Origin of the sequence: Nocardia sp. NPDC059154, assembly GCF_042755705.1 — a bacterium.
Classification (GTDB): domain Bacteria; phylum Actinomycetota; class Actinomycetes; order Mycobacteriales; family Mycobacteriaceae; genus Nocardia.
Genome location: NZ_JBHZCS010000016.1, coordinates 1 through 114,539 on the forward strand (window position 1 = coordinate 1; position 114,539 = coordinate 114,539).

Here is a 114,539-nt window from a genome sequence, read left to right on the forward strand (position 1 = left end):
GCCACCAGCACGATCACCGCCGCGACCAGCACCAGCAGCAGCGAAAGCGCTACGGCGGCATCCGGATCGGACTCGCGCTGGAGATAGATCTCCAGCGGCAGCGTGCGGGTCTTCCCCTGCAGGCTGCCCGCGAAGGTGAGCGTCGCGCCGAACTCGCCCAGGGCGCGGGCGAAGGCCAGGATCGTGCCCGATACCAGCGCGGGGCGCAGCAGCGGCAATGTCACCCGCCACCACACCAGCGACGGCCGCGCACCCAGGGTGGCGGCGATCCGTTCGTAGCGGTCGCCCGCGGTGCGCATCGCACCCTCCAGCGTGATCACCAGGAACGGCAGCGCCACGAAGGTCTGCGCCAGCACCACCGCGGTCGTGCTGAAGGCGATGCGGATGCCGAGCGACTCCAGCTGGTGGCCCACCAGCCCGTTCCGCCCGAACAGATACAGCAGCGCCAGACCACCCACCACCGGCGGTAATACCAAGGGCAGCAACACCAGTGCGCGCAGCACCGGCAGCGCCCGCCAGCGCGAGCGGGCCAGCACCGCGGCCATCGGCACACCCAGCAGCACGCACAGCAGCGCGGCCGCCACGGAGGTGCGCAGGCTCAGCAGCAGCGCCACCCGCGAGGACTCCGAGGTGATCAGATCCAGGAAATGCGACCAGTCCACCGCCCCGGTCAGCGCCACCAGCGGACCGGCCACCAGCACGAAGCCGATGGCCGCCGGCAGCAGCAGCCAGACCGGGGGCTTGATCACGGCCGCCCGAAACCGGCCTGCTGCAGCGCCTGCTGGCCATCGGGCCCGGTGACCAGCGTGACGAAGTCCTTGGCGGCCGCGGCGTTCTTCGAATCCGCCACGGTGGCAATCGGATAGGTGTTCACGGCGGTCGCGGACTCCGGGAAGTTCACCGTCGTCACCTTGTTACCCGCGCCGGCCGCGTCGGTGACGTAGACCAGGCCCGCGTCGGCCTGCCCCGAGGTCACCTTGGCCAGCACGTCGGTCACCGAGGACTCCTCACTGACCGGCGAAATCGACACGCCCGCACCGGTGGTCACCTTCTTGGTGGCCGAACCGCACGGCACCTGAGGCGCGCACACCACCAGGCGCAGCCCGGACTTGGACAGATCCGCCAGCGAACCGATGTGCGCCGGATTGCCCGGCGGCGTCACGATGGTGAGGACATTGGTGGCGAAAGTCTGGGGCTTGTCGGTGATCCGGCCGCCCTTCACCGCCTTGTCCATGTTCGCCTGATCGGCGGAGGCGAAGACGTCGGCGGGCGCGCCCTGATTCAACTGCGCCACCAGATCCGAGGAACCGGCGAAGGAGAAGGTCACCTTCGTGCCGTGGTGCGCGCTCTCGTACCGAGTGCCCAGCTGGGTGAACACCTGCTTGAGCGAGGCGGCCGCGAAGACCGTGATCGTCGTGGTGTCACTGCTGTCCGAGGAGGAACCGCAGCCCGACAGCAGACCCGCGCCCAGCACCGCGGTCGCGGCCAGCACGGCTCCGGACCTGGAACCTAGGCCGCGCCACCGGTTTCCGTGGCGGTCTCCACCACCACCGTGGTGGCCTTCACGCTCGCCCACGCCACGCTGCCGGGTTGCAGCCCCAGCTCGCGCACCGACTCGCTGCTCATCAACGACACGACTGTGAACGGTCCGCATTGCATCTCCACCTGTGCCATCACGGTATCGGCCACCACCCTGGTGACCAATCCGGGAAAACGATTGCGTGCCGAACTGGCACTAGCCATCCGGGTCTGTGGAGTGCGAGCCTGCTCGACGGCCAATTCCGCGAGCTCGCTGCCATCCACCACCAGGCGACCGGATTCGTCCTTGCGCGCGGACAGCACGCCACCGTCGATCCAGCGGCGCACGGTGTCGTCGCTGACGCCCAGCAGCTGGGCGGCGTCACGAATCCGAATTTCGGGCATGACAAGCAGAATAGATCCGCAAATACGGAAGTACCAATCGAATCGAACCGTAGATGCGGACAACAACGGCCGGCAAGGTGTTCCAGTTCACTGTCGCGCCGCTGGCGCCCGCACCGGCGGCCAGTACGCTCGAAGCAATCATGGCCACGTATTTCGATCCGAAGGCCTGGTCACCTCTGCGCGCGGTAGACCTGGGTATGGACCTCGGAAGACGCTTGTTCGACCAGAGCTGGCTGGACCAGTGGACCAGTTTCACCACCGCCTGGCTCGAACCAGCCGCCGACTTCGGAGCCGGGACAGTCACCGCGCTCATGCCCGACGTCCTCATGACGCTGCTGTCGGAAGGCATCCTCAGTCAGTTCGGCGGGCAGGAGGTCAGCGCCACCCTGCTCGGACACGACCTGCGAGCCACCCTCCACACGCTCAAGGTGCGTCGGCGCGGGGCGCACTTCCAGACCAAAACCGTGCTCACCGGGCTGATCTGGAACACCCACCCCATCGAGGAACTGACAGTCATCGCCCACGGAATGCGGCTGATCCCCGGCGTCCCCACCAAGCTGCGGACCTCACAGCTCGACCTCACCGGTGTGATAACCCTTGCGGCACTGCTGGAGTGGATCAACACCTGGCAGCCCGACTGGGAACTGCAGCCCGCCGACGACGGGCTCATCCTGGCCCGCCACCGGCGCCGCAGTATCCGGGCGCTGGCCGCGGCCGAGATCACCGACAACGTCCTGTCCATCACCGTGCACCGGGCCCACTGGCGAAAGGTGCGCGCGCCCAGGCGATTCACGACGCTGAACCCGATTCCGCTGTCGGGGCTGCCCAGCGAGGCGCGCATCAGCCGGGCCGAACACGTCGGGGAGCACGTGTTCTTCAGCGTCGACCTGCCCGCGATCAGCGGCTCGTTCGATCTCGCGCAGATCCGCTCGGCCATCGTCGCGGGGACGACGCTGATCATCTTCTAGGGAACCCCGACTCCCGGGGCTATCGAACCTGCTGCGTCGGCCACCATTCGAGCAGGGCCGCCTCGGCCTCTTCACGCGTCATCGGACCACGGTCCAGGCGCAGTTCCTTCAGGAAACGCCACGCCTTGCCGACATCCGGGCCCGGCTTCAGGTCCAGCAACTCCATGATCGAATTGCCGTCCAGATCCGGGCGCACCCGCTCCAGATCCTCCCGCTCCCGCAGGCGTTCGATCCGGGTCTCCAGATCGTCGTAGGTCGAACGCAGGGCGGCGGCGCGGCGCTTGTTGCGGGTGGTGCAGTCGGCGCGGACCAGCTTGTGCAGACGGGGGAGCAGCTCACCGCCGTCGGTCACGTAGCGGCGCACCGCCGAATCGGTCCACTGCCCCTTGCCGTAGCCGTGGAAACGCAGGTGCAGATACACCAGCCGCGCCACGTCCTCGGTGAACTGCTTCGGATACTTCAAGGCGCGCATGCGCTTTCGCACCATCTTCGCGCCCACCACCTCGTGATGGTGGAAGCTGACCCCGCCGCCGGGCTCATTGCGCTTGGTCGGCGGCTTGCCGATGTCGTGCAGCAGGGCGGCCCAGCGCAGCACCAGATCCGGATCGCCCTGCTCCTGATCGATGGCCTGGCGCAGCACGGTCAGCGAATGCTGGTAGACGTCCTTGTGCTGGTGGTGCTCGTCGATCTCCAGCTGCATGGCCGGGACCTCCGGCAGCACCCGTTCGGCCAGCCCGGTCTCGACCATCACATCGATGCCCTCGGTCGGGTATTCGCCGCCGATCAGCTTGTCCAGCTCCGCCCGCACCCGCTCGGCCGTGATGCGCTCGATCTCCGGGGCCATCTCGACGATCGCCGCCCGCACCCGCGGCGCCAGCCGGAAACCCAGCTGCGCGACGAAGCGCGCGGCGCGCAGCATGCGCAGCGGGTCGTCCTGGAACGAATCATGCGGCAGCGCAGGCGTATCCAGCACCCCGGACAGCAGCGCCTCGACGCCGTTCAGCGGATCCACGAACTCCAGCTCGCCCAGCGCGCCGATGCGCACCGCCATCGCGTTCACCGTGAAATCGCGGCGCACCAGATCACCCTCGAGGGTGTCGCCGAAGGTGACCGCCGGATTGCGCGAGACCCGGTCGTAGGCGTCGCTGCGGAAGGTGGTGATCTCCAGCTGCTGCCCGGACTTGGACGCGCTCACCGTGCCGAAGGCCAGACCACCGGTGTCCCACAGATGATCGGCCCAGCCGCGCATCAGCTCCTGCACCACCTCGGGGCGGGCGTCGGTGGTGAAGTCCAGGTCGGTGCCCAACCGGCCGAGCACCGCGTCGCGCACGCTACCGCCGACCAGATACAGCTGATGACCGTGCGCGGCGAACAGTTCACCCAGCGGAGTCAGCACATCCGAGAGCCGTCCCAGCGTTATCGCGGCCGCCGCCAGCAGGCGAGTACGACGATCCTCCACAGCTGCTTCCTCGGACTTCGGCGAAACCACGAAAACGCAGCTTAGTCGGTCGGGGTCGCGATCCCCGAAAAGTGTCCTGCCGCTCCCGCCGGTCACCCGGCGTGCCGCGCCACGACCGGTGTCTACCTGCTATGAGAGCTCTGTATATATAGGAGCTACTCCGCTGGGGCGGGCGGAGCCGCCGTCCCCTATAGACTGACGCAGTGTCCCCGGCCGATCGCGCGAACAGTCGACGCCGCCAGCCCCGGCGGCGTGGTTCGGCCGGTACCGCGGCGAAATCCACCGGTGCGGCCAAGCCTCGCATGCGCACGGTCCGCGAAACCTCCGCGGGCGGACTGGTGGTGGACGGCCTCGACGGCCCCAGCGATAAACGCTGCGCCGCCCTCATCGGGCGCACCGACCGGCGCGGACGACTGCTCTGGTCGCTGCCCAAGGGCCACATCGAAGAGGGCGAGACCGCCGAGCAGACGGCCATTCGCGAGGTGCAGGAGGAGACCGGCATCCACGGCACCGTGGTCGCCGAACTCGGCAGCATCGATTACTGGTTCGTCACCGAGGGCCGGCGGGTACACAAGACCGTGCACCACTATCTGATGCGCTCACTCGGCGGTGAGCTCTCCGATGCCGACGTCGAGGTCACCAAGGTGGCCTGGGTTCCCTTGAGCGAACTAGACTCCCGGCTCGCTTACGCTGACGAACGCAGGCTGGCCGAGGTCGCCAACCGGCTGATCGACCGGATGGAGAACGGCAGACAATGACGCGTGCGGGATCGCAGCGCACGCTGCTTTCACTCGTCGCGGTAATGCTGGCGGTGCTCACGACGCTGGGAATCGGACCCGGAATCGGCACACCCATTGCCGCCGCCGAACCCACCGGCAGCGGCAGCGGACAGCCGAGCGGACCGAAATTCCTGAAGCTTTCCCTGGATTCGGTGACGCCCACCGCCATCACCGCCGCCAGCGACCCCTACTTCGTGGTGTCGGGCACCGTCACCAATATCGGTGACCGGCCGGTGGACGATGTCAGCATCCGCATCCAGCGCGGCGCGGCCGTCACCAGCCCCAGCGGACTGCGCTCCACCCTGCGCCTGGACCAGGTCAACTACGACATCAACGGCGAATTCCAGGACGTCTCGGACCAATTGACCCCGGGACAGCGCAAACAGTTCAGCCTCACCGTCGCCCTGCGCGCGGGAACCGATCTGCCCAGCGACATCTCGTCACTCGACATCGCCGCGCCCGGCGTCTATCCGCTGCTGCTCAATGTGAACGGCCAGCCCGCGTACGGCGGGCAGGCCCGCCTCGACGACGCCCGCTTCCTGCTGCCCGTCCTCGGCGTCCCCGGCACCGACCCCAAACGCGCGCTCGCACCGGCCGCTCCGCCCGCCGTTGACGCCCCGCCGGTGGCCACCACCATGCTGTGGCCGCTGGCCGACCGGCCCCGGCTGGTCGCGGGACAGCCCGGCACCCCAGACGGGCAGGCGCTGCTCACCGACGACGACCTGGCCGCCTCACTCGCGCAGGGCGGACGACTCGACCAGCTGCTGTCGGCCCTGGAGAGCGTGGTCAAACCCGACAGCGGGCGCGACCGCAACCTCGTCAGCGCGCTCTGCCTGGCCGTCGACCCGGACCTGCTCATCACCGTGTCCGACATGACCAGGGACTACCGGGTGCTGGCCAGCCCCTCGGATCCGGACGGGCCCACCCGCTCCGGCACCGGTAGCCACGCCGCCAAGGCGTGGCTCGAACGGCTGCGCGCCCTCGCACCCGGAATGTGCGTGGTGGCACTGCCGTTCGCGCAGGTCGACCCGAGCGCGCTGGCCGCCGCCGGCGACGTCACGCTGGCCGACCGCGCGCTCAACGCGCCCGCCGACCTGATCGACTCCCTGCTCGCGGTGAAATCGGTACGCGGCGTGGCCGTTCCGGATGCCGGCACCGTCGACACCGACGGCGCCACCCTGTTCGCGCACCACGGCTTCACCACCACCGTGCTCGCCGACAACGCCGTGACCACCGGCGACAACCGCGCCAACTTCACCGCCGCCAAGACCCCACCGGGCGGCGCCGCCCCCGAACCCGGCACCCCCGACGTGGTGAACCTCGCCGACATCACCCTGCCGCCGGCCGCCGGCGCGACCCCGCCGCCCGCGCCCGCCACCCTGCACGCCGCCACCTTCGACATCTGGGCCGCGACCGCCCTGGCCGCCATCGGGTCCAATCCGCCCACACCGCCTTTCACCCCCGACAAGGTCCGCTACGAGGTCACCAACGACTCCCGCGCCGCCCGACTGCAGGACGCGCTCGGGGCCATGGCCTGGACCGCGCTCAACCCGGAACCCGGCCGCCCGCGCTCGGCGCTGCTGATGCCGCCGCAGCAGTGGGGCGCCAACCGGGACGAAGCCTCCACTGTGCTGGGACAACTGGACCTGCTGGTGAAGAGCGGCCTGGCCACGCCGCGGCCGTTCACCGACCTGGTAGCGCAGCAGCCGGATCCGCAGGGCTACCAGCTCGACTACCCGGGCGAGGCCGCCGACGACGCGGTACCCGCCCACTTCGCCGAACCGGTGCACCAGCAGGCCCAGCGCATCACCGAGCTGATGAGCGCGCTGGTGGACGTGCCGCAGCAGGAACTCAGCCCCCGTGCCTTCCTCACCCCGCTGCGCGACGACCTGATCCGGGTGCTCTCCCTGTCCGACCGGCGGGCCGGGGCCGCCGCCGCGGACACCAACGCCCAGCGCCGACTCGACCAGACCACCAAAACCATGGACAACCTCTACGGTTCGGTGACAGTGCTGCCGCCCGGCGGCGTCTACACCCTCGCCTCCGAGCAGAGTCCGCTGCTGCTGGTGGCCCGCAACGACCTGCCGGTGGCCATCCGGGTGCGCTTCAAGATCGACGCGCCGGCCGAGACGAACATCACTGATATCGGCGAACAGCAGCTGCCCGCCAAAGGGAATCGATCCTTCCAGATCCCCACCGAGGTATCCGACAGCCGAAACCTGGTCATTCCCATCGCGCTTACCACATCCGACGGGGTGACGCTCGGCAATGCGGTATCGGTATCCGTGCGGTCCAACGCTTACGGTCAGGTGTTGGCAATAATTACTGCGTGCGCCTGTGCGCTGCTGCTCCTGCTGGTCGGCCGCCGGCTCTGGCACCGCTTCCGCGGACAGGCCGACCCGGCCGACGAAGGGTTCGACCCCGAACCCCGAGGCGGAGATGACAGTGTGGGGCGCGCGGGTAAGCGGGACAAGAAACGACAGGAGGCACGGTGAGCGAGTACGGCGGGCCGCGCTCATCCGGCCGACCAGAGGGACCCGACGGGCCGCCGCCGCGGCGCACGCCATCGGCGCCGTGGGAACGCGGCGCGCCCCGCCCCGGCCCGCGCGGCCCGCAGGGCCCGGCCTCCGGACAACAGCGCGCGGTTCCCGGTAATCCGCAGGGATACCCGGGACAGCAGTATCCGGCCAAACCGTCCGGTCCGCAGCGGCAGGCGCCGCTGCCCGGCGAATCCGGGCCCATCATGCACCGCCCCCGCCCCCAGCCGGGACGACCCGATCCCATGGCAGGCGGGCGCGTCCCCGCCGAAGAGCGCTACCACTGGGGACACCCCGGCGGCGACGGCAACCGTCCGCCCGGCCCCGGCCCACAGCGCTATCAGACACCGCCGATGTCGAACCCGCGCCCGGCTCCGTCGACCGGCCCACAGCGCCAGGCTCCTGAGACCGGTCCGCAGCGGCAGGCAATGCCGCGCACCGCGACCGTCTCCGCCGCACAGGTGGAGGAGAAGGCCGACAACTCGAACGCCAAACTGGTCCGGGACACCGGGTCTCTGGCCATCGCGACCCTGATCAGCCGCATCACCGGTTTCGCCAAACAGGCGCTACTGCTGACCGTGCTCGGCCCCGCCATCGCCAGTGCCTTCACGATCGGCAGCTCCATCCCGAACATGATCTCGGAGCTGCTACTCGGCGCGGTGCTGACCGCGATCGTGGTTCCGACCCTGGTTCGTGCCGAGCGTGAGGACGCGGACGGCGGCGCGGCCTTCGTGCGTCGCCTGTTCACCACGGCGTTGACCATCCTCGGCACCGGCACGGTACTCGCGTTGATCCTCACGCCGGTCCTGACCAGGCACGTCTTCCTCTCCGCCGACAGCAAGGTCAATTCCGGGCTCACCACCGCGTTGACCTTCATGCTGGTCCCCGCGGTGCTGCTGTACGGAATGTCCGCATTACTCATGGCGATTCTGAACACCCATCAGGTGTTCAAGCCCGGCGCCTGGGCGCCCGTCCTCAACAACTGTGTCGCTCTGGTGGTTCTGAGCCTGTACGCGGTGACACCGGGTGAGATCACTCTGGATCCGGTTCGAATGGGCGAACCGAAGCTGCTGCTACTCGGTATCGGCACCACGCTCGGCGTAGCGGTCCAGGTAGCGGCGCTGCTGCCCGCGATTCGCCGGGAGGGCATCGATCTACGGCCGCTGTGGGGTATGGATGCCCGCCTCAAGCAGTTCGGCGGGATGGCCGCGGCCATCGTCCTCTATGTCCTGATCAGCCAGATCGGTTTCAGTTTCACGCTGCGAGTCTCTTCGCACGCCGATGTCGCGGGTCCGACCATCTACCAGAACGCCTGGCTGCTGTTGCAACTGCCATGGGGTGTGCTCGGCGTGACCCTGCTGACCGCGATCATGCCGCGGCTGAGCCGCAACGCGGCCGCCGACGACACTCCAGCGGTGGTGGACGATCTGGGCGCAGCAACCCGACTGACCATGATCGCGCTGGTCCCCATCGTCACGTTCCTTACCTTCGCCGGACCACAGATCGGCGAGGCGATCTACGGCTACGGTCGCTTCGGCGGCGACGCCGCGCGACTCGGCGAGGCGGTGTCCTGGTCGGCGTTCAACCTGATTCCGTACGCGCTGGTGCTGATTCACCTGCGCGTCTTCTACGCGCGTGAACAGGCGTGGACACCCACCTGGATCATTCTCGGCATCACCAGCGTGCAGATCACCCTGTCCGCGCTCGCACCTGTCCTCGTCTCCGCGGACCACGTGGTCATCGCGCTCGGCGTGGCCCGCGGCCTCGGCTTCGTCACCGGCGCGATCATCGGCGGCTGGCTGCTGCACCGCAGCCTCGGCGATCTGCGCATGGCGAATGTCGGCCAGACCATCACCCGCGTGGTGCTGGCTTCACTGGCCGGTGGCGCGGTCCTGCTCATCGTGGACAAGGTGCTGGGCCTGCACCGGCTTTCGGACAGCTTCGGCGGATTCGGCTCGCTGGTGCGGGTCGGCCTCACCGCCATCGTCATGTTCGGCGTGGCATTCGGCCTGATGCGCCTGCTCGGCATTCCCGAGATCGTGGCCATCACCGTCGCGGTCTCGCGTCGGCTCGGCATCACCCCGCCCGCACCGGATCTCGACCTCGACGGCACCCCGCTCGAGGACATCCACGAGACCACGCTGCTGCCCAAACCGGACCTGCGGGCGGCGCCGTACTACTACCGCTTCGATCCGTACCTCGACGCGCAGACCATGGTGCTGCCCGTCATCCGGCCCGATGCGGTTGAACTCACCGAAAAGACCGAGTTCCCGTACCCTGTTCGGCAGGCAAGCGCAACTGCCCAGACCGGCATGTCCGCGGACAGCTCCCGCGGCACGCCGGACAGTGCACGGACACCGGACGGCGGCTTCCGCACGACTTCGGATGCCGGCGCAGCGGTTCCGGCTCCGATACATCGGTCTTCGACATACCAGGGCGAAGGAGGAACGAGGGTGAGCGACGATGCGGCGGGCGGTGTCCCGGCCGCCGAATCCGCAACGGCCGCGGGCGGCGGGCTCTCCACGGACACCCCACCCTCCGGCGCAGCCGGCGGAAAGCCCGGTGGCCGAGCCGAATCCGCGGCCCACTCCGGCGGTCCCGGCGACCACGAGGAACCCGAGCACCTACCGGAGGCGGAGGACCACGCCGGTCCCGAAACCGGTGTGTACGAGGCCATCTCGCCGCAGATGCCGCCCATGCGGGTGGAATCGCCGAGCAAGCGCATCCAGCGCGGCCCCAAGCTGACGCCCGGCGCGTCGGTGGCGGGCGGCCGGTACCGGCTGCTGGCCGGCCACGGCGGCGCGCGTGGGCTCAAGTTCTGGCAGGCCCTCGATGTGAAACTGGACCGCGAGGTCGCGCTCACCTTCGTCGACGCCGATCAGCAGGCCACCGACAACTCCGGACACGATGGGCCGCAGGCCATCCTGTCCCGCACGCTGCGCCTGGGCCGGATCAACTCGCCCGGTCTGGCCCGCGTGCTGGACGTGGTGCGCGGCTCCTCCGGCGGCATCGTGGTGGCCGAGTGGACCCCCGGCCGCTCGCTCAAGGAGATGGCCGAGACCGTGCCGTCGCCGATCGGCGCCGCGCGCGCCGTCCGGGCGCTGGCGGCCGCGGCCGAAATGGCGCACCGCGGTGGTGGTTCGCTGTCCATCGACCATCCGGACCGGGTGCGCATCAGCGCCACGGGCGACGCCGTGCTGGCCTTCCCCGGCACGCTGTCCGACTCGGACGCCCAGTCCGACGTGCGGGGCCTGGGCGCCATGCTCTACGCGCTCATGACCGCGCACTGGCCGATCCGGGTCGGCGGCATCTCCGGCAGCGCGGCCACCGTCGGCGGCCTGCCGCTGGCCGACTTCGGCCCGGATGGAACGCCGGTGGAGCCCAGGACCATTCGGCCCGAGGTGCCCTTCGAGATCTCCGCGGTCGCGGTGCGGTCGCTGGAGTCCAACAAGGGTGTGCGCACCGCCGCCACCGTCCAGCACGTGCTGGAGCAGGCGTCGGTGGTGGACCAGAAGACCGACTTCATCCCGGTGCTGCGCCTGGGTCAGAAGCCGCCCAGCGCACCCGACGAGACCCTCGCCGACCCGGAACTGCTCGCCGCCGAGAAGGAACGCTCGCAGCGGATGATGTGGATCCTGGTCGGTCTGGGCGTGCTGGCCGCGCTGGTGGTCGGCGTCATCATCTGGTGGCTGCTGAGCGTCTTCGCGCCCGGCTCCTCCAACGCGCCGCTCAACGAACAGCGCAATATCGGCCTCACCACCTCGGCGACGGCGCCGCCCAGCCCCGGCGCGTCCCAGGCTCCGGCCAGCGCGCCGGCCAGCGGCGGGGTGCCGGTGCCGGTCACCGGCGCCACGGTGTTCTCCCCGGAGGGCACCCCGGACAATGTCGGCAGCGTCGCAGCGGTGCTGGACAACAACCCGGCCACCACCTGGCACACCGACGCCTACTTCCAGCAGTTCCCGGCCCTGAAGAAGGGCGTGGGCGTGCTGACCACCCTGGGCAGCCCCAGCAAGCTGACCAAGGTGATCATCGAATCGCCCTCGCCCGGAACGCAGGTCGAGATCCGCACCTCGCCGACCGCCTCGCCGACCCTGGATCAGACCCAGCTGATCGGGTCGGCGGTGCTCGGCGACGGCACCACCGAGATTCCGGTGCGGGCCGATCAGCCGGCCCGCTACGTGCTGGTGTGGATCACCCAGCTCGCCAACAACGGGGGTCAGTTCCAGTCTTCGATCGCCGAGATCCGGTTCGAAGCCAGCGTCTAATTTGCCCTCCGCTTCGCTCCGGGCTGGTTGAACAACACTGAGCGCTGATTACAAACAGATCGCGCAATTCAGACCAAGCGCCTGCTACCTGCGCTTTTTCTCGATTTTCGTTGCTACCGAATCGTTATCTTCGATATGATCTTGCGTACTCTCGGCAAGGGGAGCTCCCGGGGGCCGACTTCTACGGTCCCGGATGACAGCCACACATCTCGGTGACGCCGGCCCGTGAACAGGCCGTGCCACCGGTCTGAGGGGAAGCATTGTCGTCAGCGCACGAACTCGTGGAAGCACCGCAGGTCAGCGATCGCGACCTGCTCACCGCCCACGCCGGTGGGGCACCCTACGCCTTCGCCGAACTGCTCCGCCGCCATCGCGACCATCTCTGGCAGACCGCGCTACGCGCCTCCTACGGCCCCGAGGACGCCGCCGACTCGCTCCAGGACGCCCTGCTGTCCGCGCACAAGGCCGCGGGCGCCTTCCGCGGCGACGCCGAGGTGCGCAGCTGGCTGCACCGCATCGTGGTCAATGCCTGCCTGGACCGCATCCGCCGCAACAAGCTGCGCCGCACCGAACCCCTGTCCGAGGACACGGCCGACGAACCACGCTGCCCGCGAGACGATTTCGCGGCCCTGGAGGCCACCCTGATGGTCGACGCGGCGCTGTTCACCCTGCCCGCCGACCAGCGCACCGCCCTGGTCGCCATCGAGCTCGAGGGCTACTCCATCGCGGATGCCGCTGCGCTGCTGGGCATTCCGGAGGGCACCGTCAAGAGCCGGTGCGCCCGCGGGCGGCGGCGGCTCGCGGCGCACTTTCAGGAAGCGAACACCGGACCTGCGATGAACACCTGAATTCCACTCGAACACGGCGATATTGGGGGAACCTTGAACGGTTCCGCTGCGTCGGATACAAAGACAGGTCTGCGTTTCCTACTCGAGGCCCTGGAGGGGCAATGGAGGACACCGGAGGAGCAATGGCGGGTACCGCGGTACCCACGCCGCCCTTCTCCACCGAACTGCTCGCCGATCTGCACGGCGGCAGTCTGCCGCCGGAAGAATCCGAGCGGCTCTGGCCCGCGGTCCGGCGCGACCCGGAGGCCATGCGCTATCTGCACTCACTCGACCGCGTCGACGATCGCCTGCACGACCTCGGCCAGGACGAACACATCGCCCACCCCATGCCCGCCGAGGTGGCCGCCCGTCTGGAACGCATGATCGAAGACCTCGCCACCGGCGACGAGGACCCGGCCACCGCCGACCGGCCTGCCGCCGTGACCCGGCTGCCCGTCGCGCCGCCGCCCGTCACCCGCTCCACCCATCCGGCCCCGCCCTCCACCGCCCCCATGCCGGTGCTCGACGGCTCCGTCTTCGATACCGGCCGGCTCGATCCCCGGGAGCTCGAGGATCCCGAACCCCCGGCCGCGTTCGAGCACGACACGGATCCCGGCGAGCCCGTCCCGTTCGAGACCCCCTCCCGCCGCCTGCGCTGGCTCACCGTCGCCGCGGCCGCCGCGGCGGTGGTCGCGGGCGCCGTGGTGGCCGTGGACGCCGTCAGCACCCGCACCGTGACCCCGGCCGCCCAACCGGCCGCCGACGCCAACCTGGACCCGGGTCTGGCGCCGACGGCCGTCCTCACCGCCATGGGCCGCCACGACATCACCGGCCCACTGGCGGCCGGCAACGCGCTCGCTGCGTGCCTGCAGGCGGCCGGGCTGGACCGCCAGGTGCTCGGCTCCCGCAGCGTCGTGTTCTCCGGCGCACCCGGGGTACTGGTCCTGTTGGCCGGACCCAAACCCCCGCAGATCACCGCCGCCGTCCTCGGAACAGCCTGCGGCCCAGGCAATCCCCAGGTGCTCGGACGCGCCGACATCGGCTAGCGCCCAACGATCTTGGAGATCGGCCAGTAGTTCGCGGCCCGGCTCGATTCTGGACCGACGGAGCGGGGGAGCGGAGGAGGGAAGAATCGAGCTTCCGGCTCCATAGACCTGCGCCTTGGCCGCGAACCGCCCGGAGCGGGGCGGAGGGCAAACAGGCACGGGAACAACAGCGTTTAGGCTGTTGTTGACCGACACGCTCACGCTCGAGCGATCGAGATTCTGCACAACAGCTTCGGAGGGCCACCTTGAGCACGCCTGTTCGCGACCTGATCATCGTCGGTTCCGGTCCGGCCGGCTACACCGCCGCGGTGTACGCCGCCCGGGCGGAACTGGAACCGCTGCTCTTCGAGGGCACCCAGTTCGGCGGCGCGCTCATGACCACCACCGAGGTCGAGAACTTCCCCGGCTTCCGCGAGGGCATCATGGGCCCCGACCTGATGGAGGAGATGCGGGAGCAGGCCAAGCGCTTCGGCACCGACATCCGCACCGAGGACGTCGACGCCCTCGACCTGACCGGTCCCATCAAGAAGGTGACCGTCGGCGGTGAGGTCCACGAGGCCTACGCTGTGATCCTCGCCATGGGCTCCGCGGCCCGCTACCTGAACGTCCCGGGCGAGCAGGAGCTGCTCGGCCGCGGCGTCAGCGCCTGCGCCACCTGTGACGGCTTCTTCTTCAAGGGCCAGGACATCGTGGTGATCGGCGGCGGCGACTCGGCCATGGAGGAGGCGACCTTCCTCACCAAGTTCGCCAGCTCGGTGACCATCATCCACCGCCGCGAGGAGTTCCGCGCCTCCCGCATCATGCTGGAGCGGGCCAAGAACAACGACAAGATCCGCTTCGTCCTGAACTCGGAAGTCGTTGCGGTGCACGGGGATACCGCGGTCACCAGCCTGACCCTGCGCGACACCCGCACCGGCGAGACCTCCGAGCTGGCCGCCACCGGCCTGTTCGTCGCCATCGGCCACGACCCGCGCAGCGAACTGGTACGCGGCCAGGTCGATCTGGACGACGAGGGCTACGTGCTGGTCCAGGGCCAGAGCACCTACACCTCGCTGCCGGGCGTCTTCGCCGCCGGCGACCTGGTCGACCACACCTACCGGCAAGCCATCACCGCCGCCGGTACCGGCTGCCGCGCGTCCATCGACGCCGAGCGCTGGCTCGCCGAGCAGGGTGACATCACCACCAACACCCTCGATCACGCCGGTCAGCCGGTGGAAGTGAACAACTAAAAGGAGCTAGGCATGTCCGACGCCAAGACCGGTGCCACCAAGACGGTGACCGACGCCACGTTCGCCGACGAGGTGTTGCTCAGCGAGAAGCCCGTTCTCGTCGACTTCTGGGCCGCGTGGTGCGGCCCGTGCAAGATGGTCGCACCGGTGCTGGATGAGATCGCCGCCGCCAACACGGACAAGATCACCATCGCCAAGGTGGACGCCGACAACAACCCCGAGACCGCGGCCCACTACGGCATCATGTCGTTGCCTACTATGGTCCTGTTCCAAGGAGGCAAGGAAACCAAGCGGATCGTCGGTGCGAAGGGCAAAGCTGCCCTCTTGCGCGAACTGGAAGAAGTTCTTTAACGACTCGCCGTAGGATGCCTGCACTCGACAGTTGCCGAAATTCGGTCCGGGTCTGAAACAATCGTTCGACGCTCCGGTCGTGCGTAGGTGTGAACCGCCGCATGAATGGGTACCCGGGTTGGCGGAAGGAAAGGGCTCTCACGCATGCACCGACTTCGTCACGGCGATACAGGACCAGCCGTAGCAGAGGTTCGGAGCACCCTGGCAAGCCTCGGGTTCCTGCATTCCCGCCCCAACAGCGACCCCTCGGGTCCGATCGGGGAGTACTGGAAGGACGCCGACGCGACCTTCGACCATGATCTGGACTCCGCGGTGCGTGCCTTCCAGCAGCACCGCGGACTCCTGGTCGACGGCGTGGTCGGTCCGGCGACCTACCGCGCGCTGAAAGAGGCGTCCTACCGCCTCGGCGCGCGGACCCTCATCTACCAGCTGTCCGCACCGCTGTACGGCGACGATGTCGCCACCCTGCAGCGGCGACTGCAGGATCTGGGCTTCTATGTGCACCGGGTGGACGGCTACTTCGGCCCGCACACCCACGACGCGCTCACCTCGTTCCAGCGCGAGATCGGGCTGTCCTCGGACGGCATCTGCGGTCCCGACACCCTGCGCTCGCTGGATCTGCTGGGCGCCCGCGTCACCGGCGGCAACCCGCACCGCATCGCCGAGGAAGAGGTGGTGCACCGGGCCGGGCCGCAGCTCACCGGAAAGCGCATCGTCATCGATCCGGGCCTGGGCGGACCCGACAAGGGCTCCCCGGTGCCGACCGAATTCGGTGACGTCTACGAATCGGAGATCCTCTGGGATCTGGCCAGCCGGCTCGAAGGACGCATGGCCGCAACCGGTATGGAGACCTTCCTGTCCCGGCCGTGGGGGGCCAACCCCTCCGACGCCGAGCGGGCGGAGACCTCCAACACCTTCGACGCCGACCTGATGATCTCGCTGCGTTGCGCCAGCAATGACAGCGGCGCCGCCAGCGGCGTGGCCAGCTTCCACTTCGGCAACTCGCACGGCTCCACGTCCATGATCGGACAGGTGCTGGCCGGGTTCATCCAGCGCGAGATCGTGGCGCGAACCTCGTTGCAGGACTGCCGGACCCACGCCCGCACCTGGGATCTGCTGCGGCTCACCAAGATGCCGACCGTCCAGGTCGACATCGGCTACCTGACCAGTGATTACGACTCCTCGGTGCTGACCAACCCGCGCATGCGCGACGTGATCGCCGAGGCCATCCTGATCTCCGTGAAGCGGTTGTACCTGCTGGGCCAGGACGACCAGCCCACGGGGACATACACATTCGCCGAACTGCTCGCCGAGGAACTGGCGGCCGCAGACCGGCTCTGATGTTTCACATGAAACAAACCCCTCCAACCCATTCGGGCTGGAGGGGTTTTTCGTTGGCGATGCGGTGGGCTACCGCGTGGCGATGCGGGTGGGCATCGTCAGCGCGGCCGCCGCGAGGAGCTGATCGAGCGCCCGCTCGACGTCTTCCTTCCACAGATGCTCGTGATCCAATTCCAGACGCAGGCGCGGGAATCGATGATGCGAGGCGACCACCTTGAAACCGACGTCCTCCAGGAAGTCGGCCTCGATCATGCACTGCTCCGGCGAACACCCGGACGGGGCAGGCGCTGGGGAGCGGCGCGGCGTGCCGATCCGTTCGCGCAGGGTCATGGAACCGACGGCCGGCATCGCGGTGGTCGGCGGATCCTTGCGAATGCCGAACGCCTCGATGGCCCGCACGCCGCGGCGCACCAGATCGCTCACCACGGCCTGAATCAGCTGCAGGGCTATGTCGGTGTCGCGGTAGGGCATTTCGGCGCTCAGCGTGGTCAGCAGGACCGCATCCGGGCTTACCGGGGAGGTGGGGAAGAGGCCGGCACGCGGCACCGCGCTGGGCGGCGCATAGAGCGCGCAGCCCGCCGACCGGTCATCCACCACGGCGACCTGTCCGCACGACCCCCACTGCAACATGACGGTGGAGAGCCAGGCCTCCTTCTCGAAGGTCGGGTCGCTGAAGCTATGGGAATCCGCCGCCACGGCCGGATCGATCTCCCAGAACACGCACCGCCGCGCATGTACCGGAAGTTTGTCGAGTCCGCCGAGGGTAAGTGCGGTCACGCTGGTCGACACCGCTCTGCTCAGCCTCCAGCTGTCTGATTCATCCACACTCACGCCGCATCACACAGTGCTCGCCAAAAAGAATAAGCGATCAACGCTTTACGCCTCTCCAGGGCCATGAACCCGAACGTCACAGTGACGTTTCCACTGTGACCCTCGGGGTGGACCCACTCTAGGGCTTCGACTGCTCCATGAGACTGACAATTCGCTCGAGATCATCGATGGAGCCGAACTCGACCGTGATCTTGCCCTTACGCTTGCCCAGACTGACCGTCACGCGGGTGTCGAAGGACTCCGACAACCGCTCCGCCACGTCCTGCAGACCCGGCATCTGAATCGGCTTGCGCTTGGGCGCCGGGGGAGTGACCGCATCCGGATTCCGGTTGGCCAGGGTGACGGCTTCCTCGGTCGCCCGGACGGACATGCCCTCCGCCACGATCCGCGCGGCCAGGGCCTCCTGCGCGTCGGCCCCCGCCTCCAAGGCCAGCACGGCACGGGCATGCCCGGCCGACAGCACGCCGGCCGCGACCCGGCGCTGCACCGGAATCGGAAGCTTCAGCAGGCGAATCATATTGGTGACGACCGGACGCGAACGGCCGATGCGCGCGGCCAGTTCCTCGTGGGTGACGCCAAACTCCTCCAGCAGCTGCTGATAGGCGGCCGCCTCCTCGAGCGGGTTCAGCTGCACCCGATGGATGTTCTCCAGCAACGCGTCTCGCAGCATGGAGTCGTCCGCGGTCTCACGCACGATGGCCGGGATGGCGGGCAGGCCCGCCTCCTGGCCGGCCCGCCATCGCCGCTCACCCATGATGAGCTGATAGCGGGGGACCGGCGCGGACTCGACCTGACGCACCACGATGGGCTGCATCAGACCGAATTCCTTGATGGAGTGCACCAGTTCGGCGAGCGCCTCTTCTTCGAAGACGGTGCGCGGCTGCTTGGGGTTCGGCTCGATCTGCTCCGGCGGGATCTCCCGGTAGACCGCACCCGCGTCCGTGGCGTCGACGGCCGACTCGACCGGATCGGGAACCCGATGCAGGTACGCCGACGCCGGCTGCGGACCAACCGGATCCAGGCCGATGACAACATTGGCGGCGGCACTGCCGAGCCCGCCGGGCGTGGTCACCGGGCCGGTCGGGATCAGTGCCGCGAGGCCGCGCCCCAGTCCACCCTTCTTCGCCTGACTCATCGGCCTACTGACCCCTTCCGTTGTTCACCGTTCACCGCCACCGAGATTCACCTACACACCGGATTGTGCGTCCGAAACGGGCACCGGCGCAGTCTGGCGCGCCGAGTTGCGCGCCGCGATCTCACGTCCGGCATCGAGGTAGCTCATCGCACCCCGCGAGCCCGGATCGTAATCGAGGACGGTCATGCCGTAGCCGGGAGCCTCCGACACCTTCACGCTGCGCGGGATGACCGAGCGCAGCACCGCATCTCCGAAGTGCGAGCGCACCTCCTCGGCCACCTGATCGGCGAGCTTGGTGCGGCCGTCGTACATGGTGAGAACGACGGTGGAGACATGCAATCCGGGATTCAGGTGTGCCTGCACCAGACCGATATTGCGGAGCAACTGACCCACGCCCTCGAGTGCGTAGTACTCGCACTGGATGGGGATCAGCACCTCCTTGGCGGCGACCATCGCATTGACGGTGAGCAGACCCAGCGACGGCGGGCAGTCGATCATTACGTAGTCGATGTCGTACCCGGCGAGGTTGGCCTCCTGGATGGCGGCCTTGAGCCGGCCCTCGCGGGCGACCATGGAGACGAGTTCGATCTCCGCGCCGGCCAGGTCGATGGTGGCCGGGATGCACAGCAGCCGTTCATTGTGCGGGCTCTGCTGGATGGCGTCGCTGACCGAACACTCGCCGATGAGGAGTTCGTAGCTGGAGGGGATGCCCGAGTGGTGTGCGATGCCGAGGGCGGTGCTGGCATTGCCCTGCGGGTCGAGGTCGATGACGAGCACCCGCATGCCCTGAATGGCGAGCGCGGCAGCCAGATTCACGGCCGTCGTGGTCTTGCCCACGCCGCCCTTCTGATTGGCGATGGTGATGACGCGCTGTTCCCGGGGACGCGGAATCTGGGCATTGGTGCCCGACAGCACCTGACTCGCGCGCTGCGCCTCGGCGGCAATCGGGGTGTCAGCGGAGATGTTCCCGAACGGGGTACGGCTGAACTCGTCGGTATCGAAGGGACCGCTATCGAGCATGCCGGGAACCCGGGACGTTGTTTCCCGTGAAACATTCGCCGGACCGTTGGACATACAGGCTCCTAACCCGAAGAACTCAAAGACACATGGCCGAGCAGAATTTCGCGCACCCGGCAGCAACGGCCGCGACGCTGCGTTGTCACCGAGGGCTGGCTCGAATCGGCTGGAAGTCGTTCACGCTCGACGTTCATTAGCTTGCCAGTAGAGGACACAATACGGAAGTTGAACGGACAGCTTCGCACCGCGACACGCCTCGAGTCGGGGAAACTCACCCGCGAAACCACTCAAAGATCGCAACCGGCTTCATGTTTCACATGAAACTTCGCGACCCCAGTCGCCCGAGCTTCGTCAGTGACGCTTCGGGCGACTGGTCCCACGACCCCCACCCTTGCGCTCCGCGCGGCGATCCGCGCGCGCCAACCGCTCGGCACAAATGACATAGGTCGGCGTCTCGAGCACTCCCGCACCACATTCCAGGACCTCGGCGTGCCCCGCGCCCGCCTTGGTCAGGTCGTCGCGATCGCGCTCGAGTTCCTCGGCGGCGCTGATTCCCTTGAGCGCCAGCATCCGTCCGTGTTCGTGGACCAGCGGCATGGACCACCCCGCCAGCTTCGCCAGGGGAGCGACCGCGCGGGAGGTGACGATGTCCGCGCCGCCCGCCTCCTTCTTCACGCCGGCCTGCTCGGCCCGGCCGCGCACAATGAGGACATTGTCGAGTCCGGCCTCGGCCACGAACTCGGCCAGGAAGACGGTCCGGCGAAGCAGCGGCTCCACCAAGGTGATTCGGAGATCGGGCCGGGCAATGGCGAGCGGGATGCCGGGCAGGCCCGCCCCGCTGCCGATGTCGACCACGCGCACGCCGTGGGGGATCAGGTCACCGATCACCGCGCAGTTGAGAATGTGGCGATCCCACAGCCGGGGGACCTCACGCGGGCCGATCAGTCCGCGCTCCACGCCTGCGGTGGCGAGGGCGGTGTAGTAGAGCCGGGCCTTGTCGAGCCGATCGCCGAAAACGACCGCGGCCGCGGCCGGGGGATCGACCGGACCCGGAGCGGTCATCTCGGTGTCAGGTTCCACGTGAAACATCCTTCCGAACGAACTTGCCCAACCCGTGGGGGACTCTCGGGGATCGTGCCCCCGAACCCCCTCGCACGGTGGCGAATTGCGACGGGGGACGACTTCAGATAAGCGTAGGGCCCCCGGGTCTCTGCAACCCGGGGGCCCTGCCCTACGTGTCCGCGTGTCAGGCGGGGAGTACCACCACGCGACGGTTCGGCTCCACGCCTTCACTCTCGCTCACCACACCGTCGAGGGCGGCCACGGCGTCGTGAACGATCTTGCGCTCGAACGGGGTCATGGGGGCGAGGGCCTCACGCTCACCGGTTTCCAGCACGCGCTTGGCCGCCTCGGTGCCGAGCGCGCTCAGCTCCGAACGACGATTGGCGCGCCAGCCCGCGACATCCAGCATGAGCCGGCTCCGCACGCCGGTCGCCTGCTGCACGGCCAGCCGGGTCAGCTCCTGGAGCGCGTCCAGCACCTCACCCCGGCGACCGACCAGCTTCGCCAGATCCTTGCCGCCGTCGATGCTCACGACGGCGCGGTCCCCCTCGACATCGAGGTCGATATCGCCGTCGAAGTCGAGCACGTCCAGCAGCTGCTCGAGGTAATCGCCGGCGATCTCACCCTCTTCGATGAGCGCTTCCTCGGCGTCGGTCGCGGCGTCCGGTGCCGCAGTCGCTGCCGTCACAGTGGGTTCCCCTCCGTCGGTTTCAACAGTCATGGTTGTTTCCTTCATCTGGAGTTGCAAGTCTCAGCGACGCCGCTTCTGGTTGGCGCGGCCACGATTACCGGAGCGCTTCTTGCCGGTGCTCGGCCGGGCGCCGGGCGCGGGCTTGGCACCATTCTGGGACGCCTGCGGCGCATCGGAGACGGCGTCCTCGACGGCATCGGCGGGGGCGTCCTCGACCTTGGCGGCCGCCTGCTTCTTGCGGACGTCGACCGGCTTGGCGCCCGGCTTCGGGGCGTTCTGCGCGCGACGCTCCAGGGCCGCCTGCTTCTTCTCTTCTTCTTCCTTCTCGATGCGGCCGAAGACGAGGTGCTGCTGCCCGTAGGTCCAGATGTTGTTGGAGACCCAGTAGATCAGGATGGCGACCGGGAGGAACGGACCACCCACGAGCACACCGAGCGGGAAGACGTACAGCGCCATCTTGTTCATCATGGCGGCCTGCGGGTTGGCCGCGGCCTCCGCGGACTGCCGGGCCACCGAGGCGCGAGCATTCATATGGGTCGCGACACCGGCGATCACCATGAGCGGAATCGAGACCAGCGCGATGGCCAGCTTGGTCGGCACGCCGCCGTAGTCGGCGAAGGACTGCAGCACGGTGGCGGGCTCGGTGATGTAGGCCGAGAGGGGAGCTCCGAAGAGCCGGGCGGACAGGAAGGACTGAACGTCGGCCGCAGAGAAGATGTAGTTCGGGGTGTGGGCATTGTCGTAGGGCGTCATGCCCAGCTGCCCGATCCCGTGGCCGGTGCGGTTGAACGACCGCAGCACGTGGAACAGACCCAGGAACACCGGAACCTGCAGCAGCACCGGCAGGCAGCCCATGAGCGGGTTGAAGCCGTGTTCCTTCTGCAGCTTCTGCATCTGGACCGTCATCTCCTGACGGTCGTTCTTGTACTTCTTCTGCAGCTCCTTGATCTGGGGCTGCAACTCTTGCATCTGCCGGGTGGTGCGCACCTGCTTCACGAACGGCTTGTAGAGCACGAGCCGCAACGTGAACACCAGGAACACCACGGCCAGTGCCCAGGCGAATCCGCTGTTCTTGCCCAGCACATACCCGAATGCCTGGTGCCAGAACCACAGAATGGCCGACACCGGGTAATAAATGAAGTCGAGCACGGCGCTATGCACTCCCGTCGTTCGTATCGCCGGTCACCGCGGGCGATGACCCTTCGTAAGCTGATGCCGCGTGCCGGTGCTTGCGCTCCGGTACGGGGTCCCACCCACCAGGGTGCCAGGGCGCACATTTCGCCAATCGGACGGCCGTCAGTCCGAGCCCGACGAACAGTCCGCGGGTGCGCAGCGCCGTCACCGCGTACTCACTGCACGAGGGAGTGAATCGGCACACCGGCATGCGGGTGGGGGAGATATAGGTCCGATACAGCTCGATGAGGAATATCAGAGCTTTGGCCGGTATCCGGGCAGCGGCGCGCAGGGCGTTCATGAGAGAGCGCCGAGCTTGCGCAAACCGCTGTGCAATTGACGCAGCAGTTCGTCGGAGGGCGCGCCGGCCGCACCCGGCAGGGCGCGAATGACAATGTCTGCGCCGCCGGGCAATTCGGCCGTCAAGCTTGCGCAGATATGACGCAGGCGGCGGGCCACCCGGTGGCGTACCACCGCCGGACCCACCGCCTTGCTGACGATCAAGCCGAAACGCGGACCGCCCACCCGGATGGCCGGGGTCGATCCGCTCGACTGATCATCGTGTAGCAGTACGTGCACAACTAGGTCCCGTCTCCCGATCCGCCGGCCCTGGCGCACCGTCCGGGAAAAGTCGATGCGCCGGTGCAGCCGGTAGGGCTCAGGCAGCACCTGAGCATCCAGCGGAGTGCGGGCGGATGGGGGACCGGAGACCGGACGGCGAGTCGCACATACGACGCCGCATCCGGGGGTTACCGAATCAGGCCGTGAGCTTGGCGCGGCCCTTGCCACGGCGCGCCGAGACGATGGCACGACCCGCACGGGTCCGCATCCGAAGACGGAAGCCGTGGACGCGCGCCCGACGACGGTTGTTCGGCTGGAACGTCCGCTTGCCCTTGGCCACGGTCAACACTCCTCTAGGTGGTGGGCATCCGGTGACGCCCGAAGCTTGTCGGTGAAACAGTGCTCTCGAGGGACCTGGGTCTCTCGGCGCAATACCCTTGTCGGCACGGGCAGCAGACAGCCGCCACCGCACCATAGGGTGACTGTAGAAGGGTACTTACCCCCTGGACGAGGGTCAAACTCGGGGGTAGAGGCCCGATTTCCGCACTGGATCGATCGTTCCGCGTGGCGTTTGCTGCGGGTTCGTGTCGCGGCGCGGGCGTCGTGTACGGTCCTTTCCAGTCCTTCGCTGCGACTGCGGTTGACTTTGCCAGCTGATTGCTGTGAACCCGCAGGTACGCGCCTGATTCGGGGAATCAGACACGCGGTTGCGTGTATCCCCAGGTTGTCCACATCTGTGGATAATTGTGTGGAAAGACCCCTGGAGTGGCATATTCGTAGGGCCGACGGTGACTCGCCGACGCCCGGTGACTGGGGGAGCCGAGCAGCGCAGACCGTCTGCTCCTATCGACCTACATCCGGGGAGGACTACGTTCGTGGACGACGAGCAGAATGTGCTGACGGCTGTCTGGCCCGAGGTGATCGCCGAGTTGGCGAGTGGTTCCGCGGACGGGGAGATCCAGCCGGTCAGCAAGGCCCACAAGGCGTGGCTCAACACTATCGAACCGATCACCTTCGCGCAGGGCTTCGCCCTGCTCTCGGTGCCGGGCACGATGGCGCAGGTGACGGTCGAGCGGGACCTGCGGGAGCTGATCCTGCGATCCCTGGCCCGCCGCGGTCTGCAGGTCGAGGGCCTGGGCGTGCGCATTCGCGCGCAGCAGCATCCGCCCGCCGGTCGCTCGGGGAATGCCCCGCGGCACGCGCGCATGACCTCCCGGCCCGAGCGCCCGCGCGAACCCGAACCCGTGCCTCCCGCGTATCCGTCCGAGCCGCCGCTGGGCGAGCGTCCACAGCCCATGTATCCGAGTCCGCAGGAGTACGCGGCGCCGCGCTACCTCCCTCCCCAGGACTACCCGGCCGAGTACGACGAGCGCGATGCTTATCCACCTGTGGAATTCGGGCAGCCGCCGATGGCCGAAGAGTTGCCGATGTCGGCGCCGGACCGTCCGATGCCGGTCGTGGAGCCGCCCGCGCCGCCCCGGCGCCGTGACAACCATCGCAGCGCGCCCATGCCGCCCGGGCAGGAGTCGCTGTTCTCGCCGGACCCCGACGACGAACCCGTCCGTCCCGCCTCGCAGCGGTATTCCGACGAACCCCAGCGCTACGCCGATGAACCCGCCCCGCAGCGGTACTCGGACGAGCCCGCACCCCAGCGTTATTCGGACGAACCCGCGCCGCGTTATTCGGAGGAACCGGCTGCGCGTCGGCCGGTGGACGAGGCGCACGACGACGAGCCGGTGGTGAATGTCCGCAATTCGTGGCCGACCTATTTCAACCGGACGCCCGAACGCGAGCCCGCACCCGCGCAGTCCTCGGCCAGCCTGAACGCGAAGTACACCTTCGACACCTTCGTCATCGGTGCCTCGAACCGCTTCGCGCACGCCGCGGCGGTGGCCATCGCGGAGGCGCCGGCGCGCGCCTACAATCCGCTGTTCGTCTGGGGCGCTTCGGGTTTGGGCAAGACGCACCTGCTGCACGCGGCCGGCCACTACGCCCAGCGGCTGTTCCCGGGCATGCGGGTGAAGTACGTGTCCACCGAGGAATTCACCAACGACTTCATCAACTCGCTGCGTGACGACCGGAAGGTGGCGTTCAAGCGCCGCTACCGGGAGACCGACATCCTGCTGGTCGACGACATCCAGTTCATCGAGGGCAAGGAAGGTATCCAGGAGGAGTTCTTCCACACCTTCAACACCCTGCACAACGCCAACAAACAGATCGTGGTGTCCTCCGACCGGCCGCCCAAGCAGCTGGCGACGCTGGAGGAGCGGCTGCGCACCCGGTTCGAGTGGGGGCTCATCACCGATGTGCAGCCGCCGGAGCTGGAGACCCGCATCGCGATCCTGCGCAAGAAGGCCCGCATGGACCGCCTGGATGTGCCGCACGATGTGCTCGAACTGATCGCCAGCCGGGTGGAGCGCAATATTCGCGAGCTGGAGGGCGCGCTGATCCGCGTCACCGCGTTCGCGTCGCTGAACGGGCAGCCGCTGGATCTGTCGCTGGCCGAGGTGGTGCTGCGGGATCTGATGCCCGACACCGCGACGCTGGAGATCACGGCGGCCACGATCATGGCCGTGACCGCGGAGTACTTCAACACCACGCTGGAGGAGCTGACCGGTCCCGGCAAGGCGCGGCCGCTGGCGCAGGCCCGGCAGATCGCCATGTATCTGTGCCGCGAGCTCACCGATCTGTCCCTGCCCAAGATCGGCCAGGCCTTCGGCCGCGACCACACCACGGTCATGTACGCGGAGAAGAAGGTGCGCAAGGAGATGACCGAGCGGCGGCGCGTGTACGACCAGGTTCAAGAACTCACAGCCCGAATCAAACAGCGTTCGCGCTGATCCACAGTCCACAGGACCCCACGTCGTCTGACGTGGGGTTCTTTGTTTTCCGGGGTTGTGGATTCCTCGAGGAGTCCTCGAGGAAGGTGTGTGGATTCCTCGAGGAATCCCACTGTTGTCCACCGGGTTGCCCCCAGGCCGTCATGCACAGGGGTGCACAACTTTTCGTGCACAGTTCCCACAGGTGGATTCATCCTCGAGGGCTGACCTGCCCGGATGCGCTCAGCGGCTTGTGGATTCCTCGAGGAGTCCATGTCAGGTCCTCGAGGAATCCTCGAGTTGTCCCCGGTTTCGCTCAGATGTGCGCAGCATGGCCCGAAACGTGGGACCAACTCGAGGATGGCTCGAGGAGAAATGTGGAGTAGCAGGTCAACTCCACAGCCACGCGTTGTTCATCCTCGAGCCACCCCGACGACATCCACACGCCGCCGGACGCTCCGACCTGGGTGAATGGCCGAAGTCCACAGAACTAACAGGACCTACTACTACTTCAGTTCTTCTTCTAGAAAAGGTTCTTCTAAAACAGGGTGTGTGGAATCTCGGGTTGGGAGGACACGGTTCGATGGGCAGCCCCTCCCCACCCGATCGGGCAGCAAGGAGAAGGACGGGCAAGGGATCGGTGCCGAAGGGGTTCAGTGGCAATGCCCGTGAGAGCCCACCAGAGTTCCGGTGGTGAGCCGGAGGGTCGGCGTAGGCACGTCGGTCTCGCGCAGGTACGGTTTGGTGTCGGCCCCGTGTGCGAGACTGCCGATTACTGATCCGAAGATCCGAACGACCGACAGTGGAGAGGACAGACCGGGCGATGGAGCTTGCAAGCATGAAGTTTCGGGTCGCCCGCGAGGACTTCGCCGAATCCGTAGCCTGGGTGGCCCGCAGCCTGCCGTCGCGGCCTCCGGTGCCTGTGCTCGGTGGCGTGCTTCTCGTGGCTGACGAGGACGGCCTGACGGTCTCCGGTTTCGATTACGAGGTCTCCGCGCAGATGCGGGTGGCCGCGGAGGTCGCCGGTCCGGGTCAGGTGCTGGTGTCGGGCCGCCTGCTGGCCGATATCACCAAGGCGCTCTCCAACAAGCCGGTGGACGTGTCGCTGGACGGCACCCGCGTGCTCATCGCCTGTGGCAGCGCCAAGTTCTCCCTGCCGACCATGCCGGTCGAGGACTATCCCCAGCTTCCCGAGCTGCCGCCGCAGACCGGTGAGCTCGCCGTGGACCTGTTCTCCGAGGCGGTCTCCCAGGTGGCCGTGGCCGCCGGCCGCGACGACACCCTCCCCATGCTCACCGGTATCCGCGTCGAGATCGAGGGCCCCAAGGTGGTCCTGGCCGCGACCGACCGCTTCCGTCTCGCCGTGCGCGAGCTGGAATGGCAGCCGGGCCGTGCCGATGTGGAGACCGCGGTGCTGATCCCGGCCCGCACCCTGTCCGAGTCCGCGAAGACCCTCGGTGCGTCCGATCAGCCGGTGCAGCTGGCGTTCGGTAACGGCACCGACGGCCTGCTGGGCATCGTGAACGGCGGCCGCCGCACCACCACGCGCCTGCTCGACGCGGAATTCCCCAAGTTCCGTCAGTTGCTCCCCAAGGAGCACACCTCCATCGCCACCCTCGCGGTGAACGCGCTGACCGAGGCCATCAAGCGTGTGGCCCTGGTGGCCGAGCGCGGCGCCCAGGTGCGGCTGGAGTTCTCCGAGGAAGGCCTGCTGCTCTCCGCCGGTGGCGACGACGCCGGCCGCGCCGAGGAGTGGCTGGAGGCCGAGTTCCGCGGTGAGCCGCTGACCATCGCCTTCAACCCCGGCTACCTGCTCGACGGCCTCTCCGCCGCGCATTCGGACCGGGTGACCTTCGGTTTCACCACTCCCAGCCGCCCGGCCGTGTTCCTGCCGGCGCCGGAGGAGGAGCCCGCCCAGCTGGAGTCGGGCGCGTTCTCGGCCCTCAGCGGCAACTACATCTACCTGCTGATGCCGGTGCGGTTGCCGGGCTGAGCCCGTTCGGCAACCCATCGACTCGGCGCGGACGACATAACTGTGCACAGTGTTGACAAACCTGTGAAAAACTCGGCGCGCGCGGCGAATCCGCCGCGCGCGTTCGAGTATCCCCAGTCAGGGCCGGTACTGGACCCGATCGCGGGCATGGTGGACTAGCCGGATGCACGTGCGTGCGCTGTCACTGCGCGACTTCCGGTCCTGGGAGGCCGCCGAACTCGAACTTTCGCCCGGTGGAACGGTTTTCCTGGGCGCCAATGGGAACGGCAAGACCAACCTGATCGAGGCCGTCGGCTATCTGTCCACACTCGGCTCACATCGGGTGGCGGCCGACGCTCCGCTCATCCGGATCGGCGCGCAGAAGGCCCGGATCGGTGCGACGGTGGTCAATACCGGCCGCGAGCTGCGGGTGGATATGGAGCTGAATCAGGGCACGGCCAATCGCGCCCAGATCAATCGCTCACCGGTGCGGCGGCCGCGGGAGATCCTGGGGATTCTGCAGACCGTGCTGTTCGCGCCGGAGGACCTGTCGCTGGTGCGCGGGGATCCGGGGGAGCGGCGGCGCTTCCTGGACGAACTGGCCACCGCGCGACTGCCGCGGCTGGCCGGGGTGCGCGCGGATTACGACAAGGTGCTGCGGCAGCGGTCGGCGCTGTTGAAAACGGCTGGGCGCAACGCCCGTTCGGGTGCGCGCGGCGCGGAGATGAGCACCCTCGATGTGTGGGACGGTCATCTGGCGGCGCACGGGGCGGTGCTGCTGGCGCAGCGGCTGCGGTTGGTGCACGACCTTTATCCACATCTTGCACAGGCTTATTCAGATATCGCGCCCGAATCCCGGCCCGCCGCAATCGGTTACCGCAGTGCGAGCCTGCCGCCGGAATTCCTGGATCCCGCGCGGGCGCCACAGGCCGAGGACGAGGAGGCGCTGGAGGCGATCCTGCTGCGGGAGCTGGCCGCGGCGCGTCCCAAGGAGCTGGAGCGCGGGGTGTGCCTGGTCGGCCCGCACCGTGACGATCTGGATCTGATGCTGGGTTCCGCGCCCGCGAAGGGTTTCGCGAGTCACGGCGAGTCCTGGTCCTTCGCGCTGGCATTGCGGCTCGGAGCCTTCCAGCTGCTGCGTTCCGCCGGAACCGATCCGGTGCTGATCCTCGACGACGTGTTCGCCGAACTGGATCGCCGGCGCCGCACCGCCCTGGCCGCGGTCGCCGCCGGCGCCGAACAGGTGCTGATCACCGCCGCGGTGCCCGAGGACGTACCGCCCGAGCTGGATGCCGTGCCGGTGCGGGTGGAGACCACGGGCGAGGCCGATCACCGGGCGTCCCGGATAGCCGAGTCGGCGTCCATGTGACCTTGCGGCGGAATCGCGCGTCGTGCCGGTGAGTCGGTCGGTGCGATACGGCAGAATCACGTGACGAACCGCCGATGATCATCGGGATTCCCAGGTGTGGAAGGAGTTGTGGATGGCCGAGCCGACCGAAGGCAACGACCGCACCCCACCCGCGGCGAATCCTGGTGCCCCGCGTCAATCCAGCGATGGGACCGGCCCGGAACCGGAGTTGCGCGGCGTCGACCTGGCTCGGCGCGCCCTCGAAGAAGCACGTGCGGCGGCGCGCGCGGCCGGTAAGTCGGTGGGTCAGGGCCGGGCCTCGCCGCGCAAGGGTGGCGTTCGTGCCCTGCGGCGGCGCAGCGGCTGGTCGGGTGCGCATCCGGACGAGCGCGATCCGCAGACCCTCTCCGCGCTGGCCATGCAGCTGGCCAAGGGCCGCGGTTGGTCGGCCAAGGTCGCCGAGGGTACGGTTTTCGGCCGCTGGGCCAGCGTGGTGGGGGAGGACATCGCGTCCCACGCCCAGCCCATCTCGCTGGAGAACGGCGTGCTGAGCATTCAGGCCGAGTCCACGGCCTGGGCGACCCAGTTGCGCATGTTCCAATCCCAGATCCTCGCCAAAATCGCGGCCGCGGTCGGCAACGGCGTCGTCAAACAGCTCCGGATCAACGGCCCGACCGCACCGAGTTGGCGCAAGGGCGAGCGGCACATCAAGGGCCGGGGCCCGCGCGACACCTACGGGTAGCCCGCGAATTCCCGCTCCGGGGCGTTTGTTTCACGTGGAACGAGAAGAGATCTCACGCGGAGCGTCCGGAGATCACGGAGAACCCTCGCGCAAACCGCTCCGGGCCCGCGCTCACATCGCCCGCTGAAGCTTCCGGAACCCCCCACACCCATAACGGGTCATATCGCTGGTCGATTTCATGACCCTACGGCCCACTCAGGGGTGTCATAGGTGGGTTCTCTGTCGGTCGTACCAGTAGGATGGGGGAGTAACTAGCGGCGATACCTCCCGGCGCGTTCCGCAGCGCCCGCGCGTGAGCCCCCGTAATTCTCGAGCAGACAGCGTCTGGGTACTCGAGCAGACAGCGTCTGAGGGCTCCACGTGTGCCATGCACTGTGCCGGGAGGATCAGCAAGTAAGGAGAGCTACCCACCAGTGGCTGCCATGGACTCCAACGCAGAAGGCTCGACCAAACAGGGCAATCAGTCGTACAGCGCGACCTCGATCACGGTGCTCGAGGGGCTGGAGGCGGTACGCAAGCGCCCCGGTATGTACATCGGCTCCACCGGTGAGCGCGGCCTGCACCATCTGATCTGGGAGGTCGTCGACAACTCGGTCGATGAGGCGATGGCCGGGTATGCGACGCGTGTCGATGTCACCCTGCTGGCCGACGGCGGTGTCGAGGTCGTCGACGACGGTCGTGGTATCCCCACCGATATGCATGCGCAGGGTGTGCCGACCATCGAGGTGGTCATGACCCAGCTGCACGCCGGCGGCAAGTTCGACGGTGAGTCCTATGCGGTGTCGGGTGGTCTGCACGGTGTCGGCATCTCCGTGGTGAACGCGCTGTCCACCCGCCTCGAGGCCGAGGTGAACTACGGCGGGTACCACTGGACCCAGGAGTACAAGGACGCCAAGCCCGGCAAGCTGATCCAGGGCGAGTCGACCAGGAAGACCGGCACCACCATCCGGTTCTTCCCGGACCCGGACATCTTCGAGACCACCACCTTCAGCTTCGAGACGGTCGCCCGCCGCCTGCAGGAGATGGCGTTCCTGAACAAGGGCCTCACCATCACGCTGACCGATCAGCGGATCCACGAGGGCGACATCACCGACGAGGTGGTGAGCGAAACCGCCGAGGCGCCCAAGCACCTCGACGAGAACGCGCCCGCCGCCGAGCCGAAGACGAAGACCCGCACCTATCACTACCCGGGCGGTCTCGAGGACTACGTCCGGCACATCAACCGGACCAAGACGCCGATCCACAACTCGATCGTCGGCTTCACCGGCAAGGGCACCGGCCACGAGGTCGAGGTCGCGATGCAGTGGAACTCGGGCTACTCCGAGTCCGTCCACACCTTCGCCAACACCATCAACACCCACGAGGGCGGCACCCACGAGGAGGGCTTCCGCGCGGCGCTCACCACGGTGGTGAACAAGTACGCGAAGGACAAGAAGCTCCTCAAGGAGAAGGAAGGCAACCTCACCGGTGACGACATCCGTGAGGGTCTCGCCGCCATCGTGAGCGTGAAGATCGCCGACCCGCAGTTCGAGGGCCAGACCAAGACCAAGCTCGGCAATACCGAGGTGAAGTCCTTCGTCCAGCGCACCTGCAACGAGCACATCTCGCACTGGTTCGAGGCGAACCCGGCCGATGCGAAGACGATTGTGCAGAAGGCGGTTTCGTCGGCGCAGGCGCGGGTCGCGGCCCGAAAGGCGCGTGAGCTGGTGCGCCGCAAGTCGGCCACCGATATCGGCGGTCTGCCGGGCAAGCTGGCCGACTGCCGCTCGAAGGATCCGAGCAAGTCCGAGATCTACATCGTGGAGGGTGACTCCGCCGGTGGTTCGGCCAAGTCCGGCCGCGATTCGATGTACCAGGCGATCCTGCCGCTGCGCGGCAAGATCATCAATGTGGAGAAGGCGCGCATCGACCGCGTGCTGAAGAACACCGAAGTGCAGTCCATCATCACGGCCTTCGGCACCGGCATCCACGACGAGTTCGACATCGCCAAGCTGCGCTATCACAAGATCGTGCTGATGGCCGACGCCGACGTCGACGGCCAGCACATCTCGACGCTGCTGCTGACCCTGCTGTTCCGCTTCATGCGCCCGCTGGTCGAGCACGGTCACGTGTATCTGGCCATGCCGCCGCTGTACAAACTGAAGTGGCAGCGGTCCGAGCCGGAGTTCGCTTACTCGGACAAGGAGCGCGACGGTCTGCTGGAGCGCGGCCTGGCGGCCGGTAAGAAGATCAACAAGGACGACGGCATCCAGCGCTACAAGGGTCTCGGTGAGATGAACCCGAAGGAGCTGTGGGAGACCACCATGGATCCGACCGTGCGCGTCCTGCGTCTGGTCACGCTCGATGACGCGGCCGCGGCCGATGAGCTGTTCTCGATCCTCATGGGTGAGGACGTGGAGGCTCGCCGCAGCTTCATCACTCGGAACGCCAAGGACGTCCGGTTCCTCGACGTGTAATTCGCGACAGCGGAGGCCTTTTCGGCCTCCGCGTGCGCGCCGCGAGGACCACCCCTACTTCTGACGGAGACCTGATCCATGACTGAGACTTCGCTTCCGCCCTCGGGTGGCGACCGCATCGAGCCGGTCGACATCCAGCAGGAGATGCAGAACTCCTACATCGACTACGCCATGAGCGTGATCGTGGGCCGCGCGCTGCCGGAGGTGCGCGACGGCCTGAAGCCGGTGCACCGCCGCATCCTCTACGCGATGTACGACAACGGGTATCGGCCCGACCGCGGCTACGTGAAGTCCGCGCGCCCGGTCGCCGACACCATGGGTAACTACCACCCGCACGGTGACACCGCGATCTACGACACCCTGGTGCGCATGGCGCAGCCGTGGGCGCTGCGCTACCCGCTGGTCGACGGCCAGGGCAACTTCGGTTCCCGCGGCAACGACGGCGCGGCCGCCATGCGTTACACGGAGTGCCGCCTGACGCCGCTGGCCATGGAGATGCTGCGCGAGATCGACCACGAGACGGTCGATTTCATCCCGAACTACGACGGTAAGACGCAGGAGCCGACCGTTCTGCCGAGCCGGGTGCCCGCCCTGCTCATGAACGGCTCCAACGGCATCGCCGTCGGCATGGCGACGAACATCCCGCCGCACAACCTGAACGAGCTGGCCGAGGCCATCTACTGGGCGCTGGACAACCACGACGCCGACGAGGAGACCACCCTCGCCGCGTGCATCGAGCGCGTGAAGGGCCCGGACTTCCCGACCGCCGGCCTGATCGTGGGCACCCAGGGCATCATCGACGCCTACACCACCGGGCGCGGTTCGGTCCGCATGCGCGGTGTGGTGGAGATCGAGGAGGACAACCGGGGTCGCACCACGATCGTCATCACCGAGCTGCCGTACCAGGTCAATACCGACAACTTCATCAACGCCATCGCCGAGCAGGTGAAGGACGGCAAGATCGCGGGTGTCTCCGACATCCACGACGAGTCGTCCGACCGTGTCGGTCTGCGCATCGTCATCACGGTGAAGCGCGACGCCATCGCCAAGGTGGTGCTGAACAACCTTTACAAGCACACCCAGTTGCAGACCTCCTTCGGCTGCAACATGCTCTCGATCGTCGACAAGGTGCCGCGCACTCTGCGCCTGGATCAGATGATCCGGCTGTATGTGAACCACCAGTTGGAAGTGATCATCCGGCGCACCAGGTACCTGCTGCGCAAGGCCGAGGAACGCGCTCACATCCTGCGCGGTCTGGTGAAGGCGCTCGACCAGCTGGACGCCGTGATCGCGTTGATCCGCCGCTCGGCCGACACCGAGACCGCGCGCACCGGCCTGATGCAGTTGCTGGAGATCGACGAGATCCAGGCGACCGCCATCCTCGACATGCAGCTGCGCCGCCTGTCGGCCCTGGAGCGTCAGAAGATCCTCGACGAGTTGGCCAAGATCGAGGCCGAGATCGCGGACCTCAACGACATCCTGGCCAAGCCGGAGCGGCAGCGCGCCATCGTCCGTGACGAATTGGCGGAGATCGTCGACAAGTACGGCGACGACCGCCGCACCAAGATCATCGCGGCCGACGGCGATGTGCAGGACGAGGATCTGATCGCCCGCGAGGACGTGGTCGTGACGATCACCGAGACCGGCTACGCCAAGCGCACCAAGACCGACCTCTACCGTTCGCAGAAGCGCGGCGGCAAGGGCGTGCAGGGCGCGGGTCTCAAGCAGGACGACATCGTCAAGCACTTCTTCGTCACCTCCACCCACGACTGGCTGCTGTTCTTCACCAACAAGGGCCGGGTGTACCGGGCCAAGGCGTACGAGCTGCCCGAGGCCAACCGCACCGCGCGCGGCCAGCACGTGGCGAACCTGCTCGCCTTCCAGCCGGACGAGAAGATCGCCCAGGTCATTCAGCTCAAGTCCTACGAGGACGCGCCCTATCTGGTACTGGCCACCCGCAAGGGTCTGGTCAAGAAGTCCAAGCTGACGGACTTCGATTCCAACCGGACCGGCGGCATCGTGGCGGTGAATCTGCGCGACGAGGACGAATTGGTCGGTGCGGCACTGTGTTCGGCGGACGACGATCTGCTGCTGGTGTCGGCGCACGGCCAGTCCATCCGCTTCAATGCCAATGACGAGGTGCTGCGCCCGATGGGCCGGGCCACCTCCGGCGTGCAGGGCATGCGCTTCAATACCGACGATGAACTGTTGTCGCTCAACGTCGTTCGCGACGCGGAGGGCATCTATCTGCTTGTCGCGACGGCGGGCGGGTACTCCAAGCGCACGGCCATCGACGAGTACACGGCGCAGGGTCGCGGCGGCAAGGGTGTGCTGACGATCCAGTACGACGCGAAGCGTGGCAATCTGGTCGGTGCGCTCATCGTCAATGATGATGATGAGCTGTATGCGATCACCTCCGGTGGCGGTGTCATTCGCACTGCGGCGAACCAGGTTCGCAAGGCCGGTCGCCAAACCAAGGGCGTGCGGTTGATGAACCTGGGCGAGGGCGATACTTTGCTCGCGATCGCTCGGAACGCGGATGAGCCCGACCAGGTTGCCGAAGATGACACCAGCGGTTCGGCGAAGCAGTAGTTTCACCACAGCAGCGGCGGCACAAACGGATCGAAGGATTCACCATTGACCACGAATCAGCCGAATGACCAGCGCGGTCATGCCAATGGCGTGACCGAGAGAATCGCCCCGTCCCCGATTCCGCCGCGGCCTATTCCGCGGACCGGCGGGAACGACGGCGGTGCGCCGCAATCACCTGAATTGTCGGACCACTCCGGCGATTTCGGGCCGGAAGGTAACAATTCGGCAGAGGCCGCGGCACCGGAGGCCGCGGACGCCCAGGGCGGTTCGCCCTTCCAGGAAGGCTGGTCGCAGCTGCCGCAGCGGGAGCCGCAGTCCAACCTCTACCGCCCGGGCCAGGCCCCGATGCCGGGCAGCACCGCCAGCCTCAAGGGCGGCGGTCTGCAAGGTGGCGGTCTGCAGGGCGGCGGCCTCAACGCCGGCGTCTCCAACGCCCGCACCACCGCCGATCTGGCGGCCAAGGCGGCGCGCAAGGAGGCGGCCATGGTGAAGTCCGTCGGCATCGACGGACCGACCCGCAGCATCGCCCGCCCGGAACTGGTCAAGGATCTGCCGGATCTGTCCGAGCTGCGGCACCCGCTGCCGCCGCCGGAGCCGATCGCGCCGGCCGGTCCGGTCTCGCCGTCCGCCCCCGCGGCGGTGGCGCAGGCAGCGGCCACCGGTGAGCCGCTGCGTGCCACCGTGCAGCTGCGCCACATCGACCCGTGGTCCACGCTGAAGGTCTCGCTGGTGATCAGCGTGGCCATGTTCTTCGTGTGGATGCTGGCGGTCGGCCTGCTGTACCTGGTGCTCGAGGGCATGGGTGTGTGGGAGCGCCTGAACTCCACCTTCACCGACATGGTCTCGGACAACTCCAGCTCGGCGCTCATCGACGCGGGCACGGTCTTCGGCTACGCCGGTGTGATCGGTCTCATCAATGTGGTGCTGCTGACGGCGCTGTCCACGGTCGGCGTCTTCGTCTACAACCAGTGCACCGATCTGGTCGGCGGCATCCAGGTCACCCTGGCCGATCCCGACTAGAAACCGCTGTTTCGATCCGCCGCTACGGCCGGTCCGTCCTGCCCTGTGCAGTGCGCTGACCGGCCGTTTTGGTTATCGGCGCTCCGGTACGGTAATCTTCTGCCTCGTTCGAGTCACACACTTCGAACACCCATTGAGGGCCTATAGCTCAGGCGGTTAGAGCGCTTCGCTGATAACGAAGAGGTCGGAGGTTCAAGTCCTCCTAGGCCCACTCGAAAGATCGAAAACGCCTTCCGGGAATCCCGGGAGGCTTTTTTCATTTCACGATTCGGCCACTGCGGCATCGGGATTCGACACGCACGGAATACGAAAAAGCCGCAGGTTGCGGGGCAACCTGCGGCTTTCTTCTGTGGAGCCTAGGGGAATCGAACCCCTAACCCCTGCCTTGCAAAGGCAGTGCTCTGCCAATTGAGCTAAGGCCCCAGACCTGCACGAAGGTACATGTCGGAGTTGACCCAGGTCAAACAGCGTGCTCAGTCGCCTGCCGGTTGGTGCTCGGGGCAGTTGACGCGGAGGTCGCGCGGCGGGAGCGGCTGCTGGAGCAGGTCGCAGCGGGGCGTGCCCGCATCGCCCGGGCGGTAGAAGCGGCAGGTGGTGCAGGTGCGGGCCACCTGCACCACCCCGGCCCGGAGCAGCCCGGCTATCAGGTCGAGCAGGGTACGCAGGGTCTGATCCTGTTGTGCGCCCGGCAGATCCGCGACGCAGGCGCGCAACACGTCGTCCGCGGCGCGGATCTCGGCGGCCAGTTCGGCGCCGTCGGGGGTGAGGACGATGGCGCTGCGCCGGCGGTCGCCCGGGGTGGGCTGCCGGGCCACCTGACCCTTGCGTTCCAGCGCCAGCAGCGAATCCGACACCGTGGGCTGGCTGACCCCGAGTTCGGCCGCCAGCAGCCCGGTGAGGGGTTCCGGCGGCGGGCCGTCGGCGAGGGTGCGCAGCAGTTCGAGTTGCAGGGGCGTCAGGCCGGTGCGGGAGGCGATGGCCTGACGGTGGGCGCGGACGCCGCGGGCGATCCGGTCCAATGCCGCGACCACCTTGTCCGCGACCTCGTTGTCGTCTCCCGCACTCACCACAGGTCAGGACTGTACGGCCTGGCCCACAGCACCGCCGACAGGGTGATCGCCTTGAACCAGGCGTGATACATGACATCGACCTCGGCGGCGGGTGCGCCGGTCGCGCCCAGGAAGTCGCGGACCGTCACGGTGATCGGCACGATGAGGGCGAGTAGATGCCGCAGGGGGATGTGGGTGGCGGGCGAGTCCACCCCATCGGTGCGGTTCTTGCCGGAGGTGTGGTGCCGGCGCGCGATCTCCTCTTGATAGGCCAGCCAGTTCGCGTCGTACTCGCGGGTGCACACATCGGCGATCCACTGCCCGAACCGGGCCCGCACGGCGGCCAGGTAGGCCGGATCGGGTTGCCCGTCGGCGCCGGCGAAGGCGGCGACCAGATGGCTGTTCGCGCCGACGAATCCGTACCAGACGTCGAGGATTCGATCGGTCTGCGGCACCAGGATCTCCCCGGCGCGCCGCAGGGCCGCGGCATCCTCGGCGCTCCACAGCAGCGACCGCTGGAGTTCGGCGAGCTCGTCGAGCGAGATCGGGGAGGGCGTGAGATTCGGGCTGTCGTAGGTGTATCCGGCGGGAGCTGGGATCGTCATGCCGAAAACCATAGGAGTCCTATGTTTGTTCGTCAAGACTCCGCCACGTAGGGTGGGAGACATGAAATTCGTCCTCACCCTCGTTGTGATCGCCGCCGTTGTCTTCGGAATCAGCAAGCTGCGTCAGCGCAATGACGCCGACCTCTGGCACGAGGTCACCACCCGCTGAAAACCGCTGGCGGTGTGCCGATTTCGTCAACCTGAGGACGAAATCGGCACACCGTTCGCCGGATGCCCACGCCGGCCACCGAAAGACGCACCCGCGCAGGCGATCTGGCGGCGGCTGCTCGCGCATCGCACACCGGCCACCGTCGGACAGGATCCGCACAGTGGTGGTCTTGCCCGCGCCGTTCGGTCCGGGCGGCCGCGGTTTCACGCGGTGGCGGGGCGGTGGAACCGATCGGGAAGTTCGGGGCTGTGACACGAAACAAGCCGGGGTTTTCCGGTCGATTCACGCCGTAAGGTCGAAGTATGGCGCCCACTGAGATGTCCGAACTGGTGCAGTCCGTGGTGGAGCCCTATCTGCTGAGCGGGCCGCGCAAGTACAACCGGCACCAGGTGTCGGACCTGACCGGGCTGCCCAACAGCGTCACCCGGCGGCTGTGGGTGGCGCTCGGTTTCCCGGCCGACCCGGACGACGAGGCCGTGGAGTACGGCGACTCCGATGTCGAGGCCGCCCGGACCTTCGCCAAACTGCACGTGCTGGCCTCCGCGGACGTGCACCGGCAGACCACCGCGGCGCGCACGCTGGGCCGGTCCATGGCCCGGCTGGCCGAGTGGCAGGTCGATCTGGTGACCGAGGAGATCCTGGATCGCCTCGCCACCATCACCCGCGAGCGGCCGGACATCGATCCCACCGAGGCCGCGCGCATCGCCACCGACGAGGTGGTCACCGAGTTCGAGACGTTGCAGCGCTACGCCTTCCGCCGGCACCTGGACGCCGCGCTGGCGCGGTCCCTGGACGGGGGAGCGGTGGCCGGAGACACGCTGCGCGAGCTGGCCGTCGGATTCGCCGACATGGTCGGATACACCCGCCTGACCCGTCACCTGGAGGCCGATGAGCTGTCGGCGCTGCTGGAGGCCTTCGAGACGGCCACCAGCAATGCGATCGTGGCCAACGGCGGCTGGGTGATCAAGAACGTCGGTGACGAAGTCATGTTCGCGGCGAACACCGCCGCCGAGGGCGCGCGCATCGCGCTGGCCGTGCAGGAGGCCGCCATCGCCTCGCACGGCGTCACCCAGGAACTGCGGGTGGGTCTGGCCTACGGCGAGGTCCTGCAACGCTTCGGCGACCTCTACGGCTCGGTGGTGAATACCGCCGCGCGGCTCACCGGTGTGGCCCGGCCGGGCACGGTGCTGGTCGACGACGGCGCGGCGGCGTCGATCGAGACCGACCCGGAATTCATGCTGCGGCATCTGGCCACGGTGCGGGTGAAGGGCATCAACCGGTTGTACGGGCATGTGCTGCGCCGCAATGAGATTCGGCCATTGGTCTGAGCGGTTCCGCTGCCGGACGGTGATTCCGCCGCCGGGCGAACCTACTCCGGGAATAGGGGCGGGCCTCGGCGAAGGGGGGGAGTTAGCCGAGGCCCGCGTAAGGTCGGCCCGGGGGGGAGGGGCCGACGGGAACGATCCTACGCGACGAATTCGGATTGTGTGGCTATCGGGGGCCCGCGTTCCAAGTTTTTTTCGCGGAAAAAATGTCGTACCCGGGTGCGACCATGGCGGCGTGACCGAAATGCGCCCTTCGCCGAAATCGATTCGAGTAGTGCACTACTCGCGATCGTGGCCGGTGTCTGGGCGGATCATCGAATCGGTCGCATCCCGTACCGGCAACCCCGAGCACCGCCGGACCCCCAACGGGATGCGGCCTCTTTGGTGTAATGGCAGTCAAGAGTCGTTGCGGCAGACCAACCACGAGACACCAGGAGCATCATGCCCGACGCGATAGTCGCCGAGGGTCTGGTCAAGAGGTACGGCCATCTGGTCGCCCTCGACGGCCTGGACCTGTCCGTTCCCGAAGGCACCGTGACCGCCTTGCTCGGCCCCAATGGCGCGGGCAAGACCACCACCGTGCGCGTGTTCACCACCCTGCTGATCCCGGACGCGGGCCACGCCACCGTCGCCGGGGTGGACGTACTGAAGGACCCGCAGCTGCTGCGCTCCCGTATCGGCACCTCGGGGCAGTACGCGGCCGTCGACGAATATCTCACCGGCTTCGAGAATCTGGAGATGGTCGGGCGGCTGTACCACATGGGCGTGCAGCGCAGTAAGGAGCGCGCCCGCGAGCTGCTGGACCGCTTCCGGCTCGCCGACGCGGCCGACCGGCCGGTGAAGGGCTACTCCGGCGGCATGCGGCGGCGGCTCGACCTGGCCGGCGCGCTGGTGGCGAATCCGCCGGTGCTGTTCCTGGACGAACCCACCACGGGCCTGGATCCCCGTGCGCGCCTGGATCTCTGGGATGTCATCGAGGAGCTGGTGGCGGGCGGCACCACGCTGCTGCTGACCACCCAGCACCTGGAGGAGGCCGACCGGCTGGCCGATTCCATCGCCGTCATCGACCACGGCCGGGTCATCGCCAAGGGCACCTCCGACGAGCTCAAGGCCATGGTGGGCGGCGACCGTATCGAGCTCGTCGTCGACCATGCCGACAATCTGGCCATCGCACAGCAGGCGCTGGAAGGCTTGGCGCGCGGGGAGATTCGCCTCGAACCCGGCCTGCGACGCATCATCGTGCCGGTCGAGGACGGCTCGCAGGCCCTGGTGGACGCCATCGGGCAACTCGCGAAACACGAAGTGCGCATTCATGATGTGGGTCTGCGCCGACCCTCTCTGGATGACGTGTTCCTGTCGCTGACCGGGCACGAGGCCGAGGAGCTGGTCAACGGAAATCGTTCCGCCGACGAGCACACGGGGGGTGGTGCCCGATGAGCGCCATCCTCGCCGTCGCCGAGAAGCCCTCGCTCGCACAGCGACTCGCCATGGTCGTCAGCGACAGCCTGACCATCACCAAGCGCAATGTCATCAAGATTCGGCGCGTGCCGGACGTGCTGGTCTTCTCGACCCTGGCACCGATCATGTTCGTGCTGTTGTTCGCCTACGTCTTCGGCTCGGCGATCACCGTGCAGGGCACGTCCTACCGGGAATTCCTGATCGCCGGCATCTTCGCCCAGACCGTGGTGTTCGGGGCCACCTATACCGGTCTGAGCCTGGCCGAGGACATGCAGAAGGGCATCATCGACCGCTTCCGCTCGCTGCCCATGGCACCGTCCGCGGTGCTGATCGGCCGCACCGCGGCGGACATGGTGATGAATGTGGTCAGCCTGATCGTCATGTCGCTGACCGGCCTGGTGGTGGGATGGCGGATCCGCGGCTCCCTCCTCGACGCCGTGCTCGCGTATGTCCTGCTGCTGCTGTTCGCCTACGCGATGTCGTGGATCCTGGCCACGATCGGCCTGATCGTGCGGGCGCCGGAGGTGTACAACAATGCCAACTTCATGGTGATCTTCCCGCTCACCTTCATTGCCAACACCTTCGTGCCCACCGCCAACCTGCCCACGGTGCTTCGTGTCGTGGCGGAGTGGAATCCGGTGTCGGCGGTGACGCAGGCGACCCGCGACCTGTTCGGCAACACCAGCCCGATGGGGCTGAGCGCGGATGTCTGGCCCATGCGGCACCCGGTCGCGACCACCCTGATGTGGATCGTGGTGATTCTCGCGATCTTCGTGCCGCTGGCGCTGAATCAGTACAAACGGTCGGTGAGCCGCTGACCCGTCGGCCGATGCCGCCGACCCGTCAGTGGGTCGGCGTCAGGTCCGGAGTCGGCGCCGAGCCGTTGCGCGAGTAGCCCAGGCGCGGCGGCTCCGCGGCCGGCGCCTGCGGCTGCGGGCGCTTGCTCACGAAGAACGCGATGACGCCGCCCGCAATCGCGACGAGGGCGGCCACAATGACCTTGTTACGAACGCTCCCCAGCTCCATCCGACCATGCTGGCACAGCAATGGAATTCGTGCACGAACGGGGGAGCGAACGCGGTTACTCGACGGTAACGCTCTTGGCCAGATTGCGGGGCTTGTCCACGTCCCGGCCCAGCGCCATGGCCGTGTGATAGGCCAGCAGCTGCAGCGGGATGGTCAGGATGATCGCATCCAGCTCCGGGCACACCGCCGGGACCCGGATCACCGCGTCCGCCAGGCCGTCCGGCAGATCGGTATTGGTGACCGCGATGACCGGCCCGCCGCGCGCCTTGATCTGCTCGATGGTGGTGATGTTCTTGGCCAGCAGCTCGTCGCCGGGGACCAGCACGATGCTCGGCATCTCCGGGTCGATCAGCGCCAGCGGGCCGTGCTTGAGCTCGGAGCCCTGGTACGCCTCGGCGTGAATGTAGGAGATCTCCTTGAGCTTCTGCGCGCCCTCGCGCGCCACCGGCCAGGCGCGCACCCGGCCGATGAAGAACATGCTGCGCGCCTTGGCGAATCGGGACGCGATATCCGCGATCTCCTCGTCGGCGGCCAGCACCGCGTCGATCGCGTCGGGCAGGGCGCGCAGGCCGCTGACGATGCGCTCACCGCCGGCCGCGGACAGATCCCGCACCCGGCCCAGCAGCAGCGCCAGCATGGCGAACGACACCGTCATATTGGTGAGCGCCTTGGTGGAGGCCACCGACACCTCCGGGCCCGCGTGCAGGAACACGCCCGCACCGCACTCCCGGGCGATGGCGCTGCCGACCACGTTCACCGCGCCGATCACCCGGCCGCCCTTGCGCTGCAATTCCTGAACGGCCGCAAGGGTATCCAGGGTCTCGCCGGACTGGCTGATGGCCACGTACAGGGCGTCCGGGTCCACCACCGGATTGCGGTAGCGGAACTCCGAGGCGGGCTCGGCGGTGGCCGGAATCCGGGCCAGCTCCTCGACCAGCTGCGCGCCCAGCTGGCCCGCGTAGTAGGCCGAGCCGCAGCCCAGGAACACCACCTTGCTGATGCCGCGCAACTCGCGCGCGTCCATATTGAGGCCACCCAGGTGGGCGGTGGCGAATCGTTCGTCCAGGCGGCCGCGGAGCGCCCGGCGAACGGCGTCGGGCTGTTCGGCCATTTCCTTGCGCATGAAGTCCGGGTACCTGCCCAGCGCGTAGTCCTCGGCTGCCATGTCGATGGTGGTGGGGATCTTGTCGGTGCGGCGCGCCTCGAGACCGAGTGTGCTGGTGCGGAATTCGCCCGCGCGCACGGTGGCCAGCTCGCCGTCGTCGAGGAACACCACGCGCTGGGTGTGGTGCACCAGGGCGGCCACATCGGAGGCCACGAACATCTCGCCGTCGCCGACGCCGAGCACGATGGGGGAGCCGTTGCGGGCCACCACCAGCTCGTCGGGCCGGCGGGCGTCGAGCACCAGCAGGCCGTAGGTGCCCTCGACCCGGTGCAGTGCGGTGCGGACCGCGTCCTCGAGCGTCTCGGCCCCGTCCAGGGCGGCGGCCACCAGGTGCACGATGGCCTCGGTATCGGTGTCGGAGACGAATTCCACCCCGTCGGCGGTCAGCGCGGCGCGCAGTTCCTCGGCGTTCTCCACAATGCCGTTGTGCACGACCGCGATCCGGCCGGAGCCGTCGGTGTGCGGGTGGGCGTTCGCGTCGGAGGGCTCGCCGTGGGTGGCCCAGCGGGTGTGCGCGATGCCCACATTGCCGCGCAGCCGGGCGCCCTCGGCGTCGGCCCGATCACGCAGGTCCTGGACCCGGCCCTGGGTCTTGGTGACCCGCAGCCGACCGCGGTGCGGCACGGCCAGTCCCGCGGAGTCGTAGCCCCGGTACTCGAGCCGGTGCAGGCCCTCCAGCAGGACCGGGACGGCCTCACGGTGCCCGATGTAACCGACGATTCCACACATTGCGCGAAGGACTCCTCACCCGTAGACGATGCGACGCAGTTGTCGTTCGGTGAAGTCGGGGGCGGCCACCGGGCGCTGCGCGAGCTCCGCCGCCAAGCGCTGCCAGATCTCGGCATTGCGGACCTGACGGCCCTGCAGTTCGGCATGTCTGCGGCGCACGAACTGCTCGGCGGTCTCGTCGAAGTATCCGACGACGTCGGCGACCACGCGGGCCGCGACGGCGGGCGGCAGGCCGGTGGAGGCCGCTACATGGCGCACCAGATCGACCGGAACCCCGTCATTCACCCGACAGAACTTGCCATGCCGACGCCGTTTTTGCCACTTTTGTGCCCGAAAACGGGCAGATTTGACCGTGACGACTGATTTCGCAACTTTCGGGGTAACTCGCCGGGTACCCCCGGAATTGTTTCGGCGCCCAACCGCCGGCACGGGTGCGCTACGCCGACGCCTCTGAGCCGCCCGCTGAAGTCCCGGGGAGGCGGGGGAGCGTGCCGATTCCGGGCGGGTTCCGGGCCTGCGCCTAGGCTGGCGGGCGTGACCTCACCGAATCAGACCGCCGTGGCGACGCTGCACACCAGCCACGGTGACATCAAGATCTCGCTCTTCGGTAACCACGCCCCCGCCACGGTCCGCAACTTCCTCGGCCTGGCCGACGGTTCCGCGCCGTACACCACGAAGAACGCCTCCGGCACCGACTCCGGACCGTTCTACGACGGCGCGATCTTCCACCGCGTGATCGACGGATTCATGATTCAGGGCGGCGACCCCACCGGCACCGGCCGCGGCGGTCCCGGCTACGAGTTCAAGGACGAATTCCACCCGGAACTGCGGTTCACCCGCGGCTACCTGCTGGCCATGGCCAATGCCGGGCCGGGCACCAACGGCTCCCAGTTCTTCATCACCCTGGGCCCGCAGCCGCACCTGAACCGCAAGCACACCATCTTCGGTGAGGTCCTCGACCCCGAATCCCGCAAGGTGGTCGACGCCATCGCCGACCTGCCCACCGATCGCAACGACCGGCCCAAGGACGGCGACGTCGTGATCAACAGCATCACCATCTCCTGACACCGGCCGAATCAGGCCAGAGCCGAAGAGAACTCACATGCAACCCCAGCCGCCCGCGCCGACCTGCTACCGCCACCCCGACCGGCCCACCGGTCTGGCCTGCACCCGGTGCGGGCGCTCGGCCTGTCCCGAATGCCTCACCCCGGCCGCGGTCGGACAGCACTGCGTGGAGTGTGTCCAGCAGGGCCGCAACGATGTCCGGCCGGTCCGCAATGCCGCCGGGACAGCGGTGTCGCGGATACCCAACCCGTACGTCACCTACTCGCTGATCGCGATCAATGTGACCGTCTACGCGGTCACCGCGCTCCAGGCCCACAGCCTGATGGACAACCAGCGGTCGCGGCTGTTCTACGACTGGGTGCTGGTGCCCGCCTTCGTCGGCGACGGCGGCTGGGCGCGGGTGCTGGGTTCGGGCTTCCTGCACTACGGGCCGATTCACCTGCTGGCCAATATGTTCGCGCTCTACGTGCTCGGCCCGTACTGCGAAGTGGCGCTGGGCCGTGGGCGATTCGTGGCCGTCTACCTGGCCTCGCTGCTCGGCGGTTCGGCGGCGGTGACCGCGCTGTCGGATCCGCTCACCGCCTCGGCGGGCGCGTCGGGCGCGATCTTCGGCATCTTCGGCGCGGTGGCCGTGATCATGCTGCGCACCCGGCAGAACCTCACCCAGATCGCGGTGCTGCTGGTGATCAACCTGATCATCACCTTCTCGGTGCCCGGCATCTCGATCTGGGCGCACCTGGGCGGACTGCTGGCGGGCACGGTCGCCACCACCGGCATCCTCTACGTGCCGCGCTGGCTGGGGATTCGGCAGACCCGCACGGCGCTGAACATCGGCTGGGCGGCGGTGGCGATGGTGGCGCTGCTCGCGGTAGTGGCGACGGTGCTGGCCGTGCCGAGCCTCTAGCGCGCCAGGTGAATACGCAGCACCTCGAGGACATCCTCGGGGTGCGCGCCCAGATCCCAGCGGCCCAGGATCAGCAGCTTCTCCTCGCCGCGGTGATCCACATCCATCTCCAGCATGGGCATCCGCCGGCCGAGTCGCCGGTAGTACACCACGCGGACGCGCAGGATCTGCTGGGGCGTGTAGCGCTGCGGCCCGGTCAGGCCGCGCACCACGATATGCACAGGGTCACCGGGCTCGATCGCCAGGCGCGGCCGCTGCCGCAACCCCATGCCGGTGAGGAAGAGCAGTCCCAGCGCGGCCACTCCGATGAGCAGGCGGCCGGGCGCATCGTTCGTCACGAAGGCGGCCACGACCAGCGCGATGCCGCCCACGCCGCAGGCCGCGAGCGCGGCCGGGGGTGTGGACCAGGCGAGATGGGAGGAGGGATCGGGGGCTGTCACCGTCCCCACTCCCTCCTCGAGTTGTCCACAGGCTCATCCACAGGTGTGTATGAATAACAATGGTGTAAGCCACACATGTGCTGGACTCAGCGCCAGCGCATGGTCATGATCAGGCCGACGACCATCAGGCCGAACCCGATCAGGAAGTTCCACGCGCCCAGGTCGCTCATCCAGCCGATGTGCTCGTTCGCCAGGTAGTAGACGAGCAGCCAGGCCAGGCCGGCCAGCATGAAGCCCAGCATGATGGCGACGTACCAGACCGGCGACGGACCTGCCGATTTCACGCGTACGGGCGTGCGGCTGGCCGGGTTGATCGTGTAGTCGGTCTTCTTCCGGACCTTTGACTTAGGCATGACGTCCTCGTATTCGGCGTTCTGTCTGCATAGACATTATCCCGGCAACCCCGTGGAAAGTGTCGTTGGGAGTGCCCGGTCGATTGTGGCGACACGGTTCGGCGGTATTGCGTGCGACGGCACGCGCCGCGCCAACTACTCTCGAATCATGCGTGTACTGGTCGTCGACAACTACGACAGCTTCGTGTTCAACCTGGTTCAGTATCTCGGACAGCTGGGTGTGGATGCCGAGGTCTGGCGCAACGACGATGATCGGCTCGCCGATGTGGACAAGGTTGTGCAGGACTACGACGGGGTGCTGATCAGCCCCGGGCCCGGCACCCCCGATCGCGCCGGTGCCAGCATCGCCCTGGTGCACGCTGCCGCCCGGCACGCCACTCCGCTGCTCGGCGTCTGCCTGGGTCATCAGGCCATCGGAGAGGCGTTCGGCGCCACCGTGACCCGTGCCCCCGAACTGTTGCACGGCAAGACCAGCGAGGTCTTCCACATCGGCGCGGGCGTGCTGGCCGGTCTGCCGGATCCGTTCATCGCCACCCGCTACCACTCGCTGACCGTCCTCGAGGAGACCATGCCGTCGGAGCTGGAGGTGTTGGGCCGCACCGAATCCGGCATCGTCATGGCCCTGCGGCATCGCGATCTGCCCATCCACGGTGTGCAGTTCCATCCCGAATCCGTGCTCACCCAGGGCGGGCACCGCATGCTCGCCAACTGGCTGGGCGTGTGCGGCGAGCGGCCGGCGGAGGGACTGGTGCAGACCCTGGAGGCGGAGGTCGCGGCACTCGCGTCATGAGGCCGCACGTCATGCTGTCGGTGGCCGTCAGCATCGACGGTTATATCGACGACACCGGTCCCGACCGGCTGCTGCTGTCCAACGCAGCCGATTTCGATCGGGTGGACGCGTTGCGCGCGGACTCCGACGCCATCCTGATCGGCGCGGAAACCCTGCGTCGCGACAATCCCCGGCTGCTGGTCAACAGTGGGGATCGGCGCCTGCAAAGGGTCGCCGCGGGCAAGCCGGAGTATCCGGTGCGCGTGATCGTCACCGCCGGTGGCGATCTCGACCCGGAACTGCGGTTCTGGCACTGCGGCGGCGAAAGACTGGTCTACACCACCGATTCCGGGGCCACCCGCATCGGTGACCGTTTGGCCGGGCTGGCCGAGGTCGTCTCCCTCGGCGCGTTGATCGAATTCGATGCCCTGCTCGATGACCTGGGCAAACGCGGCCTGGAGCGGCTCATGGTCGAGGGCGGCGGTGCCATTCACACCGGCTTCCTGTCCGCCGGTCTGGCCGACGAGATCTGGATGGCCGTGGCGCCGGTCGTGGTCGGGGATCCGGCTGCCCCGCGCTTTCTCGGGCCCGCCGCCTTCCCGGGCGGCCCCAATCACCGCATGCAGCTGGCCGATGTGGGCCGGATCGGCGATATCGCGCTGCTGCGCTATCTGCCGAAGGAGGATTCCGATGTCGGATGATGAGGCACGGCTGGATCGCGGGTGGATGCGGCACGCCATCGGCCTGGCGCGGTTGTGCTCGCACAGCGACACCGCCTTCGCGGTGGGCGCGGTGATCGTGGGTGTGGACGGGGTGGAGATCGCGCACGGCTGGTCGCGGGAGACCGACGACAAGGTGCACGCCGAGGAGTCGGCGCTGAACAAGCTGGAGCCGGACGATCCGCGGCTGCGGTCGTCCACGCTGTACAGCACGCTGGAGCCGTGCTCGCAGCGGGCGAGCCAGGATCGGCTGCCCTGTACGGATCGCATTCTCCGGGCCGGAATTCGGCGCGTGGTCATCGCCTGGCGGGAGCCGGGCACCTTCGTGGACAACTGCGTCGGGGTGGAGAAGCTGCGCGAGCACGGCGTCGAGGTGATCGAGCTGCCGGATCTGGCCGAAGAGGCCATGTCGATGAACCGTCATCTGCGACTGTAGGTTTCGCGCGCGAAGGTTTCACATGAAACACAGGGGGTTCGCGGACAGTCCGCGAACCCCCTTTTCTCACAGTGGAATCGGCATCACGGCGGGCCGAGCGAGAGCACGCCGGTCGTGATGGTCACCGTCTGGCTCTTGCCCAGCGGCGAGCCCGCGGTCGGCTGCTGGGCCAGGATGCGCCCGACCTCACCCGCGTTCAGGGTGCTCATGTTGTTCTGGCTGACCTGCCCGTTCCAGCCCTTCTGCCGCAGCATGTCCACGGCCTGGGCCGGGGTCATGCCGCGCAGGTCGGGCATGGTCAGCTGGTCGCCGCTGGAGACCTGCACGGTAATGCTGGAACCCTTGTCGGCCTGGGTGCCCGCGGGCGGATTGGTGGCGATGACCGTGCCCTTGGGCTGGTTGTTCGGCACCTCCTGCACGGTCACCTTGAAACCGGCGGTGTCCGACAGCGTCGACTGCGCGACGTCGATGGACTGGCCGACCACATCGGGCACCCGCACCTTGTCCGGGCCGGAACCGAGGGTGATGGTGACCTGCCCGTCGGAGTCGATCTTCTGCCCCGCGTCGGGGGTCTGCCCGACGATCTTGTCCTTGTCCTCGGTGCTGGACGCTTCCCGCTTCACATCCGGATTCAGCCGCAGCCCCTGGGAATTCAGCTGCTGTTCGGCCTGCTGCTGGGTGAGCCCGGCCAGTTTCGGCACCGGCACCTGCTGCGGGCCGGCCGACACCTGCAGGGTGACGGTGCTGCCCTTGTCGACCCGCGAACCGCCCAGCGGCTGCGTGGCGATCACATTGCCCTGCGCCACCTTGGGATCGTTCTTCTGCTGGATGGCGACCGTGAAACCGGCTCGCTCCAGATCCCGTTGCGCCAGTTGGTAGTTCTGATTGGCCACATCCGGCACCGCGACCTGATCCGGATGCGAGCCGGGTCCGATCAGCATCCACAGCAGACCGCCGACCGCGGCGATCGCGGCCACCGCGAGCACGGCGATCAGCGCCGTGCGCCGGCGCGGGCTCGCCTCGACGATCTCCTGCTCGGTGGTGTCGTCGCGGCGTTCGACAGTGCGGTAGCTGCGCGGCGGCGGCAGTTCGTCGTCGAAGCTGCGGTCCTCGTCGGTCATCACCATGGGCGCGGTGGGCTTCTGCCCGCCCAGCACCCGGATCAGGTCGGCGCGCATCTCGGCGGCGGTCTGGTACCGGTTGGCCGGGTTCTTGCTCATGGCCTTGAGCACGACCGAGTCGAGTTCGCGCGGCACGCCCGGATGCACCTGCGACGGCAGCCGCGGATCCTCCCGGACGTGCTGGTAGGCCACCGCGACCGGCGAGTCGCCGGTGAAAGGCGGTTCGCCGGTGAGGATCTCGTAGAGCACACAGCCCACCGAGTACACGTCCGAGCGGGCGTCCACCTGTTCGCCGCGGGCCTGCTCGGGCGAGAGGTACTGGGCGGTGCCGATGACCGCGGCCGTCTGGGTCATGGGGTTGGAGCTGTCGGCGAGGGCCCGGGCGATGCCGAAGTCCATCACCTTCACCGCGCCGGCGCGGTTGATCATGATGTTGGCGGGCTTCATGTCCCGGTGCACGATGCCGTTGCGGTGCGAGAAGTCCAGCGCCGCACACACATCCGCGATGACCTCCATGGCGCGCCGGGGCGGCAGCGGGCCCTTGCCGCGCACCAGGTCGCGCAGCGTGTCGCCGTCGACGTACTCCATGACGATGTAGGGCAGCGGGCCGCCGTCCACCTCGGCCTCGCCGGTGTCGTACACCGCCACGATGGCCGGATGGTTGAGCGCCGCCGCGTTCTGCGCCTCCCGCTTGAAGCGCAGATAGAACGTGGGGTCGCGGGCCAGGTCGGCGCGCAGCACCTTGATGGCCACATCCCGGCCGAGCCGCAGATCCCGGGCCTTGTGGACCTCGGACATGCCACCGAACCCGATGATCTCGCCCAGCTCGTAGCGGGAGGAGAGGTTCTTCGGGGTCGTCATGGCAATCCTTGCTGCGGGACTGTGGATGAATAGGGGTCGGACTCGTAGACAGGACCGCGGTTACTGCCGGGACTCACTACGCCGGGACTCATCCCGCCGGGATTCCCGCCGCCGGGACTCACTCCGCCCGGATTCGCTGGCAATGATGGTATGTCGTTGTTCGGCCAGGGCCAGCGGCCGGTGGTGGTCGGCCGTGTCGAGGTGGTGGTCTTCGGCACGGTGGTGGTCGGCGGCGCGGTCGTGGTGGGCGGTGGCGTGGTCGTCGGCTCGGGTGTGGTGGTCGGCGGCGGCTCGTAGGTGGTCACCGGGGGCGGCGGCACCGGCCGTTCCCGGGTGGTCGTGGTCTGCGGGGGCGTGGTGGTCGGTGTGATCACCGGGGGCGCCACCACCGCACTGGTGCGGGCGGGCGGCGTGGAGTCGTGCGAGGAGCTGCTCATCAGCACGATGGCGGCGGCCGCGCCCAGAATGAGCGCGCCCACGCCGAGCCCGGCGATGGCCTTCTGGCCGGCGGTGAATCGCCCGGTTTCCGGGTCTTCGGCGCCGGTGACGGTCATCGGGCCCACCGGGGTACGCGGTCCCGGCATCACGGTGGTCGCGGAGGCGGGCGGCTCGGCGACGCCGCGCATGGGCGGCGGCGCGTACCGGCTGGTGGCCTGGTCGGCCCGGGCGCCCGGAATGATCATGGTCGGTCCGGGCGGCAGCACCCGGGTGGCGCCGGTCATCGACGGCACGGCCGGAATGCCGCCGGGCGGCGTGGGTCGGCGACCCGAGCGCACCGCGGCCACCGCGTCGGCGAATTCGCCGCCATTGGTGTAGCGCTGGCCCGGATCCTTGGCCATGGTGATCTCGATGAGCTCCCGCACATTCGGCGGCAGATCGGCGGGCAGCGGCGGCGGGGCCTCCCGCACGTGCTTCATGGCCACGGTCAGCGCGCCGTCACCGGTGAACGGCCGGGCGCCCGAGAGCGCCTCGTAGCCGACCACACCCAGGGAGTACACGTCGGAGGCGGCGGTGGCGTCCTCGCCGGTGGCCTGCTCCGGTGCGATGTACTGGGCGGTGCCCATCACCATGCCGGTCTTGGTGACCGGGGAGGCGTCCACCGCCTTGGCGATGCCGAAGTCGGTGATCTTCACCTGACCGGTCGGGGTCACGAGGATATTGCCCGGCTTCACATCCCGGTGCACCACGCCCGCCAGGTGCGCGACCTGGAGCGCGCGCCCGGTCTGCTCGAGCATGTCCAGACCCTGCGCCACCGAGAGCCGGTTCAACCGCGACAGCACCGCGTTGAGCGGTTCACCCTGCACGTACTCCATGACCAGGTAGGCGATTTCGCCGCCCGACCCGTCCTGCGTCTCGCCGTAGTCGTAGATGCTCGCGATGCCCGGGTGGTTCAACTGCGCGGTGGTCCGCGCCTCGGTACGGAAGCGCTGCCGGAAGGTCGGATCGGCGGAGAACTCCGCCTTGAGCACCTTCACGGCGACCCGGCGGTCCAGCCGAGTGTCCAGCGCTTCCCAGACCTGACCCATGCCGCCGGTCGCGATCAGCCGCTGCAGCCGGTACCGGTCTGCGATCATCGCACCGTTGTTCAGCATTCGTGACCCTGTCTACCTTGCACTTTCATGTCGTTCAGCCCCCCAGTCCGGCATCCAGCACCGCTCGCGCGATCGGGGCGGCCACGGAGCCGCCGGTGGCCGCCAGCGCCCGGTCGCCGCCGTTCTCGACGATCACCGCGATCGCGATCTTCGGGTTCTGCGCCGGCGCGAAGGCGATGTACCAGGCGTGCGGCGGCGTGTTGCGCGGATCGTTGCCGTGCTCGGCCGTGCCGGTCTTCGACGCGATCTGATACGAGCGCGGCTGCGTCCCTCCCTGCGTGTTCTTCTCCGACTCCAGCATCAGATTGGTGATCTGGGTGGCCACCTGCGGTGTCACCGCCTGGCCCACCGAGGTCGGCTTGGTGGTCTCCAGCGTGCTCAGATCGGGCGCCTGCAGCTGGTCCACCAGAAAAGGCTTCATCCGCACGCCGCCATTGGCGATGGTGGCCGCGATGACCGCATTGTCCAGCGGGGTGAGCGCGACGTCGCGCTGGCCGATGCTGGACTGGGCCATGGCCGCATTGTCGGGAATCGTTCCGACGGTGCTGTCCGCCCAGGGGATCGGAATATTGGGGTGCTGGGTTCCGATTCCGAACGCGCTGGCCTCGTCCTTGAGTTTCGCGGCTCCGACCTTCATACCGAGCTCGGCGAAGGCGGTGTTACAGGAGTACTTGAAAGCGTCGGTGAGAGAAGCGGTTTGGGCGTCGCCGGGACCGCAGTGGCTGCCGTTGTAGTTCTCCAGCGTGGTGGTGGTGTCGGGCAGCGTGATCCGCGGCGCCGCGGTGAACTGGTCGTCGGGCTTGGCGATGCCGTTGGACAGCGCGGCCGCGGTCACGATCACCTTGAAGGTGGAGCCCGGCGGATAGGTCTGCGAGACCGCGCGATTCAGCATCGGCTGGCGCGGATCCTGCTGCAGCTGCTCCCAGGTCTTCTGGGTGGCGGCGCCGTCGTGCCCGGCCAGCAGGTTCGGGTCGTAGGACGGCGTGGACACCATGGTCAGGATGCGGCCGGTGCTGGGCTCGACGGCCACCACCGAACCGGTCAGGTTCTTGGCGGTGAGCTGGTCGTAGGCGACCTTCTGCATGACCGGGTTGAGCGTGGTCACCACATTGCCGCCGCGCGGATCCCGGCCGGAGATCATGTCGATGAGCCGGCGCCCGAACAGGCTGTTGTCGGAGCCGTTGAGCACCGAGTCCTCGGCGTGCTCGAGTTGGTTGCTGCCGTACTGCATCGAGTAGTAGCCGGTGGCGGGCGCGTAGGCCAGCGGATCGGTCGGGTAGGTGCGCAGGTACTTGTAGCGGTCGTCGGTGGCGACCGACGAGGCCAGCACCGTGCCCGCCGCGGAGATCTGGCCGCGCTGACGCGCGTACTCGTCCAGCAGGACTCGCACATTGCGCGGATCGTTGCGCAGGCTGTCGGCCTTGAACACCTGCACATAGGTGGCATTGGCGAGCAGCGCGACGATCATCACCATGACCGCCAGCGCCACCCGGCGCAGAGGCGTGTTCACGCGCCACCCCCCTCGACCTTGCGCAGCAGTTGAGTCGACGCGTCCGCGATCGGTTCCGCCCGCTTCCGGGCGGGCGCCGGCCGGCGGGCGGCATCGGACACCTTGATCAGCAGGCCCAGCAGCACATAGTTGGCCAGCAGGGACGAACCGCCGTAGGACATGTAGGGCGTGGTGAGACCGGTCAGCGGAATCAGCTTGGTGACGCCGCCGACCACCACGAACACCTGGATGGCGATCGTGAAGGACAGGCCCGCGGCCAGCAGCTTGCCGAAGCTGTCGCGAATGGCCAGTGCGGTGCGGATCCCGCGAATGGTGAACACGCAGAACAGCATCAGGATGGCGGTCAGCCCGATCAGGCCGAGCTCCTCCCCGATGGCGGAGATGATGAAGTCGGTCTTGGCGAACGGCACCTGCGAGGGCCGCCCGCTGCCCAGCCCGGTCCCGGCCAGTCCGCCGGTGGCCAGCCCGAACAGCGACTGCGAGATCTGGTAGCCGGTATTGGAGTAGTCGGCGAAGGGATGCAGCCAGGTCGAGAACCGCACCCGCACATGCCCGAAGGCGAAATAGGCGAACACGACCCCGATGGTGAGCAGCACCAGCCCGACCGCCACCCAGCCCACCCGCTCGGTCGCGATGTAGAGCATGCACAGCACGGTGGCGAAGATGAGCAGCGAGGTGCCCAGATCCTTCTCCACCACCAGCACGCCCACCGACAGCACCCAGACCAGCAGGATCGGGCCCATGTCGCGCATGCGCGGCAGCTCCATGCCGAACACGTGCTTGCCCGCGCCGGTGAACAGGTCGCGCTTGGACACCAGCACACCGGCGAAGAACACGATGAGCGCGATCTTGGCGAACTCACCGGGCTGAACACTGAAGCCCGGCAGGCGAATCCAGATCTTCGCGCCGTTCACCTGCGAGTACCGGTCCGGCAGCACCGCGGGCAGGGCGAGGGCGATGACCCCGATCAGGCCGAGGGTGTAGGCGTAGCGGGCCAGGCTGCGGTAGTCACGCAGCGCGATCAACAACCCCGTGAAAACCACCATCCCCAGCCCCGTCCACAGCACCTGCTGGTTGGCGTCGGGGGAGGGGATGGGCAGGGAGGCGAACGCGGCGTCCTGTGCCTGCGCCAGGTCGATGCGGTGGATCACCACCAGGCCCAACCCGTTCAGCAGCGCCACGATCGGTAGTAGGACCGGATCCGCGAAGGCCGCGAACCGCCGCACCGCCAGATGCGCGACGCCGAACAATGCCATGTACGCGGCACCGAGTTTGGCGATCTCCCAGGTGATCGCCTGCTCCTGACTGGCCTCCACCAGCACCAGCGACACCATCGTGATGACGGCCGCCAGCCCCAGGAGCAGCAACTCGACATTGCGCCGGGTGGCGGGCGGCGGCGCAGGAGCGAATCCGCCCGGTGGACTGGGAAAAGCCCCAGTGGACGGCGGTGCCGGTGCGGACATCAGTCCGCCGTCCTGCAGTTCTGCCCCGGAGTCTGCGGTGCCGTGGTGGTGGTGACAGGAGCGGTCGGCTGGTCGGTCTTGCGGGGTTCCAGCGGGTGGTTCTCGCCGGTGCGCTCACCACCGGTGAGGCTGCCGGGCGCGGCCGGAGCGGCCGGGGTGGTGGTGACGGGTGTGCCCGGCTGGTTGGGGTCGGCGGGCGGCGGGACCGGCGTGGTCGACGGAGTGACCGGCGCCTGCTGCTGCTTCTCGCACGGGGGCAGCAGTTCGCCCTGCACCAGGTTCCGGATCTGCTTGACGGCGTCGTCGCGGGAACCGGGCGGCAGGCCCTTGTCGACCGAATCGCGGCCGCTGGGGCGGAGGTCGTTGCGGGTCAGCTGGGCACAGCCGGAGGGAAACTTGTCGCCGGGCGCGGTCAGCGTCAATTCGCCGCCGCGCGTGACGCAGCCGACCTGGTCCACATCGCGGATGGAATAGCCCAGCACCGAACCGGGCAGGCCGCGCAGCACGACCACCTTCTCGCCGTCCACGCCGACGTAGTAGTTGCTGCGAATCATGTTGTAGCCCACGGTGAGTCCCGCGCCCACCGCCACCAGCAGGGCCAGCGACAGCGCCAGCCAGCGCAGCTTGTGGCTCTTCTTGGGCGGCTCGGGTTCGGGCTGCGGCACCGCGCGGCGCGGCGTGGCGCGCGGCGGGCGCATGGCGGCGGCCCGGCCGGCGGCGGTGTTCGGCGGCGGAGTGTCCTCGTCCTCACCGGAGGCCGCGCCCGCCACGATCGGGTGGCTCTGGCCGTAGTCCAGGTCGATGACGTCGGCGACCACCACGGTCACGTTGTCGGGACCGCCACTGCGCAACGCCAATTCGATGAGCCGGTCCGCCGACTCGTCGGTGGTGCCCTCGCGCAGCGTGTTGGCGATGGTCTCGTCGCTCACCACGTCCGAGAGGCCGTCGGAGCAGAGCAGATAGCGGTCCCCGGCACGCGCCTCCCGCACCACCAGGGTGGGGTCGATCTCGTTGCCGGTGAGCGCCCGCATGATCAGTGAGCGCTGGGGATGAGTGTGGGCCTGCTCCGGGGTGATTCGTCCCTCGTCCACCAGCGACTGCACGAAGGTGTCGTCGCGGGTGATCTGGGCCAGCTCACCGCCTCTGAGCATGTAGGCGCGGGAGTCGCCGATGTGCGCGAGGCCGAGTTTGCGCCCGGCGAACAGGATGGCGGTGAGCGTGGTGCCCATGCCGTCGAGTTCCGGCTCCTCCTCGACCTGGTCGGCGATGGCCGCATTGCCTTCGTGCACAGCACGATTCAGCTTGCCGAGCAGATCGTCGCCGGGCTCGTCGTCGTCCAGATGCGCCAGGGCGGCGATCATCAGCTGCGAGGCGACCTCACCGGCGGCGTGGCCGCCCATGCCGTCCGCCAGCGCGAGCAGTCGCGCACCTGCGTAGACGGAATCCTCGTTGTTGGCTCGGACGAGACCACGGTCGCTGCGCGCTGCGTAGCGGAGAACAAGTGTCACGATCGCAGCTCGATCACTGTCTTGCCGACACGGACAGGGGTGCCGAGTGGAACTCGGACCGGAGTGGTGACCTTCGACCGGTCGAGGTAGGTCCCGTTGGTGGAACCGAGATCCTCGACGTACCAGTCCTCACCGCGCGGAGACAGTCGCGCGTGGCGGGTGGAGGCGTAGTCGTCGGTGAGAACCAGTGTGGAGTCGTCGGCCCGCCCGATCAGCACCGGCTGTGTGCCGAGCGAGATGCGGGTGCCGGCGAGAGAACCCTGAGTCACCACGAGATATTTGGCGCCCTTCTGGCCCCGGCGAAATGATGGGAGCACCGCGGAACCGCCTGCGGCCCGAGGCGCGACCCGGAGGCCGGAAGCCGCGTAGATATCGCTGCGCAGGGTCCGGAGCACCGCCCACACGAACAGCCACAACAACAGCAGGAACCCCGCACGGGTCAATTGCAGGATCAATCCCTGCACGGTGCTCCACCTCCTGTTCGACCGTGTCGTGAGTACGGGGCAGTTACGGAGGTGTGGCTCCGTGACCCCCAACCGGTGTGTTGCTGGTCAGCGCGGCCAGAGTCCGCCGCGAGCATTGGCAGCATCATAGGGCCGTCGACCGGTTGCGATCACGATACGACCGAGGAATTCCCAGCCATATCGTGACCTGCACCGCGAGCTTACGGGATCAGACGATCCGGATCAGGATCTCGGAATGTCCGGCGCGGATGACATCCCCGTCGGCGAGCTGCCAATCCTGGACGGGAGACCCGTTGACCAGCGTGCCATTGGTCGAACCGAGGTCCGAGAGCATCGCGGTCTGGCCGTCCCAGCGAACCTCGATGTGGCGCCGCGAAACTCCCGTATCCGGCAACCGGAAGTGCGCGTCCTGCCCGCGGCCGATGATGTTGCTGCCCTCGCGCAACTGGTAGGTGCGGCCGGAGCCGTCGTCCAGCTGCAGCGTGGCCGAGTAGCCCGAGCCGCCGCGCGCCGGCGCCGCGCCGTAGCCGGCCTGCTGCTGGCCGTAGCCCTGCTGCTGTCCGTACCCCTGCTCGTCGCCGTAGCCGGCCTGCTCCTGGTACTGGTCGTAGCCCTGCTGGCCGTAGCCCTGCTGCTGGCCGTACCCCTGCTCGGCATAGCCCTGCTGACCGTAGCCGCCCTGGTCGTAGCCCTGCTGGCCGTAGCCCTGCTGCTGGCCGTAGGCCTGGTCGGCGTAGCCCGGCTGCTGGCCGTAGCCGCCGCCCTGCTCGCTGTAGGCCTGGTCGTAGCCGTGCTGCTGCTGGCCGTAGGCCTGGTCGGCATAGCCCTGCTGCTGACCGTAGGCCTGCTCGGACTGGCCGTAGCCCTGCTGCTGGCCGTAGCCCTGCTCGGCGTAGCCGCCCTGCTGGCCGTAAGCGCCGCCCTGCTGCTGGTTGTAGTCGTAGCCGTTCTGGTAGTCGCCGTAGGCCTGCTCGGACTGGCCGTAGCCGCCCTGCTCGTAGCCCTGCTGACCACCGCGGCCGTACTCGCCGTAACCCTGCTGACCTTGACGGCCCGCAGGCGGGGGCGCGTACCCGCGGTTCCGCGGATCGGACTCCGCGGGCTCACGGCTTGGGTCGTAGCCTGAGTTCTGCGTCATGGGGCCAGCTCCTGGTTGCGGGTTGGGTCGTTGTGGGCGTCCAGGTCCCGGTGACGGGCCTGCCCGCCCACCCGCGTCCGGATCGACCCGGCCGCGTGTCCTGAACTGTCCGGTGTGCAGCGTAGGGGATGCCTCGAACTCCACGTGTACTTCACCGTAGGTCTGCCACCCTTGCTCGCGGATGTAGTCCTGCAGATGCTTGGCGAAAGCACGCTTGGTGAGTTCGTAATCCTGCGTGGCGAGATCGCGATCCGGCTGTCCCTCGCCCTGGACGAGCTGCCGTAGATCCGACTCGTTGACGGTAATGGCATAGCTGTTCGGAGCCAGCAGATGCCCACCACCGAGATCCTGGATGTGGTCGGCGGCCTCGCGCTGCAGTGCGGCCTCGACCTCCTGGGGCACGACACTCCCGCCGAAGGCGCGGGCGAAGACATCGCCGACAGCCCCCTGGAGACGGCGCTCGAATCGGGAAACAATTCCCATGCCCCCTCCCTTCTCGGGTCCTGCCCGCTCCGGTGCGGGAGCGTGCGTCGTGTCATCTGTCCGATCGGCCGTGACGTGCGCGATGCGTCCTTGAATAGCAACACGCGGACATGGCGTGTCGCCGCAAGGACACGGTGATTGCATGATATCCACGATCGTCCACACCTGTAACTCTTGGCGGCGAGCCGAGGTTCCCGGGTCGAACGCGGATCGTGATCGCCCCTCCGCACCCCCGATAACCAGGCGATTTCGTTTTGGTGCAAACCCCGTGATACGTTTCTTCCCGTCGCTCAGGGCGAGTGGCGGAATGGCAGACGCGCTGGCTTCAGGTGCCAGTGTCCGTAAGGACGTGGGGGTTCAAGTCCCCCCTCGCCCACCACGAGGAAGGCCCTCGATCCGAATCGGATCGGGGGCCTTCTTCTATGTTCGGGTTCGACCGTGCCCGGGTTCGGCGTCCGGGCTGGGAGTGCGATGTCGGATCGGCATCAGTGCGGCGCCCGGTGCCGGCCCGCGCGGGCGGGGTCGCGGCGCGAATCCGCACGGTGTCGGTTCCACTCAGCGAGACTCGAAAAGCCGCTGCTCACAACGGATGTGACGAAGATCGCACACCCTGTTCGGGGTTACCCGCCGAAGGCGTTGCCAGGGGGCGTTTCGGGGCCTTCGCGGGGGCGAAAATCGTTTGCCAGAAGATGCCGAATTGGGTATGCGCCCGATTACAGTCCAGTTATGCCTGATGATCATTTGGCGAAAGCCATTCGAAACAAACTTGAGGTTTGTTTGACCTTGGGTGATCGGTGGGCAATCAGCCTGAGCTGGGGCAAAACGCCAGCTTAACGGTGGTTGAACCGATGGTGAGCGGAAAATTTGCGAGTTTTTGGCAAACCAACTGACGGGGTTCGAAACGCATCGCGCGTCAAGGTTCGAAAGGGGTCTCGAAACGCGACCGCGGGGATAGTTTCGGACCCCTCCGCAGACCGCCCGCAAAGCGTATGCCGGGAATTAGCGATCTTGTCGGGTTACCCACTGGGAAAGGGTGTTTCGCCTGGTCGCCTTATACGTCCGGTGGGCAAGTCGGAGGTTGCGTAGCCATAACGATTGTGTAGAGTCGTCGGCAACGCTGGCCGCAGCTGAGCCGGACTCGCTGCGGCCAGTGGAAATCAATCCGAACGGTGCCGCGACTATGAAGTCGCCACTCCCACAACCCGTTCCGGACCCTTCTCGATCGAATAGCCCGTGATGTGCTCCGGGTGATCGTTCGCTTCCCGCTCCGACCGCAGGCGCTCCTGCTCCCGCACCGCACCGCGGCCGCGCCCGAATACATAAGCCAGGAAACCGAGTTCGGCCAGCGCGCCGATGCCGACCCGGACCGCCGTGGGCAGTCCGCTGGGTGTGACGAAGCCCTCGAGGAAACCCGACACCAGCAGCACGCCCACCAGCCCGAGCGCGATCACCGCGGTCGCCCGGCCCTGTCGCGCCAGCGCCTGCGGGCGGCTCTCCCGGCCCGGATCGATCAGCGTCCAGCCCAGCTTCAGACCCGCCCCGCCGGCCACGAAAATGGCTGTGAGCTCCAGCATTCCGTGCGGCAGGAGCCAGCCGAAGAACGGGCCCAGCCGCCCCGCCCCCGCCATCAGCCCGGCACTGATACCGAGATTCAAGGCGTTCATGGACAACAGGTAGACGGCGGGCAGGATGAGCACCCCGAGGAAGAGCGCCATGGCCGACACCCACGCGTTGTTGGTCCACACCTTGGCGGCGAAGGCATCGTGCGAATGCTCGTAGTAGTAGGTCTCGAATTCGCCACCCGGGCGCGTCAAGGCATCTGTATCCGTATCCAGGCCGAGATGCCGGCGCGCGGCCTCCGACCTGGCCACCCACGCGGCCAGCCCCGCCGACCCGAGCAGGAACACCGTCGCGACCGACAGCCACCAGGGCCAAGCCCGGTACACGGCGGCCGGGAACCGGTGCGTGAAGAAGTAGGCGATCTCCCGTGGCGTGTCGAAGCGGGCGCTCAGTATCCGGCCCCGCGCCCGGGTCAGCACCGCCGACAGCCCGGCAACGAGGTCCGGATCCGCCTCCCGGGTCTGCAGGCGGGCCAGCTGCTGCGACGCCAGCCGATACAGCCGCACCAACTCGTCGGCCTCCGCACCGGTGAGCCGCCTGCTCCGGGAGGCCAGCTGATCCAGCCGATCCCAGGAGGGCCTGTGCACAAAGGTGTAAGCGTCCAGATCCATGAGTACCCCTCCTGCGCCGACGCTGACAGAATGCTATCCATCGCGATCCCACGGGGCGGAGGAAGACGACCTCATGGCACTGTTCACCACCGGCGAAGCCGTGGCCGTCGAGCTGCCGATCGCGCGGATCCCCACCCGGGCTGCGGCCTTCCTGCTCGACCTGCTGCTGCAGGCCGTGATCGGAACGGTGCTGGCGCTGCTGTTCGAGGCGCTGCTGGTGTGGATCGGCGCCGATTCCGCGTGGCGCGACGCCGCTGTGCTGGTGGCCATGGTGAGCGCGCTGATCGGGTATCCGGTGCTGTTCGAGACGTTTTCGCGCGGGCGCTCGGTGGGGAAGATGGCGGTCGGGCTGCGCGTGGTGCGCGCCGACGGCGGGCCCATCGACTTCCGGCACGCGGTCACCCGCGGACTGGCGGGGATCGTCGACTTCTGGATCATGGGCACCGGGCTGATCGCCGTCGTGGTGTCGCTGTGCTCGCCGCAGGCCCGGCGGGTCGGGGACGTGCTGGCGGGCACCGTGGTGGTGCACGACCGAAGCCGGCTGCCCTTCGCCGCGCTGGCCGCGCCGCCGCCCTGGTTGGCGGGCTGGGCGCGGCAGCTCGATTTGTCCGGTCTCTCCGATGAATTGGCGCTGTCGACGCGTCAGTACCTGTTGCGATTCCGCACCCTGACCCCGGAGGTCCAGGACCGGTTGGGCCGCACCCTGGTCATCACGGTGTGCATGAGCCTGCGCACGCCGCCGCCGAACGGCTATCCGCCGCTGCAGATCCTGGGCGCGGTGCTGGCCGAGCGGCAGCGGCGGGCCATCCCGCCGCCGCCCCTCGTGCGGCAGTACCCGACAGCAGTGCCGGTTACAGCGCTCCGGTCCGCTTGAGTTCCAGGTATTCGTCGGCCACCGCCTCCGGCAGCCGGTCGGGTGCCTCGGCGATGACCCGGACGCCCATGCGGCGCAGCGTCTCCCGGGCCACCGCGTGCTCGGCGATGACATTCTCGGCGGCGGCCGCGGCATAGAGGTCGTCCAGGCCGGAGCGGCGGGTGGCGGCGGCCGCCACCTCCGGATCGGTCACCGCGACCACCAGCACCCGATGCCGCTCGGTCAGCACCGGCAGCACCGGCAGCAGGCCCTCCTGCACGGTGGCGGCGTCGAGATGGGTGAACCACACCACCAGGCTGCGGCGGCGGGCGCGCTGCAGCGTCGCGCGCAGCACGCCCTGATAGTCGGTGTCGACCAGTTCGGGCGTGAGCCCGGCGAGCGCGTGCATCAGCTTGATCTGCAAGCGCTTTCCGCCGATGCCGCGCACCTCGGTGCGCAGCCGGCGGTCGTAGGCCAGCAGATCCACCGAGTCGCCGCCCGAGGCGGCCAGCCCGCCCAGCAGCAGGGCCGCTTCGATGGTGGCGTCCAGGCGGGTGCCGTCGCCGACCCGGCCGGCGCTCACCCTGCCGGTGTCCAGCAGCATGACCACGTGCCGGTTGCGTTCCGGACGCCAGGTGCGCACCAGCACGTCATTGGCGCGGGCGGTCGCGCGCCAGTCGATGGTGCGCACGTCGTCGCCCGCGACATACTCACGGAACGAATCGAATTCGGTGCCCTGCCCGCGAATCGTGGTGGTGTTGCGGCCCTCCAGATGCTGCAGCTGCCGGACCTTGGAGGCCAGCAGCCGCTCACTGCGGAACGGCGGCAGCGCGCGCAGCCGGGCCGGGACCTCGCGCCGCACCTGGCGGCCGGCCATGCCGAGCGGGCCCAGCAGACGCAGCGTCACCGGGCCGGCCACCCGGTCGCCGTGATAGTCCGGCGTCAGCTCGGTGTGCAGCCGAATCCTGGTGTTGGGCGGCAGGTTCAGGGCGTGGGTGCGATGGCGGACGTGCGCGCTGGGCGGCCAGTCGTCCCACAGGGTGCCGCGCACCGGCCGGGCGCCGTCGTTGAGCACCGCCAGTTCCACGTCGATGCTGCGACCGGTGCGCACCGTCGTGACGGGGGCCCGCGAAAGCTCCAGCGCATCAGGCGATCCCAGCAGCAGCAGATCGGCCGCGATCAGCGCGACCAGCGCCAGGGTGGCGAGCAGCACACCGAGCCACGAGGGCAGCGCCAGCGTGACGAACAGGGCCGCGAGCACCGCCGCGGCGGCCAGCCGGCCGGTGACGACCACGGTCTACACCGGAACGGGGACGGACATCAGCAGCGAGGCCAGCACGCCCTCGGCGGTGACGCCCTCCACCTCGTGCTCGGGCCGCAGGTGCAGCCGGTGCCGGAGCACCGTCGTCGCAACGGCTTTCACATCGTCGGGCGTCACATAGGCGCGCCCGTTCAGCCAGGCGAAGGCCCGTGCGGCCGCCATCAGCGCGGTCGCGCCGCGGGTGGACGCGCCGTGCGCCACGGCCGGGGAGGTGCGAGTGGCCCGGCACAGGTCCACGGTGTACGCCAGCACCTCGGGGCTGATGGCCACCTGCGCGACGGCGGCCCGGGCGGCCGCGATGTGCGCGGGACCGGCCACCGGGCGCAGACCGGCGGCGTTCAGATCGCGTGGGTCGAAGCCCGCCGCGTGCCGCTGCAGGATGCGGAATTCGTCATCGCGCCCGGGCAATTGGACGTCCACCTTGAACAGGAATCGGTCCAGCTGCGCCTCCGGCAGCGGATAGGTGCCCTCCTGCTCGATCGGATTCTGGGTGGCGACCACCACGAACGGATCCGGCAGCGGCTGCGGCACGCCGTCCACCGAAACCTGGCGCTCCTCCATGGATTCCAGCAGCGCCGACTGCGTCTTCGGCGGGGTGCGGTTGATCTCGTCGGCCAGCAGCAGGTTGGTGAACACCGGGCCGCGGCGGAAGGTGAACTCGGCCGAGTGCGGATCGTAGATCTGCGAGCCGGTCACATCGCCCGGCATCAGGTCGGGGGTGAACTGGATGCGGGCGTGCTCCAGATCCAGCGCCGTGGCCAGGGCGCGCACCAGCAGCGTCTTGGCCACGCCCGGAACGCCTTCCAGCAGTACGTGGCCGCGGCACAGCAGCGCCAGCACCAGGAACATGACGGCGTGGTCGTTGCCGACCACCGCCTTGCCGATCTCGGCGCGCAGCGCCAGCAGCGCCTGCTGGGCGTCCTGGGCGGTGGGCGCGTGGTTGGTGTCCACGACGTCCTGGGAGAGTTCGGTCACAAGACCTCCGCTTCGATCCATTCGAGTTGTGCGGCCACGAGTTCCAGGGCGACCCGATCGGCGACCGGGTCGTACAGGGTGGCGCGGATGACGGCCGGGTCCGCGCCGGTGCGGGCCGTGATGGACCCGACCACCAGTTCCGCCGGGGTGTCCGCGGTGACGCCGAGCGCGGGCCGCAGCCGGCGCAGCGACGCCGCCCGCAGTTTGGCGGCCACGTGCTCGTGATCGCGAGATTTCCGGTACAGCCCGGCCTGTCCGGCGAGCAGCTCGTGGGCCGGGGCCTCCACCGGCAGCGGTTCGCGCACGATGGCGCCGCGGCGGCGGCCGCGCCACCACAGCACGGCGACCCAGGCGATGAGGAACTGCAGACCGCCGAAGGCCAGCCGGCCCGGCAGCTGCTGGAAGATGGAGTCGCTGCCCGCGCCGAAGTTCGGCGGCGGCACGTCCGGCCGGTTGGGCGGCGGATTCGACGGTGGCGGCGGCGCGTGGGTCGGCGGCGGGGTCGACGGTCCGGACCCGGCATGGGTGAGCACGTACACCAGCACCACGACCGCCAGCACGGCCACGACCGCGGCCCAGAAGCGCCAATCCTTCAGCAGCTGCGGCAGTTCCGCGCGCTCGCGGTCCTCCTTCTGCTTGGCGACCTTGGTCTTACGGGTCCGGCGCCGCTCGGTGATCTCGGCCGGGCCGGCCTTGGGCGGCGGCGCGATCGAGTACCGGTCGGCCTGTTCCAGCTGCCGGTACTCCGCCTCGGTGGCGTAGCGGCCGCCGTAGACGACCTCGTCGAAACTGTGTGCCGCCGAGGGCAGTTCGACCGCGTCGGGGATCGCCGCGGTGGCGGCCCGCGCGGTTTCCCGGGCCGTGCGCGCCCGCTCCTCGTCGAGGATGCCGCGCTGCTCCAGCCCGCGGGTGACGGCGCGGTACCGCTCGCGCAGCGCGGCACCGAAATCGCCCCGCCGGGCGGCTTCTTCGGCCGCGGCCAGGTGCGTGGCGGCCGGACCCAGAGCGGGCTCGGGCGGAGCCGCGCCGACGAGATTCGGCGCGGCACCGGCGATCTCCGGCCCGGGCGCCCGGTCGGTCCCGGTCATCGGCCGCTCCCGCCGGGCACCCGGATGTCCCAGGCCTCGCGGCGGCAACGCCGGTCGACATAGGTGACGACCTGCGTCGAGGACTCGACCAGCTCCGCGACCGCCACGATGAGCAGCGTGGCGGCGATGATCAGCACCGTCACCGTCCAGCGCCGGGTGCCGGAGAATTCGGCGGTGAACTGCGGCAGCGCCAGCAGCGGCACCACCAGCACGAGCAGCAGCCCGCGCAGGTACAGCCACAGCCCGACCAGCTGCCATTCCGTCCCGCCCGCAAGCAGTTTCGCGCGTCGCGCCGCCACGCCGTAGGTGGCCGACTGATCGAAGATGGTGGGCACCAGCGTGAATCGCCGCCCGCGCAGCCAGGCCAGCCAGATCACCGCGGGCGGCACGGTGAACAGCAGGGGAGTGCCGACCGCCAGCACGCCGATACCGATGAGCGTGTACATCACCTGATAGCCGAGCAGCGGACCGGCTTCCGCGGCCAGCCGCCGCAGCGCCCCGCGCCAGGTCGCCGGCCTGCGGTACACCACCGCCAACCCGATCGGCACGGTCACCCCGCGGACGAACAAGCGGACCGACCAGGCGCACAGCAGGGTGACCAGCACCGCGCCCCAGAGGGTGCCGCGGTCGGAATTCCCGCTGGCGACGGCCGCGAGCACCGTGCCCGCCACGGCCACCACCGAGGCGACCAGCACGGCGACGCCGAGCAGGCCCGCCAGGGTCTTGATCCGCGCCTGGATCAGCGCGAACGGGAGGTCGAGGAGTTCGCGGAACTGCATCGGGCGAATCGGCACAACCACCGGTTCGGTAGAAGTCGGTTCCCCCACCGAGCCGGTCGGCGAACCGACGGAGTCGGCGGCGGTCGGCAACACGCGGCCGAGTCTATCCGGACCAGCGTCTTCGGTCGCCCGATGCGCGTCCGGGCGGCGAACTTCGCACCCCGGGTGTCAGGCGGTGGGTGTGCCGGTCTCCAGCAGCCGGGCCACGATCCGGCGGTATAGCCCGGGTTCGATCGGCGGCAGGCCCAGCAGGGCGCGCAGATAGACGCCGTCGCCGACCAGGCGCACGATCTCGGCCCGCACCGGATCCTCGATCTCGTTGTCCAGGGCCGTCTTCCAGGACCCCATCACCTCGGTGAGGGCCCGGTCGGTCTCCGCCCGCGCGGCGTCCTGCGGCGCGTCGACGCTCCGCATGGCGGCCAGCATCGATCGGTACAGGGCGAGCTCGACGGCGTCGGCGTCGTCCTCGGGATGCGGAGCCTGCAGATACCACTCGGCCACCGAGCGCCCCTGTGCCTCCGCGGCTCTCACCTGCTGATCGGCCCGGTCGGTGACGCGGCGGAGCAGTCCGGCGAGCAGTGCGTCCTTGCTCTTGAAGTGATAGAGCAGCCCGCCCTTGGAGACGCCCGCGGTGGCTGCCACATTGTCCAGGGTCACCTGGGACAGGCCCTTGTCGAGCAGCAGGGTTTCGAGTGCGTCGAGGATCCGATCGCGGGTGCCTGCGGGATCGCGTGTGGTCACGACGATTGACTGTACCGTCTGGACGGTTCAGCATGCTACTGTACCGTCTGGACGGTTCACCACCGAGAGAGAAAGCTCATGAGCACCCACGCGACCGCACGTTCCGGAACTCCCGTGACCATCGACCGGCAGCCCACCGCGGTGCCGCCGAAGGCCCGGCCCAGGGATTGGGCCGGGCTCGGCGTTCTCGCGCTCGCGCTGCTGCTGATCTCCGTCGACGCCACCGTGCTCGACCTGGCGGTCCCGGCCATCAGCGCGCACCTCGCGCCCACCACGCCGCAGCTGCTGTGGATCATCGACGTCTACTCGTTCGTGCTCGCGGGCCTGCTGGTCACCATGGGCACCGTCGGCGACCGCATCGGCCGCCGCCGCCTGCTGCTCATCGGCGCGGCCGGATTCGCCCTGGCCTCGGCCGTCGCGGCCTGGGCGGTCAACCCCGAGATGCTCATTGCCGCACGCGTTCTGCAGGGTGTCGCCGGTGCGACCCTGATGCCCGCCACGCTGGGCCTGATCCGGTCCATGTTCGCCGACGCCCGCCAGCGCACCCTGGCCATCTCGGTCTGGGGCGCCATGGCCGCCTCCGGCGCGGCCTTCGGCCCGCTGCTGGGTGGCTGGATGCTCGAGCACTTCTGGTGGGGCTCGGTCTTCCTGGTGAACCTGCCGGTCATGGCGCTGCTGCTGGTCCTGGCCCCGGTCCTGGTACCGGAGTCGCGCGACCCCAACCCCGGCCGCTTCGATCTGATCAGCGCCGGCCTGTCCATGCTGGCCCTGATCCCGATCGTGTACGCGGTCAAGGAGTTCGCGGCCCACGGCCCGAGCCTGAACCTGCTGATCAGCGCCGGTGTCGGCGTGGTCGCGGGCGTGGTGTTCGTGCGCCGGCAGCGCGGCCTGTCCGCCCCGCTCATCGACCTGGACCTGTTCCGGCTGCCGGCCTTCAGGGCCGCGGTGTTCACCAACCTGCTGTCGGTGTTCGCGCTGGCCGGCGTGCTGTTCTTCGGCTCGCAGTACCTGCAGCTGGTGCTGGGCAAGTCGCCGCTGGCGGCCGGTCTGCTGCTCATTCCGGGCACCATCGGCTCCATGCTGGGTGCGCTGGCCGCGGCCTGGCTGGTCCGCTACTGGCGTGCGGCGACGGTGCTCGCGGGCTCGCTGGTGACCGTCGCGATCGGCGCGGGCCTCTACTGGCTGCTGCCCACCGATCCCTCGGGCTCGGTGACCCCGTTCATCGTCGGCTTCCTGCTGATCGGCCTGGGTGAGGGCGTGGCCCTGACGGTCTCGGCCGACATGATCGTCAGCACCGCGCCCGAGGCGCGCGCCGGTAATGCCGCCGCCATCTCGGAGACGGCCATGGAGATGGGCATCGCCCTCGGCGTCGCCGTGCTGGGCAGTGCCGTCATGGCGGCCTTCCGCCGCGGTCTGGACCTGACGCACGTCCCGTCCGGCCAGGCGGACGCGGCCCGCGAGTCGCTGGGCGGCGCGATCGAAACCGCGCGCGCCCTACCGCAACCCGCGGCCGGGGAGCTGCTGAACTCGGCGCACTCCGCCTTCGTCAGCGGCATCCACCTGGCGGCCACCTCCACGGCGGCCATCCTGGTCCTGACCGCTGTCGTCGCCTACCGCTCGGCAACGCGGAAGTCGCCGGCGGCGTGATCGAAAGGCTGTGGCCCGGATGTTTCCGTGTTCAACGTGAAACATTCCGGGCCACAGTGGGTTTCGGAAGGCTACTGCCGGCCCCTGCCCGGCGGCAGTTCGCGCGGGCTGCGGTAGTCGAGTTCGGGGTTGCGGCGTGCCGCCAGCGCATCGTGCTGCGGGCCCGAGGGCAGCGGATAGCCGGGGTCCACCACCTGGCCCTGGGGGAGGGCCGAGTAGGAGGGGTACTGGGCGTAGGGCTGATCCACCACGCTCGCGGCCACCCGCTGGGCATGCACCTGCTGCGGGGCGCCCTGCGGGAGGTAGCCGTACTGCGGCTGGGCGTAGGCCTGCTGGTGCTGCTGCTCCGCCGAATCCTGGGAATCCACCGTCACCTTGCGCGTGCGGCGCAGCGTGAAGGTGATCTCCTCGGCCTCCTCGAACGCCTGACGCACGGTGCGCAGCGGGTGGGTGGCGGTGTCGATGGCATTGGCCACGAAGGACGGCACCAGCGGACGGATCCAGCGGGCGGCGGTGTCGGTGAACGGCACCGTCCCGATGATCGGAAGTTCCAGCCCACCGCCCTTGTTCGCGGGCTGCGCGACCGGCACGGCGGGGACGAGTGCCCCACCCTGCGGTGCGGGGGCCAGGGCCCCGGAGGTGAGCTGGGCGGGCAGGTTCGGCGACTGTGTCACGATCCCCTCCTGGGACACGGTGCTGTCCTTTCGATCCCCGGCCGGGCCGGCCGGGAGTTCATGTCTGGTGGCATTGTCGAATTCGGCGATCGCGCGCTGGGCGGGTTCGGTGACGCCGATCTCGAAATTGCCGATGGCGGCGATGATGCGGGTGCGCTGCCGTTCCCGGTCGATGGCGGTGTCGGCATGTGCGGCCAGCCGCGCGGCGGTGAGTTGTTGTTCGGCGCGCAGGCTCTCGGTCTCCACGCGCACCTCGGCCTGTTTGACGGCGATGGCGGTGGCGGCGGCCTGGTCGATGCGGTCGGTGGCGGTACGGACCGCGACGGTGCGGTCGAACGCCGTCTCACCCCGCCACCACCGCAGCAGCAGCGGCAGCAGGGCCAGCACGATCATGAGCACGGACACGGCCAGCCGCAACACGAACGGCCCGAAATGTCCGGTGGTGTAGTCGTTCATGGCCACCCAGCGCGCACCGAGCCCGCGGTCGCCGTCGGTGTAGGCGGCCTTGCGGGCCGTCGCGAGGGCCCTGTCCTTCTCGGTGACCTTGGCGTCGAGCCCGTCGACCTTGCCCTGCGCCGCGCTGAGCTGGTTGCGGGCATCGTCGAGCATCTGGTTGGCGGTGCGCTCCTCGGGACCGCGCCCGGGCACCCGGGTGATCATGTTCTGCGGGCAGTCCGCCCCCGGGTTGAATTCGCAGCGCGCGATGATCAGCGCATTGGTGACGTCGTTCTGCGCCTTGGTGATCTGCTGGTCCAGCGCGGTGCGATCGGTCCTGGCCTGCTCCAGCTCGGTGCGCGCGGAGACCACGGCGGGCGCGGATTCCACTGCGTGCTGGGCGGATTCGTCGAGCAGCCGGTTCACGGTGCCGGAGAACAGGATGGTGCAGGCCAATTCGGCGATCACCACCCCGGCGAGCACTGCCACCGCGATGCGGCCGCCGAATTCGGCTACCGCCCGGCGATTCTCCCGGCGATCCGGTGTGGCGGTGGTGGCCAGCGCCCGGGCGATGGCCCCCATCAGTACGGTCGCGATGAGCGCGACCGCCACGATGGCGATGACCGGCCAGCGCGCCGCTCCCGTCGCGGCGGCCGTGACGGCGCCCGCGGTGCCCGCGAACAGCGCCACCACGGCGCCGGTGACGGTGTAGCCGCCGCGCTCGGGCCCGTCGGTGAGCTGCGGTTGTGCGCCGCCCAGCCAGACCAGCAAGGCGCCGAGCCCGGCGGACCTGGGGACATGGTGAACGGTCATGGGAGTTCACATCCTCTGAGTCCCGGGTGATTCGGCTTCTCGAAACCGTCGCTGATTCGTTGTCTCAGCGTGACAGGCGTACACCTGTTCCATCGACCGCGGCGGCTGGGATGTGGCCAGGCTCACAATGCCACGTTTCGGGCGTGTGACGTGGTGTTGATCACGCGTGGACCGGCTCGGATGGCCCGGAAAACGCGGCTAGCAGGCGGATTTACGGTTTGCTGAATGTGTGCTGAATCCCACATTCAGGAAAAATTCCGTACGGTCCGCAGGTTACCTGCCCATGTATCCCGGACGGCCGCCGCGGCGACGGAACTTGTCCGGAAAGTTAGCCCGCCAACGCCCGGTTTGCCGGGTCCCATTGTGGGGAAATCTGATTCATTGCAGGTGAGAGGCAGTCTGGAGCTGCGCTGGACCGCCCGGCCGGAGTCCTCGCGTGCGTGCGATGCAGTGGTGAACTCAACTGAAACGCACGTGCACCCCTGCCTTACACTGGAGAACGCGCGTGTGTTGGAGGACCGATGAAGAAGCCCAGCTAGAACCTGGAATTAGTACAACCTAAGTTGGTTGGGCTCAAGTCCTGACTTATCGTTTGCTCTTACGCCGAACTACACAATTCGGCATATCTCCCCATACGGTCAGAGGCCCGATCGGTGCTCAGCCTAGCGGGCGAGACCTGCGCGGTGTGTAGCGAAGACGTAAGGGTTCCGTTACCACCGAGCACCCGACTAGGTAATCGAAGCGGGTGGACAACTGCAAAGTTGACTGCACGGAATGACCATCAGCGCCGCTGGTCTCCGAACGTCCGGACGCAGTCCAGACCGGAGGCGTTCGACGAAGGCCGCATTCTTCGAAGGCCTGTTTTTTGTGAAGGCAGAGGCATGACGCAACTTCCTGGCCACAGGTCCCCTGGACCCATCGGGCTCTATGACCCGGCGAATGAACACGACGCCTGTGGTGTCGCATTCGTCGTCGACATGCACGGCCGCCGCAGCCGCGACATCGTCGACAAGGCTATTACGGCATTGCTGAACCTGGAGCACCGTGGTGCCGCCGGTGCCGAACCCAACTCGGGTGACGGCGCGGGCATCCTGATCCAGCTCCCGGACAAGTTCTTCCGTGCTGTCGTCGACTTCGAGCTCCCTGCCGAAGGTTCGTACGCCACCGGTATCGCTTTCCTGCCGCAGGCCCGCCGCGAGGCCGCCCGCGCCGGGTACGGCGTCGAGAAGATCGTGCGCGAGGAGGGCCTCGAGGTCCTCGGCTGGCGCGAGGTCCCGATCGACGGATCGTCGCTGGGCGCGCTGTCGCGTGACGCCATGCCGACCTTCCGGCAGATCTTCATCGCCTCGCCCAAGGGTGGCGCCGAGCAGCTGTCCGGCATGGACCTGGAGCGTCGTGCCTACGTCGTCCGCAAGCGCATCGAGCACGAGCTCGGCAAGTCGGGTGCCGGCGAGGGCGCGACCGGCAAGGAGTCGGTCTACTTCCCGAGCCTGTCCGGCGAGACCTTCGTCTACAAGGGCATGTTCACCACCCCGCAGCTGCGGGCGTTCTACCTGGACCTGCAGGACGACCGGGTCGAGTCGGCGCTGGGCATCGTGCACTCGCGCTTCTCCACCAACACCTTCCCGTCGTGGCCGCTGGCGCACCCGTTCCGGCGCGTCGCCCACAACGGTGAGATCAATACCGTCTCCGGCAACGAGAACTGGATGCGGGCGCGTGAGGCGCTGCTGAACTCCAACGTGTTCGGCACCGACCACGCGGGCAACAACCGCCTGGAGAAGATCTTCCCGGTCTGCACCCCCGGCGCCTCGGACACCGCGCGCTTCGACGAGGTGCTCGAACTGCTGCACCTGGGCGGCCGCAGCCTGCCGCACGCCGTGCTCATGATGATTCCGGAGGCGTGGGAGCGCCACGAGTCCATGACCCCGGAGCAGCGCGCCTTCTACCGCTACCACTCCTTCCTCATGGAGCCCTGGGACGGCCCGGCCTCGGTGTGCTTCACCGACGGCACGGTCGTCGGCGCGGTGCTGGACCGCAACGGTCTGCGCCCCGGCCGCATCTGGGTCACCGAGGACGGTCTGTGCGTGCTGGCCTCCGAGGTCGGCGTGCTCGACATCGACCCGGCCAAGGTCGTCTACAAGAAGCGCCTGCAGCCCGGCCACATGTTCCTGGTCGACACCTCGCAGGGCCGCATCATCAGCGACGACGAGGTCAAGTCCTCGCTGGCCGCCGAGTTCCCGTACCAGCAGTGGCTGGACGAGGGCCCGACCAAGCTGAGCGACCTGCCCGACCGCCCGCACGTGCACATGTCGCACGACCGCGTGCTGATCCGTCAGCAGATCTTCGGCTACACCACCGAAGAACTGAACCTGCTGGTCTCGCCGATGGCGCAGACCGGTGGCGAGGCGCTCGGCTCGATGGGCACCGACACCCCGATCGCGGTGCTGTCGGCGCGGCCGCGCCTGCTGTTCGACTACTTCTCGCAGCTGTTCGCGCAGGTCACCAACCCGCCGTTGGACGCCATCCGCGAAGAGGTCGTGACCTCGCTGCGCAGCATGATCGGCCCGGAGGCCGACCTGCTGAACCCGGGACCGGAGTCCTGTCGTCAGATCACCCTGACCCAGCCGATCCTGGACAACGACGAGCTTTCCAAGCTGGTCCACATCAATGACGACGGCTCGCGTCCCGAACTGCGTTCGGTCGTGGTGCATGGCCTGTACCCGGTCAAGAAGGGCGGCAAGGGGCTGCGCAAGGCCCTCGAGGCCGTGCAGCGTCAGGTCTCGGCGGCCATCGACGGCGGCGCGCGCATCATCGTGCTGTCCGACCGCGAGTCCAACGAGAAGCTGGCCCCGATCCCGTCGCTGCTGCTGACCGCCGCGGTGCACCACCACCTGGTCCGGGAGCGCACCCGCACCAAGGTCGGCCTGGTCATCGAGGCCGGTGACGCCCGCGAGGTGCACCACATGGCCATGCTGGTCGGCTTCGGCGCGGCGGCCATCAACCCGTACATGGCCTTCGAGTCCATCGAGGACATGCTGGAGCGCGGCGCGCTGCAGATGCCTGGCAGCACCGGCGATCACGCGGCCGACTTCAAGAAGGCCGTCTACAACTACAACAAGGCCGCCGGCAAGGGTGTGCTGAAGGTGATGTCCAAGATGGGCATCTCCACCATCGCCTCCTACCGTGGCGCGCAGCTGTTCCAGGTCGTCGGCCTGGCGCAGGAGCTGGTGAACGAGTACTTCACCGGTCTGAAGTCGCCGCTGGACGGCATCGGCCTGGACGACATCGCGGACGAGGTCGCGCAGCGGCACCGGGTCGCGTTCCTGGAGAACCGCAACGAGCGTGCGCACCGCGAGCTCGAGATCGGCGGCGAGTACCAGTGGCGTCGTGAGGGCGAGTACCACCTGTTCAACCCGGACACGGTGTTCAAGCTGCAGCACGCCACCCGCTCGGGTCAGTACAAGGTCTTCAAGGAGTACACGAAGCTGGTCGACGACCAGTCGGAGCGTCTCGCCTCGCTGCGTGGTCTGTTCAAGTTCAAGTCCGAGCACCGGCACCCGATCTCGATCGACGAGGTCGAGCCGGCGTCGGAGATCGTGAAGCGCTTCTCGACCGGTGCGATGAGCTACGGCTCCATCTCGGCCGAGGCCCACGAGACCCTGGCCATCGCCATGAACCGCCTCGGCGGGCGCTCCAACTCCGGTGAGGGCGGCGAGCACCCGGCGCGCTTCGAGCCGGAGGAGGGCGGCGACTGGCGCCGGTCCGCGATCAAGCAGGTGGCCTCGGGCCGCTTCGGTGTGACCGCGCACTACCTGACCAACTGCACCGACATCCAGATCAAGATGGCGCAGGGCGCGAAGCCCGGTGAGGGCGGCCAGCTGCCGGCCCACAAGGTGTACCCGTGGGTCGCCGAGGTCCGGCACTCGACGCCGGGCGTCGGCCTGATCTCGCCGCCGCCGCACCACGACATCTACTCGATCGAGGATCTGGCGCAGCTGATCCACGACCTGAAGAACGCGAACCCGCAGGCGCGGATTCACGTGAAGCTGGTCGCGGAGCCGGGCGTCGGCACCGTCGCCGCGGGTGTCTCCAAGGCGCACGCGGACGTGGTGCTCATCTCCGGCCACGACGGTGGCACCGGTGCGTCGCCGCTGACCTCGCTGAAGCACGCGGGTGGCCCCTGGGAGCTCGGCCTCGCCGAGACCCAGCAGACCCTGCTGCTCAACGGTCTGCGCGACCGCATCGTGGTGCAGGTGGACGGTCAGATGAAGACCGGCCGCGACGTCATGATCGCCGCGCTGCTGGGCGCCGAGGAGTACGGTTTCGCGACCGCTCCGCTGGTGGTCTCGGGCTGCATCATGATGCGCGTCTGCCACCTCGACACCTGCCCGGTCGGCGTCGCCACCCAGAACCCGGTGCTCCGTGAGCGTTTCACCGGCAAGCCGGAGTTCGTCGAGAACTTCATGCTCTACATCGCCGAAGAGGTGCGGGAGCTGCTGGCGTCGCTGGGTCTGCGGACCCTGGACGAGGCCATCGGCCGGGTCGACCTGCTCGACACCACCGCCGCCAAGGCGCACTGGAAGGCCGCCAAGCTGGACCTGTCGCCGATCCTGGACGACGTCGAGACGGCGTTCATGTTCCAGGACCGCCGCCGCACCAAGGACCAGGACCACGGTCTGGACAAGGCGCTGGACAACGAGCTCATCGCGCAGTCCGCGGACGCGCTGGAGCGCGGCAAGCCGGTCAAGTTCGAATCCAAGATCACGAACGTGAACCGGACCGTCGGCACCATGCTCGGCCATGAGGTCACCAAGCTCTACGGCGGAGTCGGCCTGCCGGACAACACCATCGACATCACGTTCATCGGTTCCGCCGGTAACTCGTTCGGTGCGTTCGTCCCGGCCGGTATCACCCTGCGGGTGGTCGGTGACGCCAACGACTATGTCGGCAAGGGTCTTTCGGGTGGCCGCATCACGGTGCGCCCGTCCGATGACGCGCCGGAGGCGTTCGTCGCGGAGCAGAACATCATCGCGGGCAACGTGATCCTGTTCGGCGCCACCAGTGGCCAGGCGTTCCTGCGCGGTGTGGCCGGCGAGCGCTTCGCCGTCCGCAACTCGGGCGCCACCGCGGTCGTCGAGGGTGTGGGCGACCACGCCTGCGAGTACATGACCGGTGGCCGCGTGGTCATCCTCGGCGAGACCGGCCGCAACTTCGGCGCCGGCATGTCGGGCGGTATCGCCTACGTCTACAACCCGAACGGCACCTTCGAGGCCAACCTCAACACCGAGCTGGTCGACCTCGAGCAGCTGTCGGCCGAGGACGCGCAGATCGTGCACGACATCGTGGTCCAGCATCGCGACGAGACCGGATCCGCTGTCGCCGACAAGATCCTGGGCGACTGGTCGCAGCAGGTGAACAAGTTCGCGAAGGTCATGCCGCGCGACTACAAGAAGGTCCTGCTCGCCATCTCCGAGGCCGAGAAGGCCGGCCGGAATGTCGACGAGGCGATCATGGAGGCAGCTCGTGGCTGACCTCACCTTGGCGGTGCAACGCAGCACCACTGTCGTTGTTCCGTGCGCGCTGCGCATTAGTCAGGAGTTCGTAAATGGGTGACGCACAAGGCTTCCTGAAGCACACTTCCCGGGAACTGCCCAAGCGCCGTCCGGTTCCGCTGCGACTGCTGGACTGGAAAGAGGTCTACGAGGAGAAGTTCTCCCACGAGACCCTGCAGAAGCAGGCCAGCCGCTGCATGGACTGCGGTATCCCGTTCTGCCACAACGGCTGTCCGCTCGGGAACCTGATTCCCGAGTGGAACGACCTGGTGTACAAGGGCGCGTGGAAGGAGTCGTTCGATCGGCTGCACGCGACCAACAACTTCCCGGAGTTCACCGGCCGCCTGTGCCCGGCTCCGTGCGAGGCGTCCTGCGTCCTGGGCATCAACCAGGATCCGGTGACCATCAAGCAGGTCGAGGTCGAGATCATCGAGAACGGTTTCGACGAGGGCTGGGTGACCCCGGTCTACCCGACCCGCCTGACCGGCAAGCGCATCGCGGTCGTCGGTTCCGGCCCCGCGGGCCTGGCCGCCGCCCAGCAGCTGACCCGGGCCGGCCACACCGTGACCGTGTTCGAGCGCGACGACCGCATCGGCGGCCTGCTGCGCTACGGCATCCCGGAATTCAAGATGGAGAAGCGCTTCATCGACCGCCGCATCGCGCAGATGGAGGCCGAGGGCACCATCTTCAAGACCGGCGTGAACGTGGGCGTGGACATCACGGCCCAGCAGCTGCGTGAGCAGTTCGACGCGGTCGTGCTCGCCGGTGGCGCCACCATCGCGCGTGACCTGCCGATCCCGGGCCGCGACCTGGACGGCATCCACCAGGCCATGGAGTTCCTGCCGCTGGCCAACCGGGTGCAGCTGGGCGACCCTATCACCGACGAGGACGGCCTGCCGCGCATCAACGCGCGCGGCAAGAAGGTCGTCATCATCGGTGGCGGTGACACCGGCGCGGACTGCCTGGGCACCTCGCACCGGCAGGGTGCGGAGACGATCCACCAGTTCGAGATCATGCCGCGTCCGCCGCAGCAGCGGGCCGACTCGACCCCGTGGCCGACCTACCCGCTGATGTACCGCGTCTCCTCGGCGCACGAGGAGGGCGGCGAGCGCGTGTTCTCCGTCAACACCGAGCGTTTCATCGGCGCCGACGGCAAGGTGACCGGGCTGCAGGCGCACGAGGTGTCGATGGTCAACGGCCGCTTCGAGAAGGTCGAGGGCACCGACTTCACCCTCGAGGCCGACCTGGTGCTGCTGGCCATGGGCTTCGTCGGACCGCAGAAGAACGGTCTGCTCGAGGGCCTGGGCGTGGGCTACGACCAGCGCGGAAATGTCATGCGCGACAAGGAGTGGGCCACCACCGTGCCCGGCGTCTTCGTCGCCGGTGACATGGGCCGCGGTCAGTCGCTGATCGTGTGGGCCATCGCCGAGGGTCGTGCGTGTGCGTCCGCGGTGGACAAGTACCTGGAGGGTGAGACGGCGCTGCCGTCCCCGATCACCCCGACCATGGTCGCCCAGCGGTGATCCAGCGCTGAGCTGAAACCCTGAAGAGCGCTCCCGGACTTCGGTCCGGGAGCGCTTTTGTTATGCAGGGAAACGATCTGAAATGTGTACTAGTCAGTAACTGGGAGCAGTTTTGTCAAACCCTGGACAGGGGACCAGTTACACCTGTTTACTTACTCCCCGTGTGGAGTCCACCCTCCGAGTCGTCCGCAGCGCTCGGTAAGTATGGATCGGTCCCGGAGGATCTCGGGACACTTGGAGGAAAATATGTTCCGTAATCGCCGTGCGGCCGCGATCGCGACCTCTGCCGCAATGGTTTTCGCGGGCCTGAGCATGACCACGCTGGAGACGGGCGCCGCGTCAGCGGATGCGACCTGTGCCCTGAGCTCGCATGCCACCAAGAATGACATCAGCACCGTGGGTATCACCATGACCTACGACAAGAGCGCCAACCTCGACTCGATCGGCGTCGGCACCACGGTGACCTACAAGGTCGTCGTCGGCACCACGGGTATCGGTAACCCGTACGTCAACACCATCACCGACTACCCGCCGTCGGGCTTCGGCGCGCCGGTCAAGGCCAGCATCACCGCCTACCACCTGGCGGGCGGTCAGCGCACCGAAGACGTCACCCCGGAGCCGAACGCCGGCGGCTGGAAGGTGACCAGCACGGGCTGGTTCGTGAACTCCGGTAACCCGGTGACCCTCGACATCACCTACCCGGTTCCGACCAACCTCTCGGCCGGTCAGCAGGTCACCAGCGGTGGCATCGGCGTCGCCGGCACCGTCGGTGTCAGCAACGAGCTCCCCAACCTGACCGCGTGCTTCACCGCCCGCGCCAATACCGTCGGCGAGAGCGCGCTGGGCAGCCTGAACAACAACGGCCTCGGCTCGGCCGACGGCCAGCTCAGCTCGACCGGTTCGCTCAGCACCATCCTGTCGGACGCGATCCGCAAGTACATCGGCAGCTGATTCCCGTTCCGGGCCGATTCGATCGATAGGAAAACCGTACCGATGCTCACCGGTAAGCTCTCGGCGCTCGCCGCGATCTCGGCAATTGCACTCTCCCTGGCAATGTCGTCCGCACCCGGGACCATCGGTACGGCCACGGCGGATGATTCCGCCGGATCCCATCTGGTTTCGATCGATCGGCCCGGCCAGCGGCAAGAGGAGATCTCGGTCTATTCGGCCGCGATGGACCGGGTGATCACACTTCAGGTGATTACCCCGTTCGACAACAGTGTGCCGCGGCCCACGCTGTATCTGCTGAATGGCGCGGGCGGTGGTGAGGATGCCGCGACCTGGTATCGCCAAACCGATGTCGTGCAATTCTTCGCGGACAAGAACGTGAATGTTGTTTCCCCGATCGGTGGCAAATTCTCCTATTACACCGACTGGCAGAAAGACGACCCGAGTCTGGGCCGCCAGAAATGGGAGACCTTCCTGACCGCGGAACTGCCGCCGATCCTGGATTCGGTGCTGCACGCCTCCGGTGCGAACGCGGTAGCGGGCGTGTCGATGTCGGCGACCTCCGCGTTGAATCTGGCCATCGCGGCCCCCGATCGGTACCGGGCGGTCGCCTCCTACAGTGGCTGCGCCTCCACCGCCGACGAGAACAGCCGCCGGTACATCCAGCTCGTCCTCGACCGCGGTGACGCCGATTCCCGCAATATGTGGGGCGAGCCCGGCGACCCGGACTGGCAGCAGCACGACGCCGTGCTCAATGCCGCCGCCCTGCGCGGGAAGGCGCTGTTCATCTCGAGTTCGACCGGTCTGCCCGGGCCGATGGACACCCTCGATTCGCCCTCGATCGGCGGGCGGCCGGCGACGCTGGCCAACCAGATCATCCTGGGTGGCGTGATCGAGGCCGCGACCAACGGGTGCACGCACCAGCTCGCAGATCGCCTCGGCCAGTTGGGGATCCCCGCGCAGGTCGAATTCAGCCCTGCCGGAACGCATTCCTGGCGCTACTGGCAGGACGCGCTGCATCGGTCGTGGCCGATGCTCGAGGCGGCATTGCAGGGCTGAGGTCCGAAATGTGGCTTCCGGCACAACTTTCGGCCGGAAATCGGACGTCTTCGCCGACTCGCCTGGCATGGTCGAATAGGCCCCCTTATGCTTGTCGGCGGTGTGTCGCCGATCTCGTCATTCGGTCTGTTCCAGTCGACTCATACGGGGCGGTTACTTGGGTTAACCCTCAGTGCACCGGACTGTCATCCGGCGACCGCACCATGATCCGGAATCGGGACACGCAACCTGTCCCGGCACAAGCGGGAACTGGAGCAGTATGCGGTTGAAGAATGTTGTCGCGGCTGCGGGGGCAGCGGCGAGCGTGCTCATGTCGGGAATCGTCCTGGGCAGCGGTCCCGCTACGGCCGCCCCCGGTGCGGGCTGCCCGAGTCTCTACACGGTCGCCGTGCCCGGCACCTGGGAGACCGGCCACGACAAGGACCCCAAGCCCGGCATGCTGGCCGGGGTGACCGACGGACTGCCCGGTGAGGTCGACTATGTGACCTACGCGGCCACCGCCTTCCCCTGGGAGGGCGACGTCTACGCCGCCTCCAAGAAGGAAGCCGTCGACAATGCCCGCGGTCTGGTGCAGGACATGGGCGCGCGCTGCCCGGGCACCAGGATCGCCATCACCGGCTACAGCCAGGGCGCCGACGCGGCCGGCGATCTCGCCGCCGAGATCGGCAGCGGCCACGGCGTGGTGCCGCCGGATCGCATTGCGGCGGTCGCGCTGATCTCCGACCCCCGCCGCTCGCCCACCGACGCCCAGATCGGCCCGATCGCCCCCGGCGCGGGTGCGGGCGGGGTGCGGGTCGGCGGCTTCGGCTGGATCAGCGACAAGGTGCGCACCGTGTGCGCCCTCGGCGACCTGTACTGCTCCACCGAGGAGACCGACTTCCTCACCCGCTTCGCGGGTTTCCTGGCGCAGTCGTCCAACCCGAACAACTTCAACCTGTGGCAGACCCAGCTCGAACTCGGGTCCATCCTCAACGACCTGATGGCGCAGGGCGGTCTGCCGACGCTGCAGGCCCAGCTGGCCGACGGTCCGGACAGCGAGTACGCCCACCAGCTCGAGCAGTTCTACCGCAGCGGCAAGCACACCAGCTACGGCAGCTACGGCGTCGGCGGCGGCCAGACCGCGCTGACCTGGATGCACAACTGGATCGCGACCAACGCGTAGCGGACGGCCCGGCGGTGAGCCGGGCCCGCGAAACCTGAAAAGGCCGCTCCCACATTGGGAGCGGCCTTTTCGGTGTCCGAGCCGATGAGGTCGTCGCCGGCCGGGTTACATGCCGAAGGAGCCGGTGGGCGGCAGCCAGGCGGGGGCCGGAGCCGGGTTGTTGTTCCAGCCGTTGTCGCCGTTGTTCCAGCCGTTGTCGCCGTTGTTGTTCCAGCCGTTGTCGCCGTTGTTCCAGCCGCCGTCGTTGTCGTGGTCGTGGCGGTGGTGGTCACGGTCGTGATCCCAGGGGCCGTGGTCGTCGATCTGCTGGGCGACGGCCGGGGTGGCGGCGTCGTCGGGGGTCGCGGCATTCGCGGGGAGGGCGACGACGGCGAGCGGGATGGCGGCCAGGGCACCGGCCGCGGCGAGGCGCAGGGCGAGACGGCGGCGGGGCTTGATGGTGGACATCGTGGTGCCTTTCTGTCGGGATCGGGGGCCGCGAGGGGAGCGGCTCTCGAGTTCCCATCGAAGGCGCCGGCCCTTGGAACGGTGTGGGATCCGGCTGGGAGTCCGCTGAGCGTCTAGGGGCGCGGACGCTGCATGCGCGGCAACAGGTCCCAGACGTGGCCGTTCTCGTTGACGGTGGCCACGGTGCGGCCGCCGGTGCGCGAGTACAGGATCCGGGTGATCGAGCAGTAGTCGATGGGGAAGGTGAGCGGGCGGGCCAGGCCCAGCACCTCCTGCAGCAGCACGTTGATCACGCCGCCGTGCGCGAAGACGACCACGGTGTCGGTGTGCTCGGCGGCCGCCACGATGCTCGCGATGCTGTCGCGCACGCGGCCGATGAAGGCGTCGCCGTCGATCTGCTCGGGCAGGTGCCCGGCCTTGATGCGCGCGTAGGTTTCCCGGAATTCCTGCTGGGCGTCCTCGATCGGGACGTATATCGGCAGGTCGCGGTCGTACTCGGCGAGCCCGTCGAGGACGTCGATGTCGAGTCCGAGCTTCTCCGCGGTGGGCCGGGCGGTTTCGCGGGCCCGCAGTTGCGGGCTGCTGACCACGCGGGCGATGCGGTGGTGGGCGAGTGCGGCCGGGACCCGGCCCGCCTGTTCGAGGCCGATCGCGGTGAGATCCGGGTCGGCGTGGCCGGATTCGGCCAGGACTCGTTGCGGCTGGGCGTGGCGGACGAGGATCAACTGCACGCCCACCACTCTGCCGCACCCCGCCCGCGGTGCGCCGCGGGGGCTAGCGGTTCTTGCGGCGGCTCATCAGGTAGACGATGCCGAGCACCAGCACCACGATGCCGATGCAGCAGACCGCGAGGAAGCCCCAGAAGCTGGTGCCGCGCCGGCTGCTGGTGCGGCGGGCGGCGGTGTTCTCGAGGGCGGCGTTCCAGGTGTCCGGGTGGGTCCACACGTGGTGGTCCAGCAGGGTCGCCTGGGTCATGAGATCTAGGTAGTGCATGGATACCCCAATCCGTGTGGCCGGTGGGCCCGCCCCGGGCCGCATCCCAGATTAACCGGGGATCCGGCCCGGGGAATCAGGGTTTTCCCTGGTCCCTACCGGGATTCGCTCTGTGCGGTACGGGGTTTCACGAGCGGGAACGGCAGCGTTTCGCGGATGCTGCGGCCGATCAGCAGCATGACCACCCGGTCCACGCCGACGCCGAGACCGCCGGTGGGGGGCATGGCGTGTTCGAGGGCCTGCAGGAAGTCCTCGTCGAGTTCCATGGCCTCCGGGTCGCCGCCGGCGGCCAGCATGGACTGTTCGGTGAGGCGGCGGCGTTGTTCCACCGGATCGGTCAATTCGCTGTAGGCGGTGCCCAATTCGACGCCCCAGGCCACCAGGTCCCAGCGCTCGGTGACGCCCGGAATGTGCCGGTGCGCGCGGGTGAGCGGGGAGACGGAGGTGGGGAAGTCGATGTAGAAGGTGGGTTCCTCGGTGGCCGATTCCACCAGGTGCTCGTACATCTCGAGCACGAGTTGCCCCGCGTCCCAGCCCAATTGGAAGGGCACGCCCGCCTTCTCGCAGAGCAGCCGCAGCCGCTCCTCGTCGGTCTCCGGGGTGATGGTCTCGCCGATCGCCTCGGAGACGGCTCCGTGCACGGTCTTGACCGGCCAGTCGCCGGAGATGTCCACCTCGGTGACGGCGCCGTCGGGTCCGGGGCGCAACGCCACCATCTTGCCGTTGGCGGCCAGCGCGGCCTCCTGGATGAGCTGGCGGCAGGCGTGCATCATGCGTTCGTAATCGCTGTGCGCCTCATAGGCTTCCAGGATGGTGAACTCGGGGTTGTGGCTGTAGTCCACGCCCTCGTTGCGGAAGACGCGGCCGAGTTCGAACACCTTCTCCATGCCGCCCACGCACAGTCGCTTGAGGTAGAGCTCGGGGGCGATGCGCAGGTACAGGCCGAGGTCGTAGGCGTTGATGTGGGTGGTGAACGGGGTGGCGTTGGCGCCGCCGTGCACCTGCTGCAGGACGGGGGTCTCGACTTCGAGGAATCCCCAGCCGTGCAGGGTGTCTCGCAGCGACCGCACCACCGCGCTGCGCTTGGCCATCACCTCGCGGATATCGGTGTTGATGGCCATGTCGACATAGCGTTGCCGCACTCGGGCTTCCGGGTCGGACAGACCCTTCCACTTGTCCGGCAGCGGGTGCAGGCATTTGCCGATCATCCGCCAGTCCTGGGCGAGCAGCGAGAGTTCGCCGCGGCGGCTGCGGCCGATCTGCCCGCTCACCTCGACCAGGTCGCCCAGGTCGAAGAATTCGGTGAACGACTCGCTGCGGTCGGCGCCCACCCGGCTGCGGTCGATGAGCAGCTGGATGTCGCCGGACCAGTCGCGCAGCACGGCGAAGATGACGCCGCCGTAGTCGCGAATCCGCAACAGTCGCCCGCAGACTCGCACCGTGGTGCCCTGCGGGCAGCCGCGGGCGGCGGACACGGTGTGGGTGGGCGGGTAGGCGACCGGGTAGGCCTCGACGCCGGATTCCTGGAGCTTCTCCAGCTTGTCCATGCGCACCCGCACCTGTTCGGGGCGGCGCGGGCCCTGCTCCTCGAGCTCCTCCGGCGGCAGGTCGGGCGGGCTGCCGTCGGCGTGCAGGCCGGTCATGGTGGGCGGCACCGAGGGCCGCAGACCGGTGTGCGCGGAGGCGTCGTGTTCGCGGCCGATGCGGGGCAGGAAGCCTTCGGCGAGCGCGCTGGCCGTGGCGACGCGCAGCAGGTGCCGGCGTTCCTCGAACAGCGAGAACCTGGGCACCCATTCCGGCTGGTACTTCACATTGGAGCGGTAGAGGGCCTCCAGCTGGTACCAGCGGGAGAAGAACATGAGCACGCCGCGCCACAGGCGCAGCACCGGGCCGGCGCCGATGCGGCCGCCCTCCTCGAAGACTGCCCGGAAGACCGCGAAGTTCAGCGAGATTCGGGTGATGCCGTACTGCTCGGAGGTGAGGGCGAGCCGCGAGATCATGAGTTCCACCAGCCCGTTGGGCCCGGTGCGGTCGCGGCGCATGAGGTCGAGGGAGACGCCGGTGCGGCCCCACGGCACGAACGACAGCATGCCGAGCACCTGGCCGTTGGGGGCGACGGACTCGACCAGCAGGCAGTCGCCGTCCAGCGGATCCCCGAGCCGGTCGAGGGCCATGGAGAAGCCGCGTTCGGTCTCGGTGTCGCGCCATGCGTTGGCGCGCCGCACGACGTCGGCCATCTCCTCGGGCGTGACCTCCCGGTGCCGCCGCACCCGCACCGTGATGCCCTGCTTGGCAAGACGATTGGCGGCCTGGCGGACGGGCTTCATATCGGGTCCGGCGAGGGAGAAACCGCGGGTCTCGAGGATGGCCTCGTCGCCCAGCCGCAGCGCGGACAGTCCGGCCCGCCGGTAGGCGGTCGCGCCGATCTCGCTGGCGCCCATGACCGCCGGGGCCCACCCGTACTGGTCGGCCAGCCGCAGCCAGGCGTCGATGGCGTGACCCCAGGACTCCTTCTGCCCGATGGGGTCGCCCGAGGCCAGGCACACGCCGAGTTCGACGCGGTAGGTGACGGCGGCCTTGCCGCTGGGCGCGAAGACGACGGCCTTGTCGCGGCGGGTGGCGAAGTAGCCGAGCGAGTCCTCGACGTCGGAGCGTTCGATGAGCCCGCGGATGGCGGATTCGTCCAGCCCGGTCAGTGCGTTGGAGGAGCGCTGCGACCGGAACAGGGTGATGACGGCCGCCAGCAGCGCGATGGCGCCGAACAGGCCGAGTAGCAGGTTGACCAGGTGCGGCGGGTGCCCGTCGAAGTCCTCGTTGGAGACCAGGATCGCGCCGGTGACCCGGGACACCGCCCACAGCGCGCGTTCGGTGTGGTCGGGCAGGCTGCCGGGGAACAGTTCGACCAGTCCCCAGCCGACCAGGCAGCCCAGCGCGAGCCCGCCGGCCAGCACGCCGAGCGCGCGCCAGACCGCGCCGCGCTGCACGTGGGTGTAGAACTCGGACCACGCGGCGATGAGCACGCCGATGACCACGACGTGAATGATCAACGCCACCAGGGCATTGATGTCGCCCTCGGCGGCGAAGTCGAGGGCGTTGGCGAGCGCGAAGGCCGCCATGTACCCGACCAGCAGCCACCAGGCGATCCGTTTGCGGCTGGCGGTAGCGCCCGCCAGCAGACCCACCACCAGCGCCCACACCAGTGAGGTGTCGGGGGCGTCGAAGTAGTAAGTGTCGACGAAGTGGCGTAGGTGCGAGGTCAGGAACCGCAGCCCGGGCGAGATGCTCCAGGCGAAGCAGAGGACCGAGAAGACGCCGAGCGTGGTGCCCGCGATATGCGGCACCTCGCGCAGCCGGCCGTGCCCGCGGTGTGGCACCTCGGGCGATCGCGGCTCCGGTCTCTGCTCGGAGTCGTGGGGCGGCAGATCCTGCGTCGAAGTCACTGCACCAGTGTGAATGTTGCCGTTGCCCATATGCACTCAGAACCCGGTTCGTGTCTCGTGGCCGCCGCGTGGCGGCTGGTGGTGGGGGCGGCGTTTGGTGTGGAGACGGCCGCGGGTGAGGATGTACCCCATGTCGGATCCAGTCGATGTCCCGATCGAAGACGATGTCATTCGACTCGGCCAGTTCCTGAAGCTGGCGAACCTCATCGATTCCGGTTCGGAAGCCAAGACTGTTATCGCCCAGGGCCTGGTTCGTGTCAACGACGAGGTGGAGCTGCGTCGGGGTCGCCAGCTACATGCGGGCGATGTGGTGGCACTGGCCGGGCACAAGGCCCGGGTCACCGGCGGCTGAGCGCGCTTCGCGGGCAAGGTACTCCCGGATCCGTAGGGGTTCGGTCTGCGCCCCGCGCGGCCGGGCTCACCGCGTTCCCTGCGGGTTGCCGGCGGCGTGACTCCCGCGGGGGCTCGGGGGCTGGGCCCCCGGCTCCCCATTCTCGGGGGTACGGACGCCGTTACCCCTGAGAGCTTCCCGAGAGTTGGGTCAATCCTCGCTGCGAACGACGACGCCGTCATGGTCGCTGTAGAGCATGTCGCCGGGAACGAAGGTGACGCCGCCGAATTCGACGGTGACGTCCTTCTCGGCATTCGCGCCGGTCTGGGTGCTCTTGCGCGGGTTGGTGCCCAGCGCCTTGATGCCGATGGGCAGGGTGCGCAGGATGGCCGAGTCCCGGACCGCGCCGTTGACGACGACCCCGGCCCAGCCGTTGTCGACGCCGCGGCCCGCGATGATGTCGCCGACCAGTGCGGTGTGCACGCTCGCGCCGCCGTCCACGACGAGCACGCGGCCCTCGCCGGGTTCGCCGAGGGTCTGCTTGACGAGCAGGTTGTCCTGGAAGGTCCGGATGGTCACGATGCGGCCGGCGAAGACTTCGTGGCCGCCGAACTGGATGAACTGGGTGTCGCAGCTGCGGATCTCGGGGCCGATCTCGTCGGCGAGGTCGGCGGTGGCAATGGCGTTCGCTGATTCGGTCACGGGAACTATCTTGTCAGGGCGAAAATGCGCAAGTCACGAGCGGTGCGATTGCGGTAGGCGGTGTACGCCTGCGTGGTCTCCTCGAAGCGTTCGAAGACCGCCTGCTGGCGGTCCTCGTCGGTGACCAGGGTGGCGGTGACCGGAATGTGCTGCCCGGCGATGGCGACCTCGGCGGCCGGACTGGCGAGCAGGTTGGCGGTCCACGCCGGGTGGTGGGACTGGCCGAAGTTGGATCCGATCACGTAGAGCGTGTCGCCCTCGTGCACGTAGAGCAGGGGAGTGGTGCGCGGCTGCCCGGATTTGCGGCCGACGGTGGTGAGCAGGATGACGGGCGCGCCGATCGGGCCGAGCACGGTGTACTTGCCGCCGGTGCGTTCGAGCACCTTGCGATCCAGCGGCGTCAGTTTGCGGATGACCAGCGACCCGACCTTGGTGGCGGCGAACGGACTGGCGAGGCGGGACAGCAGATTGGTGCGGGAACCCCAGATCCGCTCGGGAAACTGCTCACTCATACCGCGACTCTAGTGGCCCGTGACCGGCGGTGTTGTGTCGTCGCGATGCGCTCTGCGGCTGCCGAACGATCTATCCACAAGAGTTAATCAACCGTGCAGTCGGATTCTCGGGCGCATACTGGCGGCACCCGATGGGTCCAGGTCGGGAGAGGCATGAACGTAGAACAGGCGATCGACTCGGGTGCTGTCGACGAGACCCGCTCCCTGCTGGCGTCCGTGCTCGCCGGATTCCAGGCCGCCTGGGAGGCGGCCGCGGCGCCACCCCGCCTGGCCGAATTCCTGCCGCGCACGCCGCACCTGCGCCGCCTGGTGCTGATCGAACTGATCAAGGTGGACCTGGAATACCGCTGGATCCGCTACGACTTCCCCAAGCGCCTGGCCGACTACCGGGCCGAGTTCGACGAATTGCGTTCCGGTCCACTGCCACCCGATCTGGCCTACGAGGAGTTCCACGCGCTGCGGCGCTCCGGGCTGCACGGGAATGGTCACGGTGCGGCGGTGGATGGCGGCTGCCATCCGACCGAGGTCGCCGCCACCGAATGGGCCGAGCACGACTACCGCAGCACCCTGATCGCCCGGCCGCAGGCGCAGCACGCCCTGGAGGGCATCGAGGTCGGCGATCGGCTGGACGATTTCGATCTGCTGGTGGAGCTGGGCAGCGGCGCCTTCGCCCGGGTCTTCCTGGCCCGGCAGCGGTCCATGCAGCGGCTGGTGGCGGTGAAGGTCTCGCAGAACCACGGCACCGAATCCGAGACCCTGGCGCGGCTGGATCACGAGCACATCGTGCGCGTCTTCGACCAGCGGCTGCTCGGCGACCGGGAGCTGAAACTGCTGTACATGCAATATCTTCCGGGCGGCACGCTGTCGAAGGTGCTGGCACTGGTGCGTTCTCGCGAGCCGGCGGATCGGGACGGCGGGCTGCTGCTGGAGGCAGTGGACGCGGCCATGCGGGACCGGGGCGGCCTGGTGCCCGGCGAATCACCGACGCGCGCAGCGATGCCGGAGCGCAGCTGGCCGGAAACCGTTGCCTGGCTGGGCAGCCGGTTGGCGCGCGCACTCGACCACGCGGCCCGGAACGGGGTGCTGCACCGCGATATCAAGCCCGCCAATGTGCTGCTCACCGCCGATGGCAGCCCGAAACTGGCGGATTTCAATATCAGTTTCAGCGCGCATGTGGCGGGGACCAGCCCGCTGGCCTACTTCGGCGGCTCGCTGGCGTACATGTCGCCCGAGCAGCTGGCGGCCTGTCACCCGCAGCTGCCCGAGACCGCCGCGGATCTGGACGGCCGCAGCGACATCTACGCGCTGGGGGTGGTGCTGTGGGAGCTGCTCACCGGCCGCCGCCCCTTCGACGACGAAGCCCGCGCGGGCGATTCGGAATCCTCGCTCGAACGCATGCTCCGGCTGCGCCGCCACGAGATCGAGCCCGCCCGCCTCGACGACCTGCCGCCGGACTGCCCGGCCACGCTGCGGCGGGTGCTGCTCAAATGCCTGGCCCCCGATCGCGAGGACCGCTGGGCCACGGGTGCGGCGCTGGCCCAGCAGCTGGACCTGTGCCTGGATCAGCGGGCCCGGGATCTGGTGGATCCGCCGGCGAGCAGCTGGCGGTCCCGGGTCGGCCCGTGGTCGCTGGTCGCGCTGATCACGGCGGCGAGCATGTTCGGTGACGGGCTCGGCATCGCCTACGCCAATCTGCACAATCATCCGCTGTTCGCGCTCTGGTTCTCGGCGGGGGAGCAGGCGCGGCTGCGGTTGGTGGGCAATTTGCTGTTCCTGGTCACCACGCCGGCCGCCATCGCGCTCACCAATTACATGTGCCGCCGGGCGTTCATCGTGTGGCGCGGACTGCGGCGGGGCCGGACCTACGATCCGGAGACCCTGGCCCGGGCGCGGCGCGACACCCTGATCGACGGCGACCGGGTGGCGCTGCTGGCCTTCAGCTGGTGGGTGGTGTCGGCCGCGATCACGGCCATCGCGCTGGTCGTGTACACCGGCCTGCCGCCGGGGCGCATTGTGAATCTGGTTGCGACGATGCTGGTTTCGGGTGCGATCGCGGTCGCGTACCCGTTCTTCGTGGTGACGTTCTTCGTGGTGCGCTGTTTCTATCCGCGGCTGCTCACCCACGGTGAGACGGCGCGGGATCACGATGCCCTGCGCGCCCTGAGTCGTCGCTGCACCCGGTATCTCGCGGTGGCGGTGGCGATTCCGTTGATCGGAGTGATCGCGAGTCTGACGTTCCTGACCGCCGAAGAGGTTTCGCTGGAGCTGATCTCCATCTACGCGCTGTGCGCGGTGGGTGTCCTCGGGTTCCTGGGCGACTACTGGCTGTTCCGCCGGACCGAGGCCGATCTGCGGGCCTTCGCGGGGGTCGGCGGCTCTGGCGACCCCGGGTGACTAGGCGGACGTGCGGGTGGTGTGGAACGCGGCGACCTGGGTGACCAGATTGTGGGTGGAGCTCCTCACCGCGAGCTTCACGAACGGCTCGATGGTCTTGCCGAGGATCTTGCCCGCGATGCCGCCGGGGACCCGGTAGTCGACGATGGCGTCGATGGTGCAGGATTCCTCGCCCTTGTCGTGGAAGAGGAAGGTGGATTCGATCTCGAAGCCCTTGATGGACTTCACCGCAATGGCGGAGCCGGGTTCGTGCCGGACGATCTTGATGGTGGAGTGCAGGGTGATCGGGCCCAGCTGAATGGTGCCGTCGAAGGTGGCGTCCACGCCTTCGATCTGGTCGGTCAGCGGGGTGAAGGCACTGATCTCATTGATGAATTTCGGCAGGTGCCGGTAATCGTTGACGTAGGCGAAGGCCGATTCGGCCGAGGCGGCGCAGTCCGCGACGATCTTGACTTCGGTCATGGGCGCAACTGTAACGTGTTCTAGTTTTCCCCGCAGGTCTTGTGATGCATGCCATCTATGAACCGGCGCACCCGAATTCGAGAACCGCGGACCACCTCACGCGGTGACGGCCAGCGTACCGGCCAGCCCGAACACTAGCGCCATCACCAGCACTTCGGCAATCGCGCGCCGCAGCGAGTCGTCCGCGGTCATGCGGTGATCGGCGACCTTCGGCACCCAGCTGCGCCGCCACCACCAACCCAGCCCGAGCAGCACCGCCAGCAGCACCGTCTTCGCCAGCAGGATCCGCCCGTACCCGCTGGTGACCAGCGGGCTCACCCCGCCGATCCGCACCAGCCCGTTGATCACCCCGGTCACCATCACCGTCACCACCAGCGGCATCGCCCACGCCGAGTACCGCGGCAGCAGCACCGCCCACTCGCCCCGGGTGCGCACGGTCAGCGCCAGCGCCAGCAGCAGGCCGAACCAGGCGCCGGCCGCGAGCGCGTGCAGCGCCGCCAGCACCGAACCGAGCGGCTGCTGCGACATGTGCCCGGTGATCGGCCGCAATGCCAGCGTGACGGTGGTGAACACCAGCACCAGATCGCCGGTGGCCCGGTCGGGCCGCCGGAATCCGAAGGCGCTGTAGATCGCCACCGTGCCGCTGCCGATCAGCAGCGCGATACCGATCTGCCCGCCGCTCACGTGCGCGAGGTAGTCGCCGAACTGCGCGGCGCTCAGCTGCCGCGCCGTAATGCCCTGGACCTCCGCGGCTTCCAGCGCGAGCATGGCGAATTCCATTGCCGCCCAGAGCGCGGCGAGCACGGTGATCGGCCGCCACTGCGGAGTCAGCCGGTCCGAGAGCCGCGGCAGCGTGGCCAGGCCCAGCACCGTAGCCCCCGCGCAGTCGGCGAGGACCCGGACCGGGGCCTCGGCCTGCACGGGTTCGGCGGCGGCCAGCGCACAGGCCAGGGCCGCACCGGCCAGGGCGATCGGGATGACCAGCGCCAGCAGCCATCTCGGTGAGCTGCCACCGCCGGTCGTCCCGCGCTCCCTGCGACGATCGGTGCGGTCGGTCCGATTCACCTGCGCTGCTTGCCCCGTCCGCCGAACAGGGCGACGGCCAGGCCGCCGCCGAACAGCACCACCGCGCCCACGATGAAGATCCACAGTGGCACCCCGCCGCCGTCGGAGCCGCCGGACTTGGCGGCACTGTCGGCCCTGGGGCCCGGAGTTCCATTGCCGGGCTTGGTCAGTGTGAACGTCCGCTTGCCACTGACGGGGTGCCCGTCCGCGGAGGTGACCCGGTACGCGATCGTGTATTCGCCGGTCGGTCCCAGTTCACCGACCTCGATGCTGATGGTCGGTCCCTCCACCTTGGGCTGCCCCTTCGACCACAGGTTGTGGTCCGGCCCGGTGACCGTCATGGACGGGTAGGCCGTCTGCAGGTTCTCGTTGAAGGTGATGCTCACCGACGCCGGTGAGGTGTCGATCTGCGCACCGTTGTCCGGACTGGAGGAGACGGGGGTGGAGTGCGCGTCGGCGACACCGCCGCCCAGCAGTGCGAATCCGGTGACCAGCAGGCCGGTGATCAGCCCGGCCAGCAGCTTGCGGTTCACGACCGCCGTCCCCGGATGACGCTGCCCAGGCCGAGGGCCGCGCCCAGCGCGCCCAGCGCCAGGCCGACGCCGCCGAGCCAGCGGGCGGTGTTGTCGCTGCTGCTCTTGTCGCTCGCGGCGGCATCCGTGGCGGCCGGGGCGTCGTCATCGCCGCCCGTGCTCTTGGCCAGGGTGAGGCTGGGGGCCGGGTGATCGGGCTCGCTGCCGTCGGCATTCATGGGCTGGTTCCAGTCGACGACCTTGCCGTCGCTGTAGGTCTGGGACGTGTTGAAGCTGACCTTCTCCTGCTTGGGCAGCGGGCCCACGGAGAGCGCGAAACGCTGGAACTGGCCCGGGGCGACGCCCGGGTTGCCCGGGTCGGCGGTCCAGGTGACCGCCACGGCCTCGCCCTGGGCGTTCTTGTCGACCTTGGCGGTCCAGCCCGCGATGGGCTCGGTGCGTGCGCTCTTCAGATTCGGCAGCGTCACGGTGAGTTTGGTGGTGGAGGCGGTGTCGGACTCGGTCGGCACCCGGAAGGTGGCGACGGCGTAGCCGCCCTGGCCGGCACCGGGGGCGTCCACGACCACGTGTGCGGCGGCGATGCCCGCGCCGGACAGCAGCAGGCCGGCAGCGGCCACCGACGTGACGAGGGTGCGCGAAAGGGAGGTGTGCATGACTGTATTGCCTTCTCTGACAATGGTTACGGGTAGATAGGAACGGGGGTTACGCCGTAACCGGTGGCGCGCGCGGTCCGCTCGCGCCCAGGGCGAGAAGGGTTTTCGGGGTCGGGACCGATCGCGGGCGGCGCGACTGCGCGGCCCGCGCCGGACGTCTGCCGGGCCGGGTGAGGATCACCCGGACGGCGCTCGAGATCAGCCCGTAGAGCCGCTCGGCGGCCAGGATCAGGATCGCGCAGCCGGCCGCCGCCACCGCGTGTGCCAGCAGCATCGGCCCGTGCGCGGTGAATTCCATTGCCCCTGCGGCATGCCCGTGCTGCACGAGGCCGCCGAGGGCGAGGTGGCAGACGGGCTGGCCGGCCACCATGAGGATCGGCAGCGCGGCGGGGGGCCGCAGCGCGGCGGCGAGCGCGCCGATGGCGGCCGCTGCCAGCATCAGCAGCATGAGCCCGGAGGAGCCGGGGTAGCCGCCGCCCGCGAACCCGTGCGCGCCGACCGCCAGGGCCGCCATGGCGACGCCTGCCAGTCCACCGCGCATCGGGCTCATGGGTGTCTCAGTTCACGCCGAGGCGGGCGAGCACATCGGCCTCGATGCCGGAGAGCTCGTTGGAGATGGAGGCGTGCACGGCGCGGCGGCGCGGCACCGGCATCTGGGCGGCGGTGCGGACGGCCGCGGTCAGGCTGTCGAGCCGATCGCGGCTGGCGGTCACGAACTTCTTGGTCTCGGTGTCGGAGTTCTTGGACTCGATCTCCGACAGCGTGGACTCCACGCCCGCGATGCGCGACTGCAGCTTCGCGCCCGGGCCGGAGAACTCGCTCAGCTGATCGAGCCCGATGCCCAGCTGCTGGGCGCGGCGGGTGTCGAGCTGCCCGCGCACGAAGGTCGCGCCGCGGTAGGCGAGCGGGGCCAGCACCGGCACCAGCACCCGGGCCACGCCCAGGTACTTGCGGATCGAGGCCGCGCTGAACGGATCCCGTTCGGCCCGGGCGGCGATCTTCTGCGCGGCCTTCTCCTCGGCCTGCAGCTTGGCGATCTCCGCCTTGGCGACCTGCTTGTGCGTGCGCGCTTCCGCCCGGTTCTTCTTGCGCTCGTTGCGCGCGCCGAGCTTGGCCTCCATGCCGGCCTTGTGTTTGAGGGCTTTCGCCTCGGCCCGGCGGCTGACCCGCTTCTTGCGCTTGCCGAACAACCCCATTGATGGCCTCCGTCATGCTGGTTCGCCATGGCAGCACAGGGCCGGGGGAAATGCCTGTCCGCCCATGAAACACAGTTTGCGAATCACCCTAACGGGTGGGTTCGCCGCGCAGCGAGCGCCTTGGGGTTTCGGTGCCAGTTCGTAGGGATGTCGGGGGTTGAGGCCATACTGACTGGCGTGTATTCGGGCATCGGTGACCATGGTGAGCGTGCGGCATTCCTGGATGCGCGTGCGCTGATCGGCTGTCGGCACCGGCTGCATCTGGACGCGATCAATCCGGGCGTGTTGACCGGGGTCGCCGAGGACGCGGGCGTGCAGCAGCGACGAGAAGCCGCCGCGGCGCACCGATCTCACGTGCGGGACACGCTGGTCGCCGCGGCGCCCGGCATCTGGACGGTCATCGATCCGAAGCAGCCCGCGCCGCAGCGGGCCGCGGCCACCATGGCCGCCATGGCGGCGGGGGCGGACCGGATCTGGGGCGCGTTGCTGCCGCAGGAGCCCGACACCGGCCGCCGCGGCGGCTGCGAAATCCTGTGGCGCGACGGCGATCGCGGCGGATACATCCCGGTCATCGTGGTGAACCACAAGGTGACCGATCCGCGGCAGCCGGACCCGGCCGACTACCACCCGACGACCAGCGATCTGTACCAATGGAATCCGCAGCCGGACCGGCATGTCCGTACCCGGCCGCAACCGCGGGACCTGCAGCGCCTCGCGCACCTCTACCGCATGCTGCAGCGGCACGGGCTGGCCAGCCCGGCCCTGGTCGGCGGCGCCATCGGCTACCACTTCGACCGCGTCCTGGTCCACGACCTGGGCCCCGTCCTGGCCGATTACGACATCCGCTACGCCGACCGCATCGCGGTGGTGCGCGGCGAACTCCCCACCGTCCCTTCGAAAGTCCCCGAGTGCCGCCAGTGCCCCTGGTGGAGCCGGTCGCCCGAGGAGGGCGGGCGCGGCTGTGAGCAGTGGCTGTCCGAGCACCGCGATGTGAGCCTGGTGGCGCCGGGCTCGCGCGCGGAGGTGCTGCGCCGCCACGGCGTCGAGACCATCGACGATCTGGCGTCCTGGAGCGGCGACGATCCCGACGACTGGCAGTACGAGCCGTTCACCGAGGCGGTGGTCACCGCCCGCGCCTGGGCCACCGGCGCGCCCCTGGTCCGCCGGGTCGACCGGGTGCGGGTCACCCGCGCCGACGTCGAGGTGGATGTGGACCTGGAGAGCTTCCAGGAGCACGGCGCCTACCTGTGGGGCACCCTGCTGGACGGCGTGTACCGCCCGTTCGTCACCTGGGACCCGCTGCCCACCGAGGACGAGGGCCGCTCCTTCGCCGAGTTCTGGACCTGGCTCATGGAGGTGCGCGCCCAGGCCGCCGCGGATGGCAAATCCTTTGCCGCCTACTGCTATTCGCGCACCGCCGAGGACAAGTGGCTCTACGAGTCGGCCCGCCGCTTCGCCGGCCGCCCGGGCATCCCCACCGAGCGCGAGGTGCAGCGGTTCGTGGACGGCCCGCAGTGGGTGGACATGTTCCAGGCCGTGTCCGAGCAGTTCATCTGCCCGAACGGCAAGGGGCTCAAGAAGATCGCGCCGGTCGCGGGCTTCCACTGGCGCGACGCCGAGGCCGGGGGAGAGGCGTCGATGGCCTGGTACCGCTTGGCCGTCGGGTACGAGGGCGAGCCGGACCTGTCTCAGCGCACCCGCATCCTGGAATACAACGAGGACGACGTCCAGGCCACCAAGGTGCTGCGGGACTGGATGACCGACCGGGCCGACAGCGAGGTTCCGGCCATCGCCGACTTCGCCCGACGTAATATCGCGTCGTGACCGAACACGTCGAACACCTGGAGTTTCAGGCCGAGACCCATCAGCTGCTGGAGCTGATGATCCACTCGGTGTATTCGAACAAGGACACCTTTCTGCGGGAGCTGGTCTCCAATGCCTCCGACGCACTGGACAAGCTGCGCCTGGAGACCTTCCGCGACAAGGACCTGCACGCCGACACCTCCGACCTGCACATCGAGCTCGAGGTCGATCGCGACAATCGCGTGCTGACCGTCCGCGACAACGGCATCGGCATGTCCCGCGCCGAGGTCGTGGACCTGATCGGCACCCTCGCCAAGTCCGGCACCGCGCAGCTGCGCAAGCAGCTGCTGGAGGCCAAGGCCGGTGACCAGCAGGCCGAGGAGCTGATCGGCCAGTTCGGCATCGGCTTCTACTCGACCTTCATGGTGGCCGACAAGGTCACCCTGACCACCCGCAAGGCGGGCGAGAACACCGGCACCCGTTGGGAATCCGCGGCGGGCAGCTCCACCTACTCGATCGAGGAACTGGACGACGCCCCGCAGGGCACCACGGTGTCGCTGCACCTGAAGCCGGCCGACGAGGACGATCACCTCTTCGACTACACGCAGGAGTGGAAGCTCCGCGAGATCGTCAAGAAGTACTCGGATTTCATCGCCTGGCCCATCCGCATGGATGTCGAGCGCACCGTGCTCGACGGCGAGGGCGAGGACAAGACCGAGAAGACCCTGGTCGAGACCCAGACCCTGAACTCCCAGAAGGCGCTGTGGACCCGCCCGCGCAGCGAGGTCTCCGACGAGGAGTACACGGAGTTCTACAAGCACGTCGCGCACGCCTGGGACGATCCGCTCGAGATCATTCCGATGCGGGCCGAGGGCACCTTCGAATACCAAGCGCTGCTGTTCATTCCCTCGCACGCGCCGTTCGATCTGTTCACCCGCGAGCACAAGCGCGGCGTGCAGCTCTATGTGCGCCGGGTGTTCATCATGGACAACTGCGAAGAGCTGATGCCGGAGTATCTGCGCTTCGTCAAGGGCGTGGTGGACGCGCAGGACCTGTCGCTCAATGTGTCCCGCGAGATCCTGCAGCAGGACCGGCAGATCCAGATGATCCGCAAGCGCCTGGTGAAGAAGGTGCTGTCCACGGTCAAGGACCTGAAGAACGCCGAGGACCAGGCCAAGTACCAGGACTTCTGGCGCGAGTTCGGCCGGGTGCTCAGGGAGGGCCTGCTCTCCGACCACGACAATCGCGAAACCATCCTGGGCGTCTCGTCTTTCGCGTCCACGCATTCGGACAGCGAGCTGACCTCGCTGGCGCAGTACGTCGAGCGCATGCCGGAGACCCAGTCGGCCATCTACTACATGACCGGCGAGACCCGCCGGCAGATCGAGAACTCCCCGCACATGGAGGCCTTCCGGGCCAAGGGCCTCGAGGTGCTGGTGCTGACCGATCCGGTCGACGAGATGTGGGTCGGCTCGGTCACCGAGTTCGAAGGCAAGCCCATCGTCTCCATCGCCAAGGGCGAGGTCGATCTGGAGACCGAGGACGAGAAGAAGGCCTCCGAGCAGCTGCGCGAGCAGCAGGAGAAGGACTTCGCCGACATTCTCGGCTGGCTGCAGCAGACGCTGGACGCGGACGTGAAGGAGGTGCGCCTGACCAACCGGCTCACCACCTCCGCGGCCTGCATCGTGGGTGATGTGTTCGATTTCACCCCGATGCTGGAGCGCATGTACCGCGCCTCCGGGCAGGAGCTGCCGCACAGCAAGCGCATCCTCGAGCTGAATCCGGCGCATCCGCTGGTCACGGGTCTGCGTGAGGCGTACGCGGCGGTGTCCGGTGCGGACGAGAAGCCGGTGGAGCTCACCGAGACCGCCGAATTGCTCTACGGCACAGCGGTTCTCGCCGAGGGCGGCGAGCTGAAGGATCCGGCGCACTTCGCCCGCATCCTCGCCGACCGCCTGACCCGCACGCTCTGAGGGTCGTTCACGAATCGGGCTCCTGCGGTGTTTCCGCAGGAGCCCGACCTATAGCAAGCGGGAATTGGTCATGCCCGGTTTGTGGCAAGTGTGACGATCCGCATCTCCCGGTGATTTCGGGAACTAGCCGCGAACGCGTACGTTGTACGTCTTGGTCGTAAGTTTTCGTGTTCGTGTTCAACATGCTCGCGCGGAACAGTGTGCGGGCGTCGCTTCACCTTGCCAGGCAAGTTGCAAGCCGCCTTCTGATCGACCCCGGGTATCGCGGCCGCGGTACCCACGCACTAAAAGAAACACCTCGTCAGGAGAAGGTAATGGTTCAGGGCACCGTCAAGTGGTTCAACGCGGAGAAGGGCTACGGCTTCATCGCCCGCGAAGACGGCCCCGACGTTTTCGTCCACTACTCGGAGATCGAGGGCAACGGCTACCGCCAGCTCGAGGAGGGCCAGGCGGTCTCCTTCGAGATCACCGAGGGCAAGAAGGGCCCCCAGGCCGCGGCCGTCCGCCCGCACTGATCCGCCTCCCCGCGACTTCAGCGCACGGCTGAGTGCCGTCGACGGCCGAGCACGCGTGCCGGCGGTCAGGTGCCGAACCGATTTCGGGGGTACCCGGTGAGTTACCCGGACCCTTACGAGATCAGTTGTCGCGGTTGAGATAACAAACAGCAAGGCCCCGCACCGAATTCGGTGCGGGGCCTTGCTCGTTCACGCGATTAGCGCGGCGCCATGCGGAGCGCGCCATCCATGCGGATGGTCTCGCCGTTCAGGTAGTCGTGCTCGGTGATGTACTGCGCGAGCTGCGCGTACTCGTCCGGGCGGCCCAGGCGGGACGGGAACGGCACGCCCGACTCGAGGCCCTTGCGGTACTCCTCGGTGACACCGGCCAGCATCGGGGTGTCGATGATGCCGGGGGCGATGGTGTTGACGCGGATGCCGAACTGCGCCAGGTCACGCGCGGCCGGGACGGTCATGCCGGCGACGCCGCCCTTGGAGGCGGAGTAGGCGATCTGGCCGATCTGGCCCTCGAAGGCCGCGACCGAGGCGGTGTTGATGATCACGCCGCGCGAGCCGTACTCGTCGACCGGGTCGGTCTTGGCGATGGCGTCGGCGGCCAGGCGCATCACGTTGAAGGAGCCGAGCAGGTTCACGGTGATCACCGTGCGGAACAGCTCCAGGTCGTGCGGGCCGTTCTTGGACAGGATGCGTCCCGCCCAGCCCACACCGGCGCAGTTGACGACAATGCGCAGCGGCACACCGGATTCCACGACCGTGGCGACCGCGGCGGCCACCTCGTCACCGCTGGTGACGTCGGTCGGGATGAGGGTGACACCGGCGGGGACGCTGTCGCCCGCGCGCTCGATGGACTGAGCCAGATCCAGGCCGAACACGGTCGCGCCCGCGTCGGCGAAGCGCTTGGCGGTGGCGGCGCCCAGCCCGGACGCACCTCCGGTGACAATGGCGGCGGAGCCCGAAATCTCCACGGTGATTGGTCCTCTCGACTGTGGACGGCCCTCTCACTGGCCCTCCGTCAATAGGCACCATAGCCGGGCTGTGTGCACGCTTACGCAAGAGGCTCGCAAGATTTGCGAACACAGGTGTTCGTATAAGTGGTAGTTTCGCAGACATGAACGTCAGCACGGCCGGTCTTCGCCGTGGATTCCGCCGTCCGGCCCCGCGAGTGGCCGGCAAACGCATCCTGATCACCGGCGCGGCCCGGGGCATCGGGGCCGCCCTGGCCCGCCAGCTGCACGTGCACGGGGCGCACGTGGCCCTGCTCGGCATCGAGGAGTCACTGCTGGCCCAGGTCGCGGCCGAATGCGGGGACGCGCCCTGGCGCTACTGCGACGTCGGTGACCCGGCGCAGGTGGAGCGGGTCGTCAACTCGCTCACCGCCGAACTGGGCGGCCTGGACGCGGTGGTGTGCAATGCCGGGATCGCCCGGCAACTGTCCCTGCTCGACGGCGACCCCGGCGTGCTCGAGGAGACCCTCACGGTCAATGTGCTCGGCGCCTACTACACGCTGCGCGCCGCCGGACCCCACCTCGCGCACCCCGGCGGCTACGTCCTGCTCATCTCCTCGCTCGCCGCGGCCATCCACCTGCCCCTGGCTGGCGCCTACAGCGCCTCCAAGGCCGCGGTCGAGGCGCTCGGCGACACCCTGCGGATCGAATTGCGCCACACCGGCGCCCGGGTCGGCATGGCCTACTTCGCCGAACTCGACACCGAGATGACCAGCCGCGGTTTCGGCACCGAGGCCGCGCGCAGCATTCTGGGCCGCTCCACCGTCTCCGGCATCGCCCCCCTGGGCCCGGCCATCGACGCCTGTGAACGCGCCCTGGCCCGCCGTTCCCGTCGCATCGTCTCGCCGTACTGGGTGAGCATGGTGCTGTGGTGTCGTCCGCTCGCCCAGCGCCTGGTGGACTATTCACTACGCGGGGGCGTGGCCGGCGGACTCGAGATCGCCCGCACCGAACCGGCGGATTTCACCACCGATCAACCGGCTCGCCCCAGCAGAATGAGAAAGCTCGCCTGAATCGCTCGAGGCCAACGGAGTCCTGCACATGCCCGAATCGGCAACCCGCCAACTGCCCCGCGGCCGCCACGGCCTGCCCCGCGAAACCGTGGTGGCCGCCCAGCGCGACCGCATCCTGCTCGCCCTGGCCGAGGCGATGGCCGAGAACGGTTATGTCGGAACGCCGGTCGCCGCGGTGATCAAGCGGGCCGGCGTCTCCCGCGAGACCTTCTACGAGCAATTCCGTTCCAAGGAGGACTGTTTCGAGGCCGCCTACGAGCGCGCCGCCGAACTCATGCTGACCGGCATCCTGACCGCCACCGGCTCGGAATTCGACGGCGAGACCCGCACCGAGCGCATCGAACGCGTGCTCGGCGCGTACCTGGATGCGCTCGCGGGCCAACCCGCTTATGCCCGTTTGTTTCTCGTCGAGGTCTACGCCGTCGGCCCCGAGGCCATCGCGCGCCGCACCCAGCTGCAGGAGACCTTCGTGGCGATGGTCGCCGATGTGCTCGGCGCGGACACCGAGGAGCAGCGCTTCGCCTGTCAGACCCTGGTCGCGGCCCTGAGCGCCATGGTCACCGCCCGGGTCGCGGTGGGCGACCTGGACGGGCTGCGGGAGTTGCGGGAACCGCTACTGGACCTCGTGCGGCGCAGCGGGGACCTGTTCGGCAATACCGTGCTCGGTGACTGAGCTCGCCGGGACGACGGTCGCAGCCCGGCGGTGCAGCAGCCACAGCGCGCCGCCGGCGAGCGCCGGCAGGGCCAGCGACAGCACCGCGATGGCCGGGGTGCCCAGGCCGTGTGCGAAGGCCTCCAGCAGGGTCAGCGCACCGAAGTAGAGGAACAGCAGGCCCGAGCAGCCGGCGATGAACCGCTCCGGAATGTGCTTGCCGACGGTCACGCCGATCAGGATGGCGAGCGCGCCCGCGGCCACCATGCCCGCGACCGACCCGATCCACACCGCGACCCAGCCGTTCTTGGTGGCCAGGGCCATGGTGGCGAACATGGTGCGGTCACCGAGCTCGGCCAGCAGGAAGGCCGACAGCACCACCAGGAACGCCGAGCGCGACTTCGGCTGCGGCGCGATCTCTCCCTCGTCCTCGCCGGAGTTCGACGGCAGCGTCTCGCGCAGGGTCCACAGGCCGACCGCGATGAGAGTTGCTGCGGCACACAGGGAAATGACTCCGGTCGGCAGCGCCGCGCCCAGGAAGTGGCCGACACCGACGGCGATCAGATTCACCAGCACGCTGGCGACGGTGATGCCCGACAGCACCACCCACCAGTGGTAGCGCAGCGCGAAGGTCAGGGCCATGAGTTGCGATTTATCGCCCAGTTCGGCGAGGAACAGCACGCCGAAACTCAGCAATATCGTGGCGATCATGAAGGTCAGCTCCCAGGTCTCCGGCCTGTCGGCTGAAATGCGGGGGCGCTTCAGCCGACACCGCACCGGTCAATCGGTTTGGTTTCTCGTCGGCCGAAGGTCTCGCCCACCGGAGAAGATCCGGTTCACGCGCCGGATCCGGGAGGATCAGTATGTCGACGGCGTGATTGGGGGCTACTCCCCTTCGCTCGGCCGCCATGCTACTCCGGCAAACCCGGCGCGGGCAAATGGCCGTTACCCAAATCGCAATGCGCACAATAAGTTTGGCGATGCTGCCGAAAGGTTTCGGTTACCCTTACGCGGCCAGCAGCATGGCCAGAATCGCGGTGTCGGGATCACCGATCGGATCCACCCCCACCCGCGAAACCATCGAGGTCACCGTGCCGTCGCTGTCGGTCTCCACCCAGGCCGCCCGATGTTCGAGTCCCAGATGCGGCAGCCCCGGCAGCAGCAGGCACCCCGAGGCCGCGCCCGTGCACTCGGGCAGCGAGGGCCGCGTCTCGCGCGGCGGGTGCAACATGATCAGCGCCGGTGGCACATGACCGGCAAACATGCCCGGCTGCAACCCTTCCGTCCCCAGCACCGTGCCCTCGGCGATCACCAGCCCCACCATCGCGGGATCCGGGTCCTCGGGGAGTTCCTCGCGCGCCCCGAACACCGTCGAGGTGGGCAACAACCCCGGCAGGCCGGCCACCCGCACCGCGAGCACCAGCAATTGCGCCCATTCCTTGGTCGAGTCCGGCCAGCGTCCGGAGATCACGAAACCCTGCAGCGAACCATGCGCATGGAACGGCATGACGCCGACCTGACCATTCATGATGTGCCTCCCGAACCTCCCGGGGGCGACTGTGCCCGGTGCTGCTGTTGGGAACACCAGGTTGTACCCGAACAGAACTGGCACACAAGTACCAGAGAGTGCTAGCACCCGGACCCTGCAAATGCGAAAGGCCCGCGAACCGACGCGGTTCGCGGGCCTCAGGCGTACGAGCGGGCCGGGGCCCGACGGGCATCAGCCGAAGATCAGACCCTTGCCCTGGTTGACCGCCTTGGAGTAGCGGTCCTGAATCTCGGCCCAGTTCACGACGTTCCAGAACGCCTTCACATAGTCGGCCTTGACGTTCTTGTACTGCAGGTAGAAGGCGTGCTCCCACATGTCCAGGCCGAGCAGCGGGATGATGCCGAGCGGCACGTTGCCCTGCTGGTCGGTCAGCTGGAAGGTGAGCAGCTTGTTGCCCAGGGTGTCGTAGCCGAGCCAGGCCCAGCCGGAGCCCTGCAGGCCGTTGGCGGCCGCCGAAAACTGCGCGACGAACTTGTCGAAGGAACCGAACTCCTCGTCGATGGCCGAGGCCAGGTCACCGACCGGCTTGTCGCCGCCTTCCTTGGACAGGCTCTTCCACCAGAGGGTGTGGTTGACGTGGCCGCCGAGGTGGAACGCGAGGTTCTTCTCGTTCAGGAAGATGGCGGCGTGGTCGTCCTTGGCACGCGCCTCCTCCAGCTTCTCGAGGGCCGCGTTGACACCCGCGACGTAGGCCGCGTGGTGCTTGGTGTGGTGGATCTCGTTGATCTGCCCGGAGATGAAGGGCTCCAGGGCGCTGTAGTCGTAATCGAGGTCTGGCAGCGTGTAAACAGCCACGATGTCCCTTTCCGTGTCGGGGCCGTGTGCCCTCGGCAGGTGCCGAGGCGCACCCAACCATCATTCGTACACCCGCTCGTCTCCAACCGGGCTGCGCGCCCCCACATTCCACCCGATGTATATCTTTCCCAACCTTTGGAATTCGCCTGAACGCAACATCGTCGCCGGTCGCGCCGGGTCCCGTAACATCGAGTCATGTCGTGGTACGACGAGTTCGTCGGGCGGGTGCGACTACCGGAGCCGATCATGGTGACAGCCGGGCAAGCCTTGCCCGGCCGCTCCGAGCCGCTGGTCGTACCGGACAAGCACTGTGTCAGCGGACATTCCCTCAAACCTCCGTTTCCGGCGGGCACGCAGCTCGCGGTGCTGGCCATGGGTTGCTTCTGGGGTGCGGAGCAGGGCTTTTGGGAGCTGGACGGCGTGTACAGCACCGCCGTCGGCTACGCCGGCGGATTCACCCCGAACCCCACCTACGAGGAGGCGTGTTCCGGCCGGACCGGGCACACCGAAGCGGTGCTGGTGGCCTTCGACCCGCAGGTGATCGACTACGCCGCGATCCTGAAGCAGTTCTGGGAGAACCACGATCCGACGCAGGGCAACCGGCAGGGCAACGACCGTGGCACCCAATACCGTTCGGCGATCTACACCCTCGGCGACGAGCAGCGCGCGGTGGCCGAGGCGACCAGGTCCGGCTATCAGGAACGGTTGACGGCGGCCGGATTCGGCGAGATCACCACCGAGATCGCCCCGCTGCCGGACCTTTCCGCCTTCTTCTACGCCGAGGGCTACCACCAGCAGTACCTGGCCAAGAATCCCGGCGGCTACTGCCCGGACCACGGCACCGGCGTGAGCTGCGCGATCGGGCTCGGCGCGTAAGCACTTCGGCGAACCATCGCGCAGGCACGCCGGCAGGCCACATCGAAAGGGGTTCCGGGACTTGGTCCCCGAACCCCTCGAGTGTGTCCGGTCCTTACAGCGGCGGGACGACATCCGGCCGCATGGTCCGCGGGTCGCCCGCGTCGTGCGCCTCCCACCAGCGGACGCCGCCGGCGATGAAGTCCGGCAACGGGATCGGGTTGCCCTGCCTGTCGGTGACCTCCGCGCCCTCGAACCACACGCGCACATCGAGTTCGCGCGGGTCGACGCCCTCCTCCTGGGAGAACTCCATCATGTGGGCGGCGGGCGTGTCGCTCAGCGTGGTGTCGAAGCTCAGCAGTTTGCGCCACTGGCTCCAGGAGCTGTCGGAGAGGTCGAGGAAGTCCCAGCCGTGCAGCGCGCCGCCGCCGAAGCTCTGGACGGCGTCGTGCAGGCCGTCGAGGGTGAGCGGGAGCACAACAGGCTCGAGGTCGTCCCAGCGCTGCCGGCGTAGCGAGGCGGCGACCCGGCTGACCCCGGTGAGGGTCAGATAGATATCGCAGTCCGCCGGCGGGGGACCGTCCTCGGGCAGGGTCAGCACGTCGAGTTCCAGCCGTAGTGTGGCGCGCGCCGTGTCGACGTCGATGCCGAGGCATGTCGCCTCGGACAGCGCGCGGTTGAGTCCGGTGATGTCCAGGCCGTCGAGTAGCCCCCTGCTCACAGTCATAGCGCCAGGCTACCGATCTTGCCTGGCCGGACCCAGGATTTCCGTTATTCGGTAGTGTTGTCGTTTTTTTCGAGTGCGAAAGGAACCGCGCGCTCACCTGCGGCGTCAGACTGGACGGGGCCTTCCGGGACAGGGGCCCGAGGTCGGTCGCTCCGGAACGGGGAGGGGACTTCCGGATCGGCCGACCAGGACGAATCGGTCGTCTATCAACCTGTGGATCAGGTTGTGGATTATGTGGATAACTCCCGAAACCAACCCTGCGCAGGTACGGAACTCCACAGCCCTCGCGCGCGCGTGGCAGGATCGGAACCGTGACGAACCCCCACGTGCCCACGGTGCCGATCGACGCGGTTCCCGCGGAGTTCGACGCCGCGGACGGCTGGGGTTCGGCCGCGCCCGCGCCCGCCCAGCTCCTCGACGTCCGCGAGGACGACGAATGGCAGCTCGGCCGCGCGCCCGGCGCCATCCACATCCCCATGACCGACGTGCCCGCCCGGCTCGACGAACTCGACATCGACGCCGAGATCTACGTGATCTGCCGGCAGGGCGGCCGGTCCGTACCGGTGGTGGAGTACCTGAACCAGATCGGCTACGAGGCCGTCATGGTCTCGGGTGGCATGGTGGCCTGGCAGCAGATCGGCAGGCCGCTCGCCGGTGACGGTCCCGAGGCGAAGATCTACTAGGCGCGGAGAGGTGGAGCGATGAACGGGGGACAGGTGGGCCGATCGCGATCCGCCGTCGTACAGCCGTGCGCCCGCTGTGGCGCGCGCTGGGCGGTACAGGGCAAGCCGCTGCACTGGTGCCCGCGCTGCCACGGTGTCCTGCTCTCGCCCGCACCGGTGGACGCGCCCGCCGACCGGCGCAACTACCGCTGGGTGGCCCGCCCGCCCGGCCGTAGAACCCATGGCGCGCAGCCGGTCCGGCGTCCGGGTCCGCTGCAGACGCCGCGGTACCACCGGATTCCGCAGTGGGGCCTGCAGGATGGGCCCCTGGTGGCGGCCGCCGCGCCGCATCGCCCGCTGGCCGCGCTGAGTGACCGCATCACCGTGCTGCTGCCGGCCACCGCCGGTGTGTTCGTGTTCTCCGCCCTGGCCGAACTGGGCCGGTACGGCGTGTTGCTGCGCAACCGCACCCGCCTCATCCCGCCCTGGCTGCTGTGGATTTCCGATGCGGCCGTGACGGTTTCCGCGGTGGCGGCCCTGGTGCTGGCGCTGGTGTCGGCGGTGGCGCTGGTCGGCTGGCTCACCGAAACCCGCCGCGCCGCGTACGCGAGTGTGGGCGAGTCGGATCCGCGGTCGCTGCGCGCCCTGGTGCTGGGCTGTGTGGTGCCGATCGTGAATCTGGTGTGGCCGGGCATCTTCCTGACCGAGGCGGCCCGGCTGCGGTCGGCGGGCGGTGCGGATCCGCGGCTGCTGCGGGCGGTCCGGATCTGGTGGGCGGTTTGGCTTCTCGATGCGGTGCTGGTGCTGGTGGCGATCCTGTACCGGTTCGCGTCCTCGCTGCAGGTGCAGGCCGACGGCGTGCTGGCGAGCATGTGGACCGATCTGGTCGCGGCCGGTGTCGTGGTGGCCTCGCTCGGGCTGGTGCACGCCTTCGCAGGCCTGGATCTGCGGGGCCGCCCGAAGGCGCTGCGGCGCTGGGTGATCGCCACCGGGCCCGCGCGGCCGGTGATCGAACCCGTGCGACGCGCGCCCGCCGCCGTGGTCGGGAATGATGCAGTGGTCGGGGATGATGCAGCTTCCGGGGATGACGCAGAGGCGTCCCCGGCCGCGGAGCAACAGGAGGTAGTGGCGAAGTGAGCCGGGCCAGTCGTGCGCCGTTCGTGGTCGCGCACCGGGGGGCGTCGGCGGCGCGACCCGAACACACCCTCGCCGCCTACGATCTCGCCCTGCAGGAGGGCGCCGACGGCGTCGAATGCGATATCCGCCTGACCCGCGACGGCCACCTGGTCTGCGTGCACGACCGCACCGTGGATCGCACCTCGAACGGATCGGGCGCGGTCAGCGAGATGACTCTCGAAGAGCTGAAGGCGCTCAACTTCGGTACCGCGGAGGAACCGGAGGGCGTGCTCACGCTGTCCGAGCTGATCGAGCTGGTGCTGGACTGGAAGAGCCGTCCCACCAAGCTTTTCATCGAGACCAAGCACCCGGTCCGCTACGGGGCGCTGGTGGAGACCACGCTGCTGACCGAGCTCACCCGCTACGGCATCGGCGCACCCGCCTCGGCGGATCACTCACGCGCGGTGGTCATGTCGTTCGCCGCGACCGCGGTCTGGCGGATCCGCCGCGCGGCCCCGCTGCTCCCGACCGTCCTACTGGGCGAATCCTCCCTGTACCTCTCCGGCGGCGCCGCCCACACCGTCGGCGCGACCGCCATCGGCCCATCCGTCCGCACCCTCCGCGAGCACCCGGACCTGGTCGACAAGGCCGCCGCCGCCGGCCGCGCCACCTACGTCTGGACCTGCGACGATCCCGAGGACGTCCAGCTCTGCGCCGACCTGGGCGTGGACTGGGTCGCCACCAACTACCCGGCCCGCACCAAGGCCGTTCTCGCCACCGCCTGAACGCCGCACCGCGGTTCGCTCGACCTCGCACTATTGCGGTCCGCGCCAACCACTTTGGATCGGAAATCCCAGGTGGTTCGCGGCGCGTCTCGTTCTGGACTGACGGAGCGGGGGAGCGAAGCGGAGGAGCGGAGGAGGGAAGAACGAGACTTTCAGCGCCGCGAACCCGCCCGGAGCGAAGCGGAGGGCATCGAACACAGTAGGTTTGCCAGTCATGGGTAAGAGCAAGCGCAACAGTCCCAAGCCGGACTCCAATCGGGCGCAGAAGCTGGCCGCCCGCCGCGCCGAACAGGAGGCGGCGGCGCAGGCCGTGACGCGGCCCTTCGAGGGCTTGGCCGCAGAATGCGATCTGGTGGCGCTACGGGAGTTCGTGCCGTCGGCGACCGCGACCTTGAAGCTGTCGCCGAATGTCGCCGCGGAGCGGGCCGTCACCCTCGCCACCGTGCTGCCGGGCGCGGTTGCCGCGCTGGTGCGGGCCGGTGACGAGCCGATCGGTTTCGTCGGCACGCAGGTGCAGTTCCAGTCCGCCGATCCGGCCGCGGATCTGGCCGCCGCCGTGCTGTGGACCCAGTCCGCAACCCCCGGCGAGTCGCTGAACGCCGCGACCGTGGATGGCGCGCCGCGGCTCACCGAGGTGCTGGATCCGGGTGCGGCCCTGGATCTGACCGTGCACCAGGACTTCAACTGGTGGGTGCCGGCGGGTGTCACCCCGGATCCGCAGGTGGCCGCCACCATCGAGCAGGCCAATCAGGCCATCATGCCGTCGGCCCGCCTGGAGCTGGGCGCGGACGCTGTCGGCGCGGCCTGGTGGGTGGACGCCGGCGAGAAGGCGCACATCCGCTGGGTGCGGCCGGAGGACGAGGACCAGCTGATGCTGGCGCTGGCGCGGCTGCACGCGGCCGGTGATCTGCACCTGGGTGAGGGTTCGCGGTTCGCGGGCTCGTTCCGCACCCACGGTCTGCTGGTGCCGGTCTTCGACCTGGATCCGGAGCGGCACGCGAGCGAGTGGGAGGGCCCGGCCCGCGAGTTCGGTGCGAAGCTGGCGGCCGCGCTGCAGTCGGACGCCCCGCTGACCTCCGAGGAGCGCCGCTCCCGCGACGGCCTGCGGTCGCGCCAGGTCACGCTGCGCTGACACCGTCGGGCTGAGCACCCGCGGTACCGGCACGGTTCGGGCCGTTCTCCGGTGAACTGGATTCACTCGGCGGACGGCCCGGATTTTTTGCGGGGATTTTTCTGAAAAGTGCCTGTTTCGCTCCGGGCGCTCGGTTAAGTTCTCTTCACCCCGGAAGTTCAGGGGATTCGGTGATCATCACACCGGATATCAGATGAGGAGAAAAACCATGGATGCCATTCTGGCCGTGGTCAAGTCGCTGTTCGGTACATTGTCCGCCAACGCCACCGGCACCGTCACAGTGCCGCAGAAGTAAGGAAAAGGCGGGTACGTATCGCACGAGCACCGAGCACATGCGACAGGCCCGGTCCAGCGCAAGGGACCGGGCCTGCTGTGTGAATCCACCGCCGGGGACCGAATTACCTTCGGCCCACGGAGTAATTACAGTGAGCCGCCCGCGGCGTGCGGCGCGCCGGACGCATCCTTCGGACCGCTCATTTCCCGCTGCACGAAATTCTCCAGGTCGAAAAGATTCGCGCTGGCCCGCTCGGCGACGGTGAGCAGGGTATTCATGGTCGCGACTTCTTCGACCTGTTCCTTGAGGAACCACTGCATGAACTGCTCGCCCTGGTAGTCGCCCTCTTCCCGGGCGGTCCTGGCGAGCTGGATGATCTGCTCGGTGACGGCCTGCTCCTGTGCGAGCGCCAGCGCGATGGGCTCCTTGGCATTCGCGAATTGCGTAGTAGCGGCCTCGGTTCCGGGCATCTCCACGGCGATGTCGTGATCGATCAGGTACTGCGCGATCATCATCGCGTGGTTACGCTCTTCGACGGCCTGCTTGTAGAAATACTTGGCCAGGACCGGCAGATCGGCATTGTCGAACCACATCGCCACCGCGATGTACTGGTGTTCGGCATTGAATTCATTCCGGATCTGATCCTGGAGCAGGGCCTGGAACTTGCTGCGCTTCATCTGGGTTCGGGTGGACATGCGGATGACATTAATGCCTGGTCAAACCGCGTGTCATCCAAGTACAGCCTTATTGAGTACAGCCTTATTGAGGCAAGTATTGCCTAATTCGGCCTAGCTGCCGACGGTGGTGATCAAGTCCTGCGGGATCTGCTGATCCTTGGCCAGAGCGTCGAAGAAAGCACTCGCCTTCGTCTTGTCCCAGAGCAGTACATTGCCGCTGCCGGCCACGTCCTCGAATCCGCCGACCGGGACCGTCGTGGTGATGGGATCGCTGTTCAGCGCATTGCCCAGGCTCGCCAGATCCCAGATGTGCGCGCCCTTGTCGACCTTCAGCGCCGAGGTCAGATCCCGCACCAGCGGCCAGGACCGGAACGGATTGGCCAGCGTGCCCGGGCTCGCCGCCTTCTTCAGCAGGGCGCTGAGGAATTTCCGCTGGTTGAGCATGCGATCCAGGTCCGCGCGCGGGGTGGCGCGGGACCGCACGAAGCCCAGCGCCTCGGGTCCGTTGAGCGTCTGGCAGCCCGCCGGCAGGTCGACACCGGCCAGCGGATCCTTCATGGGCGCGTCCAGGCACATCTGGATGCCGCCGACCGCGTCCACGATATTGGCGAAGCCGCCGAAGCCGATCTGCACATAGTGGTCGATGTGCACGCCGGTCGCGCCCTCCACCGTCTTGACCAGCAGCGATGCGCCGCCGGCGGCGAAGGAGGCATTGAGCTTGTCCTTGCCGACGCCCGGGATGCTCACATACGAGTCGCGCGGCAGGCTCACCAGCGTCGGCCGCCCCGACTTCGGGATGTGCACCAGGATGACGGTGTCGGTGCGCTCGCCCTCGACATCGGAGGAGTCACCGGTGGACAGCTGCTGCTCCTGCTCCTTGGACAGTCCCGAGCGACTGTCGGAACCCACCAGCAGCCAATTCGTCCCGGGCGTGTCGCCGATCCGGCCCGAATAGTTCGCGAGGGCGTCGATCCGGGTCAGGTGGGTGTCGACATAGATGGCCGCCGCGATCGGCAGCAGCAGGAGCACCAGCAGCAGCGACAGGATCCAGCGGAACCAGTGCCGCTTCCTGCGCGGCCGGGAGCCGCGCGGCGGGCGGCCGTCGCCGCCGCGGCGCCGGCCGGGCGGTGGTGGCGGGGGAGTGCGGGGCGGTTCCTCCCGGAAGGGGACCGGCTGCTGGGTCGGCGCGTGACCCATGGCGGCGGCGCGCTCCCGCGGGGGCGGCACCCGATTGTCCCCGGGCCCGCGATTGTGCTGCGGCGGAACGCGATTCCCCGGCGGCCGCTGCCGCGGGGCCGGATTCCCGGGCGGGACCTGCGAATAGGCCAGGTCCGGACCGGATTCATGGCGTCGGATCACCTGAGTTGGTTCTATCCGCGGCCTGCCGTCGTTAACGGACCGGCCGTCCGCGGGCGGCCGCTGAGACGAAGGTCTCTGCGATTGCCCGGGATTCGCCGCGGGTCGAGGCGGGTACGCCGGGGGCTCGCCCGGGCGTCCCGGCGGCGGCTCCCGGCGTATCCGTGCAAAGTGCTGGGGGTCGTCGCCGTTCATCACTGAAAACAGTACCGACCGCGGCGCCCGGGTGGCTCGTTCCGATCGGATTACGGCAGCCAGGAGACGTGTCCGTGCAGGAAGGTGTACCCGATGTAGGCGATCGTGTCGATGAGCGCGTGCGCCAGCAGCAGCGGCCAGAGCCGGTTGGTGCGCTGCCAGTAGCGTCCGAAGATCAAACCCATCACCAGGTTCCCGAGCCCGCCGCCCAGGCCCTGGTAGAGGTGGTAGCTGCCGCGCAATATCGCCGACGCCAGCAGCGATCGATTCTCCGTCCACCCCAGCGCCCGCAATCGCGAGATCAGGTAGGCGACGACCAGCACCTCCTCGGCCGCCGAGTTCGCCCACGCGGACAGCACCAGCACCGGCAGCCGCCACCAGTGCGCGAGCGAACTGGGCACGATGGTGACGCTCACACCCAGTGCGTGTGCCGCGAGATACAGTCCCAGCCCGGGGATCCCGATCACGGCCGTGAGCGTGAGTCCCGGGAGCACGTCCACCCGCCAGCGCAGCCGCCGCGCCAGTCCGATCGCCCGCGGCGCGATCCCGCTGCGCCACAACAGATAGAGCCCCAGCGCCGCCCAGCCGAGCAGACGGGCCACGCTCAGCAGCTGGAAGAGCAGGTCGATGGTCGACCGGGTGGCCCGTGGCGCATTCAGCGCGACGGTCTGCCCGCCCACCCCGCCGGGCGCGAGGGCGCTCTCGAGCAGTGACAGTGCCGCATTGGCCCCGCTCAGCCCGAAGGTGACGACCAGCACCACCGCGATCTCGAGTTTGATGGCCCGCCGGCCCGATTCGTCGGGCGCGGGCCACACGGGTGCGGGATCAGCCGAAACCATGCCCGCCAATCTAGGCGGGCGCCCGGCGAACTCGTCAGATGCGGTGCAGGCCGCCGTGGAAGGGGTTGCCCGCCAAGGCGTGTACCGCGCGGCTGAGGGATTCGATGTCGTGCGCCGGGGCCTCGAACGGGATGCGGATGTCGTGGTCGGCCTCGATGGTCTCGACGCGCAGGGTGACGCCGTAGCGGTCGATGGCCAGCGGATGGATGAGGGCGCCGCGGCGCAGGGCGTGCGGCACCCGGCGGGCCAGGCGATCCACCACATCGGGGTGATCGGCCTGAAGGTGTTGCAGCCAACCGGCTTCCAGCGCGCAGAACGGATCGGGCCGGGCGTCGCGCAGCTGCTCGCGGTCGACCGAGTCGGCGCCGGCGGTGTCGGCCACCACCGCGGAGTCGATGACCAGCCGCAACAGAACGGCGGTGTGGCCGACGTCGAGCAGGTCCGGATGCGGATGGTCGGCGGCGACCGCGCCGGCCAGCGCGCGCTGGGCGTGCGCGGGCACGGCGTGCGCCCAGCCGCGCAGCCAGACCAGGGCACGGACGCGTTCGCGCAGCGGCAGCGGGGCCTGGTCGGTGAGTTCGAGCACTGCGGGGGACCCGTTCGCGCCGCAGCCGAGCACGAGACCGGCGGCGATGGAGTTCATCGGGACCGCCAGCACCATGTCCCCGCACTGCCGCAGCAGGTGTACGGAGGTGGGCACCGGGTCGAGGCCGGGCAGGGCCAGGACCGCGTTCTCGGCGTGCGCGCAGGCGGTGTGCACGCGTTCGGCGGTAGTGGGTGCGACGACCTGGGCCGCGGGTGGCATACACACCTCCGGGAGTTGAATTAGGTAAACCTAAGCTAAGTGACGTGGGTCGCGTGCGCAAGGGCTTCCCGGGTGGCCGCGCCGGCGGTGTCGCGCCGATCGCTACCGTGAAGACGTGCCGCACGATTCGTCCCCCGCGCCCGAACCGGTCGCCCTCACCCTGTCCGTCCCGCCCCGCCCGGCCCGCGGACTGACCGAGGAGCTGGTCCGCCCGGTCTCCGCCGATCCGGGCGTCGAGGTGCTGGATCTGGCGCTCGACGACGAAGCGGTGTCGGAGTTCCTGGTGCGAATCGTGCACGGCGACAGCGGTTTCGTGGCCCGCACGGACTCGGGCGAGCGCGCGCTGGCGGGTGTGGCGGCGACCGTGGCCGCGCTCTGCGGCGAGGACATTCGCGGCGCGCTCGCCGCACCGGACATCGCGTTCCTCACCGGGCTGAAACCGCCCGCGGTCGAGGCACTCCGTGAGGTGCTGCTGGCCATCGAAACCGGCGAGGTCGCGGCCGTGACCACCGCCCTCGCCGTATTGGGCGCCTGAACCCACCGCGCCCGGGGGTGCGAAGTTACCCAGGAGTTGACCAAAGCCGGGGGTGACCGGGCGCACGCAAGTAATGTCGTAACCGTGCCGCGTATCGCCTACTTCGGGCCGTCGGGAACCTTCACGGAGATGGCCCTCGCCAAACTGGAGTCCACCGGAGTCTTCGATGGACCGGTCGAGCGTGTCCCGGCCCCGAGCCAGGGCGCGGCCGTCGAGCTGGTGCGGGCCGGTAAGGCCGCGGGCGCGGTGGTGCCGATCGAGAGCTCGGTCGAGGGCTCCATCGCGCCGACGCTGGACGCGCTGGCCGTGGGCCCGCGGCTGCAGATCATCGCGGAAACCGACCTGGACGTGGCCTTCACCATCGTGGGCCGCCCCGGCATCGAACTCGACGAGGTGCGCCGGATCGCGGCCTATCCGGTCGCGGCCGCGCAGGTCCGCATGTGGCTGGCCGTCACCATGCCACTGGCGCAGCTGTACACCTCCGCCTCCAATGCCGCGGCCGCCGAGGACGTCGTCGCCGGGCACGCCGATGCCGCCGTCTCCACCGCGCTGGCCGGCGCCCGCCTCGGGCTCACCACCCTGGCCGACGGCGTCGCCGATGTCGACCGGGCCGTCACCCGCTTCGTGCTGGTCACCGCCCCGCGGCCGGCGCCGCCGCGCACCGGAACCGACCGCACCTCCATCGTGCTGGAGCTGGCCAACGAGCCCGGCTCGCTCATGCGCGCATTCGCCGAATTCGCCACCCGCGGTATCGATCTCACCCGCATCGAATCCCGGCCCACCCGCACCGGCATGGGCACCTACCGTTTCTACCTGGACTGCGTCGGGCACATCGACGACGCCGCGGTCGCCGAGGCGCTGAAGGCACTGCACCGCACGGCCGCCCGGATCCGATTCCTCGGCTCCTGGCCCGCCACCGCGGCCACCGGCACCCCGCCGCCGCCGGACGCACCCGGCGCGGCCTGGCTGGCCGATCTGAAGAAGGGGGTGGCCGACCTGTGACCGGCAAACTCATCCTGGTCCGGCACGGCGAGACCGAGGGCAATGTCGGCAAGATCCTCGACACCCGGCTGCCGGGACTGCCGCTCACCGAACGCGGTGTGGCGCAGGCGAAGAGCTACGGCGCGAACCTGGCCGTCCCGCCGCAGCGGCTGTTCTCGTCGGCCGCGCTGCGCGCCCGGCAGACCGGCGGCTACATCGAGGCCGCCACCGGGGTCACCCTGGATGTGCTGGAGGATCTGCAGGAGGTACAGCTCGGCGACCTCGAGGGTTTGAACACCCCGGCCGCGCACGAGGAATTCCAGAAGGTTTATCACGCTTGGCATTTCGGTGATCTGAGCGTGCGGGTGGCGGGTGGCGAATCCGGGGAGGACGTGCTCGCCCGCTACGTCCCGGCACTGCAGCGACTCCGCGACGACTATCTGATCCGCCCGGGCGCGCACGATGTCATCGTGGTCAGCCACGGCGCGGCCATGCGGCTGGTCTCGCGCGAATTGACCGGGGTGCCCAGGTCTTTCGCCGCCAACAATCACCTGGACAATACCGAGACCATCGAGCTGCAGCCGTTCGAGGACGGCACCTGGGGGTGCACCCGCTGGGGCCGCTATTCCGCACCGTTCGCCGACGCCATCGCGGCCGGCGGCGACGACCCCATGGGTTAGCCCGGGAATTCCGTTCGCAGCGGCAGGGATTCGATGAGATCCCGCAGCGCCGTGCGCAGCCGGGCCGGGGTGCCGCCCGCCAGCGACGTCCACTTCGTCCCGTCCGCGGCGGTGCCGGTGCTGGCGATAAAACGGCCGTGCCGGGTGTTGTACACCGCGAGGTGGGTGCTCACCACGTCGCGCGAGCCGTCGCCGTAGCGCACGCCGACGATCTCCGCATGCGAATTCACCTGCACCAGAGCCGAAGCGAGGATCGGTGCGTCGCGGGCCGGTGTGCCCACCGCGGCCAGTCGCGCGGCCGTGGTGGCGGCATCGCCCGCGTCGTCGAACACGGGAGCCAGATCCGCGGTGGGCGCGTTCATTCCGGACAGTTCCAGCGCATCGGCGGGGCCGAGCGCGGCCAGCACGGTGCCCGGCAGATCGTGACCGGCCGCGTCGATGACACAGGAGCCGGGGCCGCGCAGCGCCACCACCTCGATGTCGTCGCCCTTGGCCACACAGCACCGGTTGACCTGCCCCGCCACATACCAGCGCACGGCCAGCACCCAGTGCGGCCGGTAGAGCACGCGCAGCCGTTCGGCCAGTTCCGGA

103 protein-coding genes and 3 tRNA genes (1 of these 106 running past the window's edge) are annotated in these 114,539 nt (G+C 68.6%); 49 read left to right on the forward strand and 57 right to left on the reverse strand.

The window, feature by feature from the left end; all coding sequences use genetic code 11:
* The 3 genes from ACFXN1_RS15975 to ACFXN1_RS15985 form a co-directional block, all read right to left on the reverse strand.
* Positions 1-749, reverse strand: a 749-nt coding sequence (locus tag ACFXN1_RS15975; protein ID WP_379463620.1) for an ABC transporter permease, incomplete at its 3' end; no start/stop codon positions are given.
* Positions 746-1,489, reverse strand: coding sequence for a molybdate ABC transporter substrate-binding protein (modA, locus tag ACFXN1_RS15980; protein WP_379435983.1), 744 nt, complete (start codon positions 1,487-1,489; stop codon positions 746-748). The genes ACFXN1_RS15975 and modA, both read right to left, overlap by 4 nt.
* Positions 1,490-1,509: 20 nt before the next feature.
* On the reverse strand, positions 1,510-1,923 hold the full coding sequence (locus ACFXN1_RS15985; RefSeq protein WP_354849050.1) for a TOBE domain-containing protein: 414 nt from the start codon (positions 1,921-1,923) through the stop codon (positions 1,510-1,512).
* Positions 1,924-1,976: 53 nt separating this feature from the next.
* Here ACFXN1_RS15985 and ACFXN1_RS15990 point away from each other — a divergent pair, with 53 nt between their 5' ends.
* Positions 1,977-2,891, forward strand: coding sequence for a hypothetical protein (locus tag ACFXN1_RS15990; RefSeq protein WP_379435877.1), 915 nt, complete (start codon positions 1,977-1,979; stop codon positions 2,889-2,891).
* Positions 2,892-2,910: 19 nt separating this feature from the next.
* Here the strand turns inward: ACFXN1_RS15990 and ACFXN1_RS15995 are convergent, their stop codons facing one another.
* Positions 2,911-4,350: a CCA tRNA nucleotidyltransferase gene (locus ACFXN1_RS15995; RefSeq protein ID WP_379435876.1), complete on the reverse strand. Its 1,440-nt coding sequence runs from the start codon at positions 4,348-4,350 to the stop codon at positions 2,911-2,913.
* Between the two features lie 203 nt (positions 4,351-4,553).
* On the opposite strand from ACFXN1_RS15995, the gene ACFXN1_RS16000 reads away from it, so the two are divergent.
* From ACFXN1_RS16000 to ACFXN1_RS16035, 8 genes are all read left to right on the forward strand, one after another.
* Complete coding sequence (locus ACFXN1_RS16000) at positions 4,554-5,108, forward strand: NUDIX hydrolase (protein WP_354849043.1); 555 nt, start codon at positions 4,554-4,556, stop codon at positions 5,106-5,108.
* Entirely contained in the window at positions 5,105-7,624 is a 2,520-nt protein-coding gene (locus ACFXN1_RS16005) for a DUF6049 family protein (protein WP_379435874.1), read from the forward strand. Before ACFXN1_RS16000 ends, ACFXN1_RS16005 begins: the two co-directional genes overlap by 4 nt.
* A gap of 470 nt (positions 7,625-8,094) precedes the next feature.
* On the forward strand, positions 8,095-11,931 hold the full coding sequence (locus ACFXN1_RS16010; RefSeq protein ID WP_379435982.1) for a lipid II flippase MurJ: 3,837 nt from the start codon (positions 8,095-8,097) through the stop codon (positions 11,929-11,931).
* 260 nt (positions 11,932-12,191) lie between these two features.
* The gene (gene sigM, locus ACFXN1_RS16015; protein WP_379400786.1) at positions 12,192-12,779 is read left to right on the forward strand and encodes an RNA polymerase sigma factor SigM; all 588 of its coding nucleotides are present in this window, start codon (positions 12,192-12,194) and stop codon (positions 12,777-12,779) included.
* Between the two features lie 101 nt (positions 12,780-12,880).
* The gene (locus ACFXN1_RS16020; protein WP_379435873.1) at positions 12,881-13,804 is read left to right on the forward strand and encodes a hypothetical protein; all 924 of its coding nucleotides are present in this window, start codon (positions 12,881-12,883) and stop codon (positions 13,802-13,804) included.
* 245 nt (positions 13,805-14,049) lie between these two features.
* Entirely contained in the window at positions 14,050-15,033 is a 984-nt protein-coding gene (gene trxB / locus ACFXN1_RS16025) for a thioredoxin-disulfide reductase (protein WP_379400789.1), read from the forward strand.
* 12 nt (positions 15,034-15,045) lie between these two features.
* A complete protein-coding gene (gene trxA / locus ACFXN1_RS16030; protein ID WP_354849029.1) occupies positions 15,046-15,384 on the forward strand; it encodes a thioredoxin in 339 nt (112 codons plus the stop codon).
* A 144-nt stretch (positions 15,385-15,528) separates the two neighbouring features.
* Positions 15,529-16,725, forward strand: coding sequence for an N-acetylmuramoyl-L-alanine amidase (locus ACFXN1_RS16035; protein WP_379384558.1), 1,197 nt, complete (start codon positions 15,529-15,531; stop codon positions 16,723-16,725).
* 69 nt (positions 16,726-16,794) lie between these two features.
* Here the strand turns inward: ACFXN1_RS16035 and ACFXN1_RS16040 are convergent, their stop codons facing one another.
* The 9 genes from ACFXN1_RS16040 to rpmH all read right to left on the reverse strand — a co-directional run bounded on the left by ACFXN1_RS16040 (position 16,795) and on the right by rpmH (position 23,535).
* Positions 16,795-17,514: a GNAT family N-acetyltransferase gene (locus ACFXN1_RS16040; RefSeq protein ID WP_379400791.1), complete on the reverse strand. Its 720-nt coding sequence runs from the start codon at positions 17,512-17,514 to the stop codon at positions 16,795-16,797.
* A 160-nt stretch (positions 17,515-17,674) separates the two neighbouring features.
* Positions 17,675-18,691: a ParB/RepB/Spo0J family partition protein gene (locus tag ACFXN1_RS16045; RefSeq protein WP_379400792.1), complete on the reverse strand. Its 1,017-nt coding sequence runs from the start codon at positions 18,689-18,691 to the stop codon at positions 17,675-17,677.
* A gap of 51 nt (positions 18,692-18,742) precedes the next feature.
* Entirely contained in the window at positions 18,743-19,711 is a 969-nt protein-coding gene (locus ACFXN1_RS16050; RefSeq protein WP_379400824.1) for a ParA family protein, read from the reverse strand.
* A 348-nt stretch (positions 19,712-20,059) separates the two neighbouring features.
* Entirely contained in the window at positions 20,060-20,797 is a 738-nt protein-coding gene (rsmG, locus tag ACFXN1_RS16055) for a 16S rRNA (guanine(527)-N(7))-methyltransferase RsmG (RefSeq protein WP_379435871.1), read from the reverse strand.
* Positions 20,798-20,954: 157 nt separating this feature from the next.
* Positions 20,955-21,491, reverse strand: coding sequence for a protein jag (locus tag ACFXN1_RS16060; protein ID WP_354849012.1), 537 nt, complete (start codon positions 21,489-21,491; stop codon positions 20,955-20,957).
* 30 nt (positions 21,492-21,521) lie between these two features.
* Positions 21,522-22,610, reverse strand: a complete 1,089-nt coding sequence (yidC, locus tag ACFXN1_RS16065; protein ID WP_379400795.1) for a membrane protein insertase YidC — start codon at positions 22,608-22,610, stop codon at positions 21,522-21,524.
* A 4-nt stretch (positions 22,611-22,614) separates the two neighbouring features.
* Positions 22,615-22,935, reverse strand: a complete 321-nt coding sequence (gene yidD, locus ACFXN1_RS16070) for a membrane protein insertion efficiency factor YidD (RefSeq protein ID WP_354849007.1) — start codon at positions 22,933-22,935, stop codon at positions 22,615-22,617.
* On the reverse strand, positions 22,932-23,303 hold the full coding sequence (gene rnpA / locus ACFXN1_RS16075) for a ribonuclease P protein component (protein WP_354849003.1): 372 nt from the start codon (positions 23,301-23,303) through the stop codon (positions 22,932-22,934). The genes yidD and rnpA overlap by 4 nt, the downstream gene beginning before the upstream one ends.
* An 88-nt stretch (positions 23,304-23,391) precedes the next feature.
* Positions 23,392-23,535: a 50S ribosomal protein L34 gene (rpmH, locus tag ACFXN1_RS16080; RefSeq protein ID WP_033085250.1), complete on the reverse strand. Its 144-nt coding sequence runs from the start codon at positions 23,533-23,535 to the stop codon at positions 23,392-23,394.
* A gap of 535 nt (positions 23,536-24,070) precedes the next feature.
* Between rpmH and dnaA the strand changes: the two genes are divergently transcribed.
* The 8 genes from dnaA to ACFXN1_RS16120 all read left to right on the forward strand — a co-directional run bounded on the left by dnaA (position 24,071) and on the right by ACFXN1_RS16120 (position 36,355).
* Entirely contained in the window at positions 24,071-26,035 is a 1,965-nt protein-coding gene (dnaA, locus tag ACFXN1_RS16085; protein ID WP_379435869.1) for a chromosomal replication initiator protein DnaA, read from the forward strand.
* Between the two features lie 802 nt (positions 26,036-26,837).
* A complete protein-coding gene (gene dnaN / locus ACFXN1_RS16090; protein WP_379400797.1) occupies positions 26,838-28,007 on the forward strand; it encodes a DNA polymerase III subunit beta in 1,170 nt (389 codons plus the stop codon).
* 163 nt (positions 28,008-28,170) lie between these two features.
* Positions 28,171-29,355: a DNA replication/repair protein RecF gene (gene recF / locus ACFXN1_RS16095; protein WP_379446180.1), complete on the forward strand. Its 1,185-nt coding sequence runs from the start codon at positions 28,171-28,173 to the stop codon at positions 29,353-29,355.
* Positions 29,356-29,467: 112 nt separating this feature from the next.
* The gene (locus ACFXN1_RS16100; protein ID WP_379446179.1) at positions 29,468-30,076 is read left to right on the forward strand and encodes a DUF721 family protein; all 609 of its coding nucleotides are present in this window, start codon (positions 29,468-29,470) and stop codon (positions 30,074-30,076) included.
* A 422-nt stretch (positions 30,077-30,498) separates the two neighbouring features.
* Positions 30,499-32,532 (forward strand): DNA topoisomerase (ATP-hydrolyzing) subunit B, encoded by a 2,034-nt coding sequence (gyrB, locus tag ACFXN1_RS16105; RefSeq protein WP_379446178.1) that lies wholly within the window; start codon positions 30,499-30,501, stop codon positions 32,530-32,532.
* A 78-nt stretch (positions 32,533-32,610) separates the two neighbouring features.
* The gene (gyrA, locus tag ACFXN1_RS16110) at positions 32,611-35,124 is read left to right on the forward strand and encodes a DNA gyrase subunit A (RefSeq protein WP_379446177.1); all 2,514 of its coding nucleotides are present in this window, start codon (positions 32,611-32,613) and stop codon (positions 35,122-35,124) included.
* 45 nt (positions 35,125-35,169) lie between these two features.
* Complete coding sequence (locus tag ACFXN1_RS16115) at positions 35,170-36,144, forward strand: DUF3566 domain-containing protein (protein ID WP_379400801.1); 975 nt, start codon at positions 35,170-35,172, stop codon at positions 36,142-36,144.
* A gap of 137 nt (positions 36,145-36,281) precedes the next feature.
* Positions 36,282-36,355 (forward strand) — tRNA-Ile (locus tag ACFXN1_RS16120).
* Between the two features lie 139 nt (positions 36,356-36,494).
* On the opposite strand, the gene ACFXN1_RS16125 is transcribed toward ACFXN1_RS16120, so the two are convergent.
* The 3 genes from ACFXN1_RS16125 to ACFXN1_RS16135 form a co-directional block, all read right to left on the reverse strand.
* Positions 36,495-36,567: transfer RNA gene (locus ACFXN1_RS16125), tRNA-Ala, on the reverse strand.
* Positions 36,568-36,617: 50 nt separating this feature from the next.
* Positions 36,618-37,214, reverse strand: coding sequence for a MarR family winged helix-turn-helix transcriptional regulator (locus ACFXN1_RS16130; protein ID WP_379392928.1), 597 nt, complete (start codon positions 37,212-37,214; stop codon positions 36,618-36,620).
* The gene (locus ACFXN1_RS16135) at positions 37,208-37,798 is read right to left on the reverse strand and encodes a protoglobin domain-containing protein (protein WP_379446176.1); all 591 of its coding nucleotides are present in this window, start codon (positions 37,796-37,798) and stop codon (positions 37,208-37,210) included. The genes ACFXN1_RS16130 and ACFXN1_RS16135 overlap by 7 nt, the downstream gene beginning before the upstream one ends.
* A 61-nt stretch (positions 37,799-37,859) precedes the next feature.
* Here ACFXN1_RS16135 and ACFXN1_RS16140 point away from each other — a divergent pair, with 61 nt between their 5' ends.
* The 4 genes from ACFXN1_RS16140 to ACFXN1_RS16155 all read left to right on the forward strand — a co-directional run bounded on the left by ACFXN1_RS16140 (position 37,860) and on the right by ACFXN1_RS16155 (position 41,568).
* Positions 37,860-37,967 (forward strand): DLW-39 family protein, encoded by a 108-nt coding sequence (locus ACFXN1_RS16140; protein ID WP_354848972.1) that lies wholly within the window; start codon positions 37,860-37,862, stop codon positions 37,965-37,967.
* Between the two features lie 302 nt (positions 37,968-38,269).
* Complete coding sequence (locus ACFXN1_RS16145; protein WP_379438133.1) at positions 38,270-39,295, forward strand: adenylate/guanylate cyclase domain-containing protein; 1,026 nt, start codon at positions 38,270-38,272, stop codon at positions 39,293-39,295.
* A 438-nt stretch (positions 39,296-39,733) separates the two neighbouring features.
* The gene (locus ACFXN1_RS16150) at positions 39,734-40,729 is read left to right on the forward strand and encodes an ATP-binding cassette domain-containing protein (protein ID WP_379438132.1); all 996 of its coding nucleotides are present in this window, start codon (positions 39,734-39,736) and stop codon (positions 40,727-40,729) included.
* Positions 40,726-41,568 carry an ABC transporter permease gene (locus ACFXN1_RS16155; protein ID WP_379438130.1) on the forward strand — a complete coding sequence of 281 codons (843 nt, stop codon included), beginning with the start codon at positions 40,726-40,728 and terminating at the stop codon, positions 41,566-41,568. The genes ACFXN1_RS16150 and ACFXN1_RS16155 overlap by 4 nt, the downstream gene beginning before the upstream one ends.
* A gap of 25 nt (positions 41,569-41,593) precedes the next feature.
* On the opposite strand, the gene ACFXN1_RS16160 is transcribed toward ACFXN1_RS16155, so the two are convergent.
* From ACFXN1_RS16160 to ACFXN1_RS16170, 3 genes are read right to left on the reverse strand one after another with little or no spacing between them, the layout of a single operon-like run.
* A complete protein-coding gene (locus tag ACFXN1_RS16160; protein WP_354847382.1) occupies positions 41,594-41,776 on the reverse strand; it encodes a hypothetical protein in 183 nt (60 codons plus the stop codon).
* Between the two features lie 55 nt (positions 41,777-41,831).
* The gene (gene glmS / locus ACFXN1_RS16165) at positions 41,832-43,670 is read right to left on the reverse strand and encodes a glutamine--fructose-6-phosphate transaminase (isomerizing) (RefSeq protein WP_379438129.1); all 1,839 of its coding nucleotides are present in this window, start codon (positions 43,668-43,670) and stop codon (positions 41,832-41,834) included.
* Between the two features lie 15 nt (positions 43,671-43,685).
* Positions 43,686-43,955 carry a hypothetical protein gene (locus tag ACFXN1_RS16170; RefSeq protein WP_354847388.1) on the reverse strand — a complete coding sequence of 90 codons (270 nt, stop codon included), beginning with the start codon at positions 43,953-43,955 and terminating at the stop codon, positions 43,686-43,688.
* A 240-nt stretch (positions 43,956-44,195) separates the two neighbouring features.
* On the opposite strand from ACFXN1_RS16170, the gene ACFXN1_RS16175 reads away from it, so the two are divergent.
* Together ACFXN1_RS16175 and ACFXN1_RS16180 are read left to right on the forward strand one after the other, a co-directional pair.
* Positions 44,196-44,735, forward strand: coding sequence for a peptidylprolyl isomerase (locus tag ACFXN1_RS16175; RefSeq protein ID WP_356996317.1), 540 nt, complete (start codon positions 44,196-44,198; stop codon positions 44,733-44,735).
* Between the two features lie 37 nt (positions 44,736-44,772).
* A complete protein-coding gene (locus tag ACFXN1_RS16180) occupies positions 44,773-45,639 on the forward strand; it encodes a rhomboid family intramembrane serine protease (RefSeq protein ID WP_379438127.1) in 867 nt (288 codons plus the stop codon).
* Here the strand turns inward: ACFXN1_RS16180 and ACFXN1_RS16185 are convergent.
* Positions 45,636-46,079: a PH domain-containing protein gene (locus tag ACFXN1_RS16185; protein ID WP_379392942.1), complete on the reverse strand. Its 444-nt coding sequence runs from the start codon at positions 46,077-46,079 to the stop codon at positions 45,636-45,638. The two genes, ACFXN1_RS16180 and ACFXN1_RS16185, sit on opposite strands and share 4 nt — an antisense overlap.
* A gap of 86 nt (positions 46,080-46,165) precedes the next feature.
* Entirely contained in the window at positions 46,166-46,432 is a 267-nt protein-coding gene (gene crgA / locus ACFXN1_RS16190) for a cell division protein CrgA (RefSeq protein WP_040862582.1), read from the reverse strand.
* 148 nt (positions 46,433-46,580) lie between these two features.
* Between crgA and ACFXN1_RS16195 the strand changes: the two genes are divergently transcribed.
* The 3 genes from ACFXN1_RS16195 to ACFXN1_RS16205 are packed head-to-tail and all read left to right on the forward strand — an operon-like array spanning position 46,581 to position 48,356.
* On the forward strand, positions 46,581-47,222 hold the full coding sequence (locus tag ACFXN1_RS16195) for an aminodeoxychorismate/anthranilate synthase component II (protein ID WP_379438125.1): 642 nt from the start codon (positions 46,581-46,583) through the stop codon (positions 47,220-47,222).
* Positions 47,219-47,902 carry a RibD family protein gene (locus ACFXN1_RS16200; protein ID WP_379392944.1) on the forward strand — a complete coding sequence of 228 codons (684 nt, stop codon included), beginning with the start codon at positions 47,219-47,221 and terminating at the stop codon, positions 47,900-47,902. The genes ACFXN1_RS16195 and ACFXN1_RS16200 overlap by 4 nt, the downstream gene beginning before the upstream one ends.
* Positions 47,892-48,356, forward strand: a complete 465-nt coding sequence (locus ACFXN1_RS16205; RefSeq protein WP_379438124.1) for a dCMP deaminase — start codon at positions 47,892-47,894, stop codon at positions 48,354-48,356. Before ACFXN1_RS16200 ends, ACFXN1_RS16205 begins: the two co-directional genes overlap by 11 nt.
* Before the next feature lie 83 nt (positions 48,357-48,439).
* On the opposite strand, the gene pknB is transcribed toward ACFXN1_RS16205, so the two are convergent.
* The 7 genes from pknB to ACFXN1_RS16240 form a co-directional block, all read right to left on the reverse strand.
* Positions 48,440-50,338, reverse strand: a complete 1,899-nt coding sequence (gene pknB, locus ACFXN1_RS16210) for a Stk1 family PASTA domain-containing Ser/Thr kinase (RefSeq protein WP_354847406.1) — start codon at positions 50,336-50,338, stop codon at positions 48,440-48,442.
* Positions 50,335-51,930 (reverse strand): protein kinase, encoded by a 1,596-nt coding sequence (locus tag ACFXN1_RS16215; protein ID WP_379438122.1) that lies wholly within the window; start codon positions 51,928-51,930, stop codon positions 50,335-50,337. The genes pknB and ACFXN1_RS16215 overlap by 4 nt, the downstream gene beginning before the upstream one ends.
* Before the next feature lie 34 nt (positions 51,931-51,964).
* On the reverse strand, positions 51,965-53,440 hold the full coding sequence (locus ACFXN1_RS16220) for a peptidoglycan D,D-transpeptidase FtsI family protein (protein ID WP_379392950.1): 1,476 nt from the start codon (positions 53,438-53,440) through the stop codon (positions 51,965-51,967).
* Positions 53,437-54,903 carry an FtsW/RodA/SpoVE family cell cycle protein gene (locus tag ACFXN1_RS16225; RefSeq protein ID WP_379392952.1) on the reverse strand — a complete coding sequence of 489 codons (1,467 nt, stop codon included), beginning with the start codon at positions 54,901-54,903 and terminating at the stop codon, positions 53,437-53,439. The genes ACFXN1_RS16220 and ACFXN1_RS16225 overlap by 4 nt, the downstream gene beginning before the upstream one ends.
* The gene (locus tag ACFXN1_RS16230; RefSeq protein ID WP_379438120.1) at positions 54,903-56,411 is read right to left on the reverse strand and encodes a PP2C family protein-serine/threonine phosphatase; all 1,509 of its coding nucleotides are present in this window, start codon (positions 56,409-56,411) and stop codon (positions 54,903-54,905) included. The genes ACFXN1_RS16225 and ACFXN1_RS16230 overlap by 1 nt, the downstream gene beginning before the upstream one ends.
* Positions 56,408-56,875 carry an FHA domain-containing protein gene (locus ACFXN1_RS16235; RefSeq protein ID WP_040862589.1) on the reverse strand — a complete coding sequence of 156 codons (468 nt, stop codon included), beginning with the start codon at positions 56,873-56,875 and terminating at the stop codon, positions 56,408-56,410. Before ACFXN1_RS16235 ends, ACFXN1_RS16230 begins: the two co-directional genes overlap by 4 nt.
* A gap of 208 nt (positions 56,876-57,083) precedes the next feature.
* Positions 57,084-58,496, reverse strand: coding sequence for a DUF3662 and FHA domain-containing protein (locus tag ACFXN1_RS16240; RefSeq protein ID WP_379438119.1), 1,413 nt, complete (start codon positions 58,494-58,496; stop codon positions 57,084-57,086).
* Between the two features lie 293 nt (positions 58,497-58,789).
* Between ACFXN1_RS16240 and ACFXN1_RS16245 the strand changes: the two genes are divergently transcribed.
* A tRNA-Leu gene (locus ACFXN1_RS16245) sits at positions 58,790-58,875 on the forward strand.
* 799 nt (positions 58,876-59,674) lie between these two features.
* Here the strand turns inward: ACFXN1_RS16245 and ACFXN1_RS16250 are convergent.
* Complete coding sequence (locus ACFXN1_RS16250; protein ID WP_379392957.1) at positions 59,675-60,727, reverse strand: stage II sporulation protein M; 1,053 nt, start codon at positions 60,725-60,727, stop codon at positions 59,675-59,677.
* 73 nt (positions 60,728-60,800) lie between these two features.
* On the opposite strand from ACFXN1_RS16250, the gene ACFXN1_RS16255 reads away from it, so the two are divergent.
* Positions 60,801-61,601: an RDD family protein gene (locus ACFXN1_RS16255; RefSeq protein ID WP_379438117.1), complete on the forward strand. Its 801-nt coding sequence runs from the start codon at positions 60,801-60,803 to the stop codon at positions 61,599-61,601.
* On the opposite strand, the gene ACFXN1_RS16260 is transcribed toward ACFXN1_RS16255, so the two are convergent.
* The 5 genes from ACFXN1_RS16260 to ACFXN1_RS16280 form a co-directional block, all read right to left on the reverse strand.
* The gene (locus ACFXN1_RS16260; protein ID WP_379438115.1) at positions 61,579-62,874 is read right to left on the reverse strand and encodes a DUF58 domain-containing protein; all 1,296 of its coding nucleotides are present in this window, start codon (positions 62,872-62,874) and stop codon (positions 61,579-61,581) included. The genes ACFXN1_RS16255 and ACFXN1_RS16260 overlap by 23 nt on opposite strands.
* 3 nt (positions 62,875-62,877) lie before the next feature.
* Positions 62,878-63,897 (reverse strand): AAA family ATPase, encoded by a 1,020-nt coding sequence (locus ACFXN1_RS16265; protein WP_379392963.1) that lies wholly within the window; start codon positions 63,895-63,897, stop codon positions 62,878-62,880.
* Complete coding sequence (locus ACFXN1_RS16270) at positions 63,873-64,964, reverse strand: DUF4129 domain-containing protein (RefSeq protein ID WP_379438114.1); 1,092 nt, start codon at positions 64,962-64,964, stop codon at positions 63,873-63,875. Before ACFXN1_RS16270 ends, ACFXN1_RS16265 begins: the two co-directional genes overlap by 25 nt.
* Positions 64,961-65,836: a hypothetical protein gene (locus ACFXN1_RS16275; protein WP_379438112.1), complete on the reverse strand. Its 876-nt coding sequence runs from the start codon at positions 65,834-65,836 to the stop codon at positions 64,961-64,963. Before ACFXN1_RS16275 ends, ACFXN1_RS16270 begins: the two co-directional genes overlap by 4 nt.
* A 75-nt stretch (positions 65,837-65,911) precedes the next feature.
* Positions 65,912-66,484, reverse strand: a complete 573-nt coding sequence (locus tag ACFXN1_RS16280; protein ID WP_379438111.1) for a TetR/AcrR family transcriptional regulator — start codon at positions 66,482-66,484, stop codon at positions 65,912-65,914.
* Between the two features lie 78 nt (positions 66,485-66,562).
* Between ACFXN1_RS16280 and ACFXN1_RS16285 the strand changes: the two genes are divergently transcribed.
* Entirely contained in the window at positions 66,563-68,131 is a 1,569-nt protein-coding gene (locus ACFXN1_RS16285; protein ID WP_379392969.1) for an MFS transporter, read from the forward strand.
* Between the two features lie 71 nt (positions 68,132-68,202).
* Here ACFXN1_RS16285 and ACFXN1_RS16290 read toward each other — a convergent pair whose 3' ends face one another.
* Positions 68,203-70,053, reverse strand: coding sequence for a DUF4407 domain-containing protein (locus ACFXN1_RS16290; RefSeq protein ID WP_379438110.1), 1,851 nt, complete (start codon positions 70,051-70,053; stop codon positions 68,203-68,205).
* Positions 70,054-70,934: 881 nt separating this feature from the next.
* Here ACFXN1_RS16290 and gltB point away from each other — a divergent pair.
* The 5 genes from gltB to ACFXN1_RS16315 all read left to right on the forward strand — a co-directional run bounded on the left by gltB (position 70,935) and on the right by ACFXN1_RS16315 (position 80,297).
* On the forward strand, positions 70,935-75,584 hold the full coding sequence (gene gltB, locus ACFXN1_RS16295; protein ID WP_379438108.1) for a glutamate synthase large subunit: 4,650 nt from the start codon (positions 70,935-70,937) through the stop codon (positions 75,582-75,584).
* Positions 75,585-75,658: 74 nt separating this feature from the next.
* Positions 75,659-77,128 carry a glutamate synthase subunit beta gene (locus tag ACFXN1_RS16300; RefSeq protein WP_379438106.1) on the forward strand — a complete coding sequence of 490 codons (1,470 nt, stop codon included), beginning with the start codon at positions 75,659-75,661 and terminating at the stop codon, positions 77,126-77,128.
* Between the two features lie 246 nt (positions 77,129-77,374).
* Complete coding sequence (locus ACFXN1_RS16305; RefSeq protein WP_379392977.1) at positions 77,375-78,079, forward strand: hypothetical protein; 705 nt, start codon at positions 77,375-77,377, stop codon at positions 78,077-78,079.
* Between the two features lie 42 nt (positions 78,080-78,121).
* Positions 78,122-79,135 (forward strand): alpha/beta hydrolase, encoded by a 1,014-nt coding sequence (locus ACFXN1_RS16310; protein ID WP_379392979.1) that lies wholly within the window; start codon positions 78,122-78,124, stop codon positions 79,133-79,135.
* Between the two features lie 259 nt (positions 79,136-79,394).
* Complete coding sequence (locus ACFXN1_RS16315) at positions 79,395-80,297, forward strand: cutinase family protein (RefSeq protein ID WP_379438104.1); 903 nt, start codon at positions 79,395-79,397, stop codon at positions 80,295-80,297.
* Positions 80,298-80,402: 105 nt separating this feature from the next.
* Here the strand turns inward: ACFXN1_RS16315 and ACFXN1_RS16320 are convergent, their stop codons facing one another.
* The 4 genes from ACFXN1_RS16320 to lysX form a co-directional block, all read right to left on the reverse strand.
* Positions 80,403-80,744 carry a hypothetical protein gene (locus ACFXN1_RS16320; protein ID WP_379438103.1) on the reverse strand — a complete coding sequence of 114 codons (342 nt, stop codon included), beginning with the start codon at positions 80,742-80,744 and terminating at the stop codon, positions 80,403-80,405.
* 113 nt (positions 80,745-80,857) lie between these two features.
* Positions 80,858-81,475 (reverse strand): histidine phosphatase family protein, encoded by a 618-nt coding sequence (locus ACFXN1_RS16325; protein ID WP_379438101.1) that lies wholly within the window; start codon positions 81,473-81,475, stop codon positions 80,858-80,860.
* A 43-nt stretch (positions 81,476-81,518) separates the two neighbouring features.
* Complete coding sequence (locus ACFXN1_RS16330; protein ID WP_379384644.1) at positions 81,519-81,719, reverse strand: hypothetical protein; 201 nt, start codon at positions 81,717-81,719, stop codon at positions 81,519-81,521.
* 113 nt (positions 81,720-81,832) lie between these two features.
* The gene (lysX, locus tag ACFXN1_RS16335) at positions 81,833-85,207 is read right to left on the reverse strand and encodes a bifunctional lysylphosphatidylglycerol synthetase/lysine--tRNA ligase LysX (RefSeq protein ID WP_379438098.1); all 3,375 of its coding nucleotides are present in this window, start codon (positions 85,205-85,207) and stop codon (positions 81,833-81,835) included.
* Between the two features lie 100 nt (positions 85,208-85,307).
* Between lysX and ACFXN1_RS16340 the strand changes: the two genes are divergently transcribed.
* Positions 85,308-85,529 carry an RNA-binding S4 domain-containing protein gene (locus ACFXN1_RS16340; protein WP_033085219.1) on the forward strand — a complete coding sequence of 74 codons (222 nt, stop codon included), beginning with the start codon at positions 85,308-85,310 and terminating at the stop codon, positions 85,527-85,529.
* 189 nt (positions 85,530-85,718) lie between these two features.
* On the opposite strand, the gene rraA is transcribed toward ACFXN1_RS16340, so the two are convergent.
* Together rraA and ACFXN1_RS16350 are read right to left on the reverse strand one after the other, a co-directional pair.
* Positions 85,719-86,210 carry a ribonuclease E activity regulator RraA gene (gene rraA, locus ACFXN1_RS16345; protein WP_379392990.1) on the reverse strand — a complete coding sequence of 164 codons (492 nt, stop codon included), beginning with the start codon at positions 86,208-86,210 and terminating at the stop codon, positions 85,719-85,721.
* A 5-nt stretch (positions 86,211-86,215) separates the two neighbouring features.
* Positions 86,216-86,722, reverse strand: a complete 507-nt coding sequence (locus ACFXN1_RS16350; RefSeq protein ID WP_364608885.1) for a nitroreductase/quinone reductase family protein — start codon at positions 86,720-86,722, stop codon at positions 86,216-86,218.
* 153 nt (positions 86,723-86,875) lie between these two features.
* Between ACFXN1_RS16350 and ACFXN1_RS16355 the strand changes: the two genes are divergently transcribed.
* Positions 86,876-89,116, forward strand: coding sequence for a serine/threonine-protein kinase (locus ACFXN1_RS16355; protein ID WP_379438096.1), 2,241 nt, complete (start codon positions 86,876-86,878; stop codon positions 89,114-89,116).
* Here the strand turns inward: ACFXN1_RS16355 and ACFXN1_RS16360 are convergent, their stop codons facing one another.
* From ACFXN1_RS16360 to ACFXN1_RS16385, 6 genes are all read right to left on the reverse strand, one after another.
* Positions 89,117-89,578 carry an SRPBCC family protein gene (locus ACFXN1_RS16360; protein WP_379438094.1) on the reverse strand — a complete coding sequence of 154 codons (462 nt, stop codon included), beginning with the start codon at positions 89,576-89,578 and terminating at the stop codon, positions 89,117-89,119.
* Between the two features lie 96 nt (positions 89,579-89,674).
* On the reverse strand, positions 89,675-90,643 hold the full coding sequence (locus ACFXN1_RS16365) for a copper resistance D family protein (RefSeq protein WP_379438093.1): 969 nt from the start codon (positions 90,641-90,643) through the stop codon (positions 89,675-89,677).
* Positions 90,640-91,176, reverse strand: a complete 537-nt coding sequence (locus tag ACFXN1_RS16370; protein WP_379438091.1) for a copper resistance protein CopC — start codon at positions 91,174-91,176, stop codon at positions 90,640-90,642. The genes ACFXN1_RS16365 and ACFXN1_RS16370 overlap by 4 nt, the downstream gene beginning before the upstream one ends.
* Positions 91,173-91,829 (reverse strand): YcnI family protein, encoded by a 657-nt coding sequence (locus ACFXN1_RS16375; RefSeq protein WP_379438090.1) that lies wholly within the window; start codon positions 91,827-91,829, stop codon positions 91,173-91,175. Before ACFXN1_RS16375 ends, ACFXN1_RS16370 begins: the two co-directional genes overlap by 4 nt.
* 49 nt (positions 91,830-91,878) lie before the next feature.
* Entirely contained in the window at positions 91,879-92,379 is a 501-nt protein-coding gene (locus tag ACFXN1_RS16380; protein WP_379438089.1) for a hypothetical protein, read from the reverse strand.
* Positions 92,380-92,386: 7 nt separating this feature from the next.
* Positions 92,387-93,025 (reverse strand): DUF6474 family protein, encoded by a 639-nt coding sequence (locus ACFXN1_RS16385; protein WP_379438087.1) that lies wholly within the window; start codon positions 93,023-93,025, stop codon positions 92,387-92,389.
* Positions 93,026-93,202: 177 nt separating this feature from the next.
* Between ACFXN1_RS16385 and ACFXN1_RS16390 the strand changes: the two genes are divergently transcribed.
* The 3 genes from ACFXN1_RS16390 to ACFXN1_RS16400 all read left to right on the forward strand — a co-directional run bounded on the left by ACFXN1_RS16390 (position 93,203) and on the right by ACFXN1_RS16400 (position 97,316).
* Positions 93,203-94,849, forward strand: a complete 1,647-nt coding sequence (locus tag ACFXN1_RS16390) for a TM0106 family RecB-like putative nuclease (protein WP_379438086.1) — start codon at positions 93,203-93,205, stop codon at positions 94,847-94,849.
* Positions 94,846-96,801: a molecular chaperone HtpG gene (htpG, locus tag ACFXN1_RS16395; RefSeq protein ID WP_379463621.1), complete on the forward strand. Its 1,956-nt coding sequence runs from the start codon at positions 94,846-94,848 to the stop codon at positions 96,799-96,801. Before ACFXN1_RS16390 ends, htpG begins: the two co-directional genes overlap by 4 nt.
* Before the next feature lie 314 nt (positions 96,802-97,115).
* Positions 97,116-97,316, forward strand: a complete 201-nt coding sequence (locus ACFXN1_RS16400) for a cold-shock protein (RefSeq protein WP_033085228.1) — start codon at positions 97,116-97,118, stop codon at positions 97,314-97,316.
* Positions 97,317-97,513: 197 nt separating this feature from the next.
* Here the strand turns inward: ACFXN1_RS16400 and ACFXN1_RS16405 are convergent, their stop codons facing one another.
* Positions 97,514-98,281 (reverse strand): SDR family NAD(P)-dependent oxidoreductase, encoded by a 768-nt coding sequence (locus ACFXN1_RS16405; RefSeq protein WP_354847511.1) that lies wholly within the window; start codon positions 98,279-98,281, stop codon positions 97,514-97,516.
* A 143-nt stretch (positions 98,282-98,424) separates the two neighbouring features.
* Between ACFXN1_RS16405 and ACFXN1_RS16410 the strand changes: the two genes are divergently transcribed.
* Together ACFXN1_RS16410 and ACFXN1_RS16415 are read left to right on the forward strand one after the other, a co-directional pair.
* Positions 98,425-99,333 (forward strand): SDR family NAD(P)-dependent oxidoreductase, encoded by a 909-nt coding sequence (locus ACFXN1_RS16410; RefSeq protein WP_379393012.1) that lies wholly within the window; start codon positions 98,425-98,427, stop codon positions 99,331-99,333.
* A gap of 28 nt (positions 99,334-99,361) precedes the next feature.
* A complete protein-coding gene (locus ACFXN1_RS16415; RefSeq protein ID WP_379438083.1) occupies positions 99,362-100,006 on the forward strand; it encodes a TetR/AcrR family transcriptional regulator in 645 nt (214 codons plus the stop codon).
* On the opposite strand, the gene ACFXN1_RS16420 is transcribed toward ACFXN1_RS16415, so the two are convergent.
* From ACFXN1_RS16420 to ACFXN1_RS16430, 3 genes are all read right to left on the reverse strand, one after another.
* Positions 99,947-100,696 carry a TMEM165/GDT1 family protein gene (locus ACFXN1_RS16420; protein WP_379393016.1) on the reverse strand — a complete coding sequence of 250 codons (750 nt, stop codon included), beginning with the start codon at positions 100,694-100,696 and terminating at the stop codon, positions 99,947-99,949. The genes ACFXN1_RS16415 and ACFXN1_RS16420 overlap by 60 nt on opposite strands.
* A 295-nt stretch (positions 100,697-100,991) precedes the next feature.
* A complete protein-coding gene (locus ACFXN1_RS16425; protein ID WP_379438082.1) occupies positions 100,992-101,513 on the reverse strand; it encodes a peptidase in 522 nt (173 codons plus the stop codon).
* Positions 101,514-101,705: 192 nt separating this feature from the next.
* Complete coding sequence (locus ACFXN1_RS16430) at positions 101,706-102,329, reverse strand: superoxide dismutase (protein ID WP_364608842.1); 624 nt, start codon at positions 102,327-102,329, stop codon at positions 101,706-101,708.
* A gap of 195 nt (positions 102,330-102,524) precedes the next feature.
* Here ACFXN1_RS16430 and msrA point away from each other — a divergent pair, with 195 nt between their 5' ends.
* A complete protein-coding gene (gene msrA, locus ACFXN1_RS16435; protein WP_379438080.1) occupies positions 102,525-103,205 on the forward strand; it encodes a peptide-methionine (S)-S-oxide reductase MsrA in 681 nt (226 codons plus the stop codon).
* A 94-nt stretch (positions 103,206-103,299) separates the two neighbouring features.
* On the opposite strand, the gene ACFXN1_RS16440 is transcribed toward msrA, so the two are convergent.
* Complete coding sequence (locus ACFXN1_RS16440) at positions 103,300-103,911, reverse strand: hypothetical protein (protein ID WP_379438079.1); 612 nt, start codon at positions 103,909-103,911, stop codon at positions 103,300-103,302.
* Between the two features lie 311 nt (positions 103,912-104,222).
* On the opposite strand from ACFXN1_RS16440, the gene ACFXN1_RS16445 reads away from it, so the two are divergent.
* The 4 genes from ACFXN1_RS16445 (at position 104,223) to ACFXN1_RS16460 (ending at position 107,606) form a co-directional block, all read left to right on the forward strand.
* Entirely contained in the window at positions 104,223-104,594 is a 372-nt protein-coding gene (locus ACFXN1_RS16445) for a rhodanese-like domain-containing protein (protein ID WP_379393024.1), read from the forward strand.
* An 18-nt stretch (positions 104,595-104,612) separates the two neighbouring features.
* Entirely contained in the window at positions 104,613-105,710 is a 1,098-nt protein-coding gene (locus ACFXN1_RS16450) for a DUF4328 domain-containing protein (RefSeq protein ID WP_379438077.1), read from the forward strand.
* Complete coding sequence (locus ACFXN1_RS16455) at positions 105,707-106,474, forward strand: glycerophosphodiester phosphodiesterase (protein WP_379438076.1); 768 nt, start codon at positions 105,707-105,709, stop codon at positions 106,472-106,474. Before ACFXN1_RS16450 ends, ACFXN1_RS16455 begins: the two co-directional genes overlap by 4 nt.
* A gap of 214 nt (positions 106,475-106,688) precedes the next feature.
* Positions 106,689-107,606, forward strand: a complete 918-nt coding sequence (locus tag ACFXN1_RS16460; RefSeq protein ID WP_379438074.1) for a DUF5926 family protein — start codon at positions 106,689-106,691, stop codon at positions 107,604-107,606.
* Between the two features lie 420 nt (positions 107,607-108,026).
* On the opposite strand, the gene ACFXN1_RS16465 is transcribed toward ACFXN1_RS16460, so the two are convergent.
* From ACFXN1_RS16465 to ACFXN1_RS16480, 4 genes are all read right to left on the reverse strand, one after another.
* On the reverse strand, positions 108,027-108,575 hold the full coding sequence (locus ACFXN1_RS16465) for a ferritin (protein WP_379438073.1): 549 nt from the start codon (positions 108,573-108,575) through the stop codon (positions 108,027-108,029).
* A 93-nt stretch (positions 108,576-108,668) separates the two neighbouring features.
* Positions 108,669-110,108 (reverse strand): LCP family protein, encoded by a 1,440-nt coding sequence (locus ACFXN1_RS16470; RefSeq protein ID WP_379438071.1) that lies wholly within the window; start codon positions 110,106-110,108, stop codon positions 108,669-108,671.
* Between the two features lie 50 nt (positions 110,109-110,158).
* Positions 110,159-110,947: a CPBP family intramembrane glutamic endopeptidase gene (locus ACFXN1_RS16475; RefSeq protein ID WP_379438069.1), complete on the reverse strand. Its 789-nt coding sequence runs from the start codon at positions 110,945-110,947 to the stop codon at positions 110,159-110,161.
* Positions 110,948-110,981: 34 nt separating this feature from the next.
* A complete protein-coding gene (locus ACFXN1_RS16480) occupies positions 110,982-111,752 on the reverse strand; it encodes a DUF2470 domain-containing protein (protein ID WP_379438067.1) in 771 nt (256 codons plus the stop codon).
* 115 nt (positions 111,753-111,867) lie between these two features.
* On the opposite strand from ACFXN1_RS16480, the gene ACFXN1_RS16485 reads away from it, so the two are divergent.
* The 3 genes from ACFXN1_RS16485 (at position 111,868) to ACFXN1_RS16495 (ending at position 113,948) form a co-directional block, all read left to right on the forward strand.
* Positions 111,868-112,287, forward strand: coding sequence for a hypothetical protein (locus ACFXN1_RS16485; RefSeq protein WP_379393037.1), 420 nt, complete (start codon positions 111,868-111,870; stop codon positions 112,285-112,287).
* A gap of 84 nt (positions 112,288-112,371) precedes the next feature.
* Positions 112,372-113,289 (forward strand): prephenate dehydratase, encoded by a 918-nt coding sequence (gene pheA, locus ACFXN1_RS16490; RefSeq protein ID WP_379393039.1) that lies wholly within the window; start codon positions 112,372-112,374, stop codon positions 113,287-113,289.
* On the forward strand, positions 113,286-113,948 hold the full coding sequence (locus tag ACFXN1_RS16495; protein ID WP_379438065.1) for a histidine phosphatase family protein: 663 nt from the start codon (positions 113,286-113,288) through the stop codon (positions 113,946-113,948). Before pheA ends, ACFXN1_RS16495 begins: the two co-directional genes overlap by 4 nt.
* Here ACFXN1_RS16495 and ACFXN1_RS16500 read toward each other — a convergent pair.
* Positions 113,945-114,539, reverse strand: partial view of an ESX secretion-associated protein EspG gene (locus ACFXN1_RS16500; RefSeq protein WP_379438064.1) — the 3' portion only. It continues 221 nt past the right edge of the window; the window shows 595 of its 816 coding nt (coding positions 222-816); its start codon lies off the right edge, out of view — the gene reads right to left on this strand; the stop codon is at positions 113,945-113,947. The genes ACFXN1_RS16495 and ACFXN1_RS16500 overlap by 4 nt on opposite strands.

Coding starts and splice junctions, on each gene's coding strand:
- ACFXN1_RS15985 (WP_354849050.1), bottom strand. CDS start 1,923: ATGCCCGAAATTCGGATTCGTGACGCCGCCCAGCTGCTGGGCGTCAGC.
- ACFXN1_RS15990 (WP_379435877.1), top strand. CDS start 1,977: ATGCGGACAACAACGGCCGGCAAGGTGTTCCAGTTCACTGTCGCGCCG.
- ACFXN1_RS16005 (WP_379435874.1), top strand. CDS start 5,105: ATGACGCGTGCGGGATCGCAGCGCACGCTGCTTTCACTCGTCGCGGTA.
- ACFXN1_RS16010 (WP_379435982.1), top strand. CDS start 8,095: ATGCCGCGCACCGCGACCGTCTCCGCCGCACAGGTGGAGGAGAAGGCC.
- ACFXN1_RS16020 (WP_379435873.1), top strand. CDS start 12,881: ATGGAGGACACCGGAGGAGCAATGGCGGGTACCGCGGTACCCACGCCG.
- trxA (WP_354849029.1), top strand. CDS start 15,046: ATGTCCGACGCCAAGACCGGTGCCACCAAGACGGTGACCGACGCCACG.
- ACFXN1_RS16035 (WP_379384558.1), top strand. CDS start 15,529: ATGCACCGACTTCGTCACGGCGATACAGGACCAGCCGTAGCAGAGGTT.
- ACFXN1_RS16045 (WP_379400792.1), bottom strand. CDS start 18,691: ATGAGTCAGGCGAAGAAGGGTGGACTGGGGCGCGGCCTCGCGGCACTG.
- ACFXN1_RS16050 (WP_379400824.1), bottom strand. CDS start 19,711: ATGCTCGATAGCGGTCCCTTCGATACCGACGAGTTCAGCCGTACCCCG.
- rsmG (WP_379435871.1), bottom strand. CDS start 20,797: ATGTTTCACGTGGAACCTGACACCGAGATGACCGCTCCGGGTCCGGTC.
- ACFXN1_RS16060 (WP_354849012.1), bottom strand. CDS start 21,491: ATGACTGTTGAAACCGACGGAGGGGAACCCACTGTGACGGCAGCGACT.
- yidD (WP_354849007.1), bottom strand. CDS start 22,935: ATGAACGCCCTGCGCGCCGCTGCCCGGATACCGGCCAAAGCTCTGATA.
- dnaN (WP_379400797.1), top strand. CDS start 26,838: ATGGAGCTTGCAAGCATGAAGTTTCGGGTCGCCCGCGAGGACTTCGCC.
- recF (WP_379446180.1), top strand. CDS start 28,171: ATGCACGTGCGTGCGCTGTCACTGCGCGACTTCCGGTCCTGGGAGGCC.
- ACFXN1_RS16100 (WP_379446179.1), top strand. CDS start 29,468: ATGGCCGAGCCGACCGAAGGCAACGACCGCACCCCACCCGCGGCGAAT.
- gyrB (WP_379446178.1), top strand. CDS start 30,499: ATGGACTCCAACGCAGAAGGCTCGACCAAACAGGGCAATCAGTCGTAC.
- gyrA (WP_379446177.1), top strand. CDS start 32,611: ATGACTGAGACTTCGCTTCCGCCCTCGGGTGGCGACCGCATCGAGCCG.
- ACFXN1_RS16135 (WP_379446176.1), bottom strand. CDS start 37,798: ATGACGATCCCAGCTCCCGCCGGATACACCTACGACAGCCCGAATCTC.
- ACFXN1_RS16140 (WP_354848972.1), top strand. CDS start 37,860: ATGAAATTCGTCCTCACCCTCGTTGTGATCGCCGCCGTTGTCTTCGGA.
- ACFXN1_RS16145 (WP_379438133.1), top strand. CDS start 38,270: ATGGCGCCCACTGAGATGTCCGAACTGGTGCAGTCCGTGGTGGAGCCC.
- ACFXN1_RS16150 (WP_379438132.1), top strand. CDS start 39,734: ATGCCCGACGCGATAGTCGCCGAGGGTCTGGTCAAGAGGTACGGCCAT.
- ACFXN1_RS16155 (WP_379438130.1), top strand. CDS start 40,726: ATGAGCGCCATCCTCGCCGTCGCCGAGAAGCCCTCGCTCGCACAGCGA.
- ACFXN1_RS16160 (WP_354847382.1), bottom strand. CDS start 41,776: ATGGAGCTGGGGAGCGTTCGTAACAAGGTCATTGTGGCCGCCCTCGTC.
- glmS (WP_379438129.1), bottom strand. CDS start 43,670: ATGTGTGGAATCGTCGGTTACATCGGGCACCGTGAGGCCGTCCCGGTC.
- ACFXN1_RS16180 (WP_379438127.1), top strand. CDS start 44,773: ATGCAACCCCAGCCGCCCGCGCCGACCTGCTACCGCCACCCCGACCGG.
- crgA (WP_040862582.1), bottom strand. CDS start 46,432: ATGCCTAAGTCAAAGGTCCGGAAGAAGACCGACTACACGATCAACCCG.
- ACFXN1_RS16195 (WP_379438125.1), top strand. CDS start 46,581: ATGCGTGTACTGGTCGTCGACAACTACGACAGCTTCGTGTTCAACCTG.
- ACFXN1_RS16200 (WP_379392944.1), top strand. CDS start 47,219: ATGAGGCCGCACGTCATGCTGTCGGTGGCCGTCAGCATCGACGGTTAT.
- ACFXN1_RS16205 (WP_379438124.1), top strand. CDS start 47,892: ATGTCGGATGATGAGGCACGGCTGGATCGCGGGTGGATGCGGCACGCC.
- pknB (WP_354847406.1), bottom strand. CDS start 50,338: ATGACGACCCCGAAGAACCTCTCCTCCCGCTACGAGCTGGGCGAGATC.
- ACFXN1_RS16215 (WP_379438122.1), bottom strand. CDS start 51,930: ATGCTGAACAACGGTGCGATGATCGCAGACCGGTACCGGCTGCAGCGG.
- ACFXN1_RS16225 (WP_379392952.1), bottom strand. CDS start 54,903: ATGTCCGCACCGGCACCGCCGTCCACTGGGGCTTTTCCCAGTCCACCG.
- ACFXN1_RS16240 (WP_379438119.1), bottom strand. CDS start 58,496: ATGGGAATTGTTTCCCGATTCGAGCGCCGTCTCCAGGGGGCTGTCGGC.
- ACFXN1_RS16250 (WP_379392957.1), bottom strand. CDS start 60,727: ATGGATCTGGACGCTTACACCTTTGTGCACAGGCCCTCCTGGGATCGG.
- ACFXN1_RS16255 (WP_379438117.1), top strand. CDS start 60,801: ATGGCACTGTTCACCACCGGCGAAGCCGTGGCCGTCGAGCTGCCGATC.
- ACFXN1_RS16265 (WP_379392963.1), bottom strand. CDS start 63,897: ATGGATCGAAGCGGAGGTCTTGTGACCGAACTCTCCCAGGACGTCGTG.
- ACFXN1_RS16270 (WP_379438114.1), bottom strand. CDS start 64,964: ATGACCGGGACCGACCGGGCGCCCGGGCCGGAGATCGCCGGTGCCGCG.
- ACFXN1_RS16285 (WP_379392969.1), top strand. CDS start 66,563: ATGAGCACCCACGCGACCGCACGTTCCGGAACTCCCGTGACCATCGAC.
- ACFXN1_RS16290 (WP_379438110.1), bottom strand. CDS start 70,053: ATGACCGTTCACCATGTCCCCAGGTCCGCCGGGCTCGGCGCCTTGCTG.
- gltB (WP_379438108.1), top strand. CDS start 70,935: ATGACGCAACTTCCTGGCCACAGGTCCCCTGGACCCATCGGGCTCTAT.
- ACFXN1_RS16300 (WP_379438106.1), top strand. CDS start 75,659: ATGGGTGACGCACAAGGCTTCCTGAAGCACACTTCCCGGGAACTGCCC.
- ACFXN1_RS16305 (WP_379392977.1), top strand. CDS start 77,375: ATGTTCCGTAATCGCCGTGCGGCCGCGATCGCGACCTCTGCCGCAATG.
- ACFXN1_RS16310 (WP_379392979.1), top strand. CDS start 78,122: ATGCTCACCGGTAAGCTCTCGGCGCTCGCCGCGATCTCGGCAATTGCA.
- ACFXN1_RS16315 (WP_379438104.1), top strand. CDS start 79,395: ATGCGGTTGAAGAATGTTGTCGCGGCTGCGGGGGCAGCGGCGAGCGTG.
- ACFXN1_RS16320 (WP_379438103.1), bottom strand. CDS start 80,744: ATGTCCACCATCAAGCCCCGCCGCCGTCTCGCCCTGCGCCTCGCCGCG.
- ACFXN1_RS16330 (WP_379384644.1), bottom strand. CDS start 81,719: ATGACCCAGGCGACCCTGCTGGACCACCACGTGTGGACCCACCCGGAC.
- lysX (WP_379438098.1), bottom strand. CDS start 85,207: ATGGGCAACGGCAACATTCACACTGGTGCAGTGACTTCGACGCAGGAT.
- ACFXN1_RS16340 (WP_033085219.1), top strand. CDS start 85,308: ATGTCGGATCCAGTCGATGTCCCGATCGAAGACGATGTCATTCGACTC.
- ACFXN1_RS16350 (WP_364608885.1), bottom strand. CDS start 86,722: ATGAGTGAGCAGTTTCCCGAGCGGATCTGGGGTTCCCGCACCAATCTG.
- ACFXN1_RS16355 (WP_379438096.1), top strand. CDS start 86,876: ATGAACGTAGAACAGGCGATCGACTCGGGTGCTGTCGACGAGACCCGC.
- ACFXN1_RS16360 (WP_379438094.1), bottom strand. CDS start 89,578: ATGACCGAAGTCAAGATCGTCGCGGACTGCGCCGCCTCGGCCGAATCG.
- ACFXN1_RS16375 (WP_379438090.1), bottom strand. CDS start 91,829: ATGCACACCTCCCTTTCGCGCACCCTCGTCACGTCGGTGGCCGCTGCC.
- ACFXN1_RS16380 (WP_379438089.1), bottom strand. CDS start 92,379: ATGAGCCCGATGCGCGGTGGACTGGCAGGCGTCGCCATGGCGGCCCTG.
- ACFXN1_RS16385 (WP_379438087.1), bottom strand. CDS start 93,025: ATGGGGTTGTTCGGCAAGCGCAAGAAGCGGGTCAGCCGCCGGGCCGAG.
- ACFXN1_RS16400 (WP_033085228.1), top strand. CDS start 97,116: ATGGTTCAGGGCACCGTCAAGTGGTTCAACGCGGAGAAGGGCTACGGC.
- ACFXN1_RS16410 (WP_379393012.1), top strand. CDS start 98,425: ATGAACGTCAGCACGGCCGGTCTTCGCCGTGGATTCCGCCGTCCGGCC.
- ACFXN1_RS16415 (WP_379438083.1), top strand. CDS start 99,362: ATGCCCGAATCGGCAACCCGCCAACTGCCCCGCGGCCGCCACGGCCTG.
- ACFXN1_RS16420 (WP_379393016.1), bottom strand. CDS start 100,696: ATGATCGCCACGATATTGCTGAGTTTCGGCGTGCTGTTCCTCGCCGAA.
- ACFXN1_RS16425 (WP_379438082.1), bottom strand. CDS start 101,513: ATGAATGGTCAGGTCGGCGTCATGCCGTTCCATGCGCATGGTTCGCTG.
- msrA (WP_379438080.1), top strand. CDS start 102,525: ATGTCGTGGTACGACGAGTTCGTCGGGCGGGTGCGACTACCGGAGCCG.
- ACFXN1_RS16440 (WP_379438079.1), bottom strand. CDS start 103,911: ATGACTGTGAGCAGGGGGCTACTCGACGGCCTGGACATCACCGGACTC.
- ACFXN1_RS16450 (WP_379438077.1), top strand. CDS start 104,613: ATGAACGGGGGACAGGTGGGCCGATCGCGATCCGCCGTCGTACAGCCG.
- ACFXN1_RS16460 (WP_379438074.1), top strand. CDS start 106,689: ATGGGTAAGAGCAAGCGCAACAGTCCCAAGCCGGACTCCAATCGGGCG.
- ACFXN1_RS16465 (WP_379438073.1), bottom strand. CDS start 108,575: ATGTCCACCCGAACCCAGATGAAGCGCAGCAAGTTCCAGGCCCTGCTC.
- ACFXN1_RS16470 (WP_379438071.1), bottom strand. CDS start 110,108: ATGAACGGCGACGACCCCCAGCACTTTGCACGGATACGCCGGGAGCCG.
- ACFXN1_RS16475 (WP_379438069.1), bottom strand. CDS start 110,947: ATGGTTTCGGCTGATCCCGCACCCGTGTGGCCCGCGCCCGACGAATCG.
- ACFXN1_RS16480 (WP_379438067.1), bottom strand. CDS start 111,752: ATGCCACCCGCGGCCCAGGTCGTCGCACCCACTACCGCCGAACGCGTG.